At 58.4% G+C, this 114008-nt stretch carries 109 protein-coding genes and 11 pseudogenes; 51 read left to right on the top strand and 69 right to left on the bottom strand.

The genetic code is table 11. The features are described from left to right. Positions 1-491 precede the first annotated feature (491 nt). The 4 genes from ggt to K3762_RS18780 all read left to right on the top strand — a co-directional run bounded on the left by ggt (position 492) and on the right by K3762_RS18780 (position 5246). Positions 492-2216, top strand: coding sequence for a gamma-glutamyltransferase (gene ggt / locus K3762_RS18795; protein ID WP_260013341.1), 1725 nt, complete (start codon positions 492-494; stop codon positions 2214-2216). 63 nt (positions 2217-2279) lie between these two features. Beyond that, positions 2280-3140, top strand: coding sequence for a sensor histidine kinase KdpD (locus K3762_RS18790; RefSeq protein ID WP_260013340.1), 861 nt, complete (start codon positions 2280-2282; stop codon positions 3138-3140). Beyond that, the gene (locus K3762_RS18785) at positions 3140-3820 is read left to right on the top strand and encodes a response regulator (protein WP_260013338.1); all 681 of its coding nucleotides are present in this window, start codon (positions 3140-3142) and stop codon (positions 3818-3820) included. Before K3762_RS18790 ends, K3762_RS18785 begins: the two co-directional genes overlap by 1 nt. A 7-nt stretch (positions 3821-3827) precedes the next feature. Then, a complete protein-coding gene (locus K3762_RS18780) occupies positions 3828-5246 on the top strand; it encodes a TrkH family potassium uptake protein (RefSeq protein WP_260013335.1) in 1419 nt (472 codons plus the stop codon). 318 nt (positions 5247-5564) lie between these two features. Here K3762_RS18780 and K3762_RS18775 read toward each other — a convergent pair whose 3' ends face one another. Beyond that, entirely contained in the window at positions 5565-7112 is a 1548-nt protein-coding gene (locus tag K3762_RS18775) for a PAS domain S-box protein (protein ID WP_260013334.1), read from the bottom strand. A gap of 222 nt (positions 7113-7334) precedes the next feature. On the opposite strand from K3762_RS18775, the gene K3762_RS18770 reads away from it, so the two are divergent. Then, positions 7335-7748, top strand: a complete 414-nt coding sequence (locus K3762_RS18770; RefSeq protein ID WP_260013331.1) for a response regulator — start codon at positions 7335-7337, stop codon at positions 7746-7748. Between the two features lie 175 nt (positions 7749-7923). Further along, positions 7924-8031, top strand: a pseudogene (locus K3762_RS18765) (zf-TFIIB domain-containing protein); the annotation flags it as partial. A gap of 14 nt (positions 8032-8045) precedes the next feature. Here K3762_RS18765 and tnpC read toward each other — a convergent pair. The 3 genes from tnpC to tnpA form a co-directional block, all read right to left on the bottom strand. Beyond that, entirely contained in the window at positions 8046-9683 is a 1638-nt protein-coding gene (gene tnpC / locus K3762_RS18760; protein ID WP_260013328.1) for an IS66 family transposase, read from the bottom strand. Positions 9684-9745: 62 nt separating this feature from the next. Continuing rightward, positions 9746-10093, bottom strand: coding sequence for an IS66 family insertion sequence element accessory protein TnpB (tnpB, locus tag K3762_RS18755; protein WP_037967155.1), 348 nt, complete (start codon positions 10091-10093; stop codon positions 9746-9748). Next, positions 10090-10515: an IS66-like element accessory protein TnpA gene (gene tnpA, locus K3762_RS18750; protein WP_260013325.1), complete on the bottom strand. Its 426-nt coding sequence runs from the start codon at positions 10513-10515 to the stop codon at positions 10090-10092. Before tnpA ends, tnpB begins: the two co-directional genes overlap by 4 nt. 245 nt (positions 10516-10760) lie before the next feature. Between tnpA and K3762_RS18745 the strand changes: the two genes are divergently transcribed. After that, complete coding sequence (locus K3762_RS18745) at positions 10761-11222, top strand: pentapeptide repeat-containing protein (protein WP_260013323.1); 462 nt, start codon at positions 10761-10763, stop codon at positions 11220-11222. 68 nt (positions 11223-11290) lie between these two features. On the opposite strand, the gene K3762_RS18740 is transcribed toward K3762_RS18745, so the two are convergent. Beyond that, a complete protein-coding gene (locus tag K3762_RS18740; protein WP_260013321.1) occupies positions 11291-12256 on the bottom strand; it encodes a calcium/sodium antiporter in 966 nt (321 codons plus the stop codon). 222 nt (positions 12257-12478) lie between these two features. Between K3762_RS18740 and K3762_RS18735 the strand changes: the two genes are divergently transcribed. Then, positions 12479-13123 (top strand): exopolysaccharide biosynthesis protein, encoded by a 645-nt coding sequence (locus tag K3762_RS18735; protein ID WP_260013319.1) that lies wholly within the window; start codon positions 12479-12481, stop codon positions 13121-13123. A gap of 88 nt (positions 13124-13211) precedes the next feature. Here K3762_RS18735 and K3762_RS18730 read toward each other — a convergent pair whose 3' ends face one another. The 13 genes from K3762_RS18730 to K3762_RS18670 form a co-directional block, all read right to left on the bottom strand. Next, positions 13212-13484, bottom strand: a complete 273-nt coding sequence (locus tag K3762_RS18730; RefSeq protein ID WP_311198999.1) for an MgtC/SapB family protein — start codon at positions 13482-13484, stop codon at positions 13212-13214. A gap of 187 nt (positions 13485-13671) precedes the next feature. Beyond that, entirely contained in the window at positions 13672-14124 is a 453-nt protein-coding gene (gene aroQ / locus K3762_RS18725; RefSeq protein ID WP_260013318.1) for a type II 3-dehydroquinate dehydratase, read from the bottom strand. Continuing rightward, positions 14121-15182: a 3-carboxy-cis,cis-muconate cycloisomerase gene (locus K3762_RS18720; protein ID WP_260013316.1), complete on the bottom strand. Its 1062-nt coding sequence runs from the start codon at positions 15180-15182 to the stop codon at positions 14121-14123. Before K3762_RS18720 ends, aroQ begins: the two co-directional genes overlap by 4 nt. Beyond that, a complete protein-coding gene (gene pcaD / locus K3762_RS18715; protein WP_260013313.1) occupies positions 15179-15958 on the bottom strand; it encodes a 3-oxoadipate enol-lactonase in 780 nt (259 codons plus the stop codon). The genes K3762_RS18720 and pcaD overlap by 4 nt, the downstream gene beginning before the upstream one ends. Continuing rightward, positions 15955-16824, bottom strand: a complete 870-nt coding sequence (locus K3762_RS18710; protein WP_260013310.1) for a 3-keto-5-aminohexanoate cleavage protein — start codon at positions 16822-16824, stop codon at positions 15955-15957. Before K3762_RS18710 ends, pcaD begins: the two co-directional genes overlap by 4 nt. A gap of 7 nt (positions 16825-16831) precedes the next feature. Then, positions 16832-17431, bottom strand: coding sequence for a protocatechuate 3,4-dioxygenase subunit alpha (pcaG, locus tag K3762_RS18705; protein ID WP_260013307.1), 600 nt, complete (start codon positions 17429-17431; stop codon positions 16832-16834). A 2-nt stretch (positions 17432-17433) separates the two neighbouring features. Then, positions 17434-18156: a protocatechuate 3,4-dioxygenase subunit beta gene (gene pcaH, locus K3762_RS18700; RefSeq protein WP_260013305.1), complete on the bottom strand. Its 723-nt coding sequence runs from the start codon at positions 18154-18156 to the stop codon at positions 17434-17436. Next, on the bottom strand, positions 18153-18536 hold the full coding sequence (gene pcaC, locus K3762_RS18695; protein WP_260013303.1) for a 4-carboxymuconolactone decarboxylase: 384 nt from the start codon (positions 18534-18536) through the stop codon (positions 18153-18155). Before pcaC ends, pcaH begins: the two co-directional genes overlap by 4 nt. After that, positions 18533-20419, bottom strand: coding sequence for a bifunctional sugar phosphate isomerase/epimerase/4-hydroxyphenylpyruvate dioxygenase family protein (locus K3762_RS18690; RefSeq protein ID WP_260013301.1), 1887 nt, complete (start codon positions 20417-20419; stop codon positions 18533-18535). The genes pcaC and K3762_RS18690 overlap by 4 nt, the downstream gene beginning before the upstream one ends. 1 nt (position 20420) lies before the next feature. Next, positions 20421-21701: a TRAP transporter large permease gene (locus tag K3762_RS18685; protein ID WP_260013299.1), complete on the bottom strand. Its 1281-nt coding sequence runs from the start codon at positions 21699-21701 to the stop codon at positions 20421-20423. 1 nt (position 21702) lies between these two features. Beyond that, complete coding sequence (locus tag K3762_RS18680; RefSeq protein WP_260013298.1) at positions 21703-22230, bottom strand: TRAP transporter small permease; 528 nt, start codon at positions 22228-22230, stop codon at positions 21703-21705. A gap of 66 nt (positions 22231-22296) precedes the next feature. Beyond that, positions 22297-23304, bottom strand: a complete 1008-nt coding sequence (locus tag K3762_RS18675) for a DctP family TRAP transporter solute-binding subunit (RefSeq protein ID WP_260013296.1) — start codon at positions 23302-23304, stop codon at positions 22297-22299. A gap of 44 nt (positions 23305-23348) precedes the next feature. After that, entirely contained in the window at positions 23349-24242 is an 894-nt protein-coding gene (locus K3762_RS18670; protein WP_260013295.1) for a shikimate dehydrogenase, read from the bottom strand. Between the two features lie 139 nt (positions 24243-24381). Here K3762_RS18670 and K3762_RS18665 point away from each other — a divergent pair, with 139 nt between their 5' ends. After that, entirely contained in the window at positions 24382-25059 is a 678-nt protein-coding gene (locus K3762_RS18665) for a TetR/AcrR family transcriptional regulator (RefSeq protein ID WP_260013294.1), read from the top strand. 247 nt (positions 25060-25306) lie between these two features. Here K3762_RS18665 and rarD read toward each other — a convergent pair whose 3' ends face one another. The 4 genes from rarD to K3762_RS18645 all read right to left on the bottom strand — a co-directional run bounded on the left by rarD (position 25307) and on the right by K3762_RS18645 (position 29040). Then, the gene (gene rarD, locus K3762_RS18660; RefSeq protein WP_260013292.1) at positions 25307-26248 is read right to left on the bottom strand and encodes an EamA family transporter RarD; all 942 of its coding nucleotides are present in this window, start codon (positions 26246-26248) and stop codon (positions 25307-25309) included. Positions 26249-26429: 181 nt separating this feature from the next. Next, the gene (pcaF, locus tag K3762_RS18655) at positions 26430-27629 is read right to left on the bottom strand and encodes a 3-oxoadipyl-CoA thiolase (protein ID WP_260013290.1); all 1200 of its coding nucleotides are present in this window, start codon (positions 27627-27629) and stop codon (positions 26430-26432) included. Next, positions 27626-28303: a 3-oxoacid CoA-transferase subunit B gene (locus K3762_RS18650; protein WP_311199000.1), complete on the bottom strand. Its 678-nt coding sequence runs from the start codon at positions 28301-28303 to the stop codon at positions 27626-27628. Before K3762_RS18650 ends, pcaF (K3762_RS18655) begins: the two co-directional genes overlap by 4 nt. Positions 28304-28320: 17 nt before the next feature. Next, entirely contained in the window at positions 28321-29040 is a 720-nt protein-coding gene (locus tag K3762_RS18645) for a 3-oxoacid CoA-transferase subunit A (RefSeq protein ID WP_260013289.1), read from the bottom strand. A 105-nt stretch (positions 29041-29145) separates the two neighbouring features. Between K3762_RS18645 and K3762_RS18640 the strand changes: the two genes are divergently transcribed. Continuing rightward, positions 29146-29907 (top strand): IclR family transcriptional regulator C-terminal domain-containing protein, encoded by a 762-nt coding sequence (locus tag K3762_RS18640; protein WP_260013288.1) that lies wholly within the window; start codon positions 29146-29148, stop codon positions 29905-29907. A 67-nt stretch (positions 29908-29974) separates the two neighbouring features. On the opposite strand, the gene K3762_RS18635 is transcribed toward K3762_RS18640, so the two are convergent. Then, a complete protein-coding gene (locus K3762_RS18635) occupies positions 29975-30208 on the bottom strand; it encodes a DUF2798 domain-containing protein (RefSeq protein WP_260013287.1) in 234 nt (77 codons plus the stop codon). Between the two features lie 201 nt (positions 30209-30409). Continuing rightward, on the bottom strand, positions 30410-31303 hold the full coding sequence (locus K3762_RS18630; RefSeq protein ID WP_260013285.1) for a LysR family transcriptional regulator: 894 nt from the start codon (positions 31301-31303) through the stop codon (positions 30410-30412). Positions 31304-31434: 131 nt separating this feature from the next. Between K3762_RS18630 and K3762_RS18625 the strand changes: the two genes are divergently transcribed. Both K3762_RS18625 and ygiD read left to right on the top strand, forming a co-directional pair. After that, entirely contained in the window at positions 31435-31857 is a 423-nt protein-coding gene (locus K3762_RS18625) for a DoxX family protein (protein WP_260013284.1), read from the top strand. A gap of 62 nt (positions 31858-31919) precedes the next feature. Beyond that, positions 31920-32741 carry a 4,5-DOPA dioxygenase extradiol gene (gene ygiD, locus K3762_RS18620; RefSeq protein WP_409202474.1) on the top strand — a complete coding sequence of 274 codons (822 nt, stop codon included), beginning with the start codon at positions 31920-31922 and terminating at the stop codon, positions 32739-32741. Between the two features lie 62 nt (positions 32742-32803). Here the strand turns inward: ygiD and K3762_RS18615 are convergent, their stop codons facing one another. From K3762_RS18615 to K3762_RS18605, 3 genes are all read right to left on the bottom strand, one after another. Further along, entirely contained in the window at positions 32804-34096 is a 1293-nt protein-coding gene (locus K3762_RS18615; RefSeq protein WP_260013282.1) for a TRAP transporter large permease, read from the bottom strand. Continuing rightward, positions 34093-34593, bottom strand: a complete 501-nt coding sequence (locus tag K3762_RS18610; RefSeq protein ID WP_260013280.1) for a TRAP transporter small permease — start codon at positions 34591-34593, stop codon at positions 34093-34095. Before K3762_RS18610 ends, K3762_RS18615 begins: the two co-directional genes overlap by 4 nt. A 66-nt stretch (positions 34594-34659) precedes the next feature. Beyond that, a complete protein-coding gene (locus K3762_RS18605; protein ID WP_260013278.1) occupies positions 34660-35691 on the bottom strand; it encodes a TRAP transporter substrate-binding protein in 1032 nt (343 codons plus the stop codon). Between the two features lie 224 nt (positions 35692-35915). Between K3762_RS18605 and K3762_RS18600 the strand changes: the two genes are divergently transcribed. The 11 genes from K3762_RS18600 (at position 35916) to K3762_RS18550 (ending at position 46271) form a co-directional block, all read left to right on the top strand. Then, positions 35916-36464: a MarR family winged helix-turn-helix transcriptional regulator gene (locus K3762_RS18600; protein ID WP_260013276.1), complete on the top strand. Its 549-nt coding sequence runs from the start codon at positions 35916-35918 to the stop codon at positions 36462-36464. Between the two features lie 215 nt (positions 36465-36679). Continuing rightward, entirely contained in the window at positions 36680-37825 is a 1146-nt protein-coding gene (locus tag K3762_RS18595) for a muconate/chloromuconate family cycloisomerase (protein ID WP_260013274.1), read from the top strand. A 72-nt stretch (positions 37826-37897) separates the two neighbouring features. Continuing rightward, positions 37898-39286, top strand: a complete 1389-nt coding sequence (gene benA, locus K3762_RS18590; protein WP_260013273.1) for a benzoate 1,2-dioxygenase large subunit — start codon at positions 37898-37900, stop codon at positions 39284-39286. 11 nt (positions 39287-39297) lie between these two features. Next, positions 39298-39825 (top strand): benzoate 1,2-dioxygenase small subunit, encoded by a 528-nt coding sequence (benB, locus tag K3762_RS18585; protein WP_260013272.1) that lies wholly within the window; start codon positions 39298-39300, stop codon positions 39823-39825. 71 nt (positions 39826-39896) lie between these two features. Continuing rightward, complete coding sequence (benC, locus tag K3762_RS18580) at positions 39897-40919, top strand: benzoate 1,2-dioxygenase electron transfer component BenC (protein ID WP_260013271.1); 1023 nt, start codon at positions 39897-39899, stop codon at positions 40917-40919. Then, positions 40916-41695, top strand: coding sequence for a benzoate diol dehydrogenase BenD (benD, locus tag K3762_RS18575; RefSeq protein ID WP_260013270.1), 780 nt, complete (start codon positions 40916-40918; stop codon positions 41693-41695). The genes benC and benD overlap by 4 nt, the downstream gene beginning before the upstream one ends. Before the next feature lie 40 nt (positions 41696-41735). Next, positions 41736-42908, top strand: coding sequence for an ABC transporter substrate-binding protein (locus tag K3762_RS18570; RefSeq protein ID WP_260013269.1), 1173 nt, complete (start codon positions 41736-41738; stop codon positions 42906-42908). Between the two features lie 57 nt (positions 42909-42965). Continuing rightward, positions 42966-43835 (top strand): branched-chain amino acid ABC transporter permease, encoded by an 870-nt coding sequence (locus K3762_RS18565; protein ID WP_260013266.1) that lies wholly within the window; start codon positions 42966-42968, stop codon positions 43833-43835. A gap of 4 nt (positions 43836-43839) precedes the next feature. Next, the gene (locus tag K3762_RS18560; protein ID WP_260013264.1) at positions 43840-44844 is read left to right on the top strand and encodes a branched-chain amino acid ABC transporter permease; all 1005 of its coding nucleotides are present in this window, start codon (positions 43840-43842) and stop codon (positions 44842-44844) included. Then, positions 44837-45580 carry an ABC transporter ATP-binding protein gene (locus K3762_RS18555; RefSeq protein WP_260013261.1) on the top strand — a complete coding sequence of 248 codons (744 nt, stop codon included), beginning with the start codon at positions 44837-44839 and terminating at the stop codon, positions 45578-45580. Before K3762_RS18560 ends, K3762_RS18555 begins: the two co-directional genes overlap by 8 nt. After that, positions 45573-46271 carry an ABC transporter ATP-binding protein gene (locus K3762_RS18550; RefSeq protein WP_260013260.1) on the top strand — a complete coding sequence of 233 codons (699 nt, stop codon included), beginning with the start codon at positions 45573-45575 and terminating at the stop codon, positions 46269-46271. The genes K3762_RS18555 and K3762_RS18550 overlap by 8 nt, the downstream gene beginning before the upstream one ends. A gap of 43 nt (positions 46272-46314) precedes the next feature. Here the strand turns inward: K3762_RS18550 and K3762_RS18545 are convergent, their stop codons facing one another. Both K3762_RS18545 and K3762_RS18540 read right to left on the bottom strand, forming a co-directional pair. Next, the gene (locus K3762_RS18545; protein ID WP_260013259.1) at positions 46315-47214 is read right to left on the bottom strand and encodes a LysR family transcriptional regulator; all 900 of its coding nucleotides are present in this window, start codon (positions 47212-47214) and stop codon (positions 46315-46317) included. Between the two features lie 96 nt (positions 47215-47310). After that, on the bottom strand, positions 47311-48186 hold the full coding sequence (locus tag K3762_RS18540) for a dioxygenase (RefSeq protein ID WP_260013258.1): 876 nt from the start codon (positions 48184-48186) through the stop codon (positions 47311-47313). Between the two features lie 238 nt (positions 48187-48424). On the opposite strand from K3762_RS18540, the gene K3762_RS18535 reads away from it, so the two are divergent. The 4 genes and pseudogenes from K3762_RS18535 to K3762_RS18520 all read left to right on the top strand — a co-directional run. Then, positions 48425-48805 (top strand): hypothetical protein, encoded by a 381-nt coding sequence (locus K3762_RS18535; protein WP_260013257.1) that lies wholly within the window; start codon positions 48425-48427, stop codon positions 48803-48805. Next, on the top strand, positions 48802-49659 hold the full coding sequence (locus K3762_RS18530) for an alpha/beta fold hydrolase (RefSeq protein ID WP_260013256.1): 858 nt from the start codon (positions 48802-48804) through the stop codon (positions 49657-49659). Before K3762_RS18535 ends, K3762_RS18530 begins: the two co-directional genes overlap by 4 nt. A gap of 268 nt (positions 49660-49927) precedes the next feature. Beyond that, positions 49928-50560, top strand: coding sequence for a trimeric intracellular cation channel family protein (locus K3762_RS18525; protein ID WP_260013255.1), 633 nt, complete (start codon positions 49928-49930; stop codon positions 50558-50560). Positions 50561-50674: 114 nt separating this feature from the next. Then, positions 50675-50926 (top strand): annotated as a pseudogene (locus K3762_RS18520) (sodium-dependent transporter); the annotation flags it as partial. 276 nt (positions 50927-51202) lie between these two features. Here K3762_RS18520 and K3762_RS18515 read toward each other — a convergent pair. Then, positions 51203-51685: pseudogene (locus tag K3762_RS18515) on the bottom strand (IS110 family transposase); the annotation flags it as partial. A 215-nt stretch (positions 51686-51900) separates the two neighbouring features. Beyond that, a pseudogene (locus K3762_RS18510) lies at positions 51901-52038 on the bottom strand (glutathione S-transferase family protein); the annotation flags it as partial. Positions 52039-52102: 64 nt separating this feature from the next. Between K3762_RS18510 and K3762_RS18505 the strand changes: the two are divergent. The 7 genes from K3762_RS18505 (at position 52103) to K3762_RS18475 (ending at position 58948) form a co-directional block, all read left to right on the top strand. Continuing rightward, positions 52103-52795 carry an IS6 family transposase gene (locus K3762_RS18505; RefSeq protein ID WP_260013253.1) on the top strand — a complete coding sequence of 231 codons (693 nt, stop codon included), beginning with the start codon at positions 52103-52105 and terminating at the stop codon, positions 52793-52795. Positions 52796-52985: 190 nt separating this feature from the next. Then, the gene (locus K3762_RS18500; RefSeq protein WP_260013251.1) at positions 52986-54683 is read left to right on the top strand and encodes a sulfatase-like hydrolase/transferase; all 1698 of its coding nucleotides are present in this window, start codon (positions 52986-52988) and stop codon (positions 54681-54683) included. After that, the gene (locus K3762_RS18495; protein ID WP_260013248.1) at positions 54680-55135 is read left to right on the top strand and encodes a cupin domain-containing protein; all 456 of its coding nucleotides are present in this window, start codon (positions 54680-54682) and stop codon (positions 55133-55135) included. Before K3762_RS18500 ends, K3762_RS18495 begins: the two co-directional genes overlap by 4 nt. Positions 55136-55193: 58 nt before the next feature. Further along, a complete protein-coding gene (gene dctP, locus K3762_RS18490) occupies positions 55194-56231 on the top strand; it encodes a TRAP transporter substrate-binding protein DctP (RefSeq protein ID WP_260013245.1) in 1038 nt (345 codons plus the stop codon). Continuing rightward, on the top strand, positions 56231-56722 hold the full coding sequence (locus K3762_RS18485) for a TRAP transporter small permease (protein WP_260013243.1): 492 nt from the start codon (positions 56231-56233) through the stop codon (positions 56720-56722). The genes dctP and K3762_RS18485 overlap by 1 nt, the downstream gene beginning before the upstream one ends. Beyond that, a complete protein-coding gene (locus tag K3762_RS18480) occupies positions 56719-58017 on the top strand; it encodes a TRAP transporter large permease (RefSeq protein ID WP_260013241.1) in 1299 nt (432 codons plus the stop codon). The genes K3762_RS18485 and K3762_RS18480 overlap by 4 nt, the downstream gene beginning before the upstream one ends. A gap of 40 nt (positions 58018-58057) precedes the next feature. Continuing rightward, positions 58058-58948, top strand: a complete 891-nt coding sequence (locus K3762_RS18475; RefSeq protein ID WP_260013239.1) for a LysR family transcriptional regulator — start codon at positions 58058-58060, stop codon at positions 58946-58948. A gap of 304 nt (positions 58949-59252) precedes the next feature. Here K3762_RS18475 and K3762_RS18470 read toward each other — a convergent pair whose 3' ends face one another. Continuing rightward, positions 59253-59945 (bottom strand): IS6 family transposase, encoded by a 693-nt coding sequence (locus K3762_RS18470; RefSeq protein ID WP_260013237.1) that lies wholly within the window; start codon positions 59943-59945, stop codon positions 59253-59255. Positions 59946-60372: 427 nt separating this feature from the next. Between K3762_RS18470 and K3762_RS18465 the strand changes: the two are divergent. Beyond that, a pseudogene (locus K3762_RS18465) lies at positions 60373-60744 on the top strand (transposase); the annotation flags it as partial. Between the two features lie 23 nt (positions 60745-60767). On the opposite strand, the gene K3762_RS18460 reads toward K3762_RS18465, so the two are convergent. Beyond that, positions 60768-62828, bottom strand: a complete 2061-nt coding sequence (locus K3762_RS18460) for a recombinase family protein (protein WP_260013236.1) — start codon at positions 62826-62828, stop codon at positions 60768-60770. A 748-nt stretch (positions 62829-63576) separates the two neighbouring features. Between K3762_RS18460 and K3762_RS18455 the strand changes: the two genes are divergently transcribed. The 3 genes and pseudogenes from K3762_RS18455 (at position 63577) to K3762_RS18445 (ending at position 66475) form a co-directional block, all read left to right on the top strand. Continuing rightward, positions 63577-64089 carry a GNAT family N-acetyltransferase gene (locus K3762_RS18455; RefSeq protein ID WP_260013233.1) on the top strand — a complete coding sequence of 171 codons (513 nt, stop codon included), beginning with the start codon at positions 63577-63579 and terminating at the stop codon, positions 64087-64089. 247 nt (positions 64090-64336) lie between these two features. Next, positions 64337-64582 (top strand): annotated as a pseudogene (locus K3762_RS18450) (efflux RND transporter permease subunit); the annotation flags it as partial. A 177-nt stretch (positions 64583-64759) separates the two neighbouring features. Continuing rightward, the gene (locus tag K3762_RS18445) at positions 64760-66475 is read left to right on the top strand and encodes a peptide ABC transporter substrate-binding protein (protein WP_260013229.1); all 1716 of its coding nucleotides are present in this window, start codon (positions 64760-64762) and stop codon (positions 66473-66475) included. Between the two features lie 156 nt (positions 66476-66631). On the opposite strand, the gene K3762_RS18440 is transcribed toward K3762_RS18445, so the two are convergent. The 6 genes from K3762_RS18440 to K3762_RS18415 all read right to left on the bottom strand — a co-directional run bounded on the left by K3762_RS18440 (position 66632) and on the right by K3762_RS18415 (position 69512). After that, on the bottom strand, positions 66632-66940 hold the full coding sequence (locus K3762_RS18440) for a hypothetical protein (RefSeq protein WP_311198998.1): 309 nt from the start codon (positions 66938-66940) through the stop codon (positions 66632-66634). Between the two features lie 88 nt (positions 66941-67028). After that, positions 67029-67391 (bottom strand): cytochrome c, encoded by a 363-nt coding sequence (locus K3762_RS18435; protein ID WP_260013356.1) that lies wholly within the window; start codon positions 67389-67391, stop codon positions 67029-67031. Between the two features lie 165 nt (positions 67392-67556). Continuing rightward, the gene (locus K3762_RS18430) at positions 67557-67736 is read right to left on the bottom strand and encodes a hypothetical protein (protein ID WP_260013226.1); all 180 of its coding nucleotides are present in this window, start codon (positions 67734-67736) and stop codon (positions 67557-67559) included. Further along, entirely contained in the window at positions 67737-68636 is a 900-nt protein-coding gene (locus K3762_RS18425) for an FAD-dependent oxidoreductase (protein ID WP_260013224.1), read from the bottom strand. It lies immediately after the preceding gene. Positions 68637-68812: 176 nt separating this feature from the next. Then, positions 68813-69316 carry a M55 family metallopeptidase gene (locus K3762_RS18420; protein ID WP_260013354.1) on the bottom strand — a complete coding sequence of 168 codons (504 nt, stop codon included), beginning with the start codon at positions 69314-69316 and terminating at the stop codon, positions 68813-68815. Between the two features lie 91 nt (positions 69317-69407). Then, a complete protein-coding gene (locus K3762_RS18415) occupies positions 69408-69512 on the bottom strand; it encodes a M55 family metallopeptidase (RefSeq protein ID WP_260013221.1) in 105 nt (34 codons plus the stop codon). A gap of 370 nt (positions 69513-69882) precedes the next feature. Here K3762_RS18415 and K3762_RS18410 point away from each other — a divergent pair, with 370 nt between their 5' ends. After that, positions 69883-70872 carry a tripartite tricarboxylate transporter substrate binding protein gene (locus tag K3762_RS18410; RefSeq protein ID WP_260013219.1) on the top strand — a complete coding sequence of 330 codons (990 nt, stop codon included), beginning with the start codon at positions 69883-69885 and terminating at the stop codon, positions 70870-70872. A gap of 99 nt (positions 70873-70971) precedes the next feature. Here K3762_RS18410 and K3762_RS18405 read toward each other — a convergent pair whose 3' ends face one another. The 18 genes from K3762_RS18405 to K3762_RS18320 form a co-directional block, all read right to left on the bottom strand. After that, a complete protein-coding gene (locus K3762_RS18405; protein WP_260013216.1) occupies positions 70972-71772 on the bottom strand; it encodes an SDR family NAD(P)-dependent oxidoreductase in 801 nt (266 codons plus the stop codon). A 40-nt stretch (positions 71773-71812) separates the two neighbouring features. Then, a complete protein-coding gene (locus tag K3762_RS18400; RefSeq protein WP_260013214.1) occupies positions 71813-72739 on the bottom strand; it encodes an electron transfer flavoprotein subunit alpha/FixB family protein in 927 nt (308 codons plus the stop codon). Next, positions 72739-73497, bottom strand: coding sequence for an electron transfer flavoprotein subunit beta/FixA family protein (locus K3762_RS18395; RefSeq protein WP_260013212.1), 759 nt, complete (start codon positions 73495-73497; stop codon positions 72739-72741). The genes K3762_RS18400 and K3762_RS18395 overlap by 1 nt, the downstream gene beginning before the upstream one ends. Continuing rightward, positions 73494-75050 (bottom strand): tripartite tricarboxylate transporter permease, encoded by a 1557-nt coding sequence (locus K3762_RS18390; RefSeq protein WP_260013210.1) that lies wholly within the window; start codon positions 75048-75050, stop codon positions 73494-73496. Before K3762_RS18390 ends, K3762_RS18395 begins: the two co-directional genes overlap by 4 nt. Beyond that, positions 75047-75505: a tripartite tricarboxylate transporter TctB family protein gene (locus K3762_RS18385; RefSeq protein ID WP_260013207.1), complete on the bottom strand. Its 459-nt coding sequence runs from the start codon at positions 75503-75505 to the stop codon at positions 75047-75049. Before K3762_RS18385 ends, K3762_RS18390 begins: the two co-directional genes overlap by 4 nt. Before the next feature lies 1 nt (position 75506). After that, entirely contained in the window at positions 75507-77483 is a 1977-nt protein-coding gene (locus K3762_RS18380) for an SDR family oxidoreductase (protein ID WP_260013205.1), read from the bottom strand. Positions 77484-77506: 23 nt separating this feature from the next. Continuing rightward, entirely contained in the window at positions 77507-78265 is a 759-nt protein-coding gene (locus K3762_RS18375; protein WP_260013202.1) for an SDR family NAD(P)-dependent oxidoreductase, read from the bottom strand. A 10-nt stretch (positions 78266-78275) separates the two neighbouring features. After that, on the bottom strand, positions 78276-79238 hold the full coding sequence (locus K3762_RS18370; RefSeq protein WP_260013200.1) for an acyl-CoA dehydrogenase family protein: 963 nt from the start codon (positions 79236-79238) through the stop codon (positions 78276-78278). 1 nt (position 79239) lies between these two features. After that, positions 79240-80442, bottom strand: a complete 1203-nt coding sequence (locus K3762_RS18365; protein WP_260013198.1) for an acyl-CoA dehydrogenase family protein — start codon at positions 80440-80442, stop codon at positions 79240-79242. 17 nt (positions 80443-80459) lie between these two features. Continuing rightward, positions 80460-82589, bottom strand: coding sequence for an acetate--CoA ligase family protein (locus K3762_RS18360; protein ID WP_260013196.1), 2130 nt, complete (start codon positions 82587-82589; stop codon positions 80460-80462). Between the two features lie 3 nt (positions 82590-82592). After that, a complete protein-coding gene (locus K3762_RS18355) occupies positions 82593-83363 on the bottom strand; it encodes an enoyl-CoA hydratase/isomerase family protein (RefSeq protein WP_260013195.1) in 771 nt (256 codons plus the stop codon). A gap of 315 nt (positions 83364-83678) precedes the next feature. Then, positions 83679-84266 carry a TetR/AcrR family transcriptional regulator gene (locus K3762_RS18350; RefSeq protein ID WP_260013193.1) on the bottom strand — a complete coding sequence of 196 codons (588 nt, stop codon included), beginning with the start codon at positions 84264-84266 and terminating at the stop codon, positions 83679-83681. Positions 84267-84380: 114 nt separating this feature from the next. Continuing rightward, positions 84381-85577: a 3-oxoadipyl-CoA thiolase gene (pcaF, locus tag K3762_RS18345; RefSeq protein ID WP_260013191.1), complete on the bottom strand. Its 1197-nt coding sequence runs from the start codon at positions 85575-85577 to the stop codon at positions 84381-84383. A gap of 14 nt (positions 85578-85591) precedes the next feature. Further along, on the bottom strand, positions 85592-86752 hold the full coding sequence (locus K3762_RS18340) for an acyl-CoA dehydrogenase family protein (RefSeq protein ID WP_260013189.1): 1161 nt from the start codon (positions 86750-86752) through the stop codon (positions 85592-85594). A gap of 5 nt (positions 86753-86757) precedes the next feature. After that, positions 86758-88839, bottom strand: coding sequence for a 3-hydroxyacyl-CoA dehydrogenase NAD-binding domain-containing protein (locus tag K3762_RS18335; RefSeq protein WP_260013187.1), 2082 nt, complete (start codon positions 88837-88839; stop codon positions 86758-86760). A 41-nt stretch (positions 88840-88880) separates the two neighbouring features. Further along, on the bottom strand, positions 88881-90035 hold the full coding sequence (locus tag K3762_RS18330) for a CaiB/BaiF CoA-transferase family protein (RefSeq protein ID WP_260013185.1): 1155 nt from the start codon (positions 90033-90035) through the stop codon (positions 88881-88883). A gap of 11 nt (positions 90036-90046) precedes the next feature. Then, on the bottom strand, positions 90047-90844 hold the full coding sequence (locus K3762_RS18325) for a flavin reductase family protein (protein WP_260013182.1): 798 nt from the start codon (positions 90842-90844) through the stop codon (positions 90047-90049). A 16-nt stretch (positions 90845-90860) separates the two neighbouring features. Next, complete coding sequence (locus tag K3762_RS18320) at positions 90861-91919, bottom strand: LLM class flavin-dependent oxidoreductase (protein ID WP_260013179.1); 1059 nt, start codon at positions 91917-91919, stop codon at positions 90861-90863. A 124-nt stretch (positions 91920-92043) separates the two neighbouring features. On the opposite strand from K3762_RS18320, the gene K3762_RS18315 reads away from it, so the two are divergent. Continuing rightward, a complete protein-coding gene (locus tag K3762_RS18315; RefSeq protein ID WP_260013178.1) occupies positions 92044-92961 on the top strand; it encodes a LysR family transcriptional regulator in 918 nt (305 codons plus the stop codon). Here the strand turns inward: K3762_RS18315 and K3762_RS18310 are convergent. Next, positions 92936-93844, bottom strand: coding sequence for an SMP-30/gluconolactonase/LRE family protein (locus K3762_RS18310; protein WP_260013176.1), 909 nt, complete (start codon positions 93842-93844; stop codon positions 92936-92938). The two genes, K3762_RS18315 and K3762_RS18310, sit on opposite strands and share 26 nt — an antisense overlap. Positions 93845-93931: 87 nt before the next feature. Here K3762_RS18310 and K3762_RS18305 point away from each other — a divergent pair. Beyond that, positions 93932-94305, top strand: a pseudogene (locus K3762_RS18305) (amidohydrolase); the annotation flags it as partial. 305 nt (positions 94306-94610) lie between these two features. On the opposite strand, the pseudogene K3762_RS18300 reads toward K3762_RS18305, so the two are convergent. Beyond that, positions 94611-95084: pseudogene (locus K3762_RS18300) on the bottom strand (IS30 family transposase); the annotation flags it as partial. Between the two features lie 254 nt (positions 95085-95338). Beyond that, positions 95339-95542: pseudogene (locus K3762_RS18295) on the bottom strand (IS110 family transposase); the annotation flags it as partial. Between the two features lie 63 nt (positions 95543-95605). Here K3762_RS18295 and K3762_RS18290 point away from each other — a divergent pair. Further along, positions 95606-96303: pseudogene (locus K3762_RS18290) on the top strand (IS6 family transposase). Between the two features lie 145 nt (positions 96304-96448). On the opposite strand, the gene K3762_RS18285 reads toward K3762_RS18290, so the two are convergent. Together K3762_RS18285 and K3762_RS18280 are read right to left on the bottom strand one after the other, a co-directional pair. Then, positions 96449-97459 (bottom strand): IS30 family transposase, encoded by a 1011-nt coding sequence (locus K3762_RS18285; RefSeq protein WP_243263975.1) that lies wholly within the window; start codon positions 97457-97459, stop codon positions 96449-96451. Between the two features lie 1019 nt (positions 97460-98478). After that, a complete protein-coding gene (locus K3762_RS18280; protein WP_260013175.1) occupies positions 98479-99507 on the bottom strand; it encodes an IS110 family transposase in 1029 nt (342 codons plus the stop codon). A gap of 209 nt (positions 99508-99716) precedes the next feature. Here K3762_RS18280 and K3762_RS18275 point away from each other — a divergent pair, with 209 nt between their 5' ends. The 4 genes from K3762_RS18275 to K3762_RS19690 are packed head-to-tail and all read left to right on the top strand — an operon-like array spanning position 99717 to position 101417. Continuing rightward, on the top strand, positions 99717-99965 hold the full coding sequence (locus tag K3762_RS18275) for an AbrB/MazE/SpoVT family DNA-binding domain-containing protein (protein ID WP_260013174.1): 249 nt from the start codon (positions 99717-99719) through the stop codon (positions 99963-99965). Beyond that, positions 99962-100375, top strand: coding sequence for a type II toxin-antitoxin system VapC family toxin (locus K3762_RS18270; RefSeq protein ID WP_260013173.1), 414 nt, complete (start codon positions 99962-99964; stop codon positions 100373-100375). Before K3762_RS18275 ends, K3762_RS18270 begins: the two co-directional genes overlap by 4 nt. Before the next feature lie 27 nt (positions 100376-100402). Next, positions 100403-101239, top strand: coding sequence for a glycosyltransferase (locus tag K3762_RS18265; RefSeq protein WP_260013172.1), 837 nt, complete (start codon positions 100403-100405; stop codon positions 101237-101239). After that, positions 101214-101417 (top strand): glycosyltransferase, encoded by a 204-nt coding sequence (locus K3762_RS19690; RefSeq protein WP_409202473.1) that lies wholly within the window; start codon positions 101214-101216, stop codon positions 101415-101417. The genes K3762_RS18265 and K3762_RS19690 overlap by 26 nt, the downstream gene beginning before the upstream one ends. Positions 101418-101469: 52 nt before the next feature. On the opposite strand, the gene K3762_RS18260 is transcribed toward K3762_RS19690, so the two are convergent. The 3 genes and pseudogenes from K3762_RS18260 to K3762_RS18250 all read right to left on the bottom strand — a co-directional run. Then, entirely contained in the window at positions 101470-102681 is a 1212-nt protein-coding gene (locus K3762_RS18260) for a Fic family protein (protein WP_260013170.1), read from the bottom strand. 375 nt (positions 102682-103056) lie between these two features. Further along, positions 103057-103560: a hypothetical protein gene (locus tag K3762_RS18255; RefSeq protein ID WP_260013352.1), complete on the bottom strand. Its 504-nt coding sequence runs from the start codon at positions 103558-103560 to the stop codon at positions 103057-103059. Then, positions 103560-103736: pseudogene (locus K3762_RS18250) on the bottom strand (MbcA/ParS/Xre antitoxin family protein); the annotation flags it as partial. The gene K3762_RS18255 and the pseudogene K3762_RS18250, both read right to left, overlap by 1 nt. 192 nt (positions 103737-103928) lie before the next feature. On the opposite strand from K3762_RS18250, the gene K3762_RS18245 reads away from it, so the two are divergent. Next, positions 103929-104102, top strand: coding sequence for a ribbon-helix-helix protein, CopG family (locus K3762_RS18245; RefSeq protein WP_311198997.1), 174 nt, complete (start codon positions 103929-103931; stop codon positions 104100-104102). 813 nt (positions 104103-104915) lie between these two features. Here the strand turns inward: K3762_RS18245 and K3762_RS18240 are convergent. Together K3762_RS18240 and K3762_RS18235 are read right to left on the bottom strand one after the other, a co-directional pair. Beyond that, a complete protein-coding gene (locus K3762_RS18240) occupies positions 104916-105341 on the bottom strand; it encodes a hypothetical protein (RefSeq protein WP_260013167.1) in 426 nt (141 codons plus the stop codon). A gap of 913 nt (positions 105342-106254) precedes the next feature. Beyond that, the gene (locus tag K3762_RS18235) at positions 106255-106647 is read right to left on the bottom strand and encodes a hypothetical protein (protein ID WP_260013165.1); all 393 of its coding nucleotides are present in this window, start codon (positions 106645-106647) and stop codon (positions 106255-106257) included. A 1002-nt stretch (positions 106648-107649) separates the two neighbouring features. Here K3762_RS18235 and K3762_RS18230 point away from each other — a divergent pair. Then, positions 107650-108303 carry a 5-formyltetrahydrofolate cyclo-ligase gene (locus K3762_RS18230; RefSeq protein WP_260013162.1) on the top strand — a complete coding sequence of 218 codons (654 nt, stop codon included), beginning with the start codon at positions 107650-107652 and terminating at the stop codon, positions 108301-108303. 647 nt (positions 108304-108950) lie between these two features. Here the strand turns inward: K3762_RS18230 and K3762_RS18225 are convergent. After that, a complete protein-coding gene (locus tag K3762_RS18225; RefSeq protein WP_260013159.1) occupies positions 108951-109265 on the bottom strand; it encodes a hypothetical protein in 315 nt (104 codons plus the stop codon). A 212-nt stretch (positions 109266-109477) separates the two neighbouring features. Beyond that, a complete protein-coding gene (locus K3762_RS18220; protein ID WP_260013156.1) occupies positions 109478-110314 on the bottom strand; it encodes a hypothetical protein in 837 nt (278 codons plus the stop codon). Positions 110315-110812: 498 nt separating this feature from the next. Between K3762_RS18220 and K3762_RS18215 the strand changes: the two genes are divergently transcribed. The 3 genes from K3762_RS18215 to K3762_RS18205 all read left to right on the top strand — a co-directional run bounded on the left by K3762_RS18215 (position 110813) and on the right by K3762_RS18205 (position 113414). Beyond that, the gene (locus K3762_RS18215) at positions 110813-112102 is read left to right on the top strand and encodes a WD40 repeat domain-containing protein (RefSeq protein WP_260013153.1); all 1290 of its coding nucleotides are present in this window, start codon (positions 110813-110815) and stop codon (positions 112100-112102) included. A 39-nt stretch (positions 112103-112141) separates the two neighbouring features. After that, positions 112142-112627 (top strand): hypothetical protein, encoded by a 486-nt coding sequence (locus K3762_RS18210; protein ID WP_260013149.1) that lies wholly within the window; start codon positions 112142-112144, stop codon positions 112625-112627. Positions 112628-112829: 202 nt separating this feature from the next. Next, complete coding sequence (locus tag K3762_RS18205) at positions 112830-113414, top strand: isopropylmalate isomerase (RefSeq protein ID WP_260013146.1); 585 nt, start codon at positions 112830-112832, stop codon at positions 113412-113414. Positions 113415-114008: the final 594 nt, after the last annotated feature.

Genomic DNA, 114008 nt, shown 5'->3' with positions numbered 1-114008 from the left:
CTGCAATGCTCGGAAGGGAAGCACTGGTCCATGCGTGATCCAGCAGACTATCTATCATGACACCTGATTTCAGGGCTTAGGGACGGGGTCTCATCAGCGCATGTTGTTGACCTCATCGGCCCGAGATAGGTTGGTCAGCCCAACATTGACGTCCTGGTCAACGGAGGCAGCCCGTTGGTTTGCGTCGAGATCAAAGCCTCTGCAGCGGTGAGCGATGATGATTTCAAGCGCATCAATTGGTTCTTAAAAGACGGACCGGGTCGCAGCAGTTGTGCGCCTAACGATCAAGGTATTCTGCCGCTAATAACTGAATGGTTTGAAGTTGGACGTTCCGGCTAAGCTTTCTTCGCCAGGAAAGCCTCGTTGCGGACGTCAAGAAATGCGGTCTTAATATGCTACCGCGCGGAATGCGTCAGGTCTGCCCTTCCCGTTGCACTCTTGAAGGGAAACAGCCAACCTCGACCCACGCAAACGCAACTGGGAGGAATTTGATGAGACAGATTATCACATGCGCGGTATGCCTGACACTGTCGGCAGCCCCCGCGCTTCATGCCCAAGGAGCCGCGATTTTTTCTGGCAATGACCGTGTGCATCCCGTCTATGCGGAGAACGGTATGGTGTCGGCCCAAGAAGCCGTGGCGGCCCAGATCGGGCTCGATATTCTCGAGGCTGGCGGCAACGCGGTGGACGCAGGCGTTGCTGTGGCATTCGCGTTGGCTGTGACCTTGCCACGCGCGGGCAATATCGGCGGCGGTGGTTTCATGATCGTCCATGACGCGGAAACTGGCGAGACCAAGGCCATAGACTACCGTGAAATGGCACCCTCATCCGCCGAACGGGACATGTATCTCGACGCCGAAGGCAACGCCGACAGCGAGCTTTCGCGGTTCACAGGATTGGCCGTCGGCGTGCCGGGCACTGTGGCGGGCATGCAGATGGCATTAGAAAACTACGGCAGCATGACGCTTGCCGAAGTGATTGAGCCGGCCATTGCGCTTGCGCGTGATGGCATCACGGTCACGCCCGGCCTTGCTGACAGTCTCAAAGGCCTTGAGGACCGGCTGAAGAAATGGCCGAGTTCTGAGACCATCTTTTATAAAGAAGGTGGCGGTTTCTACGAGCCGGGCGAGTCTCTTGTGCAGACCGACCTTGCTAATACTCTACAGAAGATCGCTGATGAGGGGCCGGATGGCTTTTACAAAGGCGAGACCGCAACCAAAATTGCCGAAGCGGTGCAGGCGGCAGGCGGGCGCATCACAGTGGAGGACATGGCGAATTACAAGCCTGTTCTGCGGGACCCGGTGCGCGGCACCTACCGCGGGTACGAGATTGTCTCCATGCCACCGCCCAGTTCTGGCGGGGCGCATATCATCCAAATTCTCAACGTTCTCGAAGACTATCCGATCTCTTTCCTTGGTCATAACACGGCCGATACGATCCACCTTATGGCCGAAGCGATGAAACGGGCCTATGCGGATCGTTCGGAATATCTTGGCGACAGTGATTTCGTAGATGTGCCCTTAAGTGAGATCACCTCCAAAGCCTATGCCAAGGATATTCGCGGGAACATCAGCCTGAATGCGGCGACCCCATCGAGCAGCATCAAGCCGGGAGAGGTCGCGCCTTACGAGTCCGACCAGACCACGCATTTTTCGATCGTGGACAAGGACGGCAACGCGGTGTCCAACACCTATACGATCAACTTTTCCTATGGGTCCGGGATGGTTGCTGACGGCACCGGTATTCTAATGAACAATGAGATGGATGACTTCGCGGCCAAGCCTGGTGTGCCCAATGCCTATGGATTGATCGGTGGAGATGCCAATGCAGTGGAAGGTGGTAAGCGGCCGCTTTCTTCGATGTCGCCGACGATTGTGATGAAGGACGGTGAGGTCTTCATGGTCACGGGCTCACCCGGCGGCTCACGCATCATCACCACCACGTTGCAGGTTATCATGAATGTCATCGACCATGGGATGAACATCGCCGAAGCCTCCTTCGCGCCGCGTATGCACCACCAGTGGCTTCCCGATGAAATCCGGATTGAAGACGGGATCAGTCTCGACACGGTGGGCCTGCTTGAGCAACGCGGTCACAAGGTCAGCGAAAAATCGGTGATGGGCTCGACCCAATCGATCCTCGTAGACAAAGAAAGCGGCTATCTGTTTGGGGCGTCAGATCCCCGGCGCGTCGATGCGGCGACCTTAGGTCACTGACTATTGAGAACTTGGCCCCGGCGGTTTCGCCTGACGCATTCCCCCGAGTGGTTGATCTTACCTGTGCGTGCTGGCGAAGAAACATTGGCTGCGCTTGGTATTCGGTCTAAAGCCATCGAACGCGATGATCGACGTCTGCTGGAAGCTTTTGCAAGCCAGTTGGCATTGGCTTTTGAACGTACTGATCTCACGGAAACGCTCGAAGCTGCCCGCCTCGCGACGGAAACTGAAAGATTGCGCTCGGCACTTTTATCATCAGTCAGCCATGATCTGCGAACGCCTTTGGTCAGCATTATCGGTGCTGCATCTACTTTAGCAGAAGGGGGCGACCGCTACACTGAACCAATGCGCCAAGACTTGGCCGAGACGATCCGGGAGGAAGGCGAGCGTCTGGACCGCTATGTGCAGAACCTTCTGGACATGACACGTCTGAGCCATGGAGCGCTTCGGCCTCGATGCGTGGCCTCCGATTTGCTCGAGATTATCGGAAATGCCCGGCGGCGGCTCCGCAGTAATCTCGCCCCCTACAAGATTGTACTAAGCCTGCCCGACAGCATGCCGTTAATTGATGTTGATTCCATCCTGATCGAACAGCTCTTGGTCAATGTGCTGGACAATGCCGCCAAGTATGCACCGGAGAATTCTGAAATTTTGTTATCCGGGCACGCGGAAAGCACTTGGTTGAAACTTGCAATCAGCGATCAGGGGCCGGGCATACCGGCGCAGGCACGCAGCGACGTTTTTGAGATGTTTTACCGCGTGACGGCGGGCGATACGCAGCGGGCCGGGACGGGCCTTGGCCTCGCGATCGCGCGCGGCATCGTCGATGCGCATGGCGGTGACATCTATGTTCAGGCAACCAACCCAGACGAAAGCGGGACGACAATCGTCTTTCGCCTGCCGATCGCCGGTCAGGAGGTCTGATGGCCCGTATTCTTGTTATTGACGACGAAGATCAGATCCGACGCTTTTTGCGGATCGCGCTGGAATCCGAGGGGCATACTGTTCTTGAGGCCGCAACCGGCCGGGAGGCTATCGTGCAGGCCGCCACAGGTGCGCCGGATCTGCTGGTTCTTGATCTTGGGCTGCCGGATCGGGACGGAAAAGATGTGCTACGAGACATTCGTACTTGGTCAAATCTGCCGGTTCTTGTTCTGTCAGTGCGCGCCGATGAGACTGAAAAAGTGGCAGCGCTCGACCTTGGGGCGCAGGACTATGTGGCGAAACCCTTTGGTACGCGCGAATTGCTTGCGCGGTTGCGCGCCTTGCTTCGGGACCGTGGCACCGAACAGCAGGACATTTCCCGGATTGAGATTGGCGGACTTATTCTAGATGTCGCTGAACATTCAGCACATTTGGACACCCAGCCCCTAAGTTTGACGCCCAAAGAGTTTCAGTTGCTCTGGCTGCTTGCCTCCCATCCCGGTCGGCTGGTGACACAGCGCATGGCGCTCGAAAAGGTCTGGGGCGCGGCTCACGCCGAAGACAGCCAGTATCTACGGGTCTTTATCCGGCAGCTGCGCACCAAACTTGGCGACGATGCGACGGACCCCGTCTGGATATTTACCGAGCCTGGCATCGGCTACCGGTTCCGCGAGAACTAAGGGCGGCATGGCAATCGTAGTATTCATCAACGGCCTACTTTTGCTCGGCCTTGGCGTTCTGATGGCCTTCGATGCGCTCATCTTCCCCGCAACGCGAGTGGTATTCTTCGAGGCCGCGTTGATCACCCTTTCCGTTGGGGGTGGTGTTTGTGTCTGCGCTATGGGTCGCAGCCCAGGATTGGACCGTCGGCATTCCTTCCTTCTTACCGGCAGCGCATGGTTCGTCGCGGCTTTGGCAGGGGGCCTTCCTTTGTGGCTTTGGGGGCTGTCTTTTTCCGATGCGTTCTTTGAATCCATGTCGGGAATTACCACCACCGGCTCAACCGTAATGACGGGACTCGACAACACGGATCACGGTATCTTGCTTTGGCGGGCACTGCTTCAATGGATCGGCGGGGTCGGTTTCATTGTCGCAGGCATAGCTCTGCTGCCAATCATGCGCGTTGGTGGCATGCAGCTTTATCAAACAGAAAGCTCCGAAAAAGGGGAGAAGGCACTCGCCAGTGCCGCTCGGTTTGCTTCAGCAACGGTCTGGATTTATCTTGCCCTGACCTTCATTTGCGCCATCGCCTACCTTTCCGGCGGCATGACCGGATTTGAAGCGCTCGTACACGCCTTCACGACCGTATCATCCGGCGGCTACTCTACCTCAGATTCCTCATTTGGCCTTTTCGAAAGCGCTTACCTGCAATGGATGGGGACGCTTTTTATGCTGACAGCGGCCCTGCCGTTCGCTTGGTATATCCGCGTGCTGACAAGGGGCGCCTTCCGCAGCGAACAGATTCGCGCCCTGCTCATCTCTCTGTCATCGGCGATTTTCATCCTGACACTATGGCGTGTCATTACAGCACACACACCGCTTCTTGAGACCCTGCGGCTGGTGGCTTTCAATGTCGTCTCGGTTGTAACCACCACAGGATTTGCGACAACCGACTATACGCTTTGGGGACCCTTTGCCGCGACTACCTTTTTATGCCTCACGGCCCTGGGTGGATGTACGGGCTCTACATCGGGAGGCGGAAAAATGATGCGATGGGTGGTCGTGATCCGCAGCGTATACGCCCAGATGCGGCATATTCATCAGCCCCATGGAGTTTTTCCAACCCGCTACGAAGGGCGGGTGGTCGACTATGATGTTATCAACGGGGTGATGACCTTCTTCACCCTCTATGCTGCTACAGCAATGGGCCTCGCAGTTGCTCTTAACTCGTTCGGTTTGGACATGACGACCTCGATTAGTGGTGCCCTCACCGCCGTGGCTAATGTTGGGCCCGGTCTCGGCAACATCATAGGCCCGGCAGGCAACTTCTCCTCGCTCCCCGATGGGGCAAAATGGCTCTTGTCTTTAGGAATGTACGCTGGTCGATTAGAAATGCTGACAGTTTTTGTGCTCCTCTCTCCATCATTCTGGAGAGAGCTGGTATGAGAGGTACCTGTCATATCTGCTTGGGCTTTCCCCTACCTAATACCCTTTTACCGGCCAGAAACGCTTGGCCAACCGGTCTCGTGATGCCAGACTGACCGGGGAAGAGTTTACTACGCACTTTTTGATTGCAAGACGACATGGTGGAAGGTGGCAGACGATGGCGACAACAACCCAAGTTTTCCTGATCATAACTCTCGCAGAACTTTTGAACGGCATCGTCTATGTGTGGCTTTACTGAGGCCAAGATAGAGAAGTCTGAGACCATTATGAACTGGAATCAAGCTCTCGCTACTTGGGCGTGAACTTTCAACGATGAGTTCATCGCAAGGGGCAAGCGGGAAGCGTGATGAGAAACTCAGCCCCAGCCCCATCACAGGGTTCGATTGATAGCTCACCGCCCATTCTTCGGATCGCCTGGCGGGAAATAGTGAGCCCGAGGCCGATACCCTGCTGCTCTCTTGTGTCAGATGTGTCTTGCTGCCAGAAAGGCTGAAATATCTTCTCCTGAAGATTATCGGGAATGCCGGGGCCTGAATCTTTTACACGGATGCTTAATTGGCTTGTATCCCTCGCGATTATAACCCGAACCTCAGTATCTTCAGGAGAAAATTTAGCAGCATTTGAGAGCAGGTGTCTAAGCGCTTTATCCAACAGAACCGGATCGCATTTCCAAAAGATCTCGCTTTCCTGTAGGATCATGCGGGCTGAACTTTTATGCTGATCCATGACGGGTTGGCTCTTCAGCAGCGCCTCTCTTAAAATTTCGATAATATTTGTGTCAGTCAAGTTGAGAGATAAAACTCCGCCTGACATTTGTTCGAAGTCGAGTAGGTCTTCCAACGCTGTGCGCAACCGGTCACCGCCGCGTTTGGCAATTTTTACAAGCTGCTGCACTTTTTCTATTGGACCATTGGGACAAATGATGTCGAGCATATCCAGCGCCCCTACGACTGCCGTCACGGGCGTGCGTAATTCATGAGCAACGATGGACATGAACTCGTTCCTGAGGAAATCCAACTTCCGAGCCTCAGTTATGTCTAAGACCTGAGTTATGTAGTGCAGAGGTTGGCCATCATCGCTCCGCACAAGAACCACGCAGAGATGCCCCCAAACGATCTCTCCATCGGGGCGCACATACCTTTTATGGAGTTCGAAAGCGTCAATTTCACCATTTAAAAGTTTTTGGACTTTCAAAAGGCAACTTTTTAGATCGTCCTCATGCGTTATGGACTGGAAGTCTGTGCTTCTCAGTTCTTCTTCTGAATAGCCAAGGAAGGCAGTCATTGCTGCATTTGTCGCCAGCCACTGACCCTCCAATGAAACCAAGGCTGTTCCGATGGGGGCATTGTTCATCAGAGACCTAAATTGTTTTTCGCTACCTTGCAGCGCTATCTCGGCGCGTTTTCGGTCTGTAATGTCTCGTTGCGTCCCGACCAAGTTGAGAGCATTCCCCTGAGCATCCCACTCAGTTGCTTCGGCATCTGTACGCATCCAGAGCCAGTCCAACCCATCACGTGAACGCAGCCGATATTCTACTGCCACCCGGGGGGCTTGGCCATTTACGTAGTCAGCCAATGCGCGTTCGATAAGCACTTCGTCGTCAGGGTGGATTCTCTTTCGCCATTCTGTTTGAAAGTCGACGCCGTCGGATAGGTCGACATCCATAAGATCACGCCAAGTTGCTGAGACATTCGAGGTGTCTGCAACCAGATCGAGCTCAAACACGGCTATCCGAGCAGCGGCCAACGCAGTTTCCATAGTTTCGATCGCTATGGCATGCGGTACGCTATTTACCGGAGCATCTCGACCTTTAAGCTGGTCGGTGGGACAACTTGCAGGAGAGGCGCTGTGCGTATGTTTTTTCATAGGTACACCTTCCTCCGACAAGTGAATTTTTAGCGATGCGGCGCCATTACTACTTAACCATCCTCCCAGCTTGGAGGAAAGAATCCGACGGATACTCAATGTTGTTAAATATTTGTCGGGAAAATGGCTTTAGTGAGGAAGGGGGGCAGGTCAATTGAAAATGACAAAGAACGCTTATCTAGCAATGATATGTAAATCTCAGCGCATAGGGACATCTCAGATATGATCGTTAGTGATGCATGCGGCGTTCTCGTCGTAGAAGCTGATCCATTTTTGCGCCTTGCGGCCATGGGCATTGTGGAGGATGCGGGCCTCTCGGGATACGCTGCTGCACATTCGGCCAAAGCATTCACAATTCTCACATCGCGTAATGACATAGGCATCATGTTCACAAATATTGAGATGCCTGGCTCAATAAACGGTTTAGAACTCGCCCAGATCGTTCACCGAAGATGGCCCCACATTGCGATCATTGTCGCATCTGGAGCCCCAAATGTGGCGGCAAATAGTCTTCCTACCGGCTCGACATTTATTGCTAAACCCTATCTGCCTGAGACTGTTATCACTTTTTTGAAAGAGGCCGCTTCATCTGATCGTTGGGATGCTGCGCAGCTAGATCCCCCAAACCACGCGTGATCTAGCTAGCCCCCGGAGAGCAGGCATGCACTCCACTTTATAGGACCATCTGGAACTTGGCTGGCTCCGCTCCAGCCGCTCAAACGCACAGCGATTCTGGCGAGAATAAATTTGAGGTGGTTGCAGTTTGCATCGCGGGTGCCCAATTAACTTCAGGAATGAGGGAGGCTAACTGATGCAATGTCCGATCGATGGAACCCAGCTGGTAATGACAGATCGCTCCGGTGTAGAAATTGACTATTGCCCTCAATGTCGGGGGGTTTGGTTAGACCGTAACCGCCTCGTTGATACCGCGGCCTACGCGGCTTGATTGCTCGTTGCTGATGCCACCGGCGACCAGTTCCACGGCAGCAACTCATCCAGCCTGTTGATCTTGTGATCGTGGATGCGGTCGAGAATGTCAGCCATATAGGCCAGCGGGTCGAGACCGTTCAGCTTGGCCGTTTCAATGACAGTCATCGCGCGTGCGAGGGTTTCCGCGCCGGTATCGGCGCCCGCGAAGAGCCAGTTTTTACGCCCTATTCCAATCGGGCGCAGGGCGCGTTCGGCCGGGTTGTTGTCGATGGCCACACGCCCGTCGATCAGGAACAGGCTGAGGGCCTTCTGCCGCGCGAGGCCATAGCGGAACGCCTTGGCCAGATCGCTTTTGCCGGGGATGCGCAGGAGCTGTTGTTCAGACCAGGCGAAGAAGGCTGTCACCTTGGGCTGGGTAAGCTTTTGACGCGTCGCATGACGCACGTCAGCGGACTGGCCGTTTATATCGCGCTCGATGTCGTAGAACTTGCCGATCCGGTCAAGCGCCTCGCGGGCGATCTCGGATTTGGTCGAGGTCCAGAAGTCGTGGAAGTCGCGTCGCAAATGCGCCCAACAGGCGGCCTCGCGCAAACGCGATGTGCCATCGGGTTCAGGCGCGTAGAGCTTGGCATAGCCTTTGTAACCATCCGCTTGCAGGATGCCGCGCGCATCGGCCAGGTGGCTAAGAACGTGCTTTTCTTTCCAGTCTGGCGCAAAGCGATAGACAGCACCCGGTGGCGATGCCCCCGCCCAGGGTCGCTGGTCGCGCACATAGGCCCAGATCCGGCCTTGCTTGACACCCTTGCCAAGTCCCTTGTCGCGCATGCTGCGATCCAGCACCCGGATGGGTGTGTCGTCCGCATGCAGCAGGTCGCTGGCCATGATGTCCGCCTCGATCCGTGCGATCAGCGGCTGCAGGGTCTTCATGGCCCGCCCGCACCAGCCGACCAGCGTGCTTTCGGGAATGTCCGCTCCCATGCGGGCGAAGATCTCGTGCTGGCGATACAAAGGCAAATGATCGTCGAACTTCGAGACCAGGACATGGGCCAGCAGGTTTGGCCCCGCCATACTGCCCGGAATTGGGCGGCTGGGGGCTGGTTCCTGCACCATCCGCTCACAACGGCGGCAGGATTTCTTGATCCGGGCGATCTGGATCACTTTCATTTGCGCGGCGATCATGTCCAGCAGTTCGCTGACATCCTCACCCACTACACGCAGATCGCCGCCACAGTCGGGGCAGCAGGCACCGGGGTCCAGTTCACGACGCTCGCGCGGGGTCGCATCTGAGACACGTGGCCGACGACGCAAAGCGGGCGCATCGGCAGCTTCCGGTGACGGTTCATCCTGCCCTTCGTCGATGAGCGCTTCATCGTCTTCGGCCACCGCGACCAGCAGGTCTTCGAGCGCCAATTCCAGCTGTTCGATCTCGCGTTCGATCTTTTCCGAGGATTTGCCAAAGGCCAGTTTTTGCAACTTGGCGATCCGCAGGCGCAGGGCCTGAACCAGCTGATCATGGACGCGCAATGTCGCCGACATCTTGGCGTTTTCTGCCGCGATCTGAGCGTTCTCGGCCTGCAATGCTGCGATCATCGCTCTTAATTCAGCGGGATCATCAGGCAGATTTTCAGTAGGTTCAGACATGCGCCTGACTACCAAAAATTAGGCTAAAGCGCCATATAAATAACGATAATTCGAGCGCAGAATTACCCCACACGCGCTGGCGGAGCACCCCAATCCGGACGTCGCCAGTCGATCCCCTCCCACAGCATCGCGAGCTGTGCTGATGTCAGCCGCATCGACCCATCCGCAGCATTCGGCCAGGGGAAGCGGCCACGCTCCAAGACTTTGTAGTAGAGACAAAACCCCTGGCCATCCCAGAACAGAAGCTTGATCCGATCCCCGCGCCGCCCACGGAACGCAAATACCGCACCATTGGCTGGTTTCTGACGCAACACATCCTGCGCCAAAGCGGCCAGCCCCGCGATCCCCTTTCGCATATCCGTGACACCACACGCCAGATACACACGCACACCGGTGCCGGGACCGATCATGCGGCGTCCACCGCGCGGATCAGCACCGACAGCGCAGTCGGATCAATCGTGCTTTCAAAATGCAAACTACGGCCGCCACCCAGACGCAATTCAACCGCAACCGGTGGCGACGTTTCAGCAACCGTATCCTGCGCTATCGGAACTCCAGCCGCCACTGGCATATCCAATGGGTAGAAAAGCGCCCCGGCATCCGGTGACCACAGACCCTTCTTCTTCAGGTCGTGCCGCCAAGCGTAAATTTGCTGCCGCGTCACTTCATGGCGCTGCGCTACCTGCGTCACCGTTGCGCCGCCAACCCCAACCGACATGATGATCTCGAGCTTATCCTCATCACGCCAGAAGCGCCGCCGCTCCATCCCAAGAATTTCATAACGCACCGATGACCCCGCATAAGACACGTCGTTAACGACGTAGTTAAACACGTGTCTTAGATCATCGCCCAAGCGTCAGGCAGGCGGTGCCAATGGCGCGGTTACGTTAGACCGAGGCGAGCTAGACAAGATCATTGAACGGTCGGATCCCGAACCTGCCCCCCGTGAGGTCGCCTCTCTGCGCAGTTCGGGACAAGATCGCGACCACGGCAGGCCTTATAAAAAGAAGCGTCGCGAAGGCTTTTTGAGCGAGCTTTTTGACTTTTGAAAGGCCTGATAGGCTTAGGTGGTACTTCTTGAAAAATCATGCGTTTCCGACGAGCCGCCTTGGCGTGCTTCTGACTGTCGCTTCTCTCTTCGGCACTTCCGCGATCGGGCAGGAACCGGAGCAGGAGAAGCAATTGCGCATGCTCGGCAGATGTTCCGGTTGTACCTTCGAGCAGATGGACCTCACAGGTCGGAAGTTGACCGGGATAGACCTGACCGAAGCTCAATTAAGGGACGTGGACTTCTCGGAAGCAGGTCTCAACCTTTCGCTGTTTGACCAGGCAACCCTCGAGAATGTTTCGTTTGCCTCTGCCGATCTGACGGGCGCCAGTTTCACCGGTGCCAGGCTCATCAACGTAACATTCGAGAACGCGGTTCTCAAAGCAGCCGTCTTCGAAGATGCCATTCTCATCGACACTGATCTTGATGCTGGGATCTACTGCAACACGCAGGTGCCAGATGAGACGATGGTCAGCACCGAATGCGATTGAGCGGCCATCTAATCGGTCTGGCTTGAGCTACATCTTCATGCGACCTCGGCCGGGAATATTCAGGAAGGCTAGCTGATCGCGCCGCTTTGGAACAGGTATCTAATGTAAACTGCATAACCCGCTATGAACAGGAAGCCTGCTACTCGACCAATGCGCTTGGCTGCAACCAAGATCACAGCCAGGCCGCAGGACAGTAGCAGCATGAACACCATATCAAACCCTTGGAACCGTTCACTCACTTCAATCGGCACGATAGCGGATGTGATCCCGAGAATCGCCAAGACGTTGAAAATATTGCTTCCAATCACATTGCCTATGACAACGTCAGACTGCTTTTTGAGGGCCGCAGAAATAGATGTGGCAAGCTCGGGCAGAGAGGTACCGATGGCTACGAGGGACAAGCCAATCACAGCATCGGAAACCCCAAAGGCTTTGGCGATTGATCCTGCACCTGTCACTAGCAGGTTTGCGCCCGCCACGAGTGCTATGATGCCACCTACAACAAAGACGGCGGCTACGCTCGTTCTGGAAACGCCAGAGCCTTCGAAGTTTTCGGCCTCATGCTCAAACATCTTGGAATCACGGCTGCGTTTTTCCATCCAGAACGTCGCACCGAGGTAGACAGCTAGAACAGCGAGTAAGAGTGCGCCCTCGAGGCGGTTTAGCAACGCTCCTTTGAGCAGACCAAACAGCGCGAAAGCGACCAAGGCCGCTACCATCGCTTCCCGTACAGCAGACCTATCCCAACCGGTGATCGGCATGATCAAGGCCCCAGCCCCGATGATAAGTAGGATATTGGCGATATTGCTTCCGACCACATTGCCCAGAGCAATTTCGGGGGATCCGCTGAAAGCGGCTTTCAAAGAGACCAGTAACTCCGGCGCGGAGGTGCCGAACCCAACGATCGTCAAGCCGATAATCATTTTGGAGAGCCCAGCTCGTTCGGCAATCGCGACGCTGCCGCGCACAAGACCTTCGCCTCCCGCGAAGAGCAGAACGAGGCCAGCTGCGATATACATCAGATCAATGCCCATGCGGTCTCAGTTCGTAAGAATATTGCATAGGCTCTTGGTTCCTTCAGGTTCATACCCAAATAGAGTTCCATCCAGTTCCCTACAAGAGTGGAACAGGGCGGATTCCAAAGGAACCTGCCAATCAATGCGCCGGGCAGATTGGCCCCAAGTTAAAGGCAGGCCAATGACGACCATCCGAGAGACACTTTTCTTAACGCCTCCCCATCGGGGCTTAGGAGAATTGTGACAATCAACTTCAGTTATCCACTGTCGAAAAGGCAAAGGAACGTCAAAAGTCGTTCTTTATCGTTCAATTTGCTTTGCGTGCTTCGGAGTGAGCGCCAGCGCAACGCGATACCCCTTGGTCACCTCTTAGAACGGTTGGGGGAGCGGTCATTCGGTTGGGCCATTCTGCTCTCATCCCTAATTAATCTGTTGCCGCTGCCTCCCGGCGCCACGCTTGTAACGGCCATCCCCCTGGTGTTCTTTAGTGTTCAACTGGTGCTCGGGCGTTCTTATATTTGGCTGCCGCCCTGGATTGCCAAACGTTCAATGTCCCGTTCCGCTCTGAGAAATACCGTGCTGCGTCTACGGCCGATTTCCCGACGCATTGAGCGCCTGACCCGACCGCGCCTGCAAGGTGTATTCCAACCCAAAACTGAGCGTCTAATCGGATTGCTTCTTTTGTTGATCGCCTTGGCACTGTTTGTGCCTTTACCACTCAGCGGGTGGTTTCCTGCTATTTCGCTTTTCATCGCAGGTATTGGCTTCGTTGAACGCGACGGACTGGTTGTACTTGCAGGTATCGGCATGGGGCTGGCTTCGATAGTCCTGACGGTTCTCGTCGCGTTGTCAGTTGCAGCGGGAGCGGATGCCATAATGCATTGAGTGTGCCCTACGTAATTTAAACCAAATACCTATTACGTTGGATACAGCCCCTTGAAACGACAGGCCACCGGGCGGGGTAAAGGGGAACCTAATAGGGTGATTGACCTTCTTGGGCCCCGTTGGGCCTAACCGAAGACGGTAGGATGCGCCGGATAACCGCTAGGATGATCAGCACGATCACCGTCGCTAGGACCGCAGTTGCCTCGGGACCGAGCCCCGCGACGATACCAATCCCAGCTGTCGCCCAAATATTTGCAGCACTCGTCAAACCTTGAACCTTTTGTTCTGCTGCGCGAATAATGATCGCTCCGGCGCCCAAAAAGCCAATGCCCTGAATAATACCTTGCAGGACCCGGGACATGTCTGTGTGGGCATGCCACTTTGTAATGGTCCAATCACGCTCCGGTCCATTGCCGGGTGTTCTAAGAAAGCCCGCGAAAGCGGGCGGGTTCTATTGGCCTTAGAGCGAGTTGTGGAGGGCATTTTCGATTATTGCAATTCGTAACTTATGTCAGATTTCAAATCTCAGCGGGGGGCTAAAACCTGATTCAACGAAGCTTTTTTGTTCTTGGTCCTGAGATTGCGCGAATAGCCGCAGCATAGCCGTCGATCCCAAACCCCGCTATGACGCCAGTCGCCACACCAGATACGTAGGAGTGGTGCCGGAAGGCCTCCCGACGGTGCACGTTCGAAATATGGACTTCGTAAATCGGGACTTCACAACTCGCTAAGGCATCGCGAATAGCAATTGAGGTATGGGTATAGGCGGCTGGGTTGATGACGATCCCCATTCCCTCGGTTCTTGCTTCTTGGATCATCTCTACGAGCTCACCCTCATGATTGCTTTGGCGAAACAGAATAGCCAGGTCATACTCGGCGGCAACGCGTCGGCAGAGTGTTTCGACATCGTGCAGGGTATCCCGCCCATAAACCTCGGGCTGTCTGGTACCCAGCAGGTTCAGGTTCGGGCCATTGAGTATATGGATCGTTTGGGAACTCATCTGATGTCCTTTGAGCCAACGTGGGAGATCGCCTGGCAAATTTCGGTTGATGCGGCCAAGCTGCGTGCGGTTGTTTGAGCCATTTGCGGAAGAACCATCCATTCCAACGCCCAAGCCGCTCCGGAACGTTCCTGCTCGTGAACCAGCCCTTGATGCATGGCCGACACCTGAGTGGCATTGTACCGGGCGAGCGTCACAAGCAATTCAGCCAGAACGGGGTTTTGTTTGTGGGGCATCGCAGAAGAGCCCCCTGCGTTGTCCAGCGCGATTTCATCGACGCCTTGTTGCGCCATGAGGCAGATGTCTTGTCCCATTTTGCCAAGCGTTCCACTGATCAGCGACAGCAGCCCAGCGTAGTCGACCACCGCGTCGCGCATTGCGTGCCATGCCTTTGGCGAGTTCGCGAGACCGAGACGTAAAGCCACTTCAGCCCCGAGAGAATCAGCATGGGGCAAAGCTGCCCGATCCCCCGCTGCGCCCCCAAGCTGAAGCCGCTCGATGCGGGGCCTGATCTGCGAGAGCCGCTGACGATGGTCGTCTAAAGGCTGAGACCATGTGACGAACCGCTCTCGTGCCGCAATGGGCATCGCCGCCTGCATCCGGGTGCGCCCCATGATCCTCTGGTTCCCGAACCGCGCCGACAAAGCGTCCATGGCTTCCGTCAGTTCCAAAAGGCGCCGCTCCAGAAGGTTACTGTAGTCCTTCAAAGTCAGGGCCAAGGCGGTATCAATTACATCCTGCGACGTCGCGCCGCTATGTATGGCTTCACCATGAGAGCCCGCAGTGTCCCTGATCTGCCGGACAAGTTCGGGAACAACCACCCCGTCACGCGCTGTCGCAGAACGAAGTGCTTCCATATCGGGTTGGAAATCGTCGAAAGTACGCGCGACTTCTTTCGCGGTATCGTCAGAAATACTGCCGACTTTGCACAGCCCCTGCGTATAGGCTCTCTCGAAGGCGATCATATGCGTCATCTGCCGCGTGGGGCCCCAAATCTCCGCGGCCTCTGCGTCGCCAAATAACCCGCTCAACCAGGGATGCTCGAAAGGGGAGGTCATGAAATCTTTTCCATCAGGTCTTCCAGTAGATCTGAGACAATCTTGGGGTTTTCAATACAGGGTAGATGACCACAGCCGGGCACGAGGCGATAGGAGGCGTCCGGTATAATTTGCGCCAACGCCCTGACGAGTTCTGGCGGAGTCGCGCGGTCTTCACTTCCAGCGATGCAAACTGTCGGCACCGTGATCGCCCCAGCTCGCGTCGTGAGGTCACTGTCTCTAATTGCGGCGCAAACGCCGCTATAGCCAGCAGCAGATGTACGGGTGAGCATATTGCGGTAGCCTGCCCGTTCGGCCGATCGTGTCGCTTGAAAGCTTGGGCTGAACCAGCGTTCAAGAATGGCATCCGAGAGCGCAGCGATACTGGATTTCCTAACGCTTTCAATGCGCGCATTCCAGCTTTCCGCGTCACCGATCTTGGCTCCGGTGCAACATAGCATGAGCGCGCTCACCTGCGCCGGATAGGCAGCGGCAAAACCTTGAGCGATTTGGCCGCCAACGGATACACCACAGATCAGGGCAGGAGGCAGGTCAAGGTGCAGAGCAAGGGCAGCAACATCGTCGATGAGCCGATCCATCGTAATTGGCCCATCGTCGCTCAGCCCATGGCCGCGCTTATCAAGGCAAAGCACTGGCGTTTGTGACGGCAGCCGGTCAATGACTTTGTCCCAGATCCGGAGATCTGTACCAAGCGAGTTCAGAAACACCACAGGCACGCCAGTTCCAGGGCGATAGAAGTAGTGGTGTGTTATCCCGTTGAGGGTGGCGAACATCATGGGGTGGCGGCAGAGGCGGTCTTTGGCGCAGCACTCTTTCTCGTCTTCAGCCCCAATATCTCCCGCGCCTCTTGCCAAGTCGCGACAGGTCGCTCGTATTTTTCGCAAAGTGCGACGGCCCGCTTGACCAATGCGGCGTTTGAGGGAGCGAGCCTATCGCGGTCCAGCCGGACATTGTCTTCCAGGCCGGTCCGGGTGTGACCGCCTTTGGCGATAGACCATTCATTGATCATCAGCTGTGCAGGGCCGATACCAGCGGCGCACCATTGGGCGTCCGGTGCCAGACGTTTGAGTGTTTCGATGTAGAAGTCAAAAATCGGCTCGTCCGCAGGCATTGAATTTTTCACACCCATGACAAACTGCACATAAAGGGGTCCCTTCAACCGACCATCTTGGACCATGCGGGTGGCTTGTACGATATGACCAAGGTCAAAGGCTTCGATCTCGGGTTTGACATCATGGGTAATCATTTCCGACGCCAGCCAGTCGACAAAGTCGGGACTGTTTTCATAGACGCGCGTTGGAAAATTGTTCGACCCTACTGACAGCGAAGCCATGTCTGGCGACAACGATAGCATACCGCCACGCTCCTTGCCCGCGCCAGAGCGCCCGCCAGTTGAAAGCTGGACGATCATGCCGGGGCAGTGCTGTTCCAGACCCTCTTTCAGTCGCGCAAAACGGTCCGGGTCTGAAGTGGGGCGACCGTGATCGTCGCGCACGTGGCAATGGGCGATGGAGGCGCCCGCCTCAAAGGCCTCCTGAGCACTTTCGATCTGTTCGAAAATGGTGATCGGGACTGCCGGGTTGTTGTCTTTCGTCGGCAGGGACCCGGTGAGTGCCACGCAGATGATACACGGGTTGGTCATAGCGGCCTCATAGATCGAAGAATACGGTTTCGCCCTCGCCCTGTAGGCGAATATCGAAGTGATAGGCGTTGCCATCGGCGCGCGCGATCAGCGTTTCACGGCGCAGGGGCTGCTCAATCAGGGTGAGGACTGGATCAGCCGCATTGGCCTCGTCCTCGTCATCGAAGTACATTCTCGTGTTGAGCCCGACATTGATGCCCCGAGCCACCAGCCAGAGATTGAGGTGCGGGGCCATTGGCCGGGCATCGGGCCCTGTCACCTTGCCGGGCTTCACGGTCTCAAAGCTGAATACCCCGGTCTCGAAATCGGGCGTGACCCTCCCCCAACCGCGAAAGCCGTCTTCAACTTCACCTTTTCCGGGGTAAATGCCTGCAGCATTTGCCTGCCAGACCTCAATCAAAATGTCCTTAACCGGCGCGCCGGTGCCGTCGGTTACCGTCCCGGTGACGGTGATACGTGTACCTGCAGCCTTCGGACCGGCAATGTCCCGCCCCAGTTCGTGGTCGTAGATATCGAAGCCGGCGTCGCCGGGCACGAGCCCGATGTGAACATAGGGCCCAGCCGTCTGAGATGCGGTTTCTTTGAGGTAGTCGAGTGTTTGCACCATGATCAGTTCCCTTCTGGCCGGTTTTCGAAGAAGGTCGAGCGGCGTCCCCGAAGGACAATGTCGAATTTATAGGCAATGCTATCGAGCGGCAGGGAGGCGTTTAGATCCAATGCGGCGACAAGCTGATCAACGGCGCGTTGTTCCGGAATGGATTGCACAATTGGGCATTTGGCGATGAGGGGGTCGCCCTCAAAGTACATTTGGGTGATCAGGCGCTGCGCAAAAGCGGTCCCGAATACAGAAAAATGGATATGGGCCGGCCGCCAGTTGTTGACCCAGTTCCGCCATGGGTAAGCGCCGGGTTTGACAGTGCGGAAGACGTAGTACCCATTGTCATCGGTCAATGTGCGACCGCAGCCGCCAAAGTTCGGATCGATCGGCGCGAGGTAACTATCTTTCTTGTGCCGATAGCGGCCCCCTGCGTTCGCCTGCCAGATCTCGACAAGGGTGTTCGGAACCGGCCGCGCGTTTTCGTCCAAGACACGGCCATGCACGATAATGCGCTCCCCGATAGGATCTCCTGTTTTGGCGTAGTTCAGGATCAGATCATTGTCGATCTCTGCAATGTCGCCTTGCCCAAAGGTCGGTCCGGTCAGTTCGCTGTCCGAGCTTTGCAGTGACAAAAGCGCATGGCGCGGCGAGCGCGCGACACTGGTTTTGTAATCGGGCGTAAGGGCAGGCGGATGCCACAAGCGGTCACGTTGGATGAGGTCGCCATTGCTCATGATTGTTCCTCCTCCATTTCTGCATAGGTCTGTTTGGCCAGCGCGATCGCGTGGTTCGCGGCGGGCACCCCGGCGTAAATAGCCACATGCTGGAACACTTCGATCACGTCCTGTCGGGTGGCGCCGGTATTGGCGGTGGCGCGGATATGCATCGGGATTTCGGCGAAGTTCTTGGTCGCAGCCAAGAGCGCGAGTGTGATCATGGACCGCTCCCGCCGTGAGATTGCATCAGAGGCCCAAACAGTGCCCCAAGCCGCTTCGGTGATAAGTGTCTGGAACGCGCTGTCGAACTCGATCTCGCTTGCGGTAGCTCGGTCTACATGGGCATCTCCGAGCACGGCGCGGCGCACCTCCATTCCCGTGTCATATCTATCGGTCATTTCTTTGGCATTCCTTTCGGGCGCATCAGGCGTTTCTGAGCGGCAATTCTAAAGGGGGCATTGGGGGCGCCGTAGCCTGCGTATCCGCCACGACGCTCGACGATTTCAAAGAACATGCCCCCCGCGTAAGGGCGCGAGTAGAACTGGAAGAACGCCCCTTTTGCATCCTCATCATAGAGTATGTTTCCCGCCTTAAGGGCGGTAAGCATGTCGGCATCCAGATCGAACCGCGCGACGAGGTCGGCGTAATAGTTGTCCGATATTGGCAGTGGCTCGAACCCTTTGGCCCGCATCGCGCTGCTGGTGGCAAAGATGTCTTCGCTCTCCAGTGCGATGTGCTGCACGGAGGCGCCAAAGCTATCGGCAAGGAAGTTGCCTGCCATGGTGCGATGAGTTTCTGCGCCATTAAGCGTGATGCGAAACGCGCCGTCTCGAGTTTCCAAAGCTTGGCTGCGCACTAGCCCGTCGGGGTCTACCACATCGACCATCGGAGATTTTCCCATGTCGAACAGCGTGGTATAAAACAAAGACCAACTGAGCATTTCGTCATAGCTCATGGTCTGGGCAATGTGATCGATGCTTGTCAGGCCCGCATGGGTCTGCTCGGCGTCGGTCTGGTTGAACTCGACCGACCAGACATCATTCAGCCCGCTGCCTTGATCGATGAAATGCAGGACGCTGCCGCTTAGCCCGCGAATGGCCGGTATATCCAACTCTCCCGGGCCAATTGGCTGATGAAAGGGCGCGGCACCAAGCGCTTTGGCACGGCTTACGGTCTCAGTCGCCGCATCGACGGAAATGCCGATGTCGCAGACGGTTGTGCCGTGGGTCGTATAGGCGCTGCTGGCATAGCCGGTGGTCTCTCGGTTCACCACGATCCGTATATCGCCTTGGGTCCAGAGGGACAGCTTTTTGGCGATATGGGTGCCGGAGAGAGTGAAGCCGAGCGTTTCGAGCAATCGCTCCAGCGCATCGGCTTCTGTGCCCCGCGCGGCGAACTCGACGAAGGACACCCCTTCGACCTTCGAGCGTTTTGGCAGAGCGGGGGTTGTCGGCGTCGTCGCCGGTTCTTCACGCCGCACGTCGTCCATCAACGCGATTAAAGATCGATAGCCGTCCTTTGCGATGGTCTTGGGATGGCCCCCGCGGAACTGATCGTTGAAGATCTCCAGTGAAATTGGCCCCGTATACCCGGTGGCCATGACCGCCTTCATGAAGCCGGTTACATCCAGATCACCTTCCCCCGGCATATTGCGAAAGTGGCGCGACCAATAGAGCAGATCCATGTCAATTGCAGGGGCATCGGCGAGTTGCACAAAGAAGATCTTGTCGCCGGGAATGCGGCGAATGGTTTCCGGATCAATCCTGCGCGCCAGCGTGTGAAAGCTGTCGAGGATCAGGCCAACCGAGCCGTGATCGGCGCGGCGCACAATTTCCCAGGCGTCGCGGTGGTCATTGACGTGCCGCCCCCACGCCAGCGCCTCATAGCCGACCCTCAGGCCGCGCTTGGCCGCCCTGTCGCCGAGTTCGTTGAAGTCCGCCGCAGACCGGTCGATGCCGCCTAGAGCTTCCGGGTGGCAGCTCGAACAGATAAGAACAAGGTCTGTACCGAGGTCTTGCATCAGGTCAAACTTGCGTTCCACCCGATCAAAAACCTTTGCCCGGTGCGGTTCTGGCAAACCTTCGAAATCTCGGAATGGCTGAAAGAGGGTGATCTCGAGACCCATGGCGCGGATCATGTCGCCCACTTCTTTGGGGTCCCCGTCATGGGCGATAAAGTCCTGTTCGAAGATTTCGATACCATCAAAACCGGCAGCGGCAATGGCTTCGAGCTTCTCTGGGAAGTTGCCGGATATGGACACTGTTGCGATGGAAGTTTTCATCTCAATACCCCAGGACTTGCGGCAGCCAGGTCACTGTCTGCGGCACGAATGTAAGAACCAACAGGACCAGTACCTCGACCAGAAAGAACGGCAGGATTGCCTTGACCATGCGCGCCATGCGGACGCCCGCGATGCCCTCTGCCACAAACAGACAGAGGCCCAGAGGCGGAGTAATCAGGCCGATCATCAGGTTGAAGATCACCAGAATGCCGAAGTGAACCGGATCAATGCCCAGACTTACTGCGATAGGGTGGAGGATCGGCACCAGAACCAGCATCGCGGCGATGCCTTCGAGGAAGAGACCGACAAAGAGAAACAGGAGGATGACGGCGATCAAGAACGTGGTCTTGCTGTCAACATTGCCCAACACCCAATCGGTCAGCATGTTTGGAACACGGTTGTAGGCCAAGAGCCAGTTGGCTGCTGAAACCGCCGCAATGATGATTAGGATCACGGCGCTATCGCGCATGGCTTCGGTAAAGATGATAGGAAGGCGTTTAAATGCGATCTTGCGATAGACAAAAAGCCCTACAACCAACGCATAGGCGACCGCAAAGCTGGCCGCCTCTGTGGGTGTCACCACGCCAAGCAGGATTGATCCCACAACAAATACGGGCATCAGCAGAGGCAAGATGCCCCCAAGCAGCGCCTCTCGGGCCGGTTGCGCGTCAGGCATGTCGTCTGCCGCCTGACGGATCTTGGTCATATCAACCGTCAGCATGACGTATGCGGAGAGAAACACAGCGAGTAGCAAGCCAGGAATCACGCCGGCCATGAACAGGGCAGGGACCGAGACCCCGGTGACGATTAACGCGTAGATAATGACCGGTATCGAAGGGGGAATAATCGGTCCGATAACCGATGAGGCCGCTGTCAGTGCCGCCGCATAGGCACGGTCATAGCCATGTTTTTCCATTTCGGGAATAAATACCCGGCCGATGGCAGAGGTGTCGGCGACAGCGGAGCCCGACAGACCCGCGAAGATGACCGAGGCCCAGATGTTGACCATCGCAAGCCCGGCGCGCATCCGACCTACAAGGACGTTGGCAAAAGCGATGATCCGTCCGGTAATACCGCTCTCGTTCATCAGTTCGCCGGCCAGCACAAAAAGCGGAATGGCCAGCAACGGGTAGGAGTTCAGCCCGTTGAACAGTTCGGTCGCGACGATGCGCAGCGCGTAGGGGGCTTCACCCACCGCCATGAAATAGCTCAAAGAAGCGAGGATCGCGAAGGCAATCGGCACACCGATGAGAAGCCCTGCGATAAGGATGATATAGACCATTTCAGTTCCCCCGGAGCGCGATCAGGCGCTCGACGAATTTCAGAACCGCCGCAAAGGTGATCATCGCGCCGCCAAGGATCAGCGAAAACTGGTAGACGCCAAGGGTGCCGAGCGCGGCAAAGGCCTCAATCCCTGTGCTCTTTTCCAGCCAGCGTGCCAGACCGAACATGCCGGAGGACATTGTGTTGCCGCGACGTTCGAGAAAGGCGATACCAGAAAGGACCAGCAGCACTCCGGTCACCATCATCACAAGGTCGCTGAGCGCGAACATCAGTGTCTTGCGCTGATCGCTCAGAAAATCGATTAGGATCGTGAAGCGGATATGGCGGTCTTGCATATAGGCCATTGAGATGCCGAACATCACGCCATAGGCAGCCAGATAGACCGGCAATTCCTCGCCCCATTGGACCGACTGGCCCACGGTGTAGCGCCGTAGGGAATTGATGAAGATGATCGCAAACACCAGCATCATCGAAAGCCCGGCTCCCCAGCCGAAGACTTGAGCAACTATTCTATTCAGTCTGTCCATGACCCAGGCTCCTCCGCGGTTGGTATGGTGTAGCCAGGCCGAAGACGGCCTGGCTGTAGGAGCAGCTTATTGCGTTGCTGCCACTGCCGATTGGAGCTCATCGATCCAAGTGGCGTTCTCGCCCAATTCGCCGCGCAGGAACTCAACCACTGCGGGCTGCGCTTTCTCGGCAAACATGGCCAGTTCTTCTGCGGTGGGCGAATAGACCTGCATGCCTTCTTCCTGAACCGAAAGCACGCCCTGCGCCGTTGTCCACTGCTGGATTGAGCGGCCCATATTGCCGGCCACGATGGCGGCGCGGGTCACGACCTCTTGCTGGGGGGCGGTCAGAGTCTGGAAGAATTCATCGCTGACGACGATAAAGTCTGCCGCGTAAACGTGACCATCAAGGGTCATGTATTTTTGGAGTTGGTGCAGTCCGTTATTGTAGATGACGCCGACCGGGTTCTCTTGCCCGTCAACCACACCGGTGGACAGCGCATTCGGCAGTTCCGTCCATGCGATCGGGGTCGGTTCGCCGCCCAAGCCGCTGACCATCTCAAGATAGAGTGGGATCGGTTGTACCCGAAATTTCAAGCCTTCCATATCGGCTGGGGTACGGATTTCGCGCACGTTGTTGGTAAAATTGCGAAAGCCGGTTTCACCATAGGCCAAGGTCCGCATGCCGGTCTGCTCAAGACAGTGCTCAGACAGTGCATCACCGAATTCACCGTCAAGCACCTCCCAAGCGACGGTTGCAGAAGAGAACGTGTAGGGGATGTCGAGAACCGAGGCCGCGGGGCAGGCTTTGGACATGGCCCCCGATACGATGGCCATCTGCAGAAGGCCTTCCTGAACCTGCCCGACCAGTTCGTCTTCGTTACCCAAAGCACCCGCCGGGAAGATTTCAACTTCCAGATCAGTCTCGCCTTCGACGATGTTGCGGAAAATCTGGGCCGCTGCGCCTTTCTTGGAGCCGGTCCACTCATCGGGATCAACATGCGCAATGCGCAGGGTCTGGGCCTGTGCGCCGGCGGCGGCAAGGCCAAGGGCGAGCGCCGCGGCCGTGGTGAGAGTGGTAAAATTGAAACGCATGCTATCCTCCATTTTGCGTTCGGTCGCCGCCTGCGCGGCAAGTCTCATGAGATGAAAGCGTCGAATGTGGCTTTCATCCGCATCGGGTCGGGCTTGCGCCCGGTAAAGAGTTCATAGGCCCGCACGGCCTGATAGACGGCCATTCCAGAGCCCAGCAAAACCCGGCATCCCGCCGCGCGCGCGGCGGCAAGCAGCTCGGTTTCGAGCGGGAAATAGACAATATCGGCGACCCATAAATCGGGATGCAGCAATTCGACCGGGTAGGCCGAGCCCGGCAGCTTCGCCATCCCCATGGGTGTCGCGTTTACGACACCTGTAGGAGCTATCTCCGGTAGTTGGTCGAGACCAATGGCATCGATCTGCGCGGCACCAGCATTTTGGGAAAGCTGCGTCACCAGAGCTGCGGCGCGCGCCGCGTTCGCGTCAGTGATCGTCAAGCGAGCAGCACCAAGGGACAGGAGCGCATGAGCGACAGCAACCCCTGCGCCGCCCGCGCCAATTTGCAGAACATGGCCCATTTTCGCGTCCGGCAAGTTCCGACGGAAGCCTTCTTCGAACCCCCATTTGTCAGTGTTGTGACCTATGCGACGCCCCTTGCGAAAGACCACGGTGTTGACGGCCCCAATGGCGCGGGCGTTCGGAGATAACTCGTCCAAGAAGGCCATGACGTCAATTTTATAGGGAAAGGTCACGTTCAACCCGGCAAAACCGCAAAGCTCGGCGGCGTCGACGATTTTTTCCAGCGGGGCCTCCCCTCGCGGAAAAGCATCGGCATCAAGAATTTGGTAGAGAATGCGATGCCCTTGGGCAGCTCCCTCGGCCATGTGCATCCTTGGGGTGCGGGACTGTTGAATGCCTCGGCCCACCAGTCCGATCAACAAATCGGCAGATCCGTCGTCTTGCGCGTGCTTGGTCTGCTTCTTGATCTGCGACGACATTCGTTACCTCCGATACATCCAGCGAATCCTCCCGGCACGCTGGAATGCCCTTAATGAACCATGCGGTTAATTGTGTGTCAACAGATATGTACCAAGCAGTTAATTGTGCTATGCTGATCGGACCGTTAGGGAGTTACGCATGACCACATCCGCCAAAACATCAACGAGTCGCCAGCGCACTTCATGGAAGCAGGACCCCGAAGCCGTTAAAGCGGATATCCTTCGCGTGGCGCGAGCGGAGTTCGCCGCCCATGGCTTGTCAGGCGCGCGGGTGCAGGACATCGCGGAGAAGACAAAAACGTCCAAGCGGATGATTTTTTACTACTTTAAGGACAAAGAGAGCCTCTATCGCGAAGTACTCGAACAGGCCTACAACGATGTGCGAGAAGGCGAGAAGGCCCTTGAGCTGGAGAACCTCGACCCTGTTGAAGCTCTCTCAAAGCTGGTCAAATTTACATTTTCACACCACCGCGACAACGAAGATTTCATCCGCTTGGTGATGATTGAGAACATTCATCGAGGCATACATCTGACCGCCTCGGAAACCATTCGATCAGGCAACACGCCGGCGGTTGATCAGTTAAAAGAAATCCTCGAGCGTGGACGCGAGATGAAGCTGTTTCGCCCGGATATCGATCCCCTGCGGCTACATTGGAAAATAAGCGCCCTGTGCTTTTTTAACGTGTCCAACGAACCTACCTTCACCCGAGTTTTTGGGGATGAGATCGTCTCCCAAGAGGGGCAAAGAAAGCTTAAGGAAGAGATTGTCAGAACGATTTTGAACTCGGTCTTGGCAGTCCCGGTGTCCGGTTCCTGATAGGTTACATTATAGCCTTGATTAAAAAGTTTTGCGCAGCCGTCGTGTCTCGGTGTTCAGCCAGCATGAAGTCAGAGGTATGGTCAACGCGGTCCGCAGTTTGATACGAATAGAAACAGCTGCCTTTACGAGTATTTCGTCCAGGCACCAAGATAATGTGCGACTTTGAAGGAAGCCATTCGTTTCACTTACAGATCAGGCAGTCTAATTGACCATTCTGGGGAGTGTGCGGCAGAATTTTAAAGCTTTAGCCCTGCCCTAAGGACCCCTTAGCAGGGCGGCTCCGACGCATCTGTTGAAGCATCGAAGACGAGTAAAGGATCAGCGCCGCCCATATCATCGGAAATGCGATCATCCGCGCGCGGCCAAATTTTTCGCCGAAAACAAAGACCGCTACGATGAAGATCATGGTGGGCGCGATGTACTGCAGAATTCCAATGGTCGAGAGACGCAAGAGCTTGGCGCCGTTGGCGTAAATTAACAAAGGCACGGCTGTAACCGCGCCACAGCCCAGCAAAAGCCAAGTATCGACAGGCGCCCCAGTGAGAAAATTCCCCTGACCGGTCGATGTAAGGTAGGCGATATAGGCGAGGGCCGGGACGAGCAGGAGGAGCACTTCGAGCAGGAAGCCTTGGTTCGGCCCGATCGGCAGGCTCTTTTTCGCCAAGGCGTAAAAACCCCAGCTTAATGTCAGCCCCAAAGCAACCCATGGGATCGATCCGGTATCCAGTGCCAGCACGAGCACGGCTCCTACGGCGAGGCCAACTGCCAGCAATTGCCGTTTGGACATGCGTTCGCCCAAAAGAAGGGCGCCCAATAGAATGCTGAACAGAGGGTTGATGTAATAACCCAATGCTGCATCAAGCGCGTGGCCCGAGGCGATCGCCCAAACATAGATGCCCCAATTGATCGAGATCAGCGTGGCCGTGACCGCGCCCATAAGCAGCGTCCGGGGGGAGAGTAAGGCCGCCTTCAAATCCCGCGTCCGCCGCATCGCCACGAGTACAAACGCGGCAATCGGCACAGACCAGACCACCCGGTGGGCGACGACCTCGGCAGCCGGGATATGCGCTAGTGCCTTCATATAGAGGGGCAGGAACCCCCAGAAAACATAGGCTGCAATGGCAAAGGCCAGACCCTGAGGTGTGTCTTCGTTGGGTCTGGTCGTGAGGCTGTCGGGATTGCGCATGGGGGATCCTCCGCATCCGTCCTAACCCCTTCCACCAGCGCCTGCCAGCGTCAAACTACCCGCTGGTCAGAATGGGAGGGCGTTGCAGGCAGGGCTTTGGAAGGCGACAGGATGGTCGCCCTTCACTTTAAAGCCCCACGCGCAACAGAGCGAGTTCTATCCCCACACTACGGCCAGCGGTTCAGACGGCCTCCAATGCGATGGCGATCCCTTGGCCAACGCCGATACACATTGTAGAAAGGGACTTCTCTCCGGGTTTTAACTCTAGCATGGCCGTGCCGGTGATCCTGGCCCCTGACATGCCAAGCGGATGTCCAAGACTGATTGCACCGCCGTTGGGGTTCACCCGTGGATCGTCGTCTGCGATGCCCAAATCACGTAAGGTGGCAAGGCCCTGTGACGCGAAAGCCTCGTTCAGTTCGATGACACTGAAATCATCTTGCTTCAGCCCGAGCCGCGCCATCAGCTTTTTGGACGCAGGCGCAGGACCAAAGCCCATGATACGCGGTGCGACCCCGGCCGTCGCGCCGCCGAGGACTTTGGCTATAGGGGTCAGCCCATGCTTCTCTGCGGCTTCTTTCGTGGCGAGGATCAATGCCGCCGCACCATCATTGACGCCGGAGGCATTGCCCGCCGTCACCGTGCCATCCGCTTTGACAAAGGATTTAAGCTTTTGCAGCGCTTCCAAGGTGGTCGAAGGGCGGGGATGTTCATCTTCTGACACAAGGATAGGATCGCCCCGGCGCTGTGGGATAGAGACAGGCACGATCTCTTGCGCCAGACGCCCGCTTGCCATGGCGGCGCCTGCTTTTTGCTGGGACCGCAGGGCGAAGGCATCTTGATCTGCACGGTTAACGTCAAAATCCTCCGCCACGTTCTCCGCGGTTTCGGGCATTGAATCGACGCCGTATTGCGCCTTCATCATCTTGTTGACGAAACGCCAGCCGATGGTGGTGTCAAAAACCTCGTTGTTCCGTGAAAAAGCAGTTTCAGCCTTGGGCATCACGAAGGGCGCGCGCGACATGCTCTCAACCCCGCCCGCAACGATCAAATCGGCCTCCCCAGCCTTGATCGCCCGCGCCGCGGTGATCACCGCGTCCATACCAGATCCGCAGAGCCGGTTCATCGTGGTGCCGGGCACGGTCTCGGGATAGGCCGCCAGCAGCAGTGACATGCGCGCGACGTTTCGATTGTCCTCGCCTGCCTGATTGGCGCAACCAAAGATAACTTCGTCAATTGCCGCAGGGTCCAAAGAGGGGTTGCGTTCGATCAGCGCCTTGAGGGGCACAGCGCCCAGATCATCGGCCCGGACAGTGGACAGCGCCCCGCCATATCGGCCAATAGGGGTGCGGATGTAATCACAGATATAAACGTCGATCATGCCAGTTCCTCCGGTACGATAAGATCGGCAACATCACCTTCAATGTGCAACGTGGCCCCGGTGACGGCCTGTAGAGCGTCCATGCTGAGCCCCGGCACTTTCTCCCGCAGGATGAACCTGCCGCCCTTGATGTCGATCACCGCGAGCGAGGTATAGACTTGGGTGACACATTCCAAGCCAGTGAGCGGGAAGGTGCAGCGCTCGACCAGTTTCGGGCCGCCATCCTTGGTGACATGATCGGTGACCACGGCCACCCGTTTGGCGCCATGTACGAGGTCCATCGCGCCGCCCACGGCAGGCACGCCTTTGGTGCCGACGCGCCAATTCGCTAGGTCGCCATTCTGAGCCACCTGGTAGGCCCCCAGAACGGCGAGATCGAGATGCCCACCGCGGACCATCGCGAAACTGTCGGCATGGTGGAAAAACGCGGCACCGGGCTTGAGCGTGATAGGCTTCTTGCCGGCATTGATCAGATCCCAGTCCTCTTCACCCTCTTTTGGAGCCTGACCGAAACCGAGAACCCCGTTTTCGGTGTGATACGTCACATCGCGGCCTTCGGGCTGGAACTTGGCGATCATCTCGGGGAAGCCGATGCCGAGGTTGACGTAAGACCCGTCTTCGATGTCCTGCGCCGCACGCCATGCGATCTGCGCGTTCGAAAGCTTGTCCTGCATGATGTTGAACTCCGCCATCAGTAAACCACTCCCGTGCGCACAAGCACTTCTTCTTGTTGAGGTTCTGCCACTTCCACGATGGCGTCGACAAAGATGCCCGGGGTGATGACCTCTTGCGGATCGATGCTGCCGGGCGCGCCCAGCACGCTGACCTGCGCGATGGTTTTTGCTGCCGCCATCGCCATAAGCGGGTTAAAATTGCGGCCCGCCATGCGGTAGGTCAGGTTGCCGCTGCGGTCACCGTCCTGCCCCTTGATCAGCGCAAAATCCGCCTTCAGCCATCTTTCGCGGACATACATTTTCCCGTCAAATTCCTCGGTCGGTTTGCCTTCGGCAAGTTCCGTGCCGAAGGAGGTCGGCGTGTAGAAGGCGGGGATCCCGGCACCGGCGGCGCGGATGCGCTCGGCCAACGTGCCTTGGGGCACGAGGTCGAGTTCGATCTCGCCCCCGAGGTATTTTTCATTGAACGCTTCGGCGTTGGAGCTGCGCGGGAAAGAGCAGATCATCTTGCGGACCATGCCCACTTTGATCATCGCCGCGATCCCGCAATAGCCGTTGCCCGCGTTGTTGTTAATGACAGTGATGTCCGCCGGGCTGCCGGTGGCGCGGAAGCGATCGATAAGGGCGTGGATCAGTTCGATTGGCGCGCCAGAGCCGCCAAACCCCCCGATCATAATTGTCGCCCCATCCGGGATGTCGGCTACGGCCTCAGCCACAGTAGGAACTGTTTTGTCCATTGCTGGTCTCCTCAAGTTGCAGAGGGTCTAGCGGTCGGGCGTATGCAGAGCCAGAATTTTGTGCGTATGTTGACATTTGTTCGCTATGCCTAATTTTATGTGCGTATGACGAACAAATCCAGCAACACAATTTCCTCTCTCGCCAAGGGGCTTCGGGTGATCGAATGTTTCGACGCACAGCGCCCCAAGCTGTCGATCAGCGAGGTCGCGGCGCTGACCGGGCTTGACCGTGCCACCTCGCGCCGGTGCCTGTTGACGCTCCATGCCGAAGGCTACGCTGCCTATGACGGGAAGTACTTTACGCTGACGCATCGCTGCCTGCGCCTTGGCACCGGGGCCATTGGTGGCTTGCAACTGCCGCAGGTCGTGCAGCCGTGGCTGGATCAACTGACCGAACAAATCAGCCAAAGCTGCTCCGTGGCCATTCTTGACGAGACCGAGATTGTCTATCTCGCCCGCGCGTCGCAGCGGCGGGTCATGTCGATCGGCCTGATGCCCGGGTCGCGCCTTCCGGCGCATAGCACGTCCATGGGGCGCGTGTTGTTGGGCGCGATGCCGGAGGCGGAAGCGCGCCGGATTATTGAGGCGTCCGACCTCTCCCCGCGCACCCGGTTCAGCTTGACGGATCCGGATGAGATCATGATGCAAGTGCAGGCAGCGCGGACGCGCGGCTTTGCGGTGGTCGATCAAGAAGTTGAGATCAGTCTGCGCTCGCTCGCGGTGCCAGTGCTCAACAGCAAGGGTACCGTGGTTGCTGCTCTGAACACCGGAATGGCAGCAACGCAGCCGGATCCGGGAGAGTTGGTCGAAAGTTACCTGCCCGCGCTGCTGAAGGTGCAGGCCGGAATTTCCCGCATTCTTGGATAGGGGGCGTAGGGGGCGGTCATGCAGCGGGTTATCCCCACTGCATAAATTGGTTCACGCCAAATTCGGATTATTTTGCGATGGTCCGATTGGCGATTGCGAATGCCAATGGCGTCGTGAATTGGGTGAAGACAAAGGCGATAGGCCAGGCGGTGAGCGCTTGCCAAGGCCAAGCCAAAAGCCATTCCATAGTAAGCCCCATGATCAATAGCGACATTGTGCCTGACATTAAAACCGCCATCATGAAGGTGATGAGGATTTGAGCGAGGATAAGAGTTTTTCGGTTCATTTCGGTCGTTTCCATGTTGCGGTCGGAGGGGGGAACACAACTCCCCCGGCACCGACCAATGAGTGGTCGATGCCGAGGGTTCGCAGGATACTGCGACTGGATCTCTGGAAGTCAGAGGGCCGGAATAACCAACCGGCCTCAGAATCTTTTCGGCGGTTAAGGCTTACCGCCAGAGGCCTGATCGTGCAAGGCGATCCACCTATAGCGTTGGACGCCTTAGAATGAGGTTTCACCTATGTCGGCCACGATAAAATCGATAAGCGTCCGTACCTTGCGCGGAAGGGCGCGACCTTCGAGGTAGACCGCCGCCACATCGCCTTTCTCCCCGGTCCACTCGGGCAGAAGCGGCACCAGCGCACCGCGTTCGATGGCGTCACTCACCGCGAAGCTCGGGATATAGGCCACCCCAAGCCCTTGGCGCGCGAGTTCTGCCGCCGCGTGAGCGGAGTTCACCTGAAACCGTCCTTTGACCTGGACGACCTGCTCCTCAGACGCCCGAGTGAAGTTCCAGCGACGCGCAAGGCGCCGGTTCGTATCGACGATACAGCTTACCTCGGACAGGTCCTCAGGCCTTGTGATCTTGGGGCTCTGGGCCAGAAAGGCGGGGCTGGCGACAAGAATGCTTTCGAATCGGGTCAGGCGGCGGACCTTCATGGACGACAGATCGAAATGGCCAATGCGCAGGGCCAGGTCGATCCCATCTGATGCAAGGTCCACATAGGTATCGCTCAATCGCAGATCGATTGTTAGATCAGGGTATATGGTGCCGAAGCGTGCCAGCATGCCGGCCACGTAAATCTCGCCAAAAGTGACGGGGGCCGTGATCCGGAGCGGACCGGACAGACCTTCGGACCCTTGCGAAACTTCCTCTAGGAGGTCGTCGATCCCATCAAGAAGCGAGGGGGCACCGGCCAGCAAGGTTTCCCCAGCCGGGGACAACCCAACCTGCCGTGTCGTTCTTTGTAGCAAGCGAACCCCAAGCCTCTGCTCAAGCTCGGCCACATACTTTGAGGTCAGGCGGTTGGAGGTGCCCAGTTCTTCGGCGGCCGCCGTAAACGATCCACTTCGAGCCGTCGCCACGAAAGCGCGCAATTGATCGAAAAGGTCCATCTTATTTAGTATATATCATGGATAGTCATTCCATACATTCGCCATTTTGAACGAAACAAGCAAGACGTATGTAGGGCCATACCAACAACAGGCCGCTTGCGGGTGGCCTCCCCCGAAAAGGAAACAAACGAATGACAACGCAATCCAATACCGACCTCGCCGCACTGGCGCTCCGCCTCTCCAGCGGTGTTCTCTTTCTCGCCCACGGGTGGATGAAGGTGAGCTTGTTCACCATTCCCGGCACCGTCGCATTTTTTGAAAGCCTCGGTCTTCCGGGCTTTTTTGCCTACCTGACCATCCTCGCTGAGCTTGGCGGCGGTCTTTTGTTGATCGCTGGCATCGCCGTGCGCCTAGTGTCCTTGCCGTTGATTGCCATCCTTCTTGGGTCGGTCTGGGCCCATGCCGGGTTCGGCTGGACCTTCTCGAACGAAGGTGGCGGCTGGGAATTCCCGCTGTTCTGGGCGGTTGTTCAAGGCGTGATCGCCCTGCTGGGTGCGGGCGCCTATGCGCTGCGCCTGCCGGTGATTGACCGTGCCTTGGGCAAATTCGCCTGATCTGCTGAAACCTCCCGGATCACCCGATCAAGGGTGATCCGGCCAACCGAGGAGACGTCATTATGCAGACCCATAGCTTGCACAGCCTGCGCGACCGCTTTGCGCCGACTCAAAGAATGCCGGTTGTCTTTCTCGGTCATGGTAGCCCCATGCACGCCATTACGGAGGGGCCTTTCAGCCAGGCATGGACCACTTTGGGGCAGGGCCTTCCACGGCCAAACGCGATCCTCGTGGTATCGGCCCATTGGATGACACGCGGAACAACGCTGGTCGATGTCTCTGCGCTGCCGCGCACGATTCACGACTTCAACGGCTTTCCCGACGCGCTCTATGCCGAGCAATATCCGGCACAGGGCCATCCGGATCTGGCGCGCGAAGTTGTCTCTCTCCTCGCGAGCCACCGGGCCGAGGAAGACGATACTTGGGGGCTGGACCACGGCGCTTGGGCGGTTCTGAAGTATCTCTACCCCGAGGCGGATGTTCCTGTCTTTCAGGTTTCCATCGACATGGGGCAGGGGTTGGCGCATCAACTTGAGATCGGCCAAGCGCTGTCCGACCTGCGAGACCGTGGCGTGCTCATTCTCGGGTCTGGCAATATCGTTCACAATCTGCGGCGGCTAAGCTTTGATGGAAAGCCCGAAGCCTTTGCGCTGGAGTTCGATGATCTGGTCACAGGCCGTTTGATTGAGCGTGACTTCGATACGCTGGCAAATCGCGAAAAGCTGGGCTCTCTTCTGACCGAAGCGCACCCCAGCGTGGACCACTACTTGCCTGCGCTCACAATCGCGGGCGCGTCGGATCAGCGCGATGACCTGTTGTTCATGACCGACAGCATCGACCTTGGGTCGATCTCCATGCGGTCCTTTATCTTCCATCCGAAATAGGCGACGGCGGCCTTCGGAAGTCGAGGTGCAGAGGGCGGTCGTCCAACCCTCTGCACCTGCGCTTACCCGATTGTTGATCCCAGCCAGAGTGTGATGCCGGGAAATGCGATCAGCAGAGCAAGACGCACCACATCCACCGTGACAAATGGGATGAGCCCTTTAAAGATACGGATAACCGGCACGTCGGGCAGCACGGCCTTCAGTACGAATACATTCATTCCGACAGGCGGTGTGATCAGGGCGATTTCGGTCACGACGATCACGATGATACCGAACCACACCAGATCGAACCCCTGCGCCACGACGATAGGTGCAAAGAGCGGCACGAAGATCAGGATAATGGCCATGGAATCCATTACACAGCCAAGCACGAGAAAAACGAGCATGATCGCAAAGATCAGGGCGTAGCCCTCAAGGCCGGTCGATTGCACGAAGGCAAGAATTCCGCCTGCGAGCCCTGATAGGGTAAGCAGCTTGGACAGCATCAAGGCGCCGAACAGTACCGTATAAAGCGAAATCGAAGTATAGGCCGTATCGATGATCACCGCGCGCAGTACCTTCCAAGAGAGCCGTCCGTGGAGCGTTGCCACCAGTATGGCAAGACCTGCGCCCATGCCCGCCGCCTCGGTCGGCGTGAAAAGTTTGGCATAAAGTCCGCCGATGATCAGGCCGAACAGCAGCACGAAGGGCCAGATGCCCGACAAGGCAAGAATCCTATCGCGCCAAGGCGTACGATCCCCCTGCGGCGCATGCTCGGGATGGCGCGCGGCGACCAGCCGGATCGCAAGCATATAGAGCGCAAGCCCAAGTAGACCCGGCACGACCCCGGCAATGAAGAGCGCGCCGATGTTTGTCTGGGTCAGAATGCCGTAGACCACCATGATGATGGAGGGCGGGATCAGAATGCCGAGGGTGCCGCCCGCGGCAATCGTGCCCGAGGCAAGCTCATCGGAGTATTTGTACTTTTTCATACTGGGGTAGGCGACCTTGGCCATGGTCGCCGCGGTGGCATAGCTGGACCCGCAAACGGCAGAGAAACCCGAACAGGCCACCATGGTCGAGAGCGCCAATCCGCCCCGTACATGACCGACGAAAGCATAGGCAGCCCGAAACAGGTCATGGGCGATGCCGGTGCGGGATATGACGTTGCCCATCAAGATGAACATCGGAACGACCGCAAGGTCATAGGAAAGCACCGCTTCTGAGATCGTCAGTGGCAGGAGCTGGAAGGCAATGTTCCAGTTTATCGCGAACCCGATGCCAGCGGTGGAGACCGCGAGAAGGGCAAAGGCCAGTGGCACCCGTAGAAAGGCCAATAAAATGGCCGCGAACATGGCAATAGAGCCGACAATCATAGTGCTTCTTCCTCGTGGGTATCTGCAGGGTCCACCATTGGGCCAGCAAAGGCAGTGGCGAAGGCGGCCAGAGCAGATAGGGCGCAGCTGAGCCCCATATAGAAATAAAGGGGTGCGCGGGGCGCGCGGAGGGCTTGGCTCACTTCGGAAATGCGCGCAGCGGTGAAGCTATGTTTGATGAAGAGCCAGGCGATCACCGCCAGAACGACTACCACAAGAGCCGAGATGAGAGCACGCCACCACGCCATCGAGGGCTTGCCGATCACTTTGTCGAAAAGGTCGATGGTCAGATGTGCGCCTGCAGCCGTGACCAGGGGCAGGCCTGCAAAGACGACAAGGGCCATGAGATGCTCTGTAATGTCATTTGCGCCGTAGATCGGCTTGCCGATCAAACGGCGTCCAATGACATCCGCAAAGGTCAGGGCAACCATTGCGAGTAGAAACAAGGCCATCATCAGTTCCACAGCCCTGCGGATTTTCCACGCTATGTGCAGCATGATATTTCTCCTGAAAAGAAAACGGGGGCCGTCGTATCGGCCCCCGACAAGTCACTGAGGTGCGGGTTATTCGGCGGCGAGGGCCTTATATGTCGTGTTGTAGAAATCGAGCATGGCTTTCGGGTCTTCTACGCCGGCGGCTTTGGCGTTCAGAACCCAATCGCCGACCATCTCGCCATAGACCACATCTACCGCAGCGATGAGTTCCGCTGAGGCGTCAGATACTGTGTGACCGTCGGCCTTGAGCTTCTCATATGCCGCGGGGTTCTGTACGTCGAAGTTCTTACCCCATTTCGCTGACAGGCCTTCGCCGATGATGCCTTCGATGGCAGCTTGGTCATCGGCGCCGAGCGACTCCCATTTCGCGCCGTTCATGATCACGAAGAAGGACGCGTCATAAAAACCGTTGGGGAAGATCGTATGATGCTTCAGGCTGTCTTCGAGCCGGAAGTTCACGACCGATTCCATCGTGTGAAGCGATCCGTCGATCACGCCGCTTTCCAGCATTTCATATGCCTTCGTCGCGGGGGCCGCCACTGGAACCGCGCCAAGCGAGGTCAGCAGTTTTTCCTGAATGGGGCCGCCCATGCGAAACTTCTGGTTTGCTACGTCACCGGGGGTGACCAGATCCTTTGCGCCATGGTGCAACTGCCCGCCGCCGAACAGGCCTACCGCCAGCATCTTCACCCCGTCAAAGGCCTCAAGATCGGATAGGTACTTATCAAAGGTCTGCCACAAAGCGCGGCTCTGCGCTTCGGCATTCGTGCCAGCGTTAGGGAATTCAGAGAACCACAGCGAAACGAATCGTTCAGGTTCATAGGTGAAGTTCCCCCAAGTGATGTCCGCGACACCGTTTCGGGCCAGCTCCCAATGCTGGGGCGGGCTGGCCAGCGGCGCGGGCAGGATCGTCACGGTGACCCGGCCCTCTGTCACTTCGGAGACCTTTTGGGTGAACGGCACCAGAAAGTCGGTATGGACGAAATGGGTGGGTGGCACCCAAGACGAAAGGGTAAGTGTTTCTGCGCTGGCGGACTGTATCGCCGTCGTTGCAAATGCGGCCGTCGTCAGGCCAAAGCACAGGGCTCTTGCTGCTATCATCGGTATTTCTCCCTCGGTTTTATCAGAAAATTCTGCGGAGCTGTGCGCCCGGGCCTCCCGCCCGGTCGCAGCCGCCTCTCATGGCAGTGAAATCATGTGGTCAGCCCCCGTTCATCGCAAACGTGCTTAGCCTTGCGGCCATACCAGCGCGGGCCTAAAACTAATCCCATATTAAGACGATTGCAGCTTAAGATAATTATCGCAAGCGGGATTCTTGTGAATTTATGCGTTTTGCGCCAAGCAAGGTAACGGGTGATACCGTTTTGGTAATTTCTCAACATAGCGGGCAGCAGCAACGAATGACCAAGAACTCGACCTTCAAAAACGAGCGTTTGACATATCGGCTAAATATCCTCGCCGATGAAGCCATTGCCGCGAATGACGAAATATTTCTCAGGGAAACGGGCTGTCGCATCCGCGATCTGCGGGTGTTGCGATTGGTAGATGATGCGCCCGGCACAACTTTTGCTGAACTGGCCAAGATCAGTGGGTTTGAGCGCAGTCTTACCTCGCGCATCATCCAGAATCTGCTGGCCGCAGAGCTGATCCAGCGCGAGAATTCCCCCAAAGACGCGCGGGTTTTCTTTCTGTCGACCACGTCAAAAGGAAAAGAGATGCGCCTAATTGGCAGGCGCATTTCCGATCGGCTGGAGAAGGTGCTGACCCAACCGCTGTCTGAGGACGAGCTTACCACGCTTAACGGTCTTCTCGCGCGGCTCGGCGGATGGGTAACCTCGGAAGACTATAAGGCCGCCTTGAAGTCGAACGATTGATTTCAAGCTATCGGCATGTGCCAAAGCGGCGACTGCACCGAGAGTTTCCCAATAACCATAGTGGTGCCTTTAGCTGACTCGAATGAGCTCTACCGAGGCGCGACGCGACGCGCGAAATCGCAGGGTATCACCCAAGACCCCACCCATCATCGACAGAATCCGAATAGGGCGGGCATTCTGTGCTGCAGATGAAAACTTGCAGATGCGGTGAACCCATGACGAAGATCGACCAAATTGAAACGATGATCCTCGACATCCCGACCATCCGAGGACACGTGCTTTCGATGGCGACGATGCGCACGCAGACCGCTGTCTTGGTTCGGATCAAATGCTCTGATGGGTCGGAAGGGATCGGTGAGGGCACGACCATCGGCGGTCTGAGCTACGGGGCCGAAAGCCCTGAGGGCATCCAATCTGCAATTGATACCTATATCACGCCGCTCTTGTTGGGCCGTGAAGCTGATAATGTGAACGGCGCGATCCAACTGATCGACAAATTGGTAAAAGGCAACCGCATCGCCAAAACCGCGGTTGAAATCGCGCTGTGGGACGGGTTGGGCAAACGGCTCGGTGTTCCGGTCTCGCAACTGTTTGGCGGGGCAGTACACCAGAAATTGCCCGTCGCATGGACCTTGGCATCGGGAAATTCCGATACCGACATCGCCGAAGCGCAGGAGATGATCGAAACCCGGCGTCACAATATCTTCAAGCTGAAGATCGGAAAGCGGTCCGTGCGGGAGGATGTCGCGCATGTGGCGCGTATCAAGCAGGTCGTGGGAGACGCGGCAAGCGTGAGGGTGGACGTCAACACGGCTTGGTCCCTTCAGGAAGCACGCTGGGGTTTGAAGGGGCTGCAGGATGCTGGCTGTGAGCTGGTAGAACAACCTGTCGCCGCACGCTATCGCCGGGCGATGGCCGAACTGACCAAGGGCTATGAGATCGCCGTCATGGCGGATGAAGCTCTAAACGGCCCGGAGGACGCTTTGGCTGCCGTCCGTGAGAATTGCGCCGACGTTTTCGCCGTGAAAGTTGCCCAGTCTGGGGGGCTCAAGCGCGCCTCGGAGGTTATCGCCATCGGTCAGGTCGCTGGTCTTGGCCTCTACGGCGGCACCATGCTTGAGACCGGATTGGGCACCGCAGCAGCGCTGCAACTCTTTGCGACGATCGAGACCCTGCACTGGGGCACCGAATTTTTCGGACCCTTGTTGCTGACAGACGGGATCCTCGCGGAGCCGCTCATTTACCGCGACTTCTGTGTCGAAGTCCCGTCCGGCCCGGGCATCGGTGTCACACTCGACCCCGACAAGATCGCCGCATTCCGACGTGGTGCGCAACGCAGCATGAAAGCCATCGCCGGCTGATTGCCAGCGGGGGAAACGAAAAAATCAGCCGACACGCTGGAGAAGCGTGACGGCGTTTAGGAGGAGGACCAAATGTTCACGCAATCCAATCTCGATGAGTTCCAGACGCGCCTTGACGGCGCGATCCAAGATGATCCGGAGAACGGTGTATTCCGTTGCCGCCGGGACATCTTCACCGATGAAGAGATGTTCGAACTGGAGATCAAACATATCTTCGAAGGCAACTGGATCTACATGGCGCATGAAAGCCAGATCCCGAACCCGGGCGACTACTTTACTCTGACGATGGGGCGCACGCCGGTTGTCATCACCCGTGACAAGGATGGCGAGCTGCACGCGCTGGTGAACGCCTGTTCGCACCGCGGGGCGCAGCTTTGCCGGTTCAAACGTCGCAATCAAAAGACATTTACCTGTCCCTTCCACGGTTGGACCTTTTCCAACACCGGCAAGCTTTTGAAAGTCAAAGACCCCAAAGGCGCAGGCTACCCTGAGCAGTTCAATACGGACGGCAGCCACGACCTTACCAAAGTGGCAAAGTTCGAGAGCTATCGCGGGTTCCTGTTCGGTTCGCTCAGCGAGGACGTTCAGCCGCTGAAAGACTACCTCGGCGATGCTTGCAAGATGATCGACATGATCGTGGATCAGGCCGACGAGGGGCTTGAGGTCCTGCGCGGCTCGTCGACCTACACCTATGACGGCAATTGGAAACTACAGGCCGAGAATGGGGCCGATGGCTATCACGTCTCGGCGGTTCATTGGAACTATGTGGCGACCACGGCCCACCGCACCGACGATGGTAAGGAAGACGACATCAAGGCAACGGATGCAAGCAAATGGGCCAAGCAGCGGGGCGGCTTTCACGCCTATGAGAACGGTCACATCCTGCTCTGGACCGAATGGGCCGATCCGACCAACCGTCCGGGATATTCGCGCCTTGAGGAATGGACTGAAAAGCACGGCGAAACCAAAGCCGACTGGATGGTAGGTGTGTTGCGCAACCTCTGCCTCTATCCAAACGTTTTCCTGATGGATCAGTTCAGTTCGCAGATCCGGGTCTTCCGCCCGATCAGCGTCAATGAGACCGAAGTGACCATCTATTGCATCGCCCCGAAAGGGGAGAGCCAGGAAGCACGGACCCGCCGCATTCGGCAGTACGAGGACTTCTTCAATGCCTCAGGGATGGCCACACCGGATGATACCGAAGAATTTCGGGCCACACAGCGCGGCTATGCCGGTGCCGCACATGCCAAATGGAACGACCTCACCCGCGGGGCGACACAGTGGATCAAAGGGCCGGATGAGGATGCCAAGAAGCTGGGGATCAACCCGATCTTATCTGGCGCGCGGACGGAAGACGAAGGGCTTTTCGTGATCCAGCACAGCAACTGGCAAGAGCGCATGAACCAAGCCATCGCAAAGGAGCGCGAAAACGCGCCCGATGCGACTTTGGCAGCAGAATAAGGGGGGCCGACATGAACACTGCAACACTTGACCGCACAGAGGCTACCTCGGCCATGAGCTATGAAGAGATCCAAGCGTTTCTCTTCGCAGAGGCCCGCGCCCTCGATGACCGGGACTGGGACACTTGGTTGGCCTTCTACCACAAGGATTGCCCCTTCTGGATGCCCGCTTGGGATGACTATGATACGCTGACTGAAGACCCGGCGAACGAAATCTCCTTGATGTACTATCCCAACAAACAGGGCATTGAGGATCGCGTCTTTCGGATTAAGACCGACCGGTCATCGGCCACGTCACTGCCTGAGCCACGGACCAATCATTACCTCTCTGGTATCGAGGTGCTGGCCCGCACCGGCAGCGAGATCAAGCTGCGCTTCAACTGGCAAACGCTGAGCTACCGCTACGGTGCGACTGACCAACACTGGGGCACGTCTTTTTACACGGTCGACATCACCGGCCCCAAGCCGTTGATCACTGACAAAAAAGTAGTCCTGAAGAACGACCACATCCACCACGTGATCGACGTCTACCACACTTGATCCCGTTCAGTCGGGAGCCACTACACCCCCGCGCAGCCCGGCAGGCTGCGTGGCCAAGGGAGGAGCATGCCATGACGAGCTACAATGTCGCCCTGAACTTCGAGGATGGTGTCACCCGCGTCATCCAATGCGATGACGATGAGAAGGTAACGGATGCGGCCTTCCGGCAGAAAATCAACCTGCCGATGGATTGTCGCGATGGTGTTTGCGGCACCTGCAAATGCTTTGCCGAAAAAGGCACCTACGAGCTTGAGTTCTACATGGACGAGTCCATGAGCGACGAGGAAGCCGAAGCGGGCTATGTGCTGACTTGTCAGATGATACCCGAAAGCGACTGTGTGTTGCGCGTGCCGACATCATCCGCTGCCTGCAAAACTGCGCCGGAAGCCATCGAAGGCGAGGTGCTGGCCGTCGAAACCCTTTCTGAGACATCCTTCAGCCTGAAGCTGAAACTGGCCAAACCCATGGGTTTCCTGCCCGGGCAATATGTCAATGTGACCGTCCCGGGAACCGGACAGCACCGCTCCTATTCCTTCTCTTCCGCGCAGGGCGGTGATGAGGCGACCTTCCTGATTCGCAATCTGCCCGGTGGGGTTATGAGCAGCTATCTGAGCGAGCGGGCCAAACCGGGCGACCAGGTGACGCTCACTGGTCCGATGGGGGCGTTTTACCTGCGCCCCATCGAACGCAACCAGCTTTGGCTGGCAGGTGGCACCGGCCTCGCACCTTTCCTGTCGATGCTGGAGCAATTGGCCGAGCAGGGGACCGACCAGCCCATCAAACTCTTTTACGCGGTGACCCGTGCGGCCGATCTGGTCGAATTGGACCGGGTCAACGCGCTGGCCGAGAAGATTGGCAATGTCACCGTCGTGACCGTCCTCGCAGCAGAGGACGAGGCGCACGACCGCAAGGGGTTTGTGACCGATCACCTTTCGGCAGAAGACCTTTGCGGGGGGGATTGCGATGTCTACCTTTGCGGCCCGCCGCCCATGGTGGATGCGGTGCGGTCTCACTTCGACACATTGGGCGTGGCACCGGTGAGCTTTCATTATGAAAAGTTCAACCCGACAGAAACCTCGGCAGAAGCCGCATGAGCGCGCGTTTCGAAGGCAAGGTTATGGTGGCCACGGGTGCGGCGCAGGGCATCGGTCGATCGGTGGCAGAGCGCGCGGCGAAAGAGGGCGCACGGGTTCTGATCGTCGACCGATCTCCCGCCCGCAACGAGGTGGTCAAAGCGATCCGCAGCGCCGGGGGGGAGGCCCAAGCGATCAGCGTCAACCTCGAAACATGGACCGGCTGCGCAAAGGCCATGCAAAAGGCCGTCGATCTCTGGGGCCAGATTGACATCCTGATCAACAACGTGGGCGGCACCATCTGGGCCAAACCCTATGAGCATTATGAGCCAAAGCAGATCGAGGCAGAGGTACGTCGCTCGCTTTTCCCGACACTGTTTTGTTGTCGTGCTGCGATCGACCATATGTTGCAACGCGAAAGTGGCGTGATCGTCAACGTATCTTCCATCGCCACACGGGGGCTCAACCGCGTGCCCTACGGCGCGGCCAAAGGGGGGGTGAACGCGATCACCGCGAACCTTGCCTGGGAGATGGCCGAGCGGGGCATTCGCGTGGTGGCGACAGCGCCCGGTGGCACCGAAGCGCCCGCGCGCGTGGTGCCGCGCAATCCGAATGCCGAAGAAGAACAACGCGAGGACTGGTATCAGACCATCGTCGACCAGACGATCCAGTCCTCCTTCATGAAACGTTACGGAACACTCGACGAACAGGCAGGTCCGATCCTGTTTCTGGCGTCGGATGACGCGTCCTACATCACCGGCGTCACGGTGCCGGTGGGTGGGGGCGATCTTGGTTAGACCCTGAGGGGGGGTCTTAGTTCAACTGGAGGAGAACATAATGAAACGTACTATTCTGGCGGCCCTTGGGCTCGCCACCGGTCTGGCTGTGCCTGCCGCTGCGGAAGACTTCAAGGTCGGTATGCTGCTGCCTTTCTCAGGGGTTTACGCCTCGCTTGGCAATGAGATCGAAGCAGGCTTCAACCTTGGCATCGAAAAGTTCGGCTCGGAAACCGATGCAACATTCGAGATTGTCAGCGAGGATACCGAGGTGAAACCCCCGGTCGCCCTGGGCAAAGCGAAAAAGCTGATCCTTCAGGATAAGGTTGATGTCATGGTGGGCATCGTCAGTTCCGGCGTGCTGGGTGCTGTGCGTGATATGGTACATGGTGCCGGCGTTCCCCTGATCGTCGCCAACGCCGGCAACGACGAGGCCACCGGGGTCAGTTGTTCGCCCTATATCACGCGCATGTCGTTCTCCAACGGGCAGGTGAACCGCCCGATGGGCAAATGGATGTATGAGCAGGGGATCCGCAAGGTCTATACCCTCGCGCCTGATTATGCCGCCGGACGGCAGATGATTGGCGGCTTTACCGAGACATTCACCGCAGCGGGCGGAGAGATCGTCGGGCAGGAATACACGCCGTTCCAGAAAACGCAGGATTTCGGACCCTATCTGGCCCAAGCCAAATCCAGTGGCGCTGATGCGGTGTTCGTCTTTTATGCGGGTGGTGAGGCGATCTCCTTCGTGAAACAGTACGATAGCTTTGGCCTGAAGGCCGATCTGCCGCTCTACGGTTCCGGCTTTCTGACGTCTCCGCTTTACGTGAATGCCGAAGGTCCCGCCGCCGAAGGGGTGATCACCGCTCTCCATTATGCGCCGACGATCGATAGCCCTGAGAATGCTGCCTTTGTATCGGCCTTCAAGGAGAAGACGGGCCGTGCGCCTTCCGAGTTTGCAGTGCATGGCTATGACGCGGCCCGCGCGCTGATCGAGGCGACAAAAGCAGGTGCGACGGATCGCGAAACCCTCGCCAACGCCTTGCGCAAGGTCAAGTTTGATGGCCCGCGCGGGACGCTTTCGATTGATCCTGCGACCAACAATATCGTCCAGCCGATCTACGTCTACGAGACGGTCGCGGGCGATGGCGGACAGACACAGAAAGTCTTGGCGAAGCTTCCTGCGGAAGCGGACCCCGCCAACGGCTGTGAGATGGCTCCGGTTTCAAACTGATGCCAGTAGCCCGGCCGCGTATCTGCGGCCGGGTCTTTCCAACAAGGAGGGCCTTCCATGTCACATGACCTTGGCTTTTGGATACTTCAAGCGCTGAACGCGCTGCAGCTTTCCATGCTATTGTTTCTTCTTTCTATCGGCCTGACCGTGATCTTTGGGTTGATGCATTTCGTGAACCTCGCGCATGGGGCGCTCTACGCGCTCGGCGCCTATTTCGCGGCCTCCCTCGCGACGGTTGGCGGCTATTGGCTGGGTTTCTTTCTGGCGCCGGTCGCTGTCGCCGGTGTCGGCATGTTGCTCTACTCAGGCCTGATCAAGCGCATGCGGAAATCTGGTCCGATGGCGCAGGTGCTTGTCACTTTCGGATTGATATTCGCGCTGCTCGATCTCACCCGCATTTTTTGGGGCGATCTGGCGCTTGGCATCGCGGTGCCGGATGTTTTTCAAGGGCGCACGGCGTTTCTTGGGGTGGAATACCCGACTTACCGGCTGTTTATCATCGCCCTTGGTCTGGCCGTCCTCGCCGCTTTGGGTTTTGTCCTTCGGCGCACGCAAATCGGCGCAATGATCCGAGCTGGCGTCGACAATGATGTGATGGCCGCTTGCCTCGGGATCAACGTTGAGCGGCTGTTCTTCATCGTTTTCTGCGTGGGCTGCGCGCTTGCAGGTCTGGCCGGTGCGGTGGCCGCGCCCTTGCTGAGCGTGACGCCTGACATGGGGCTGCAAATCCTGATCCCGACGCTGATCGTGATCGTGATCGGTGGGCTTGGATCGCTTAAAGGCGCCATTGCCGGGTCGCTGATCTATGGCTGCGTCCAGACTTTTGGCGCTGTGCTCGCCCCACAACTGGCCTCAGTTCTCATCTACGCGCTCTTGGCTGCGGTCCTCGTGATCAAGCCAGTGGGCCTCTTTCCGGCGAAAGGATAAGCTGATGTTCAGCCACAATACACTTCGCTACGCTTTCTTGGTGATGCTCTTTGGTGGGGCACTGTTTCAGGCCTTTGCGGCCGAGTATTTCGGCCTCGAAATCCTGACCGAGATCCTGATCCTTGCTATGCTGGTTTTGGCGCTCGACATTGTCGCGGGCTTTGGCGGTATGGTCTCACTCTGCCACGGCGCGCTGATGGGAGTAGGGGCCTACGCCTTCGCGCTCTTGTCTACCCAGTTCGGCGCAACGCCTCTGATGGCCATGGGTGCCGCGATCGCTATTACCGGCGCAGCGGCATGGATGATTGGTGCGGTCTGTTCGCGCAGCCATGGGATTTACTTCATCATGGCCACGCTGGCTTTCGGTCAGATGGCTTACTCCTATATTTTCGAAGCACCGCTCTTCGGAGGCGATGATGGGCTGGGGGGCATCTCGCGTCTTGACCTCACCTTGATTGGCGTAGACCTCAACGACAGCCGCAGCTTTGCTTTGTTCTGTCTGGTGGCGCTCGCAGGGGTCTACCTGATGTCGGTTCTGATCCTGCGATCGGGTCTTGGCCGTTCGCTGACGGGCGTCATGCACAACGAACAACGCATGCGGGCGCTTGGGCTGACAGTCTGGCGGGTAAAGGCGGATGTCTTCGGGCTTTCGGGCATGATCGCTGGCCTCGCCGGGGCGCTGACGGCCCAGCATATTATGTATATCTCTCCTGGCCTGCTGGGCTGGACCGTTTCGGGCGAGGCACTTGTCGTGGTCATCCTTGGCGGATTGGGCACAATGGTAGGCCCGCTTGTCGGCGCCGTCGTCTTTGTCCTGCTCAAGCATGAGCTGAGCGCTGTGACGACCTATTGGCACCTTGTGGTGGGGGTTGTCCTGATTGCCGTAGTGATGAGCCGGGCAAACGGAATCTACGGCTTTATCGAAGGCCGTTGGAGTGTCTGGAAAAGCCGCCGAGGCACCAATCGGCCCGCCACCCGCGCTGCACGGGAGGTTGTTACCGATGCTTGAGACACGTAATCTGGAAAAGAGTTTCGGCGCGGTCCATGTGACCCGAGATATTTCCCTGAAGCTGGAGCGCGGCGAACGGCGGGTCATCCTTGGGCCTAATGGCGCAGGCAAAACGACGCTATTCAATCAATTGGTCGGTGAACTGACCCCGAGTAGCGGAAGCATTCATTTGGCAGGCGAGGATGTAACGACCTTGCCGGTTGCGAAGCGGGTACGTCGCGGTCTGTCACGCAGCTACCAAAAGAACACACTCTTCGATGGGCTGACCGTGAGGGAAAATCTCGGGCTAGCAGCGGCGGTTCATACGGGCCATGCGACGCGCCTGTGGTCAGACAGCCTGTCGAAACCCGAAGTCCGTGAGATCGTTGCGGAAGTCGCCGAACAGGTTATGTTGCTGCCCTATCTCGACGCCAAAGTCTCGGAAATCAGCTATGGGGTCCGAAGGCAGCTGGAAGTCGGCGTGGCGCTCGCTACGCGGCCGCTAGTGCTGCTGATGGATGAACCCACCAGTGGCGTGGGCCCAGAAATGGCCAAGGGGTTTCACGACCTGCTGAACAATCTGCCCCGTGATCTGACCATGCTGATTATCGAGCATGACATGGAACTGGCCTTTGATGTCGCTGATACCATCACCGTTCTGAATTACGGCGAAGTGGTCTTTGACGGATTGCCGGAGGCGGCCCGGGGGTCGCACTTGTTGAAAGAGATTTATCTGGGGAGTTGGGAAGATGCTTGAACTTAATGCCATCGAATCCGGCTATGGTGAGACCCAAGTTCTCTATGGTCTTTCGCTGAAGGCGCAGGAGGGCAGGGTACTGGCCGTGCTGGGACGCAATGGGGCGGGAAAGTCCACAACGTTGAAGACGATCATGGGACTGCTGCCGCTTAAGTCTGGAAAGATCGCTTTCAACGGTGCGCCAATCGCCGCGCAGCCCTTTGATATTGCCAAGGCCGGGATCGCCTATGTCCCCGAAACGCGCGATATCTTTCCGTCCCTGACCGTGCGGGAAAACCTTGAGCTTGCCGCCAAACGGTTCGGTGGGCCAAAGGCCGAATGGACGATGGAACGTGTGTTGGAGGTCTTTCCCCGGCTTGCAGAACGCATGGACAACGGCGGGGCCCAGTTGTCGGGGGGCGAGCAACAGATGCTGGCCATTGCCCGCGGTCTGCTCATGAACCCGGAATTGCTGATACTCGATGAGCCGACAGAAGGCTTGGCCCCCATCATCGTCAAGCTGCTGCATGACAAGCTGCAGGAACTGCGAGACGGCGGTATGTCGATGGTTATCGTAGAACAAAACTTCGGGTTTGCCACATCACTCGCGGACGACGTCGTGGTCGTTGGCAAGGGTCAGGTTGTTTGGTCTGGGACCGCAGCGGAGATCAGGGCGAACGAAGAGGTTCAACACACTTGGCTTGGCGTGTGATACACACGGCAGGCCGAGACTTACGAGGGAGATAGTCTTCAGTCTACCTCTTTAGGGGGCTGCTTCGGGAGACTTTCTGGGCGACATTCACGAAGTTTTTGACGTGGACTCCCTGATCATCAAGGCGGTAACTCACCGATAACTCGGTGCGCGCAATTTCGGGTTCAATATTGAGAAATTTCATGCCTTTGCGCGGCGCGCTCGAGACAGACTCCGGCACGATGCAGACCCCTTCGCCCACTGCCACGAGGCTTAGGGCAGTTTGAAGGTCCATGCACCATAGCCGCAGAGGCGCCTCAAACCCCGCCTCTTTGACCGCGTTAAGGACCATATCGGCATAGCTAGGGCGTGGCCGCTCAGGGTACAAAATGAGGTTGTGTGTCATTAACCTTTCAAGCCGTGCTACCGTGCGCCCTCCGGTATCAACAATATCAGGTAGCGCGAGGATCAGTTTCTCTTCGGCAAGGTGTTTGGAGAGAAACTCAGGGTCCTTCAGGGTGGGGCGGGCAAACACCGCGTCCAACTCGCGCGACACCAAAGCACGATGAAGGTCCGCGTTGTTCATCGGAATGAGGCTGAGGTTAACGTCGGGGTAGTTGGCGCGATAAGACCGGATGATATTAGGCAGAATCCCATAGGTCGCCGATCCGACGAAACCAATCCGCAGCCTGCCTTCCGCTCCTTGGCCAAGACGGCGCAACTCCAACCGCGTATCATCCAACTGAGCGATGATTGATTTGCCGCGATGGAGCAGCCGTTCACCCGCCTGGGTCAGGCTGATGGAGCTTCGACCGCGATTGAACAGCACCGCGCCGAGGTCTTCTTCCAATTGCTTGATCTGGCGGCTCAGAGGCGGCTGCGCCATGTCCAGACGCTCTGCAGCGCGGCCAAAGTGAAGCTCTTCCGCCACGGCGATAAAGTAGCTGAGCTGCTTAAAATTCATTGTGACGCTCCCCCCGAAAGCTGATGTTATGTGATCCCCACTCACAAAAAAAGGCCCCCGCAGGACGGGGGCCAGTTCACAGGGAGGTGTGAGAAATTACTCGGCGGCCACAGCCTGGGAAACCGCGCCTTCCTTGAGGACGAAATCGAACTCGAAATGCAGGTCCGTGCCGAGGTCTTGGCTGGCCCGGTTGAACTTGCCGATCAGACTTTCCTTCACGGCAAAGACACTGTCCTCGTCTAGCCACGCGCTGTCTGCATCGTAGATCTGGCTGATCAGGGGGCGATAGCCGTCTTTAGAAATCATGAAATGCATATGGCCGGGGCGGTTCGGGTGATGCCCCATGAAGCGCAGTAACTCGCCAGCGGTTTCATCATCGGGAATGGGGTAGGGGACCGGACGTACGGCGATGAATGCGTAATGGCCGTTTTCATCCGTCTCAAAGCGGCCCCGCAGGTTGTATTCCGGTTGGTCGGGATCGAGGTTTTCATAGATACCATTGGGCGCGTCCTCCCAAACGTCGAGCGTCACGCCGGCAATGCCATTGCCATTCTCGTCTTTGATGTGACCTTCGAAAAAGACAGTCTCTTCATTTTCGAAGTGCTTTTGAATGATCGACGCGCCCTTGGGCAGCACTGGCGGATTTTCCCGATAGAAAGGCCCCAGCACGGTGGATTCACTCTCTTTGCCTTCGACCGGGTTCGTCATCATATCGACAAGGACTTCGAGACCCAAGATATCGCCCAACAGAATGAACTCTTGCCGGTTGTCATCGCACAGCTTGCCGGCGCGTGCGAAGTAGTCGCAGGCGGCGAGGAACTCATGGTGTTGGAGTTTTACATCCTTAATGAAGCCATGCAGGTGCTTGATCATTGATGTCGCGATCTCGCGCTCGCGGCTGCTGATATCCCCGTGTTTACCGAGGCTCTCTGTCACGACGGCGGTGATATTGTCTTGGTTAACGATGCCCATGGTTTCCTCCTCCTGGCAGTCTGGGAGCGAGCTGCGTCTGCACTCCCGTTGAACTGACCATCCGCGATCGGGGTCCTTTGCCCAATGCCTGTCTTGGTATTGAGTGATACCGCGCCGCAGGCCGAGCGTCCCTCGGCATGCTGCGCTGGTTTCAGAGTATCACCCCATACCCCTGTTGGCATGGCGCGCGGATGGGGGATCGTGGCACCAAGCTTGCATCCATGTATGGGAGGCTCAGGTGATCGAGAATTTTAAGCGTATTCAAGCCACACTCGCAAAGTCGCCGCATCTTTTGCGGCTCGGGCGGCTCTTTTCTGAGACGGTCCTTATCGAAGTGGATGGCGACGAATATTACCTGTCCTTCGAAAAGGGGCATATCACCCAGATCGAACAGGGGCCGAGCCGCAAAACACCTTGGCGTTTCGCGCTTCGCACCGACGCTGAGGCCTTGGGCAAGTTCTGGCAGCCGCGCCCGGAACCGGGATTTCATGACATCTTTGGCTTGGTGAAGATTGGACGGGGGCGGATTGACGGGGACATCCTGTGTCTCGTGAAAAACCTTCGTTTCTTCAAGGAAGTTTTGGGCATCGCGCGCGCGCAGGAGGGCGTATACGAATGAGCATCGAACCGATTACTGGCCGCTACATCACCATCGAGGTCGAAGGCGCCGCCCGACGTATCTATTTCGAAGAAGCAGGGCAGGGCCGCCCTGTTCTCTGCCTGCACACAGCCGGTGCTGATACGCGGCAATGGCGCCATTTGCTCAACGACACCGTCCTTACCGCCGCATACCGTTTGATTGCATTCGATATGCCTTGGCACGGGAAATCCTTGCCGCCGGAAGGGTTCGAGACCGAGGAATACCTGCTCACCACCGACGCATATATCGAAACCATCCTTGCAATGATCGAGGGGCTTGGGTTGGAGCGTCCTGTGCTTGCTGGCTGCTCCATGGGGGGACGTATCGCGCTGCAGCTTGCCGCTTTGCATCCGGAAAAGTTTAGTGGGTTCATTGCTATCGAAGCCTCAGATTTTCAGCCTGCGTGGTACGACATTGACTGGTTCCACCGCCCCGATGCCCATGGCGGGGAAATGGGTGCGGCGCTTGTCTCGGCCAATATCTCGCCCTACGCGCCACCGGCAGAGCGGGCGAATACGCTTTGGATGTTCATGCAAAGCGGCCCCGGCGTATTCCGCGGCGACCTGAGCTTTTACACTAAGGATGACAGTCTGATCGCGCGGTTGCCGCAGATTGATACAAGCCGCACGCCGGTGCATATCATAGTAGGAGCCTACGACCTGACCTGCACCCCTGAAGATGCGGCACGCACTGCGAAGGCAATTCCGGGGGCGACCCTGTCCGTTATGGACGAACTGGGCCATTTCCCGATGAGCGAGCATCCGGAAGGGTTTCGTCCTTTCTTTGCAGAAGCCTTGGATAAGGTTTCCAAACTTGAGATTGCGGTAACCTAAACTTTTGTCTGTCAATGTAGGATTGGCGCCCTGCTTGAGGATTGCGAGCGGGCACAAGCTTTGTCCGACAGTCTCGAAGGCCTCCTCCTCTCCCCTTTTTGCTTCGAAGACAGGGCTGCGGTCGAGGCGAGACTTGTGCACCTGTCAGGTTGAGCGCGATCCAATGAGTATCACGGCGCGCTGGAGGATTGGCAGATACCTTACTGATCGCGGCACATGCGATGCCAAATATTCAGCCGCGTCGTGCAGAGAATGAAAGTCATCACCTGTGAACCAGTACCTGATCCTAATCGACTATGTCGGCGTGGGGCTCTTCGCGGCGACGGGGGCGTTGGCCGCGTCGCGCCAGCAGCTTGATTTCATTGGCTTCGTATTTTTTGCCATCCTTACCGGGATCGGCGGAGGGTCGGTCCGTGATGTCGTGCTCTCGGAGCCGATATTCTGGGTGGGCCAGCCGCTCTACTTAGTTGTTTGCACGATCACAGCGCTCATCGTTTATTGCACGGCGCATTTTCTGGAGTCGCGCTACATCGTGCTGCAATGGCTCGATGCGGGCGCGGTTGCGCTGTTCGCGGTTTTCGGTGCCTACAAGGGCCTGCTGGTCACCGACTCGCCCAGTGTGGCCACCCTTACCGGAGCGATGACCGCTACGCTGGGAGGGATTATGCGCGATGTTCTGGCCGGTGAGCAGAATGCCATCACCCGGCAGGAAATTTATGTCACTGCCGCGGTCGCCGGGGCTGCGGTCTATATTGCGCTATGGCTGGTTGGCATAGAAGATGTCGTGCCAGCCCTAATCGGCGGCCTCGTTGCCTTCGCGCTGCGCGCCGGCGCGCTCGCTTTTGGATGGAGTCTGCCTCGCTACCGGCCGCGTCCCGGACGACCTTTCGATCCCTCGTAGACCGCATCTCGTCATGTGCTCATCTTAAGCGCGCCATGTAAGCCTCGTCCGGCGACAGCAGCTCGAAATCTCAAAGGCATCTGGCCTGAAACGAACTCGCAGAAAGAATATTCCATGACATCCCAGCATCAGCAGTGGGGCTCCCGCCTGACTTTCATCCTGGCCGCGACAGGCACAGCTGTCGGTCTTGGCAATATCTGGAAGTTTCCCTACATGGTGGGCGAAAGTGGCGGAGCGGCTTTCGTCTTCGTCTACCTCATCTGCGTCGCGCTCATTGGGCTGCCAATGTTGGTGGCGGAATGGCTCGTGGGATGGCGCGGCCAAAAAAACCCGGTCGACACCATGCGCGTTCTAGCGCGAGGCAATGATCGCATTGCCCATGTATGGATACCCCCGTTCGCGCAAGATGGTTTTTCGACACAGTGACGTGTGATCGGGTGCGGTCATGTATCAGGCCTGTTGTGCGGCAATCAAATGACCGCTGGCCGGTATGGAGCTGCGCGGCTTTGATGCAAAATCAGTTCTGCGGGCTCTTGGCCCATTGACCCGGATGCGTTTTCAGAACCGTCGTCACCGATCTTTTGTCCTTACTGTCTATGACCTCCTCACACGCCGACTTACACTAATGACTACTCGATACAATCAAGCTGCTGTCAGACTTGGATCTCTGTAATCTTCCTTCCGCGTTTCCATCGCCCACAGCGTTCGGGCCATCTTGTTGGCCAGTGCGATCGCCGCCACCTTGCAGGGTTTGCGCTGGAGGATTGAATTTAGCCAAGATCCCGGGGTTGTTCCTTTGCGGGTTGCCCACCGAATGACTGACATTGCGCCGATGATAAGTAGTCGCCGGATATCCCGTTGCCCCATCTTCGACGTTCGGCCCAAGATCTGCTTGCCGCCAGTAGAGTGTTGTCGTGGCACCAGCCCCAACCAAGCGGCGAAATCCCGACTGCGCTTAAAGACAGAGAGAGATGGAGCAAAAGCCTCTATCGCCATTGCGGTAATGGGGCCAATTCCTGGCATAGTCATCAACCGTGATGAAGCATCAGTTCGGGCGGCTTCTTGTTTCAACGTCGCCTCCAACTTCAAAATGCGAGATGATAGATCATCGATTTGCTCAAGATAGGTGTGAGCTGTTCGGTGACAATCAACAGTCTATGCGCTGGTGGCGATGGTCGGCCCGACAATCCTGGTAGCTGGCGCGGCGCTCGGTCTCCCCCGTGACCTAGGCCGCCGTCGCAGGTGTTGTGACGGCCTTCGGGTTCCGTGTGGTTAGTATAAGGCGGGGTTGGCGCGCCCCGTGCACGCCAAAGTTCTGATCTAATGGCTTACACGCGCCATCAAGCCAAGGAACACTCCGGCCCGAGAGGAACGATGCCGGGGCGATTCAGCGCCTTGATCGAATAGTAGCCGCGCTTGATATGCTCGATGTTGACCGTATCGCGCACCCCGGGAATGGCGAGGATACGGGCTTGGTAGCGGGCATTGTCATATTAACTCGGACCTGTTGGAAACGTTGGAGATTTTGCGTAGTTGCGGCGCATGAGCATGATCGTCAGCTACAAACGCCACCGTTTTCCACCTGGGATCATTGCGCACGCGGTTTGGCTGTACGTCCGTTTCAACCTCTCGCTGCGCGAAGTCGAGGAAATACTCCTGAAACGTGGCATCGATGTTTCCTACGAAACGATCCGGCGTTGGGTTGCGAAATTCGCCCCGCAGATCGCCCGAAACTTGCGCCGGCGGCAGGCGCCTCCGGGGGACGTCTGGCATCTCGACGAAGTTGTGGTGACGATCTCGGGGCGGAAATTCTGGCTCTGGCGGGCGGTTGACCAAGAGGGGATCATTCTGGAGGAAATCCTGCAGTCAAAGCGCGACAAGCGTGCCGCAAAGCGTCTTTTGAAAGGGCTGATCAAGCGGTTTGGCCTGCCCAAACGGATCGTCACGGACAAACTGCGCTCCTACGGTGCGGCAAGACGCGAGATCGCGTCCGGCCTTAAACATCGCTCCCACAAAGGCCTTAACAATCGGGCCGAGAACAGCCATTTGCCGTTTCGAAAACGAGAGCGGTGCATGCAAGGGTTTCGCTCTCCGGGCGGGTTGCAACGGTTTGTAGCATGTCATTCTGCCACCAGAAACCGCTTCTCGATACCTGCCCGCCGCCGTTCCGCAATCGAAACACGCTATCACAGAATAGAGGCCTTCGACGCCGGGAAGGAGGCTGCGAGCATCTGACGCTCAAAGACCGGCCATCTATTCGCGGGTGGCAAGTTAAGTTGACAACACCCGGCGGGCGGTTTGCGCGGATAACCGTTCAAATCAACGGCAGCCTGTTCGAGGTGATCCGGAATCTGGATCGCGATCAATAGGCTGATACTATTGCACGCCATTCGAGCCTGTTAATCTCCGGTTAGGGAGAAGCAGCATGAGCGTCAAAAACATTCTATTCATCATGTGTGACCAACTCCGCTGGGACTATCTCAGCTGCTATGGTCACCCACGGCTCGAAACCCCGAATATCGACGCTTTGGCAGCCCGCGGTGTGCGCTATGACCGAGCCTATGTGCAATCGCCGGTCTGCGGCCCGTCGCGGATGTCGACCTATACCGGGCGTTATGTACATGCGCATGGGGCAAGCTGGAACTTCGTACCGCTGAAGGCGGGCGAGATGACGATTGGCGATCATCTGCGTCCTTCGGGGGTGAAATCGGTGTTGATTGGCAAGACCCATATGCGGGCTGACACCTCGGGCATGACCCGGCTTGGCATTGATCCTGACAGTCAAATCGGCGTGCGGATCAGCGAATGTGGTTTCGATCCCTTTGAGCGGGATGATGGGATTCATCCCTATTCCGGCCATGATCCCGATCCCACCTACCAAGATTACCTGCGCCGCCATAATCTTGGCGGAGACAACCCTTGGGAGGCCTGGGCCAACGCCGGGGAGGATGAAAGCGGGGAGCTGCTGTCGGGCTGGTTTTTGAAAAACGCCAACCGCCCTGCGCGGGTGCCGGACGAGCATTCCGAGACCCCCTATATCACCAGCCGCGCGATGGAGTTCATTGAGCAAGCTGGCGATCAGCCTTGGGTCGCGCACGTCAGCTATATTAAGCCGCATTGGCCCTATATTGTCCCCGAACCCTATGCCAGCATGTACGGGCCGGAAGACATTCTGCCGGTGCGCCGCAGCGATGCGGAACGTGAGAATCCGCATCCGGTCTTTGGCGCCATGCAAGACCACCGGGTAAGCCGCAACTTTGCCCGTGATGAGGTCCGCGAGCGAGTGATCCCGGCTTATATGGGGCTCATAAAACAGATTGACGATCAGATGGGTCGCTTGTTTCAGCATTTGGAAGAGCGCGGCATTGCGGATGAGACAATGATCGTTTTTACCTCCGATCACGGTGATTACCTTGGCGATCATTGGATGGGGGACAAGGATCTGTTCCATGAACAGGCCATCCGCGTCCCGCTGATCATCCATGATCCAGACCCCCGTGCCGATGTCACCCGCGGCAGCGTGAATACAGATCTTGTCGAGATGATTGATCTCGCGCCGACCTTCCTTGACGTCTATGGCGGCGCGCCGGTGCCGCATGTGATGGACGGCCAGTCGCTGCGGCCTGCTCTGTTTGGGCAAGATAGTCCAAAGCGGCAGCATGTTATCTGCGAATATGATTATTCGTTCCAAGATGCCCGCGTCACCCTTGGTACCAAGTCACGTGACGCGTGGTTGCGAATGATCTTTGATGGACGCTGGAAATACATCATCGCCGAAGGCTATCGGCCCATGCTGTTCGACCTGGAAACGGACCCCCATGAGTTTCACGATCTGGGCGACCAGCCGGGCCATGAAGACACCATCGCCCGACTGCATGAGGCGTTGTTTCAATGGGCGCGCCAGCCGCGCCAGCGGGTCACAGTGGCCGATGGGGCGATCGAATCCACCTTTGTGCAGGAACGTATCGCTGAGGGTGGAATCCTCATCGGCTATTGGGACGAAGACGAACTGGAACAGGCGGTACGGGAAGAATGGCATCCGCGCTTTGCCGCCGCCAATCCGATCATTGGCCCTACCCTTAAGGCGCTGTTGCGCAAATCTGACGGAAAGGAAACATCATGAGCCTGACCCCCGGTATCGCCCGCAAAGGCGAAGGCATTGACGGCGCCCATTGGAACATCTTGGGTCAAGTCTATACGCCCAAGCAGATCACCGAGGAGTGTTTCTCTTGGCATGCGACCTTCCCGATTGAGACCTTCGTGCCGCCCCATATCCACCCTACCCAAGATGAATATCTGCTGGTGTTGGATGGCACGCTGGAATTGGTGCTGGGCGATCAGACGCTTCAGGCCAATGCAGGCGATCTTGTGTCCATGCCGCGCTGCATTCCGCACGGGATTTTCAATAACTCTGGCCGCGATGTACGGTGTTTCTTCTGGGTCACGCCGACCGGCAAACTGATCGATCTGTTCCGCAAGATTCACAACATGGCCCGCCCGGATGAGGTCACGGCCCTTGCGCCGGACTATGAGGTCGAATTCCTGCCCCCGACCCGCGCCGCCGCACAATTATAACCCAGTCGGCCCACGCTTAATGTAAGACAGCAGCAGCTGTCCAAAAGGGAGAACAAAGATGCGCAATCTCATGATCACCGGCGCTTTAGCTTTGACGGGGGTCACCGCTTCCGCCCCGGCGCAGGCCGCCGAAACCATCTTGTTTAACTGTTTCTTTCCGCCCCGGCATTATGTCTGCACCAAGTTTTTGCCAGAACTGGGCGATCGGATTTCCACGGCCACTGAAGGCCGCGTGAAACTGCGCACGCCGCCCAAATCCTTGGCTGCGCCGCCCGATCAAATGGAAGCAGTGACCAATGGCGTGATGGATGGGGCCGTGCAGTTCAACGGATTCCTCCGAGCGCAGGTGCCAGGGGTGCAGTTTTCGATGTTGCCCTTTGTCGGCCACGCGGATTCCAGCGCCACGAGCGTCGCATTGTGGGAGACTTATCAGAAACACTTCGCCGACCAGGACGAATACGGAGAGGCCGTTCTGCTATCGCTGTTTGCGCTCAACGGTGGCGATATCTTCTCGGTAACGGACGCGCCGATCACCACGGTGCAGGATCTGGCCGAGCGCAAGATCTGGTCGGTGCCGGGGGTGACGGCCAAGGTCGTCGCTGACAGTGGCGCATCAGTGGTATCCGGGCCTGCCGTTCAGATGCTCGAAGTGGTCTCAAAAGGCGTGGTTGACGGCTATCTGGGGATGCCGCAAAGCGAAGTGACCCAATATAAACTGACTGGCTACACCAAATCGGCGACCATCTTTGATGAAAAGATTTTCCAAGCCACCTTCTCCTTCTTTGTCTCGCGCGACAAATGGGAGGCGATCTCCGAGGAGGACCGCGCCGCCATCCAAGCGGCTTTGGGCGGCGATTTTCCACGTTGGATGGGCGCCCGTCAGGACGAGATATTCGCCAAGGCCAATCAGGAAATGCAGGATGAAGGTGTGACCTTCCTTCCCGGCGATGACGCTTTTCTGGCAGACCTGAAATCGCTCGGCCAAGCCGCGATTGACCAGTGGAAATCTGAGGTTTCTGCCTTGGGTATTGATGGGGATGCCGTGCTGGCCGACTATCAACGCGCCCATACGGATGCACAAAAGGTCGGGCAGTAATGCCCGCTCCGCGCGCGGCCGCAGCGGTTCTGCGCCAAGCCTTGGCCTTGGCCGCGGGCGGAGCCATGCTGGTTATGGTAGTTCTCACCTGTGTCGATGTGATCGGGCGCTATGGATTTCACAATTCGGTTTTCGGCGCCTCCGAAATGATTGAGTTGCTGATGGTTGCCGTTGTGTTCGGGGGGCTCGCCTTTGTTACGGCTTCTGATGAACATATCACCGTTACTCTGTTCGATCATTTGCTACACGCGCGGGCGCCGCGGCTGATGCGGTGGCTGCGCTTTTGGTTCGTGCTTGTCATCTATGGGCTGGTTGCCTGGTCATTGTGGCGCATTGCGCTTGGAGCCTGGGCCGACGGGCGCGGGACTATTGTGCTGAGCCTGCCAATGTGGCTGTTTTCAGGGCTGGCAGCTGCACTGACAAGTGCAGGTTGCGTGATCTTTGCGCTAACTGCTTCGCCTTTGTCGCGGGATGGGGAGCAAAGGGCATGATCGCCGCGCTCACCGGTTTCGCCGCAGTATTGCTCTTGTGTTTTATCGGGCTACCGCTGGCGTTTGTAAGCCTTGTCGTCGGCTTTGTGGGTTTCGCTTGGCTGCGCGGTTGGAATTGGTCCGGCGCGCTGGCCACAACGGGCCAACAGGTGATGGAAGCAGCCGCCAATTACGGGCTGTCGGTGATCCCCCTGTTCTTGTTGATGGGGATATTCATTCACCGGTCGCATGTGTCCGAAGACCTGTTTCGCGCCGCCTATGCTGCAGTGGGCGCGCGGCGGGGTGGGTTGGCACAGGCCTCCGTTCTGGCTTGCGCGGGATTTTCAGCGGTTTCGGGGTCGTCACTGGCCACCGCCGCCACGATGACCCGTGTGGCGATGCCGCATATGCGCCGCTATGGCTATGACGACCGGCTGTCCTCTGGGGTGGTCGCCGCCGGGGGCACCTTGGGGATTATGATTCCGCCTTCGGTTCCGCTTATCCTCTATGGGTTGGTGGCCGAGCAAGACATCGGCAAGCTGTTCGTTGCCGGGATGATCCCCGGCCTGTTGCTGATCGCTGTCTATATGGGCGCGGTCTGGCTGACGGTATTGCGCAACCCTGAGATAGGGCCAGCGGGCGATCCGCTGAGCCGGGCGGAAAAACACGCTGCCTATCTGCGTGTCTGGCCGATTTTGCTGTTGTTCGGGATCGTTCTGGGTGGGATATATTTTGGCATATTTACCCCCACCGAAGCGGCTGGGATCGGGGCGGGCGGGGCAGGTTTGTTTGCTCTGCTGCGCGGCGGCATCCGTAGCTTTGCTGATCTGGCCGATATGCTAATCGAAGCGACACGCACCACCGCCATCCTCTTTGCGGTGATCTTTGGCACATTAGTCTTTGCGAATTTCATTAACCTGAGCGGTCTGCCCTATGATCTGCTTGATCTCATCGAAAATCTTGGGCTGGGTCCCATCGGGCTGGTGCTTGCGATCTGTGTAATCTGTGTCCTGCTAGGCATGATTTTTGAGACCATCGGCCTGCTGCTGTTGATCGTGCCAGTCTTCCTCCCGGCCCTCTATGGGATGGAGATCGACCTGATCTGGTTTGGCATTATTATGGTGGTGGTGATCGAACTGGGGCTGATCACACCGCCCATCGGGATGAATGTCTTCACCGTTAAATCCGTGATGCCCAATATCGCGCTTGGGCAGATCTTTCTTGGGGTGATCCCTTTTGTGCTGGCCGATCTGGTTGCGCTGGCGCTGTTGCTGGTCTTTCCGATCATCGCCATGGGGCTGGTCGGGCTGATGTAACGCAGCTTGACCCAGACAAGGGCCTATGCATGGTATCCCCATGCAGATCACACAGCTTGAGGCCGTGGTGGAGATCGCGCGCGCCGGGAGCTTTCGCAAGGCCGCGCAGGTGTTGGGCCGCAGCCAACCGTCACTGTCGCGGTTGGTTCTCCAGATTGAAGAAGAGATCGGCCTTACGGTCTTTGATCGCGCTCCAACCGGGGTGCGGCTGACCGAGGCTGGCCAGCGGCTGCACCGACGCGCGGTGACTGTGCTGGAGGAGGTGCAGCGTCTTATGGACGAGGCAGGCCAGCTACAGAACCTGCAACGTGGCACATTGCGCATCGCGATTTCCCCAGCCGTCGGCTCGGCGTTTCTGCCCAAAGCGCTGCCGTCATTTCGCCGGCGTTGGCCGGGCGTTCAACTCGAAGTTCTCAACGTGCTCTACCCAGAATCGCTGCGTATGCTGCGCGAGGGGCAGGTCGAGATTGTCATTGGCCCGATCCCCGAGGCGCTTAGCGACAACGCCTTGCATATCGCGCCGCTGTCGCAGTTGAGGGTGGTCGTGGTGACCCATCGCCACAATGCCCGCCGCGATGTGACCAGCCTGCAAGAATTGGCAGATGCCAATTGGCTGGTGCATGGGCCTGCGGATGGGCCAAGCTCGTTGTTCGGCCCGCCGCTGCCGGCGTTGGCTGGGCAAAGCGTTACCCGCTGTCATGCGCTGACAACATTGTTGACTGTGATGACCAAAAGCGATGGGTTTTCATTTCTCTCCGACAAGCTGCTGGAACAACTCGGCGCGCGTTATGATCTGCGCGAGGTGCCGGTGCGCGAGCCGCTGCCCACCTTCACTCTGGCGATCATTACGCGCCGCCAGACAGCCGTGACCCCCGCTGCGGAGACGCTGATCCGACAACTCAAAGCGCAGGCGCAAAAGCCGCCTGTATAGAGACAGCGTGCCCTTAAAACGTTGACTGACAGGCGATCAGAAGGCCGAAAGCCGGGGGATATCGTTAATAACGTCCTTGGGGGTAAGCCCAAAACTCAACCCGCGTCCGATCTGATGGGCCAGCGCCGACCAACTTTGCGCTTGGCCCAACGGCAATTCCTCGTTCAACACCCTGTCAAACAGAGCCAGCCAAACGGGGAAATGCTATGGCGTGCCGCCTCAAGATCTCAGCCAAAAGAAAATTGCGAAAACGGTGTTGCCAACTTAACTTGCCACCCGCGAATAGATGGCCGGTCTTTAAGCGTCAGATGCTCGCAGCCTCCTTCCAGGCGTCGAAGGCCTCTATTCTGTGATAGCGTGTTTCGATTGCGGAACGGCGGCGGGCAGATATCGAGAAGCGGTTTCTGGTGGCAGAATGACATGCTACAAACCGTTGCAACCCGCACGGAGAGCGAAACCCTCGCACGCACCGCTCTCGTTTTCGAAACGGCAAATGGCTGTTCTCGGCCCGATTGTTAAGGCCTTTGTGGGAGCGATGTTCAAGGCCGGACGCGATCTCGCGTCTTGCCGCACCGTAGGAGCGCAGTTTATCCGTGACGATCCGTTTGGGCAGGCCAAACCGCTTGATCAGCCCTTTCAAAAGACGCTTTGCGGCACGCTTGTCGCGCTTTGATTGCAGGATTTTCTCCAGAATGATCCCCTCTTGGTCAACCGCGCGCCAGAGCCAGAATTTCCGCCCCGAGATCGTCACCGCAACTTCGCCGAGATGCCAGACGTCCCCCGGAGGCGCCTGCCGCCGGCGCAAGTTTCGGGCGATCTGCGGGGCGAATTTCGCAACCCAAAGCCGGATCGTTTCGTAGGAAACATCAATGCCACGTTTCGGGAGTATTTCCTCGACTTCGCGCAGCGAGAGGTTGAACCGGACGTACAGCCAAACCGCGTGCGCAATGATCCCAGGTGGAAAACGGTGGCGCTTGTAGCTGACGATCATGCTCATGCGCCGCAACTACGCAAAATTTCCAACGCTTCCAACAGGTCCGAGTTAATGTGACAATGCCCTCTGAAGAGACGAACAAGCCACAAGAAAGCCGTCGTTGCCTTGGCCAGAAAGCTTGCCGTCATCATGCATGCGATCTGGAAAGACGGAACCGAATTTGAGGCACAGGAAGCCTAGATAAAAAAACCGCCAGCCACGCTAAACGCGCTCGCTCTAAGTTGCCGTACCGACCACAGCGGCAGGCAATCGACTAAGCCTGTGAGATCTACATGCGAGCTCTACGCATCGCGAATATTACCATAGGGATGTCGACGCCTTGGATGCCAAGATGAAGCGCCAATCGGGATGACTTCGAAAAGAACCTTGCAGGTGGCCGGCACACGCGACAATACCAACGAGCGCAGAGGATCAATTAAAGAACTTACATCCCGTGCGACGTGGCTTATTATATCTGGTGGCTATCATGGACTGGGCGACGCGCAAGGTGCTGGCGTGGCGGCTATCGAACACGTTGGATGCCAGCTTCTGTGTCGAAGCCTTGAAAGAGGCCATCGCCGAATATGGTAAACCTGAGATTATGAATACGGATCAGGGGCCGCAGTTCACGGGTGCAGCCTGGATCAGCACTTTGACTGAGGCTGACGTCAAAATATCGATGGATGGTCGCGGCAGGTATCTCGATAACATCTTCATCGAAAGGTTGTGGCGGTCCTTGAAACAGGAGGCTGTTTATCTGCACGAATTGCAAGACGGTTTCCAAGCCAAACGGGTGATCAAAGATTGGACCAGCTTCTACAACTTTGCTTCATTACGCCCATCTTTCTATGTTGTGGAAGGGAATAGGTTTTGTTGATCTTGATGTGGTACCGTGGGGTGTTTTGAGCTTTGCCGCGCCCGTTTGTTTAGCTTTTGTGCTTCCGGTTTTAATAGTTCTTTTCGCTCGAAGACCCACGGTCCGTCAGCGAGCGGGTGTTCAGCTTCGATTTCACCTGCTTCAGCTGCCAACCGCAATGTTTTTGGTGCCACCCCGAGAAGCTTGGCTGCGCTGGAGAGGTTGAGCCAGGGGTTGTGATCATCGGGTTCGGGTTTGAATACGGGAATCTTTTGGTATGAACGTAATGCTGTCACCCGTTCCTTGGTCCAGCGATTGCCGTTTCCGGTGGCGAGACCGTTCCGGTTTAGGAACCCGGCGATGACATCATCGCTGACAATCTGGGCAAGCAGGCGAACAGCTTCGACGATATCAGGTGATGTTGCGTTGCGCTGTCCGCGCCGACGCTTTGGCAAGCGGGTTTCTGTATGGGCTCCTCCGGCCCAATGAACCAGCAGAACGATCTCGGATGTTTCGTTATCAAGATCTGCCACTACTTCAAGGATCACCGTGCGAACGATCCGCTTCTTGAGTTTTGCATCCGTGCCCGGTGCGCACCAGATGTGTTCAAGGTTGGCCCCGAGGGCTGCCAGATCTTCCACCGGTAGCGTTGTCTCGTTCGGGCTGACCGCATCGTGGTGCGCGAGCTTCTGCTCGACCTCTCGAACTCGCTGAAGCGCCTGATTCCAACGGGATTCCAGTTCGGCAGTCACCAAACGGTTTTCGGGGTCCGACGCACCATACTGTCGGAATCCTCGGTCGGCCGCGTATTGAGCAGCCTCAAAATCACGACAGAGTGCATCGCGAACCCGATCCCGTTGCCGCACGGCTTGCCGGGCGGCAGCCTCTGCCGCGTTGATGGCGCCGGGGCTGACCACCTGCAGGAGCGATTGTTCAATGGCATCATCGACCCGCAATCCGCCAAAAGCGATACAGCGCGCCTCGCCGTTGTCCAAAAGGCCACGCCAGCAGGAGTAACGCGGGATATCATGCTTTTTGCCGGTGTAGCGAACCGTCAGCTTACGCCCACAGCGTCGACAGCGCAGAAGCCCCGCCAGAAGGGCCGAACCATGCTTGGCTGCGCCGTGATGTCGGCTCTGAGGGACGTTATCACTGACCATCTTGCGGATTGCCTCTGCTCGTTCCCAACTTACGTAGCCTTCATGTGCGCCCGGCTTCAATGCCAGCCATTCATCACGATTCTTCCTGCGAGTAATCGACGCCCCGAACCCCACCGATGTCCGGGTCTTGCCGTAGGCATAGGCTCCGCCATAGGCCGGATTGACGATCATACGATGGATGGTAGCGTAGGTTGGCCGCTTCCAAACAACGTAACCCTGCTTGCGAAGGGTGGGCAGTTCAAGGTCATGTTCAAGGAACCACATGAGGGCCTGCCGCGCGCTTCCCAACTCGACGACCTTATCGAAGACCAGACTTATGGCATCTTGCACGCGGCGATCCGGATCTTTCTCGAGCCGGTCGGCGACCTTCACGAAGCCGACGGGAGCGGCGACGATAAGTTCGCCGCGCCGTGCCTTCTCGTGGCGTGCCGCGAGGGATCGTTGCCTGAGGAGATCGAGTTCGTACTCGTTCAGGCTCCCTTTCAAGCCCAGCAGTAGGCGGTCGTTGCCATCGCGCGGCGCATATACTGCCTCTTGATCGATCAATACCGTATCAACGACCCGGCACATTTCTACGAGTTGCTGCCAGTCTCTACTGTTGCGTGCAAAGCGGGATACCTCGCGTGCGGCCACCGCGCCGACCTTTCCCAGACAAATGTCTGCAATCATCCGGTCAAAGCCTGCCCGCGTTACCCCGCCGGCGGCAGACCGACCAAGGTCGTCATCCACGATCTCGATCCTGCTCCAACCCAAATCCGACAGCCGCTCCCGCATTGCATATTGCAGTGTGCTGCTTTCTCGGTTGTGCAGGACCTGATGGGCCGATGACTGGCGGACGTAGAGGATTGCCTTGCGTTCCAAGTGCTGCGTACCGATTTTGTCATGCTTCATGGTTGCTCTCCCTGTCCGCCGTGCCCGCATGTTCCATCATCAGGCGTGTCATCAATCGCGTTAGCGCTTGCCGCGTCTCGTCGGGCAGGCTCTGCCAAGGCGGGATCAGGGTCGCTGTTCTGGATCGGGTCCCAGGAAATAGTTCGAGTTGCGTCGTCATCATTTTGCGCGGCATTGGCCGACCTCCGAATCGTGGGCTCAGAGTCCAATGCTGCGCCAGTACGTGATGAGGAGTCGGATTTATTGAGCGAGGTACAGCCAGCATCGCGGATTAGCTCTGCAAGGGCCGTCAGCGCATACAGGCCCACATTTGCCGTATCGGCCTCGTGACAGGCAGCACAAGCGACCCGATCAAACATCCATACGGGGACTTCCAGAAATCGGTCCGACCGGCCGCCAGTAAGATTGCACCGATACACTGCATCACCAGGCTTATCGATCTCGTGATGGATATAGACCGACTGCCCAAACCAAGGATGCCATCGATAAAGAACCTCTCGGCACTCGATAACGTGGGTGTTCTGGCGTGCAATTGTACAAAATCGAGCGGCCCCAGACCGCTCTCGACAAACGATCACCTGACGACGCATTCTCCACAACAGAACGGACGCAGAAGGCCGCATGAAACCAACCACATTACATCTTAGCTGAGCCGTAAACCTGTCCTAAAAAGCAGGACCACTTCATCGGACTTTCCGCGATAAGCAAAATACATACCTTTTGAAACACACGTATGGGGAAGACCGCTGTGCAGAAAATCAAGACAACCAATCCAAATTTCAAACTGCAACATGCTTCTCCGGATGACGCGGATCTTGTAGTGGAGTACATGAAGAAACTCGGCGCCTATCAAAAGATGGCGGACAAGATCACGGCAACCGGGCCGCTAATTAAGCGGCTTCTGGATGAAAAACTGGGCGAGGCGCTGTTTGGTTACTACAAAGGAGAGGTTGTAGGTTTCGTTTACTTTTTCCAGAAGTCATCTGCATTTACGGGACAGGCAGGCCTCTATATTGATGGGTTTTTCTTGGATACGGAAGTTCGTCATCAGGGTCTTGGGAAGGTCATCATGGAATATCTTTGCTCGCTTGCCTTGCAGCGAAACTGCCGGATGATGGAATGGGGCGTTCTGGACTGGAATACACCTACCATTGAATTCTACAGGAGCCTTGGCGCCTATAGTGTAGATGAGATGACAATTTTCAGATTTACTCCAGACGATCTCAAATCAAATGCTCTCGCGTTTCAGAGGCAACCATAGCGGCTGTAATAGATGTAATTAAGCTGAAGGGGCCGTTCGGCGAAAGGCGTGTTGAGTTGGGTGTGAGGCGATCGTAATAGGTGCGGCTATGCGAAAACTGATAAACCTCTTATAACCGGGATTGATGCTGTAACCGCTCGGACACACTATTTCTGAGGCCTGTCTGAAGTCATCACTCATGGGTTCAAATAGGCGTATTTGATAAGAGAGTGTTCCTGGCTCATCGTGACCACTGAGCATTGATTGTGCCGCCAAGGTCGCGGCGCGGCAACGTCTGCGCCCGATTTTGATGACCACTTTTGCTTTCATGCTCGGGGTGCTGCCTTTGACCATCGCGTCGGGGGCGGGGGCCGGGACGCAGAACTCAATTGGTATCGGCGTGCTCGGCGGCATGGCCTCTTCCGCGGTGGTCGGGATCTTCTTGGTGCCGGTGTTCTATGTGGTGGTTCTGAAAATCCGGCAGATGCTAACGCGTAAGAAAGCAGATGTTTGATTAAGAGACGAAAGCGCGCCACCATAGAGTGAAGCGACGCTGCGGCGATATGTCCAAAGCGCCGCGCTCTCATTCTGGTCCGTTTCGCCCGCGCAGCCATTGCATTCCAATTTTAATATGTTTGACTAGTTAAGCAAATATTTGCGTCAGACATTCTATCAGGATCGGAAGCACATCATGCGATTATCAGCCCATTTACTCGGAGCCACCTCCCTGACCTTGCTGTCAACGATGGCCATCGCGCAGGATGGCGAGCGTGGTCGCGATGAGCAACTTAATATCATCTACTGGCAGGCGCCCTCGATCCTTAACCCCTATCTTTCGGGCGGTGTGAAAGAGCGTGATGCCTCCAGCATGGTGTTGGAGCCTTTGGCCAACGCCGATGAGAAAGGCGAGCTGGTCCCGAAACTGGCGGTCGAAATTCCCACGGTCGAAAACGGTGGCATGACTGAAAACCTCAAGACCATCACTTGGAAACTGAAGGAGGGGGTGACTTGGTCCGACGGCACGCCGCTCACAGCCGAGGATGTGAAGTTTACGGCAGATTACTGCATGAACCCCGAAGGCGGTTGCGCACAACTATCAAAGTTCAATGACGTGAAAGAAGTCGAAGTCATTGATGACCGCACCGTGACGATCCATTTCGACGAGCCGAAACCATACCCTTATCTGCCTTTCGTGGGCGCGGCCTCGCCCATCCTTCAGGCGGCCCAGTTCGCAGAATGCACCGGTGCGCGGGCCCCCGGCTGCACGAAGGAGAACTTTAACCCGATTGGCAGCGGCCCCTTTGTAGTGACGGACTTCCGCCCCAACGATTCTATCCAGCTTGTGGCGAACGACAATTACCGCGATCCGAGCAAACCTGCCTTTGCCAAGCTCAACTTCAAAGGCGGTGGGGATTCCGTCTCAGCCGCGCGGGCGGTGATGGAGACGGGCGAGTTTGACTACGCTTGGGATCTGCTGATGGCGCCCGACGTGCTGGCGAAGATCGCCGAAGGCGGTACCGGAAAGCCGATTTTTGAGTTCGGACCGTTGGTGGAGCGGATTGAGATCAATATGACGAACCCCTCCCCGGACCTGCCGCCGGAAACCCGCGCGACGGTTGAAGAGCCGCATCCTTTCCTGACAGACCTGCGCGTTCGGCAAGCCATGAGCATGGCAATCGACCGCGACTTGCTCAACGAAATCGGCTACGGTCAGGCAGGTCGGCCAACCTGCAATCTGGTCCCCGCGCCGCCAATCTATAGCTCTGACAATACCGAATGCATGACACAAGATTTGGAGGGGGCGAAAGCGCTTTTGGGAGAAGCGGGCTGGCGGGATGAAGACGGTGACGGCGTGCGCGAGAAGGACGGGATGCACCTGTCGATCCTGTTTCAGACCTCGACCAATGCCGTGCGGCAAGACTTTCAAGCGCTAATCAAGGACTGGTGGAACCAGATCGGTATCGAGGTTGAGTTGCGCAACATCGACGCGTCGGTCTTTTTTGGCGGCGATCCCGGCAGCCCCGACACATTCCCCAAGTTCTATGCCGATGTTGAGATGTATGCGAATCTCTATGACGGCACCGACCCGCAAGCCTATCTTGCGCAGCGCCGTTGCGGGAATGAGCCTAAGCCTTCGACCCAGTGGCAGGGCGAGAACATCAACCGCTTTTGCGACGAGGAATACGACTCGCTGCTGGATGAGCTTTCTCGTACCAGCAAGATCGAAGACCGGGCGCGTCTGGTCAAACGTTTGAACGACATCATCACGACTGAAAGCAAATCCATGTTGCCGCTGATCAACCGCGCAGCAGTGGCGGCACAGGGCAACACGCTTGGTGGCGTAAAGCTGAACGCTTGGGACAGTGACCTGTGGAACGTTGCCGATTGGTATCGCACCGAAGGCTAAACGAAAAAAGCAGTGGCTCCTTCGAGCCACCGCTTCGAGATTCAGGTGATTGCCTGCTGCGCGGGCTTGTGAGCCGGAGCGGACCGCCACAACTTCGATTTCAACCAGCCAAGCCGGGTTCGCCAATCCCGCGGGGTTAGCAATTCGGGCTGCTCCTCAGTGCCAAAATATTGGGTATAGCCTTCCATAAAAACCTTCAAAGTCCATCCCCTCGCTGCCGTCGGGAGTGACGAGATAGGCCTGCATTTTGATGACATCCCCCATATCGAGGTCAATCCCGGCAAGTTTCTTCTCAATCGAAGCCAGAACCCTGACAGTTTGGGTTGCCGTATCTCCGAAATATTCGGGCGAGCCTTTCTCTGCCGTTTCATCAGCGACCACAGGCAAGGTGCCGCTGAGATAAACCAAAGTGGCATCCGCTGGCACCTCTACCGCTTGCAAGATCGGGAAGTCGGAATCCCGCAATCCATGGCGGATAACTTCTGAGCTTTGAGCGAATGCTGCGGTGGCCGTCAGTACGCTGGCCGCGGCGAGGGGGCGATAAATTTGCGGATCATTCGTGTTCCTCCGTATTCTGGTCTACTGGTTCGGCGGGACGGGCATCGGCCACGGCATCAAGCGTGCCATCTGCCTCATAGTCATTGCCAAGGTTGGTTTTCAGATATTCGGTAATGGCGAGCACCTGCTTATCATCAAGGAAATGGCCGAAGCTGGGCATGGCTGCCTGACCGTTGATGATGATGTAGGTCGCGTAATCGGCGAATTCGAGGTTCGGGTTCCCGCTGAGCGCAGGGTATTTCCCGGCCCCAACTGCGCCTGACCCATCGGCAATATGACAGCCAGAGCAGAGCGACTGATACAATTCCTCGCCATCCTCGCTGACATATTCCTCAACCCATTCACCCCCATCTGAAATGGCGGTGATCTCGCGCTTTTCGGCCCGTGCTTCGACCTCTGATGACGTCTCGGCCGTTTCCGTTATTGCGCAGTGCGCGTGTCTACTTCACCATCTGGGGCATAGAGCGGCAACGTGCCGAGCATACCTACGATCGCGGCTGTGATAAAAGTCTGTCGCATGGCTTCACCCGTTGATTACTTTGTCATGGAGACGCGAAATCGCATCGAGGGAGGAGGGGATCGCCCCTTCTTGCCTGGCTGGTAGATAGGAAAGATGCTCGCCCGCACACACCACGCGATTGTCGATCTTGATCGCTTCGTCGTAATCGTCGCAATTTTCCCAGACGCCAGAGCAGCCCAGCACCTACGGCACCTTGTGCCAGACAACACTCACGACGGTTTTGAACTCATCGCGGTATTGCGGGTGGATCCTGGCACCTTGGCGCAGGGCCCATTCCAGCCGCTCATCAGGCTGCATCGCGTTGAACTTGTAGGAGTTCTCTCCGCGCCATGTGTAACCGCCCAGAAGCGTTCCTGGGCCGTCTGAGAAATAGCCGGTGGAGGGGTAGCTGATTTGCCCGATGGCTAGATCAGTATAGCTGATCCCGCCATAGATATCCTCGTCTTCCTCCCAGAAGAGGCGCTTAAATTCGAGACCCCATTTGGTCGATCCATTGTAGTACATGGAACTGATCGCATTCGCTAAACCGCCCGAAAGATTATGGTCAATCTGACCGAGGATGGAGAAGGGGATGGTGCAAACGCAGTAGTCCGCCTTACTGGTCTTTTGACCGCCGCCGGCGCTGTCTTCCCATGGCACCGTCACGCCATTCTCGTCTTGCTGAAGTGAGACGACCTTGGCGTTATAGGTGATAAGATCTCCCACCTCACGCTCAAACCCTTTGGCGATGCCGTCCATCCCGCCGACGGGCTGGAACATGGGGGCGTGGTGGTCGACGGTCTCATGCGTGGCAAGATATTCCCACAGGCGTGACTGCAAGACTTCCTGCGGGTTAAGCAGGTCAGACGCCTCTGGTGCCGCGCCGACACCGCCGCCGGGCTGTTTGGCATAGCCACGGTAGTAGCTGTTCTCCAGGCTCTTGACGTATTCATCCTTCTCATTCAGGACCCCGAAGGAATACAGGCTTTCCAACAGGACCTCGCGGTCATCTGCGGTGACCAGCTCATCCAGTTTGCCTGGGTTCACAACCTTGGCCAGCAGTTCCGAAATATGGCCGCGGTAATCGGTCTTGATGTCCTCCAAACGCTGTGGCTTGCCGCCATAGGCGTCCGACTTGTGAACGGGACGGCAGTGAAATGGGTTCCAAGAAATTCCTGCGCTGAGCCATGCGCGCGGGGAGGACCTGCGACGAAGACTACAATAGGCACGAGCACGGTGCCATGATGTCGACCGGAAATGCCGGGACTACCCCGATCTCTTTATAATGCCGAAGCCATAAGAGTGAGCGCGGAAAGCATGCCGATGGCCTCGGCATGGTCCGCGGGAGTGAATTGAATGTGGTTTGCCGAGAGCCGCTTGACCTGTGGAAGCAGCGCGGCTGCATCGGCAAAAATTTGGCGCATCATTCGAATCTCTACCGTCAGTGGTGGTGTGCAAGGACTTGAAACCTCCGTGTTCCCGGCCGCTTGCACAGCCTGTTTAACGGCGTCTTGAATGCGGTGATGAGAGGTTTTGCTAGCGCCTGCGCCGAGCGACGTCTTAGTTATAATCTGACGTGCATGGGGAAATTGATGGGCGACCTCCTTGCACAAGTGGTCGTCGCCGCTGGCGGCAAGCAAGAGGACCCCAATCTCGGTGGCGTAGCCGGCAAAGAGGGTCGGCTCGCCCACGATCTCACCGTTCATCTTGATTTCGGCAAAGGCCAAACCGGAGATCGTATGGGCGAGCACGCCATACTCTCCTGCCGCGCCGTGATATCCAATAAGAACGACGCCGCTTTAGTCTTCTGTGAGGCCTTGGATCGTGGAAATCGGACGCGGTTTTTCGGATACAAGCTCGGCCCGTGGGTCAAGTTCATCGGCGATCATTGCGCATCGGCCCGTGCGAGTCGGCCACAGTGACCGCTGTCGCACCGCCATCAAAAGCACCAGAGATTGCTGCATTGGCCTCTCGTGTCATGAGGGGACGAGCGGCTTCATATTCAATGTTTCCGCGCTGGCCTGCAGCGGTTCACTAATTCCTGCGATAACTTCGAAGTCGACTGAAATTAAGATCTTCATGCTTATTCTCCTGTAGGCGGATTGTCGGCGTCAAGAAAGTTAATGCACGAACCCGCATTGGAGGATCTGCTTATTAATAATGCGCAACAATGTTGTTGAGGTACTTGATCCGGACCATCTCTATCGGGATTGGACAGCCCAAGGATTTCATCGGCTTGCCAGTTTGCCTTTCGCAGGCAAGTCAAGGAACTTGGCACAAGAGCTCCCGCGTCGGTTGCGGAACAGTCCTGCGTTCCAGAAGGTATATCATCTCGCCGTTTTAGATCACAATGATGCTCTGTTATGAATGGGAGGAAACCATGCAGATTTTTCGTCGCGTCCTGTTGGGCGCCATTCTTATGTCAACCCTACTCGGCACTTCCGTGATCGCTAAGGAAAGCGATCCGATCACACTCGTGTTGCCCTATTCGGCGGGGGGGCCGACTGATGGCCTGACCCGTTATCTGGCCGATGGTCTGTCCAAAATTACTGACCGCACTTTCTTGGTGGAGAACAAGCCGGGTGCCAACGGCATCATCGCCGCGCAGTTCGTGGCGCGAACCCGTGCGCCACAGAACACCCTTCTAGTCGGCGGAACGGGCCCAATTTCGCTAAACACCATGCTGCGCAAGAACCTGCCGTTCAGCCTCGAAGACTTCCAGCCGGTATCGCTGGTCGCCAGCGGCCCGATGGCTGTGACCGTGCCGGTCTCCTCCGGTCTTGAAACGCTGGAAGATTTCGTTGCCCAGGGCAAGTCTAAGCCGCTGCGGTTCGGCACCTTCGGCCCCGGCAGCCTCAGCCAGCTCTATGGCGCGCTGCTCAGCAATGTCTTCGACCTGGACTTGATCGAGGTAAGCTACAAAACCACCGCGGAAGAGGTGAAGGACATTCTGGGCGGCCAGGTCGATTTTACCGTATCCTCGCCCTTCGGCGTGATCGGCCAGATTCAGGCTGGCGAAATGAAGATGCTGGGCGTTGCCCTTCCCGAGCGGATGGAGCAGCTGCCTGAGGTTCCGACTTTCGCAGAACTGGGGTACCCAGAGCTGACCGCGTCCTTTTGGACCGGCATCTTCGCTCCCACTGCGATGGATGTCACGCTGGTCGCTGAGATCAACAGCGCCCTAGCCGAGATCATCTCAAAGCCGGAAACACAAGAAATGCTGAGTAAGATCGGCCAGTTCGCCATCGGTGGTGAAATCGAGGTCCTGAGCGAGCAGCTGCACATCGATCGGGAAAAATGGGGCGGCGTAATCGAAGAGCGGGGTATCGTGCTTGAATAATCCCTTTGTCGCTCCGGCTAGCCTGGAGCGACAAACGCCAGGTCAGAGGTAAAGAAAAGGGGTCGCACGCGACCCCTTTTCTTTACTTAGTGGGGAAACTCAACCCTTCTGATAAGAGCGCGGTATATGCCCCATCAGGGTCTGGGAGAAGCCGCCATCGACGATCAGCTCGGCCCCGTTGACATAGGAGGCGCGCTGGCTGGCCAGATAGACCACTGCCTCGGCCAGTTCTTGGCCTTTTCCGATCCGTCGCATCGGCACGACTTCTTCGCGGTGTCGAAGATCTTGGGGGTCTTCGTAGAACCGTTCCGTCAGTGGGGTGCGGAACAGCCCCGGGCTGACGCTGTTGCTGCGGATACCCTCGGGGCCCCATTCCACAGCCAACTGCTGATTCAACATCAGAATTGCAGCCTTGCCCATAGCGTAGCCGCCAGAATTGGGCTGGGCATTCCGGCCCGCAATCGAGGCAATGTTGATGATGGCGCCAGGCTCTGCGCTGTCTCGCGCCAACCGGAAAGCCTGCGCGCAGCGTAGATAGCCGCCGACATTGACGTTCATCTGTGTCTGCCAAACCTCCAGGTCAAGATCGGACAGTGGGGCAGGGCCTGACAAAGCCGCGTTGTTCACGAGCACGGCCGGGGCGCCTAAAAGAGTCTGGCAATTGGCAAATGCCTCTACCACGGAAGCGCAATCGCCGACATTCACAGGGGCAAAAGCTACGTCATCGTCGAAACGGGCCAGGGTTTGGGGTACGCCCGGCGCAGGACCCTCGCCGGGCAGGTCCAGCATCAGGACGCGTGCGCCCACCTCGAGGAAAGCTTCGGTGATTGCGAGACCAAGGCCACCGCGGGCGCCGGTTACAATGCAGGTGCGGCCCGAAAGGCCAAGCCAGTTGGTCATGTCCGAACTCCGATTTGGCCGGGATGCGTTGTCATCGAGATCAAAGTTTCCCCGTCAGTTCCGGGACAATGTTGAATAGGTCTCCAACCAAGCCGTAATCGGCAATTTTGAAGATCGGAGCTTCTTCGTCCTTGTTGATGGCGACGATGATCTTGCTGTCCTTCATGCCGGCGAGATGCTGGATCGCGCCCGAGATGCCCACGGCGACATAAAGATCAGGTGCCACGACCTTGCCGGTCTGGCCGACCTGCCAGTCGTTGGGGGCATAGCCCGAGTCGACGGCGGCGCGGGATGCACCGACGGCGGCGCCCAGCTTGTCGGCCAGCTTCTCGATCAGGGCGAAGTCGGCTTCCGAACCGACGCCGCGCCCTCCCGACACGACCACGCCTGCGCTAGTCAGTTCGGGGCGGTTAGATGCGGCCACCTTGTCTTCAATCCATTCGGACAGGCCAGGATTGTCGCGGGTCGCCACAACCTCGACCAAGGCTGAACCACCCGTGCCAGCCATATCAAAGGTCGAAGTGCGGATCGTCATCACCCTGACGCTGTCCGTGGACTTGACAGTCTGGATAGCGTTGCCTGCATAAATCGGACGCTCGAAGGTATCTGCGTCAACCACGCCGACCACGTCGGACAGGATCATCACATCCAGGAGGGCCGCCACGCGCGGCATGATGTTTTTCGCATCCGTCGTCGAGGGGGCCAGGATGTGGGAATAGCCCGATGCCATGCTGGCGATCAGCGCGGCTACGGGTTCGGCCAGACGATGACCGTAAAGCGCGTCTTCAACGACCAGCACCTTGGAGACGCCGTCGATCTTGGCCGCCTCATCAGCTGCTCCCTTGGCCGAGGCGCCGATGCAGAGCACGGTCACATCGCCCAGTTGCTTAGCCGCGGTCACCGCCTTGCCAGTGGCGTCCAGCGCCAGCGTGCCGCTGGTTACTTCACCAATCAGAAGAACAGCCATTATACAGCCCTCACTTCCTTGAGTTTCGTCACAAGCTCTTCGACCGAGCCCACCTTGATGCCTGCCGCGCGCGCTGCCGGTTCCGTGGTCTTGATCACCGTCAGGCGCGGGGTGAGATCGACGCCGTATTCGGCGGCGGTCTTTTCATCGAGCTGCTTTTTCTTGGCCTGCATGATGTTTGGCAACGACGCATAGCGCGGTTCGTTCAGGCGCAGGTCGGTGGTCACGATTGTGGGCAGTTTCACCTTGATTGTCTGTAGACCGCCGTCCACTTCGCGTGTGACCAGGGCGTGATCGCCCTGAATGTCCAGATGCGACGCGAACGCCGCCTGAGACCAGCCCAGCAGGGCCGACAACATCTGGCCGGTGGCGTTCATGTCGTTGTCGATAGCCTGTTTGCCAGCGATCACGAGACCGGGGTTTTCCTCGGCGATAAGGGCTTTCAGGATTTTGGCCACCGCCAGCGGTTCGATGTCGTCGTGAACTTCATCGGTGGCCACGACCAGAATGGCGCGGTCGGCCCCCATCGCGAGGGCTGTGCGCAGGGTTTCCTGCGCCTGCTTGACGCCGATTGACACGGCGACCACCTCGGTGGCCACGCCGGCTTCCTTTAGCCGGATCGCCTCTTCAACGGCGATCTCGTCGAACGGGTTCATCGACATCTTCACATTCGCAAGGTCGACGCCACTCCCATCCGACTTCACGCGCACCTTCACGTTGTAGTCGATCACCCGTTTGATTGGGACAAGGATCTTCATTTTACGTTTCCTTCATAGGTGGATGGGGAAATGTTTGCCACGCCGCCGCGGTTGGTCGTACGGAGCAGTTTTGCAAGGCTCTTCACCCCGAAGATCAGCAGGAACGCCAGCGTGAACAAGCCAAAGACGGCCGAGATCGGGCGCTCGAGGAAGGTCGTATAGTCGCCCATAGACACCACCATCGAGCGGCGGAAGTTCTCTTCGATCATCGGGCCCAGGACGAATCCGAGCAGCAGGGTCGAGCCGTCGAAGCGCAGCAGGCGCAGGCCGATGCCGAGCCCGCCGAAGAGCACCAGCATGTAGATGTCGGTGACTGAATTGCGGATCGAGTAGATACCGACCGAGAGGAGGGCCAGCATGATCGGGAACAGCACCGGGTAGGGCACCCGCAGCAGGCGCACCCACAGGCCGACTAGGGGGATGTTCAGCACCACCAGAAGAATGTTGCCGATCACGAAAGAGGCCACCATGCCCCAGAACAGCTGAGGTTGATCCGTAATCAGCAGCGGCCCGGGGATGACACCGTGCACGATTAGCACGCCCAGGATCATCGCCATGACGGCATCACCGGGGATGCCCAGGCTCATGGTCGGGATGAAAGCGGTCTGGATAGCGGCGTTATTTGCCGATTCGGGCGCTGCGACCCCTTCGATGGCGCCTTTGCCGAAGCGTTCGGGATGACGGCTGACGCGTTTTTCCAGCGTGTAGGACATGAAGGTGGCGATGGTGCCGCCAGTCCCGGGCAGGGCGCCGAAGAAGGCGCCTATGCCGGTGCCACGCAGCATGGGCAGGATGCTGCGTTTCCATTCTTCACGGCTGGGCAGCATTGAACGCAGCGAGACGTGCTGCGCGGCCATCTTGGTGTCCGGCCCTCCGCCCGAGGTGGCGATGATCTCGGGCAGGCCGAACAGACCCAGGGCAAGGGCCACGAGCGGCAGGCCGTCGAAAAGCTCGGGCGTGTTGAAGGTGAAACGGGCAGCGCCACTGTTGAGGTCGAGCCCGACGATGCCGAGCAGGATGCCGAAGACAACGGTGATGAGCGACTTGATCGGCTGTCTGCTGGAAAGCAGGGAGGCCGCGACTAGGGCGAAGGTCATCAGCATAAAGTATTCCTGGGGGCCGAACTGCATGGCGACACCGGCCAGCGGAACGGTCAGTACCGCCAGCATGACCGCGCCGATCATGCTGCCGACAAAGGACGCGATGGCCGTCATGAACAGCGCTACCCCGGCCTTTCCGTTCTGCGACATCGGGTAGCCATCGAAGCCGGTGACGACACTGGTCACCGTGCCCGGCATGTTTAGCAGGATCGACGCGGTCGAGCCGCCATAAGCGGCACCATAGTAGATCCCTGCCAGCATGATGACGGCGTAGCTGGGGTCGATATGGTAGGTGATCGGCATCAGCATGGCCAGGGTGGCCATGCTGCCCAGGCCGGGCAGAACGCCGACGACGGTGCCAAGCAGTACGCCGAAACCGCAGTAGAGGATGCCGTGAAAGGACAGCGCGACAGCAAAGCCGAGGGTCAGGTTCTCGAGAAGGGAGCCGGTCATAGCACGATCACTTTCATCGAAAGTCCGAGGATGTAGACGAACAGCAAGGCGCAGAAGAGCGAGGTTGCCGCCGAGAGCACCAACGCCCGTACCAGGTTGCGGTCCTGCGATGCGAAGGTCGACAGGAAGACCATCGTGAAGATTGCCGGGATCAGGCCCAGTCGTTCGATTAGAAGCGCGAAGGCGATCAGCGCGGCGCAGATCATCGCCATCGACCAGACCGAAGCGCCTGTGGCCGGGAAGGAGGTCGGTCCGATCTTCAGCGCTGCGACCAGCAGCGCGGCCCCCAGAAGTAGCATGGCGATGGCCATCATGCGAGGGAAGTAGCCCGGGCCCATATTCGAAAGTGCCCCCATGTCATACGAGGAGCTTTCCGCGAGCGCGAAGACTCCGATCAACAGTGTCAAAATTGCAGCGACCACATCGGGCAGTCGTTCTCTTATCCGTAGGTACATTTCATTTCCTCCCTGATGCTTGAGTTGCGCTGCTGTCGAGAAACTCCTTAAGCAGCATCCCTCCGAGCGCCGTGCCGTGAACCGACAGGTGTCCTCCAAGCTGGATGGCCTGGAGTATTTCGCCGTGATTGACGCCCGCTTCGAGGGCGAAGCGGATCTTACGGCGCAGCGCCCCGGGATTGAAGCCTGTGAAACAGGCGCTCAGCGCGATCTCGATCAAGCTCTGCTCTGCGGGGCCGAGGCCGTCAAGGCTGTCGTTACTGTCCACGAACGCAAGCACTTGATCGAGGTACTCGGGGTCCATCCGGGCGAGGGCCTTGATGCCGGCGATGTCGTCGGGCAGCGCGCGTTCGATCCGGGCCCTGAGCTCGGACGGCAGGTTGCCGGACAGGTCAATTCCAGCTTCTTCGGCAAGGATCTGGGCGCCGTCGTAGACCGCATCCAGCCCCTGTTCGGTCACGATGCGAAGCACGTCCAGCACATCGGGCACGGTTGCTCCGGCCTCGAAGGCCAGGCAAAGGTGCGTGCGAACTCCGTTGCTGTAGAGATGCGTGGCCGAGGAATCGAGGGCGAGGTAAATCAGTTCGATCATCCGCTTCGACAGTGGGCCGGTTCGTGCCGGATGACCGGCATAGGCGGCATAGCGGCTCAGGAATTCCGGGTTGGTCCGGAGGATCGCTTCGGTCCAGGGGCGCCAGTAGCCACGCTCGGCGATGAAGTAGTTCTTGATTACCAACTGTTCGGGAGTGAAGGCGTCACTTATGCAGGTCTGCTCCGCTTTGGGGGTGAAAACCTCTCCGGTCATGAATTGAGCCCTGGTGCCGGCGATGTAGCGCAGCAGGGGGCAGAGCGGCTCAAGCCGCCTTGACGAAGTCAGCTCGACGGCGTTCACGCGCAGCGCTCGCGTCCCCAGCTCGCAGGCCAGGCTGCGCACCAGCATCCGCGCGGCCTCGGTCAGGCCTTGGATCGCGGGGTCCTCTTCGGTCAACACCGGCAGCAGCAGCGTCAGGCTGGCCTGCTGAGGATGCGTCGCCGCGAAGGCGGTTGCGGCGGTCTGGATGCTGGGCAACAGATCCTCGGGGCCGGAGCCCAGGGGCGTGGCGTCGATCACGGCCGGGTACCCCCCGGCGCAGGCATCCGACAGGCCGGCCAGAGCTGGCAGGGGGATATGGCTGCGCAGGGTCAGGGCAGTGGCGCTGTCCTGTGCGACAGGCGCGCAAGAGCATGGCGCAAAGGGGAATGACCCGCCATAGATTGACGATCCGCCATCGACGCTCAGCACCGCACCATCCATCGGCCATGCGTCCTCACTGGCCAGAAATAGCAGCGCCGCCCCCAGTTCCTCGGGGCTCGCCATGCGCCCCAAGGGGATCTTTGCAACTGCCTGCACCGGATCGATTCGGCCGGCCTTGATCAGATCGGACACCAGTTCGGTGCGTACGAAGCCGGGGCACAGTACGCTGACACAGAGGTCGGGACGCTGCCGCGACAGCGCGCGAGAGGCAGCGATCAGGCCTGCCTTGCTGGCGCTGTAAGCGCCCCGGAAGGGGATCGCACGCAGCCCGGCCCCCGAAGAGACATTGACCACCCGCGCCCCCGGGGCCAGACGCGTGCCGAGCAGGGAGACCAGCCGAAGCGGCGCCACCAAGTTGAGAGACAGCAGCGGCTGAAGGGTCTCGGCGGGCTTGTCCACCAGGGGGCTGTTGCTGCTGTCGGACATGCCGGCGTTATTGATGATCGCGGTGATCTCGCCTGTGTCCCGGGGCAACTCTAGGTGTAGGGGCGCGGCGATGAGGTCGGCGCACAGGCCCAGATGATCCGCTTGGGCAGCGGCGCCAAGGGGCAAGCTGCGCAGGGCCGCGTCAAGCCTTCTTTCGTCACGATCGATCAGCAGGCAGCGCCAACCATCGGCCGCGAAAAGCCGGGCCGCAGCAAAGCCGATGCCAGCCGCCGCTCCGGTGATCAGGACTGTGCGCAACGTCTCCTCCTCCCTCGTAGGTCTTAGATGTTGGTGACGGTCACGCCGCCATCGATTACCAGAGACTGCGCCGTGACGAAACCGGCTTCATTACTGGCCAAGAAGCAGATGCCGCGGGCGATGTCGGTCACGGTACCCAGACGACCCAGCGGGGTGCTGGCGATGCGTTTGGCGTCGCGTTCGGCATTGCGGTTGCGCTGTGTCCCCTCGGTTGGCACGGCAGAGGGGCACAGGGCGTTGACGCGGATGTTGCGCGCGCCCAGCTCTGCCGCGGCGGCACGGGTGATGCCCAGTATGCCGGACTTGATGCCGGAATAGACGATCGAGCTCTTGGTCGAGCGCAGCGCCGCGGTGGAAGCGACATTGACAATGGCGCCCCCGCGTTCGGGATCCATGGCCGCCGCCGCCGCCTGGATGCCCCAGACCACGCCCTTGAAGGCGACGTTCAGCATCCGGTCCATGGTTTCTGGCGTGATGTCCGGCACCGCCTGATAGCGGACCCAGGCGGCATTGTTGACCAGGATGTCGAACCGGCCGCCATGATCCAGCGCCTGCTGGACGGCGCCCGCTATCCCTTCCTGGGTCGAGACGTTGGCCACTACGCCGAAGGCTTGGCCGCCGGCCTCACGGATCTCGGCCACGGCGGCCTCGACAAATTCCTCTTTCAGGTCGTTGACCCCGACGATTGCGCCGCGGCCGGCCATCTGGCGGGCCGTCTCGCGGCCGATGCCGTTGCCCGCTCCGGTGATAAGGGCCACCAGGCCCAGCATGTCCTGTTGCATCAGTCTCTCCTCAGGCCGCATCAATGAAGGTTTGTCCGACGCCCTGCTGACCCGTGGCAACGGGGAAGGCGATGGCGATCTTGCGGATTTCGCGCAGCGAGAAATGTAGCGGAAGCTCCCAGGTGAAACCCATGGCACCATGCAGGTGGATGGATTTCTCGAGAACGAAGATCGCGTCGGCCAGGCCGATCATGAAGGTGGCCTCGACGTCTCGGGGCACGCCGAATTCGTCAGGCATCAGCCCGCGCGCCAGGCTGGCCTTGTTCTTCTCGACCAGAAGCTTAAGCCGTGCCAGGCTGTGACGCACGGATTGCTTGGCACTGAGCGGGCGGCCGAACTGGCTGCGGGTCGACAGATAGGTGGCGGTGGTCTCCAGCGCATTTTCGGCCAGGCCGGTGACATAGGCGCCGTAAAGCAGCGCCGCGTCGCGCCGCAGGGCGGCGAAGCCAGCGGCATCCATCGTAGCCACGATCTCTGCCCCGTACAGGGCCAACCAGCTTTGCGGGCGTTCCGGGTCCAGCGCGGGGTCCTCGGTCATGGCAAGCGAACGGCGCGACAGCAGGGCGGCGCCATCGGCGGTGGTTACCAGGACGACATCCACACCGGGCGCAAAGCGTGCGGCGCTTGCTTGACTGCTTTGCAGATCCCCCTGCCAGGCGATGGTGCCAAGGGTGTCACCGTTGATTAGGGCCTCGGCCTGCGCGCTGCCGGCAAATGCCTGCGCCAGCAGAATCTGCTCTACCAGCGGGAAGTCGAAGAAGGTTTCCTTGCCGGCGATTGCGGAGATCGACAGGGCGAAGTTCAGCCCGAGGCCAAGACCACCGTCGTCCTCGGTACCGCAGATGCCCAGCAGGCCGGATTCGGCGAAGACCGCCGCGGCGGCCGTCAGGTCGCGGCCGGTGGCATCGGCGATGGCGGCGGTGGCGGCGTCGGTGAAATCTTCAGGGCGCAGGCCTTCAAGTTCCGTGCTCATGTTAAAGATCCTTCGGCAGGTTCAGGATGCGTTGCGCGATGATGTCCAGCTGCACCTCGGAGACGCCGGCATAGATGGTTTCTGCGCGTGCGAAGAGGTAACCGGTGGTGAACTGCGCCTTGGCGCGGCGTGCCAGCGGGCGGGACTGCGGTCCCACTTGGGCCAGAAGTTCGTAGGCAAAGCTGGCAAAGGCCTGATGGCATTCGGACCAGTAGAATTTCGACAGCGACCCGCGGGCCCCGATGAGTGCGCCGGTTTCCAGATGCTCGACCGAGGCCTCGATCATGCCCTTCAGGCCGTCGATTTGACCCAGGATCTCGCCGATACGGGTCTGAACGCCGGGTTCCGCCAGCTTCGCGGCCAAAGTCGGATCCAACTTGCAGGCTCGGATCAGGCCGCGCAGTTCGGCCTCGAAACGCCAGGGGCGATACATGCGGTTGGTGGCGCGTTCGATCGACAGCACGCGGATGGCCGCGCTCCAGCCTTCGTCGGGGGCACCCAGGCGGGAACTGTCGGCCACCTCGACATCCTTGAAGAAGACCTCGGCAAAGCTTTCCTTGCCGTCGATCGACTTGATCGGACGCACGGTGATGCCGGGGGTGTCCATGGGCACGGCGAACATCACCAAGCCCTTGTGGCGATCAGCCACTGTGCCGGTGCGTGCCAGCAGTAGGCAATAGGTCGCTTTAGCCGCGCCCGAGGTCCAGATCTTCTGGCCATTAATGCGCCAGCCCTCGCCGGTCTGCTCGGCCTTGGTGCGCAGCCGCGCCAGGTCAGAGCCGGCATCGGGTTCCGAAAAACCCTGGCACCAGTAGTCCTGCATCGCCAGGATGCGCGGCAGGAAAATGGCTTTCTGCTCTTCGGTGCTGACGGCCATGATGATGGGGCCGGCCAGCTCCTTGCCGACGGATCCGACACTTTCGGGCATCAGCAGGGAGCCGATTTCCTTGTTGACCGCCAGGTGTTCACGCAGTGAAAGCCCGTAGCCGCCGTATTCGGTAGGCCAGGTCATCCCGGCCAGCCCGGCCTTGTACATTGCCTGTTCCCAGGCAGTACATTCCTGCAGGGTGGGCGTCCGATATTCCAGGCTGTCGGCTCGCATGTGCGAGGGCAGGTTGGCTTGCAGCCAGGCGCGGGCGTGGCTGCGGTAGGTGTCGCGGCCCTTGGCCGGGTTCGGAATGGTCACGTCGGTATCGAAAGGCATTGGCGTCCCCAATCAGGTCAGGCAGAGGGCGAAACGGGGATCAGCAGAGCGTCGAGCGCGACGACGCCTTGTCCCTGTTCACGAACCAGCACCGGGTTCAGGTCGACTTCCGCGACCTTATCGGCGTGGCGGATGGCGAATTCGGACAGGCGCGCTAGGGTTTTGGCGGCGGCCTGAACATCGGCCAGCGGCATCCCGCGCGCGCCGTCCAGAACGGGGAACATGCGCAGCGAACGGATCATCGCTAGGGCTTCGTTCTCGCTCAGCGGGGCGGTCTGCACCTGGACGTCCTGCAAGACCTCGGCGTAGATGCCGCCGATCCCGACCATCGCCACCGGGCCAAAAACCGGATCGCGAGAAATGCCCATGATAAGCTCGACACCCTTGCCGGCCATCGGCGTCACCAGCACACCGTCGATCGTCGCTGCCGGCGCCTTTTCGGCGGCGGCGGCCATGATCTCGGCATAGGCGGCCCGTACGGCGTCGGCATGCGCAAGGTTCAGCATCACGCCACCGATCTCGGTCTTGTGCGGAATGTCGGCTGAAACGATCTTCAGTACGACCGGGAAGCCGAATGCTTGGGCCTTTTCGGCGGCTTCCTCAGCCGAGGTGACCACCGTTTCGGGCAGGACCTCGACACCAGAGCACAATAGGGCCTGCTTAGCGTTGTACTCGTTGCGGAAGGCCGCAGGGTCCAGCGGTTCGGCAGCGATCGGCGCGGCGGCAGTGTGGGGCGCGCTGCACTGTCCGTGCAGGCGAACGAGACCGTCCATGCCGCTCATCGCGCTGTCGATGCTGGGGAAGACGGGAATGCCCAGCATGCGGATCTCGGCCACCGCATCGGCGGGGCCAGCGGCGGCGATGACCAGCAGCCGTTCGGGATAGCTGGCGCGGATCTTGGTCAAGGCCTCGACGTAGATCTTGCGCAGCCGGGCATTGTTCAGCGACAGCGACAGGAACAGCAGCGTGGCATCGGTATTCGCCTCTTCCATCAGCGCTGAAAGCATCTTGAACAGGATGTCTGGGCGGCTCGACATCTGGGCCGAGGCATCGACCGGGTTCTCAGTGCCCGCGGTTGGCACGGTGTCACGGATCATCGCCTTGGTGCTTTCGCTCAGCTCGGGCAGGGTGAAGCCGATCCTGGAAGCAGCATCGGCCATCATGATGCCGAAGCCCCCAGAGGCCGCCACCAGGGTCAGACGATTCCCGGCGGGCAGACGGCCTGGCATCAACTGCGAGGTGGCGTGGCCGACGTCGAGAAGGTCTTCAATGCTGTGCACACGCAGTGCGCCGTGACGGCGGAAGACCGCGTCGATCACCGCGTCCGACCCGGCCAGTGCCCCAGTGTGTGAGGCGGCGGCGGCTTGGCCTCTTTCGGTGGCGCCGATCTTCAGCACGATCACCGGCTTGCCCTTTGCCCGGGCAACGGCCAAGGCGTCGATCAGACGGGCGGCGCTACGGCAAGTCTCCATGCAGCACAGGATGACGCGGGTGTGCTCATCCTCGGCTAGGGCGGCAATTCCGTCGGCCACGTCAACGTCGGCTTCGTTACCGGTGGCGATGAAGCGGCTAACGCCTAGCTGGCGTTGCGTGACCTTCTGCACCAGATAACTGCCGATATTACCCGACTGCGACACGATGCCGACATTGCCCTTGGCGGGCATGTTCTCTTCCAGCACGATCGAGAATGAACCGATGGCCCCATCAATGACGCTGATGGTGCCCAGGCAGTTCGGCCCCATCAATCGCACGCCGCCCGCGCGTGCGATTTCGACCAGCTTCTGTTGAAGCGCGGCACCTTCTTCACCGGCCTCTGCAAATCCAGAAGACAGTACGATCACGGCTTTCACGCCGCGCGCCACGCAGTCACGCAGCGCGGCGGCGGTGGCGGCGGCGGGCACCGCCAGCACGGCCATGTCCGGCGTAGTCGGCAAATCCAGGACCGAGGTATAGACCGAGAGCCCCTGAATCTCTCCACCCTTGGGGTTTACCGGGTAGATCGGCTCGGCATAGCCGTACTTGCGCAGCAGGTGGACCGGACGACCGCCGATCTTGTTGATGTCACCAGAGGCGCCGACGATGGCGATGCCGCGGGCCTTGAAAAAGGCGTCTAGCCCGGTGCCGGGGAAAGGCATTGCATTGGTCATGGTTCAGCGTCCCTTGAATTCCGGCTTGCGTTTTTCGAGGAAGGCCATGCGCGCTTCGCGGGCATCCTCAGTCTTGGCTAGGGCCATGGTGAATTCCTGCTCGAAGCGGTAGGCGTCGCGTTGCGGCATCACGTCGACCATGTTGGCCGCGCGCTTGGCGTAGATGGTGGCCAGCGGCGCCTTAGAGGCGATCTCGCGGGCCAGTTCCATCGCGGTCGGCAGCAGGGCCGCAGCGGTGGTGACCTCCTCAATCACGTTCAGGCGATACATTTCCGCTGCGCTCAGACGGCGGCCGGTGAAGAACATGCGCCGCATCGCTGAACGACCCAGAACGCTGCGCAGCATCGAGGCGCCGCCGGCCAGGCCGACGTTGATCTCGGGCATCCCGAAACTGGCCTCGTCGCTGGCAAAGAAGATGTCGCAGGCCATGGCCATAGCCATGCCGGCGCCAAGCGCCGCCCCGTTGACGGCCGCGATCACTGGTTTGGCGCATTCGCGAATGGCGTTCGTGGTCTCACGTGTGATGCGGTTGTGTTCCAGGAAATCTCCGGGAATGTCTTCGGCGGGGCGGTCCTTCAGATCGGCCCCAGCACAGAACACCTTGCCGCCGGAAATGAGCACGGCGCAGCGAATGTCGTCGCGCGCAGAGATCTCGTCGAACGTCGCGACGATCTGGCGGCGCATCTCGCGGCACAGGGCGTTCACCGGTTGCCGATCCAGTGTCACCAGGGCGACATAATCGGACACTTCAAGACGGACAAGTTTTTCGGTCATGGCATTCCTCCTCGCGGCTGACCCATCGGTCAGCTTTGGGGTCTGAATATCGACCCAGGCGCAGTACTTGCAAGAATAGACCCCTGTTCAGAAGTACAGATCAGTACTGCAAAAAAGAGCATTGTCTCTTAAGTAACTGATATAAGTGTTAGAAGTCACAAGATTTCAGTGAGGCCTAGGCTGCGAGAGGGCGGCGGGCGACTGAACGATCGGTCAGCCGCCCCCCAGAGTTGCCGCCGTGCCGGAGGCGCTGCGCGAACAGGTGTCGCAGGCCGCAAGGCAACCTTTGCGCCGCAGCTCTACGGAGCGTGGGGGTCAGTCGCTGCCGCCGATACCGTTCACGATCAAACTGAAATATTCCTCTGCGATCATTTCCGCCGTTTTGGTGCCGCCCGGTTTGTACCAGCGCTGCATCCAGTTGAGCGACGACAGGATCAGCCGTCCGGCCATGCGGGTGTCCTGGATCCGGAACTCTCCCGAGGAAACCCCCTCGTCGAGAATAGACCGCAGCATCTTTTCGAATGAGTCGCGGCGCACGCGCATCTTCAACGAGACATGGTTTTCACCCGCCGACCAGAATTCCTGCGAAGATGCCATCCAGGACATGCGGTTCTCTTCGAAATAGCGGGCGGTGATTGTCATGAAGATTTGCAACTTATCCCTGGCGCAGGTCGCATCGACCAGCGCCTCGCGCACCTGTTCGTTGAGGCCTGCGCCGTCGCTGGCCGAGGCCTTGCTGAAAATCTCGTACTTGTCGGCGAAGTGGTGGTAGAGCAGCGACTTCGAAATACCAGCGGCAAGGGCGATGTCGCGCATGGAGGTTCCATCATAGCCGCGCTCCGCGAAGAGTTGGGCCGCCGCCTCTATGATGCGTCGGCTGCTGCTGGTTGTGTCTTTTTGCACTTGCGGTCCCACTTTTCTTTTTTCGGCCAAGGCTATGTGGCTCCGGGGCCGCCGACAAGATCAAAGGCCCGGCGTCACGGACGCCGGGCCTTTCATAGTCTGTCACGTGTCAAATTACACCGCTTCCAGCGCCACGGCGATGCCCTGGCCGACGCCGATGCACATGGTCGACAGGGACTTCTCGCCCGACTTCAGCTGCAGCGCGGCGGCGCCGGTGATGCGCGCGCCGGACATGCCCAGGGGGTGGCCCAAGGCGATCGCGCCGCCGTTGGGGTTCACCCGCGGGTCATCGTCGGCAATCCCGAGATCGCGCAGTGTGGCCAGGCTCTGGGAGGCGAAGGCCTCATTCAGCTCGATCACGGCGAAGTCTTCCTGGGCGAGCCCGAGACGCGCCATCAGCTTCTTCGAGGCGGGCGCGGGGCCAAAGCCCATGATCCGCGGCGGCACACCGGCGGTGGCGCCACCCAGCACGCGGGCGATCGGGGTCAGCCCGTGTTTCTTCGCCGCCTCGGCGGAGGCCAGGATCAGACCCGCCGCGCCGTCATTGACGCCAGAGGCGTTGCCCGCCGTCACCGTGCCGCCCTCGCGGAAGGGGGTCGGCAGCTTGGCCAGCTTTTCCAGCGTGGAGGCGCGGGGGTGTTCGTCTGTGTCGAAGATCAGGTCCTCTTGCTTGCGGCGCTTGATTGACACGGGGACGATTTCCTGCGCCAGGCGGCCATTGGCGATGGCGGCGGCGGCCTTCTCCTGGCTGTTCAGGGCGAACTTGTCCTGGTCTTCGCGGGCGATGTTGAAGTCCTCGGCGACGTTCTCGCCGGTTTCGGGCATCGACTCCACGCCGTATTGCGCCTTCATCAGCGGGTTGACGAAACGCCAGCCGATGGTGGTGTCGTAGACTGCGTTGTTGCGCGAAAAGGCGGTTTCGGCCTTGGGCATCACGAAGGGCGCGCGGGACATGCTTTCCACGCCGCCGGCGATCATCAGGTCGGCCTCGCCCGCCTTGATGGCGCGGGCGGCGGTGATGATGGCGTCCATGCCGGACCCGCAGAGGCGGTTCATCGTGGTGCCGGTGACTTTGACCGGCAGACCGGCCAGCAGCGCCGACATGCGGGCCACGTTGCGGTTGTCCTCGCCCGCCTGGTTCGCGCAGCCAAAGATCACGTCGTCGACGGCTTCCCAGTCGATGGAGGTGTTCCGCTCCATCAGGGCCTTCAGCGGCAGGGCGCCCAGGTTGTCGGCCCGCACGCTGGCCAGGGTGCCGCCGAAACGGCCGATGGGAGTGCGGATGTAGTCGCAGATGTAGACGTCGGTCATCGTCAGGCCTCCCCTCAACGCTGGCGCAGTTCGTTGCGGACCATGTTGCGGCCGATGATGATCTGCTGGATCTGGGTGGTGCCTTCGTAGATGCGGAAGAGGCGCACGTCACGGTAGAAACGCTCGACCGCATATTCGTTCATGTAGCCTGCGCCACCGTGGATCTGCACGGCGCGATCCGCGACCCGGCCGACCATCTCAGAGGCGAACATCTTGGTGCAGGCGGCCTCTTCCGAGACGTTCAGTCCGGCATCCTTGCGACGCGCAGTTTCCTCGACCATGCAGCGTGCGGCATAGGCCTCGGTGCGGCTGTCGGCCAGCATCGCCTGGATCAGCTGCTTGTCCGACAGCGGGCCGCCGAACTGCTTGCGGTCGATGGCGAAGGTTAGGCTTTCGTGGATCAGCCTTTCCGCGGCCCCGACGCAGATCGAAGAGATGTGCAGCCGGCCCCGGTCCAGCACCTTCATCGCGGTCTTGAAGCCGACGCCTTCCTTGCCGCCCAGAATCGCCGAGGCTGGAACGCGACAATCCTCGAAGATCACATCGCAGGTATGGGCGCCGCGCTGGCCCATCTTGTGATCCTTGGGGCCGAGTTTCAGGCCGGGGGTATCCGCCTCGACCAGGAAGGCGGTGACCCCGGAGGCATTAGTGGTGTCAGGGTCGGTGCGGGCAAAGACGGTGAACAGCCCGGCGCGCGGCGCGTTGGTGATATAGCGTTTGGTGCCGTTCAGAACGTAGTGATCGCCATCGCGCCGGGCACTGGCGCGCACCGAGCCCGCGTCGGATCCGACGTCGGGTTCGGTCAGCGCGAAAGAGGCGATCAGTTCGCCCGTCGCCAGGCGCGGCAGGTAGTGGGCCTTCTGTTCGGGTGTACCATCCATGATGATCCCCTGAGAGCCGATGCCGTTGTTGGTGCCGATCAACGAGCGGAAGGCGGGCGAGGTCCAACCCAGTTCAAAGGCGATCTGCACCTCTTCGGACATGGTCAGGCCGATGCCCCCGAGTTCCTCGGGGATGCTCATCCCAAAGAGACCCATTTCCTTGATCTCCTCGACGACCGCGTCGGGGATCATGTCATCTTCGGCCACCTTGGCTTCGAGCGGCACCAGACGTTCGCGCACGAAACGCGAAACGGTATCACGGAACTGGTTGAGTGTTTCAGTATCCAGGCTCATGTCGGTCAATTCTCGTTGTTGTTCTTGGGGGAAGGCGTCGCGGAGGCGGACGCCCAGGAACGAAGTTCGTCGCAGGGCGCATCGCTCAGGCCCGCGTCATGCAGCGCTTCGAGGCGCGCGATGACGGTCTTCAGGCCAAGCTGACGCGCGTAGCAGACCGGTCCGCCCCGATGGCGCGGGAAGCCGTAGCCGTGGATTTCGACCAGGTCGATATCCACGGGCGAGTTGGCGATGCCTTCGGAGACGATCCGGGCAGCCTCGTTGACCATCGGGAAGAGGACGGCCTCGACGATCTCTTCGGGCGTCCAGCTGCGGCAAGAGGCTTGGCTGCTGTCCCGCGCGGCGAGGATGGCTCCGTTGACCGCCTCGGGCAGACCGGGCTGGGGGCTGCCGTTGACGTAATCGTACCAGCCGGCACCGGTCTTGCGCCCCAGCCGACCCGCGGCAACCAGCAGGTCGGCGATCGGTGCGAAAGCCTCTTGTCCGCGCTCGCGGGCGGCCTGCCGCTGATATGCGGCGATATCCAGCCCGGCGAGATCCTGAACTTCGAAGGGCCCCATGGCCAGGCCGAAGCCGCGCAGCGCGCCGTCGACCTCGGCCGGGGCGCAACCCGCCAGGATCAGCCGTTCCGCCTGGAGGCGCATTCCCTTGAGGATACGATTGCCGATGAACCCGTCGCAGATCCCGGTGCGCACGGGCATCTTTCCGGCCTGTTTGGCCAGGGCGAAGGCGGTTGCCAGAACCTCGGGCGCGGTGGCCGCGGTCGGCACGATTTCCAACAGCTTCATCACATGGGCCGGGCTGAAGAAGTGCAGCCCGAGGAAGCGGTCCGGCCCGGCCAGCCCCTCAAAAATCGCTTCGGGGTCGAGATAAGAGGTATTGGTGGCCAGTATCGTTTCGGGCGGGCAGACCTCGACCAGCCGGGCGAAGACCTCGCGCTTGACCTTCAGGTCCTCGAAGACACCCTCGATCACCAGATCGCCACCGGCCAAGGCGTCATAGCTGTCGCCGACCGAGAACCGCGCCAGATGGGCCTGCATCTGGGCGTCATTCATCCGACCCCGGGCGACGGTGGCGGTATAAAGCCCCTCGACATTGCTCCGTCCCCGCTCCGCCAAGGCGGCGTCGCGTTCGACCATCTGCACGCTCAGCCCGGCGTTCAGCATGGCCACGGCGATCCCGGCCCCCATGGTGCCGCCGCCGATGATGCCGACGCGGGCGAAGGGGCGCGGGCTGACCCCCTTCAGATCGGCCGGTTTCGACGCGGCGCGTTCGGCCATGAAGACCGCGCGCAGGGCGGCGGCCTCGGCAGAGGCGCGACGCTCTAGGAAGATCTCGCGCTCGAAGGCCATTGCGGCACCTAATGTGGCGGTGGTGGCGTTGCGGAGCGAGCTCAGCGCCATCCCCGGGGCGGCTGCACCGCGAGCGGACTTGCGCAGGCGGGCCTCGGCCGCATCCAGGGCCGCTTCCTCGATCGGTATGACGGGACGCTGGCTGGTCGGCAGGGGCAGGGGGGCGTCTAGGGCCTGGTCCAGCCAACGCATAGCGGCGGCAATCGCGTCTTCGTCGTCGATCACCGCGTCGATCAGGCCAAGTTCTGCCGCCTTGCTGGCACTCACCGGCTTGCCGGAGGTGGCAAGATCGACAGCGGCTTCGATGCCGGTCAGGCGCGGTGTGCGGACGGTGCCGCCCGCACCCGGAATAAGGCCCAGGTTCACTTCGGGAAAGCCGAGCTTGGAGCCGGCAACGGCAAGCCGCCAGCGGCAGCCGAGTGCCAGTTCCATGCCGCCACCCAGGGCGTTGCCGTGGATCAGCGCCAGCCAAGGCTTGTCGGCGTCTTCGACGACGGCGATCACATCGGGCAGGTGCGGGGCCACCGGCGGGGCATCGAATTCGCGCACATCCGCCCCGGCGACGAAGGTGCGACCGGCGCAACGCAGCACCACGGCGCGCACGTCGGGATCGGCGTCGGTCTGGGCCACCGCACGCAGCAGGCCTTCACGAACGGCCCGCGACAGGGCGTTCACTGGCGGATTGTCAATAAGGACATGGGCGACGCCATCGGCGACATTTACGGTGACCGTCATGGGGAAATTCTCCAGTAGATTTGGGGCCTGGACGCCCAGCGTCATTCCGCGCCGGGTCTCGTGCGGGCAAGCCCGAATTCTTGCTCGATCCGCTCGGCATCCTCGGCAAGGCTCGGAGGGGCCTTGCGATAACTGGCGGGGGAGCGGCTCAGCTTGATGGGATTGGCGGTGCCACGGTACTCCTCGCCGATCTCCACGATCATGCCGCGGGCCTTGGTGTGGGGATCGTTGATGACCTGCTCGACGTTGCGCACCGGGGCGCAGGGCACGCCGGCCTGGATCAGACGTTCGGCCACCTCGGCGGCAGCATGGCTTGCTAGGCGCTCTTCTAGGAAGGCCCGGAGGGCAGGGCGGTTTTCCTTGCGCAGGGCATTGGTGGCAAAGCGCGGGTCCTCGGCCGTCTCCGCACTGTCCAGTTGCGCGCAAAGCTTGGAGAATTGGCCGTTGTTCCCAACCGCAAGAAAGATCTCGCCGTCGGCGCAGGGGTAGGTGTCATAGGGTGTGATGTTGGGATGGGCATTGCCGGCGGGTTCGGGCACCGGACCCCCAAGGTAGACATTTGCCAGATGCGGGTGCAGCAGCGACATGCCGCAATCGTAAAGCGAGGCCTCGACGAACTGGCCCAACCCGGAGCGGTTGCGTTCCTGAAGCGCCAGCAGGACGCCAAGCGCCGCGTTCAGCCCGGTCACGATGTCGACCACCGGCACGCCCATGCGCAGCGGCTTGCCGCCCGCTTCGCCGTTGACGCTCATCAGGCCGACAAGGGCCTGGATGGCGGCATCGTAGCCGGGGCGCCCGCCATAGGGGCCATCGGCCCCGAAGCCCGAGACACGACAATGCACCAGGCCGGGCAGGCGCTGGCGCAGCTCGTCACCGCCAATCCCCCATTTTTCCAGAGTACCTACCTTGAAATTTTCGATGAAGACATCGGCCCCTGCAAGGAGCTGCAGCAGCGCTTCGCGGCCCTCGTCAGAGGCGAGGTCCAGCACGATGCCGTCCTTGTTGCGGTTCAGTCCCATGAAATAGCTGGACTGATGGCCCCGAAAGGGCGGGCCCCAGAGGCGGGTCTCATCGCCAGTCGGCGGTTCGACCTTGATGACGCGGGCACCGTGATCGGCCAGGATCTGACCACAGTAGGGCCCGCCAAGGACCCGGCTTGCGTCGATGACGACGACGCCGTCCAATGCTCCGCTCATGCTGATCTACCTTATTCTGCTGCGATATCCGCCAAGACACGGGTGCTGGCGTTGAAGTTGATGATCGGGCTGGCGGCGCTGCACGCGGTTTCGCGGATCCGGCCGACGACCAGGATATGGGTGCCGATCCGGTAGCGGTGGATGATGTCGCATTCCATATAGGCCAGCGCGTCCATCAGGCGCGCCGGGCGATCTGAATCGCGCCGCCAGTTGCCGGTCGCAAAGCGTGCCTCGCCCTGGGGGTTGCGCACGAAACTGTCGAGAACATCATTATTGTCACGGCCAAGGAGGTTGGCGGCAAAGGTGCCCTGATCTTGCAGCGCAGGCAGCATCGAGGAGGAGTGATGGACGAAGAAGCCCACCATCGGCGGCTCTGCGGAGATCGAAGTCAGGCTTGACACGATCATGCCATTGTCACCGGTTTCACCCTTGGCCGTGATAGCTGCGATGCCTGCGGGGAGGGCACGCATCGCAGCCTTAAAATCATCGCAGGACACGGTCTGCCCTGCAGGAGCGAACGTCAGATGCGCACGCACGCGCCCCGCCTCATCGACCCAGCCTGCCTTGGCCGCGTAGCCGAACATGGCGGCAAAGCCGTCTTCCCACTCGGTCACTCCCGCCTGGCCGGAAAGGAAACGCAGCACATCGGGAGAGAGACGGACACAACCGTCTCCCTCGGGTGCGCCGATCTTCCGAAGCGCCTTTTGCAACTGCTCTTCGGGTTGGGGATCCACTAGGACGTCAAGAGCCCGGAAGTTTTTGGGTTCGATCATTTCGACCGTCCCGGCGTCTGTCAGATGAATGCGCATCGTATTCCCCTCGTGTTCAAGCCGCGGCTTGCTGCATCAAAGCTTTTTTTACCTCGGGGATGATCTTGTCGCCCCACAGTTCGATCTGCTTCAGCATGGTCCTCTGGTCGAAGTCACCCAGCTGGGTTTGCAGTGCGATGTGCTTGGGCTTGAGGATCTCGATTTCAGCTAGCAGGCGGTCGATCACTTGGTTGACCGAGCCGACCGGCAGGTTGGCCGCCATGTCCTCCAGGCTCATCTCCTTCTTCAGCGGCACTTCCTTCATCAGGTAGCCGTCTTCGGTCTGCTGGCGGCGGTCCTTCAGGCTTTCCGACAGGCGACGTGCGTAGCGGGCGTTGTCGAGATAGCTTTCGATTTCCGCTTTGTTGTCGCTGGCGAAGCCACAGCGCAGGAAGCCTAGCTTGGTGTCGTCCAGGTAGGTGCCGGCGTTATCGGCAGATTCTTCCAGCTTATTGCGCAAGCCCTGGATGGCATCTAGGCCCCCGTGCAGGACGGTCACAAAGAGGTTGTGGCCTTCCCGCATGGTGCGCTCGCGTACCATCGGGTTGCCGGTAGTCACCCAGATCGGCGGCATCGGGCTCTGCACCGGACGGACTGCAATCGAGCTCGGCGGGATGTCCAGGTACTTGCCGTGGTATTCAAAGATCTTGTTCTGCATCGCCAGCGGGATGACGTCCATGTATTCTTGGAACATCGGGCCGGCGTCGACCAGCGAGGTGCCGAAGCGCTCGAATTCGAATTCCTGGTAGCCAGAGCCGATGCCCAGTTCCAGGCGTCCGTTGGATAGGCCGTCGACTAGGCCGACCTCGGCCAGGAAACGCGGGGCGTGGTACAGCGGCAGGATGCAGACGGCGGTACCAAGACGGATCTTGGTGGTGCGGCCGGCCCAATGCGCGACGGTCATCAGCGGCGAGGGCGACAGCGAATAATTGTTGAAGTGGTGCTCGGCGCACCATGCGGCGTCAAAGCCGGCTTGCTCCGCTAGCACGGTCTGCTCGACCGAGTTCTCGATCACTTCGTGCGAGTCTTGGTGGTAGCCCCGTTGCTGGGCCAAGGTGAAAATTCCGAATTCCATAAATACCTCCCGTATGGAAAAGTTCCTCCTCAAACTTACATTATTGTTGTGGTCGGCCTTAATCCCAAATTAAGCTGTCTCTATCCTGCAAATTTTGAGGGTAATTATGGATCGATTACGTGCAATGGAGCTATTTCAGTCCGTCGCTAAAACCGGCAGCTTTACGGCAACGGCTGTGAAGTTCGGCCTCTCCCCGACTTCTGTTTCGAGAGCGCTATCGGATTTCGAAGCCCAACTGAACGTCGAGCTTCTGCGGCGCTCGACGCGCCACGTGGACCTGACCGAGGCGGGCAAAGATTATGCCCGGCACCTTGAGGGGATCCTGGCAAGCATTCAGGATGCACAGAACAGCATCACCGCGATCAGTTCCGCGCCGCAGGGGATGCTCAGGGTGCATTCGAGAACAATGTTCGCGGTCAGTGTGCTTACCCCGCTGATTGCCGAGTTTACGCGAACTTATCCGGATATCTTGGTAGAATTGCTGTTAGGCGAGGCGAAGGTCGATCTGCGCCACGAACAGGTCGATATCGACTTTCGCATCGCTCCCCCCGACGAAGCAAGCTTGAAGCGCCGAATGCTGTTTCGGAGCGAACGCTACCTGGTCGCCTCTCCCGGCTATCTTGAACGGCGGGATGCTCCGAAAAAACCCGATCAGTTGGCCGACCATGATTGCCTGGCCTATTTGCTGCCCGGAAACAACTTCGTTTGGCGCTTCAAGGCCGGCGAGAGGATGCAGGAGGTGCAGTTCTCACCCCGTCAGATCACAAATAGCGGCCTAGTCCTGCTAGAGTTGGCCCGCCTAGGAGAGGGAATCGCCTTGCTGGACGACTACACGGTTGCGAATGACATCGAATCGGGCCGGCTAGTTCGGTTGATGCCTGAGTACAGCGTGACCAACACTAGTTTCGATGAAGGCATCTATGCCACCATCTTGGACACCCCGATGGTGCCGGCGAAGATCCGTGTGTTCATCGATTTTTTGGCCGATCGCGTTGCCGGGGCAAACCGCCGTTTCATCAACTTCCGCAATCGGCAGAACTAGGGGCGATCTGCGTGCGGGGCTGAGCGTTTCCGCGAAAGTTGCCGCCGCTAATGCGCAGGGTGGCCCCGTCGAACGGACCTTCCGCTCGAAGACGTCCGCTATCACTGATAGAGGTCACGAACAGTTCGTCCAGTCCCGCGCCTCCGAAACAGATGCCGGCGGGATGGGACAGTGGCAGATTGATCCGGTGGGTTAATTTGCCTTCCGGATCATAGCGCACGACAGCGGCGGCATGGACTAGCGCAGTCCACAGCCCTCCCTCTGTGTCGAAGCAGCAGCCGTCAGGGCTCGACGCCAATTCATTCGTAGTAGCGAAGAGTTTCTTGTCGGTCAGCTGACCCTCAGTGTCGATGGCGTAACTGTAGATCTCGCGAGCGGCGCTGTCGCAGACGTGAAAGCGGCCGCTGATGGGGCTGACACAGGGGCCGTTGGTGACGGCGATCCCGCTGTCGACTTGTTGCAGTGCACTGTTGGGCGTCAGCCGGTAGAGGCCGCCCAAAGGCGCTTCGCCTGATGCACGGAAGACATGCATGGTGCCGACGATCAGACTGCCGTCTGCCATCCCCACGCTATCGTTCAGACGTAGGTTCGAGTGGCTGTCGTCGATCCGGGCCAGGGTCTCACTGCGGCTGCCGTCGGGGGACATCCGCAGTAGCGTCTCTTTAAGAGCCACAATCAAATCGCCATCGGCATTTAGAGCCAGCGATCCACAGGGGGCGGGTACGTCGAGGCAAGTTAGCAGCGATCCGGTGGTCCTCTCAAACCGGAAGATTTTGCCGGCGCGACAATCCATCTGCCACAGGCAAGCTTTCTCCTCGTCCCACCGGGGCGACTCGCCCAGTTGTGACCGGTGTTTGCCAAAGCGCTCAATTGTGATGGCCATGCGGCGTCGGATCTCCTTCAACTCGGTGACAGGATAGAAACATTTCCCGACAAGGACCACTCGGCAATGCTGACGTTTCACGCAGTTATGCCATGCGCAAATCGCCGGTTCGAGATGCATCAGAAGGATCTGGTTGGGCTGTCCGACCGGGTTTGGGCAACGCCCGAAACGCTCTATGGGGAGTGTGCTCCTTGCGCAGAACATACCGCGATGTTGCGGGACAAAGGGTTTGCCGTGACTGAGGCCGTCGCGGGCGCTGTGATGGGTGAGGGCGGTCCCGTCATCGCCATTCTGGGCGAATATGACGCGTTGCCGGGACTTAGCCAAGAAGCTGTGGGCGACTTTCCCAAACCGGTTGAAGAAGGCGGCGCAGACCCAAGCAGGGCCACAACCTGCTTGGGTCTGCGGCCCTGCTCGCGGCCTGTTGGCACCCTTCCGGAATGACGCGCGTGGATGAGGCCTAAAGCCTTGCCTACATGCGGATGGACTTCGCCTTTACCGGGCGTGCCAGCCTTAGCGGGATAGAGGCTATTGTGGCGGGCAAAATCGGGAACGAGCCACGTCTAAGTTGAACCTGCGCGGTCGCTTGTGAACTCACGTTGAAGCGCTATTTCGGTTTGATCAATTTATCGGGGTGAGGTCACCCTTTCCATCAGGTTCAATCGGAAGATTTGAGCGGGCGTTTGATACACCAGACACTTTCGTGGCGTGTTGTTGAGACGGCCGCTGTGAGCTCACGGTGAAGTGCAGTTCTTGATATCTCGTTTTACTCCAACCGGTTCTGTATTTCCATCAGGTTGCTTTCAAAGACCTCAGCTGGCGTCCGGTAGCCAAGACATTTGCGCGGCGTTGCGTTGAGGCGGTGGCAAATCGACCTCAAATATCGATTTGTCAGCGCCGTCGGTGCGGTTGATCTTGGCAGGTATCGACGCAGCCTATTGTTCGTATTCTCAACAGTGCCTTTCTGATAGGGCGCTTGCGGGTCACAGAACCAGGCATCCGCTCCGATCCCGGCCTTGAGATATTTCCAGGCCGAGAACTCGGTGCCGCGGTCGAAGGTGATTGACTGGCGCGCGTCGGCGGGCAGGGGAACCAACCCGTTGATCAGGGACTCCATGATCGGTTTGGATTGGCGATCTTCATTACGCATCACGACGGCATAGCGGCTGACGCGCTCCACCAGTGACATCACGTTTACCTTCCCATGCTCCTTGCGGAACATCATCAAGTCGCACTCCCATGTGTGGATGCCCGCTTTGATGCAAGAGATATTTTGACGGTTTAAACATGTGATCGGGTACGGTCATGTGTCAGGCCTCAATTTGCGACGTTTCACATGCCGCGGGCCGGTATGGCGATGCGAAGGTTGGGTCCATATCAATGACACGAGCGCGGAGCTCTCTGGGAGTGCCTGGTTTTCCTAACCTCGATCTGGTCGATCATTTGTCCTTACTGTCTCAATGTCCTTCTCACATCATACCGAGCGTTGCAGGCTTACGCCGCCGCGATCGGATCTCGATAATCTTCATGCTTCGTCATCATTGCCCAAATGGTTCGGGCTGTTTTGTTAGCCAACGCGATTGCGACCAACATACGTGGTTTGCGTTCTAACATTTGCTCAAGCCACGACCCTTTAGGTGGTCCATTTTTGATCGCCCATCTGATCCGGGTCATGGCGCCGATGATCAGCAGTCGTCGGGGTGTTGTCACGTTAACGGACCTGTGGTTGCTGGTTCATTGATCTGGGCGTAGGCGGTGCCGATGCAGACAAAGATCAGCTACAAACGCCACCGGTTTCCGCCTCAGATCATCGCTCATGTTGTCTGGCTCTACGTCCGGTTCAACTTGAGCCTGCGGGAGGTAGAGGAGCTGATGCTGGAACGTGGCGTGGACGTTTCGTACGAAACTATCCGGCGCTGGAGCGTCAAGTTCGGCCCCCTGATTGCCCACGTTCTACGGCGACGGCATCCGCGCCCCGGCGATGTCTGGCACTTAGACGAAGTCGTCGTGAAGATAGCGGGCCGGTCATACTGGCTGTGGCGCGCGGTCGATCAACACGGCATGGTCCTTGAGGAAATCCTTCAATCGAGGCGAGACAAGCGCGCCGGAAAGCGGCTTTTGGTCAAACTGATGAAACGTTGGGGATTCGTGCCCAAAAGGATCATTACGGACAAACTGCGCTCATATGGGCTGCCAAGCGCGAGGTCGCGCCTGGCCTTGATCATTGGTCACACAAGGGGCTCAATAACCGCGCCGAGAACAGCCACTTGCCCTTCCGAAAACGAGAGCGAGTGATGCAAGGCTTCCGATCGCCGGGTGGATTACAACGCTTCGTATCTATGCAGTCCGCAACCCGCAATCGTTTCTCTGTCCCAGCCCGCCGCCGCTCTGCCCTCACCATCCGCTACAATCGGCTCGAAGCATTCGAGGCGTGGAAGTCCGCGGCACATGCCGCTTGATCAATGATTGGCATGCCAACTTGAAAAGTCGACGACTTAACGTGACAACACCCTTCGCACTACAGTTTTCTAACAAGAGTCGCACTTGAGGGTAGCGGGCGCCCGGTGTGAGTTCACGGTGAAGTGCAGTTTTTGATATCTCGTTTTACTCCAACCGGTTCTGTATTTCCATCAGGTTGCTTTCAAAGACTTCAGCGGGCGTCCGGTAGCCAAGACATTTGCGCGGCGTTGCGTTAAGGCGGTGACAAATCGACCTCAAATATCGATTTGTCAGCGCCGTCGGTGCGGTTGATCTTGGCAGGTATCGACGCAGCCTGTTGTTCGTATTCTCAACAGTGCCTTTCTGATAGGGCGCTTGCGGGTCACAGAACCAGGCATCCGCTCCAATCCCAGCCTTGAGATATTTCCAGGCCGAGAACTCGGTGCCGCGGTCGAAGGTGATTGACTTGCGCGCGTCGGCGGGCAGGGGAACCAACCCGTTGATCAGGGACTCCATGATCGGTTTGGATTGTCGATCTTCATTGCGTATCACGACGGCATAGCGGCTGACGCGCTCCACCAATGACGTCACGTTTACCTTCCCATGCTCCTTACGGAACATCATCAAGTCGCACTCCCAATGGCCGAATTCTAAGCGTTCTGAGACACGCTCAGGCCTGTGTGACAGGCTTTGAATGTCGAATATGTGGGCTCTGTTGTGCCTGCGGTAACCACGCGGCCGACGGCGGCGGCGATGCTCAGGGAGATGGCGGTAGAACTGTTCCTCGCGACCGTCTTTGGAATAGGCAAAGCGATAGATCGTCTCGTGGCTCACGCGGATCGGGTGCCGTTCGAGCCGCATCCTGCCGGCTATCTGTTCGGGCGACCAGCCAGCCTTCAAGCGGTCTTCGATGGCGGCTTTCAAATCAGGGTGAATGATCATCTTGCGATGGATCGCGCGGCGCTGCTCATATTTGTCCTGAGCGACGAGCGCGTGATACCCGTTTAGCTCAGGCAGTTCGCCGTCCGTGTACCGATTACGCTTAATGTCTCGGTAGATCGTGGAGGGGTCGCGACCCAGTCGATCCGCGATCTCTGAAATCGACATTTTGGCTTCAAGCCACTTTGCAAGCTTGCGACGTTCGTCCAGCTTCAGGTGACAGTAGTGGGTTCCCATTCTTCATACTCCATGCAACTCTCTGTATTCGTACAGAATTTGCACTTCGTTTGTGAATCCACCCGGCTACAACTCGAAATCCAATAAGCTAACTTATGTAATATACCGCGAGTTTGATTCGTGAGATGGGTCCGCTTACGACGCCGTGGAGTCTCCACCCGGGCCTGTTTTCCCCGCCAGCCCTTTTGCAAATGCACCCCAAGGGACATTTCTATCTGGGCCTGCGCCGCTGCTTCTGCGGATCCCGGGCGGAGATCGCGTCTGATATGCGCAGATTTTTTTTGATACAGTTCTGCTGCACGGCCTTCCGAGATGAATTTCATTCGTACGGCCGACGGGATCAACACCTCGTTCTGCTCGGCAAGCTGTAACAAACCAGCGCCGCTTTCAAAATGCGTAATTACCAACTATCAAAAACGGCACCTTTCCGTTAGGGTCAGGACCCATTGATTTGAGCGGAACAGCGTGATTCACCGTCCTAAAACGGAGGGGTGATATGTCTGATCTTTTTTTGTTGAGCGATGCGCAGATTGTCAATCGGCAGTCAATCCGCACCCCCACGGGGTCAAAATTGCATGCTTGTTCACAGCCTTGAATACCGTCAGAGCTTTCTATCCTTGCGATCCGCCAAGGCGACCTTAAGCGGGCTCGAGGCAATACGAACGATCAAACGCGGTCACGTCCATCACAGACAACCAAGAGTTACGGGCGAGATCGCGTTCATCGAGGGACTGTTCGACCCCGCCCCTGCATAGCCCTGTCTCCAATGTCGGCATCCTTGCGGCCGTAGTCAATTAACGCAGCATGTATAACCGCCCCTTGCGCAAGAGGTAATTTCGGAGCTGATAGTGACGCGTTATCGGGTGCTGACATGTATCCGGCCTCTGATGCAGCGCACTACATGCTGCGGGCCCGTATGGTGTTCGGTGCGTACTGACTTGTTGAACCTGTCTCACGACTATTGCGCCAAACTACTCCTTGCCCTCTTACGCTCCGACGTTCTCGCAGCCACGGCAGCCTTATGCTGCCGTTACCGGAGACTGGTAGACACCACCACGGGCCATCAAGGCCCAGACGATGCGCGCCATTTTGTTTGCGAGTGCCACCCGAACTAACATCGGTGGCTTGCGTAGCAGCAGATTACCCAACCACGTTCCTGGCTGAGCCTCTTGATGGGTGTGTCGTTTGATTATGACACTGTTCGCACCAATAATTAGCAATCGTCTCAGAGATCGCTCTCCCATCTTAGTCGTTGCCCCAAGCCTTTGCTTGCCGCCCGTCGAATGTTGACGCGGCACCAGCCCAAGCCAGGCCGCAAAATCACGCGCCCTCCGGAAGTTTTCTGGTGGCGGAGCAAGGGTAGCAATTGCAGTGGCAATCAGCGGGCCGATACCTGGTACTGTCATCAGGCGCCGCGCAAGCTCGTCTTCTTTGGCCCGGCGGGTGATCTCGGCATCAAGCTTGGCAATTTCAGTTTCAAAATGCCGGAGTGTTGCAATGAGGGCTTGAAACGTTGCAATGGCTTCCATTGGCAGTTCACACTCTGAACACTCAACGAGTGCCACGAGCTTCGAGGCATTTGCTACGCCTTGGGGTACGATTTGCCCGAATTCATTCAAGTGCCCTCGCAAGGCATTGATGGTTTGGGTCCGCTGCCGGATGAGAAGTTCCCGGACACGGAAAACCATTGCCGCGCCTTGCGTTTCTTCGCTCTTCACGGAAACAAACCGCATTGTCGGGCGCACCGCAGCCTCACAAATCGCCTCGGCATCAGCAGCATCGTTCTTTTGCCTCTTCACGAACGGCTTAACGTAGGAGGGCGGGATCAGCCGCACCTCGTGCCCCAACTTGCCGATTTCGCGGCCCCAAAAGTGGGCACCCCCACAAGCCTCCATTGCAATCACACAAGCTGGTAACTCATTGAAGAACTCCAAAACCTGACCGCGTCGCAGCTTTTTGCGAAACAATACCTTGCCAGATGCATCGGCACCGTGAGCTTGGAACACATTCTTTGCGAGATCGAGACCAACAATAACAAGCGTTGACATAACCGTCCTCCTAATTGGATCAAACATGACCCACCTTGACACAAGAGTGACGTCGGGGGGGCGGTTACAGCATAAGTCCCCAGAGGATTGCCGCGATTTGGTTAACGCGCGCTTAACGAAAGCTTGCGCCACCCTGCGCTGCGGCATCTTGAAAACCGGGCAGGGGGGTAATACCTTTGACTTATCATTCCTTACCAAGGGCGATTCCGATGCCGACCACCGTGACATCCAAGGGCCAAGTGACGATTCCCAAGGCCGTGCGTGACCTATTGGGCCTCCATGCCGGGAGCAAAGTGAGTTTCCGCCGCACGCGCGACGGACGGGTGGAGCTTGTCCCGCAGAGAGAGGTGCGGGCCGAAAGCAGTTTTGCCCAGTACCGCGGCCATGCGGGAACGGGGATGGACACCGACGCGATCATGGCGCTCACCCGAGATTTGCCAGCGGAGCCTGATGCTTGACCCTTATCGATACCAATGTGCTGCTGGATTTGGTGACAGATGATCCGCAGTTCGCGGATTGGTCGATTGCGCAGCTCGAAGCGGCCTCACTTGCCGGTCCGTTAGTGATTAACGATGTGATCTATGCCGAGCTTTCGGTGCGTTATGACAGCAAGGAAGCGCTTGATGCTTTCGTCAGCGGCATCAGGTTAAAGCGCGATCCCATTCCCGATGCGGCGCTGTTTCTCGCGGCGAAAGTCTTTCGGAAGTACCGCAAAGCGGGCGGTACGCGCAGCAGTGTTTTGCCGGATTTCTTCATCGGGGCCCATGCCGCGGTACGGGGGTGGCCTCTGCTCACCCGCGATCTGGGGCGTTATCGGACCTACTACCCAACCGTCGATGTCATCTCGCCGGTTAAAGACAGTTTCTAAAAAAATCTTTCTTGTTAAGCCTTTGGTATGACCTGTAGCCCGAAATTGGCCGTGATCGAGAAGGGTGGGAGCCGATTTTCGAGGGACGCCAATGCATATCTTCACCTGCTTACCCGGCTTCTTCGGGCCGGTTCCGAGGAGAATACGCTTGAGACCCGTCGCTGGCAGATTGCGCAAGGCCACAGGGTGTCTCTCATCTATGGGGCCGCGCCAGAACCCTTTTGGGAGGATCATCTGCCACGTGGTCTGACCCGGGTTTTCCTGCTTGAAATGATGCATCCGATCCATCCGGTGCAGGATATGCGCGCGCTGATACGCCTGCGCCGAATCTACCGTCAGCTAAACCCTGACGTGATCCATACCCATCAAAGCAAGGCTGGTATTCTTGGCCGCCTCGCCGCGCGGGCGGTGCCGGATGCGGTGGTGGCCCATGGGTCTCACATCGTTCCCTTCGAGGGCGTTGCCCCTGCAAAACGTGCGCTCTACCTCGTGGCAGAACGGTTGGCGGCGCGGCAGACAGACGTGTTCATCGGGGTGTCCGAAACAGTGGGGCGGGCTTATGTGACCGCAGGGATCACGCGGCGCGGGCGGGTGCATTGCGTGCGGTCTGGTATGGACATCGCCCGTTTCCGCAACCCGGCGTTGCCTGCCGATTGGCGTAGCCTCTTGGGGGTGGCGCGCGGCAATGCGCGGCCCCGCGTGGTACTGATGATGGCGGCTTTTGAACGGCGCAAACGGCATGTACCGTTCCTGCGCGGCTTCGCGCGGGTGGCAGATACGATGCCGGATCTGAAACTGCTCCTTGCGAGGGCCGGAAGAAGCGCGCATTCGCGCGGCGGTGGAGGGGCTGGGTCTGCAGGATAAAGTCGTGTTCTGCGGCCACCGTTCGGACCCGGAAGCTCTGTTTGCTCTTGCTGATCTGTCGGTGCTGACTTCAACCCGGGAGGGTCTGCCGGTGGCGGCCCAATTCATGGCGGCGGGATGTCCAATGGTGGTGCGGGAACTGCGGGCGGCCGAAAAAGCCAAAGGTCAGTCTGAGTGAATACGCGCTTGCTAATATGGCCGACGCGCGGAGGCTCGCGCGTCTCTTGCGATTAGACAGGGGGTGTCTGCAGGTCTCTGTCGGCAAACAGATTGGGGAAAAGCCGTTCTCGATAGTCCAATGGAAACGCCAATCTCACCGGGGTCTTCGGAGAAGCGGAGGCGAGGTATCCCGCAGCCGTAAGTTTGCTAAGAGTGTTCCGCGCGGTGCGCTCAGACGTCTTGAGGGCAATCTGCGCGTCGCCCCGTTCAAGCGCCCCATGTCGAAGCACCGCCGCGATCAGATCAGGTGCGCGCTTATCATCAATGGTATCTTCCACGAGACGCCGGTAGCGCTTTTCCAGCCCGGCGAGGTCAAACAGCTTTGTGGAGAACGTGATTTGATCGAAAGAGACCTTTAGGAACCACGCGCAGAACGTTTTCAAAGCGGCTTCGGAAAGGTTGCCGCGCCCGTCGCGGTCTCCACGTCGTGGGCTGTCCGCGAGATCCATCATACGCTTGTATTCACCGCGATCCGCCAGTCCGCGCGCAAGCCCACGGGAAGCCGACCACAGGCCTTGGCCTCCAATTCCGGCCGTGAGAGCCATGGCATGCGACATCAAGCGGCTGACGCGTCCGTTTCCATCCGGGAACGGATGGATATAATTCAACCGGTGATGTGCCGACGCGATCGCGATAATCCGACCGCTCGACGACCGTGCCGCGATCTGAAAACGCTTATCGAAGTGATCCATGAAGGCTGCGACGCGTGATGAGGAAGGGGGCATGTGGCGCCCGACGGCTACCTCCTTGTCGCCCTGTTGGCGCATGTGCCCGGGAATGATCGGTTTGCGTGTTCCATCGGGATGTTCAATCACGCGAAACTCCTCGGGCATTTCGTCGTAGAAAACCCTGTGTACCCATTCAAGGAATTCAACGGACGTGGGCCGGGGTAGGGTGCCAGCGCGATGCATTTCGTCGATTGCGCGCTGAACAATGACATGCGCGCGCCCTTCCAGGGCAAGCGGGCGGGTCTCTTCCTCGAGTTCGGCGCCGGCGAGCGCGCGTTCAATGTCTCGGGGGCGTGTGTTGTGACCTTCGATCAAGTTCGAGTAGTAGCAGTTCATTACGCGCACGAGGTCCGCAAGTTCCTCCGCGCTATCCGGGTGCAACCCCTGTCCCAGTTGCGCAGCTTCTTTCTGGAGGTCGACTGAAAGGTCAGCTAGCTCAGCGGGGATGTACTCCTCGAAGAAGCACGGTTCGATTCTGCCAGGTGTTTCCAACATGTTTGCCGATCTTTCCCTCGTGAATTCCCTTTCAATTTAAATGTTAAGACGAAGAAAGTGAAGGGAATTGCCGATATGGGTTACCGATCGTGAGTGCCGGATCGACAAGCATACGATGGCAAGGCTGTCAGAATTCCAGCCGGAAACGGGCGGTAATCCGGGTGAGGTGAAAGCGAAATTTTGTCCGAAATCGTTGACGCGCTTACAAACTTGCTCATCCTGCGTAACCTGCATGCCTAGGTTCAGACAACGTCCTATGTTGAGAAATTCAGGCAATTTAGGTCATTAGATCATGGGGCACCTGGCATTTCGGCTACGCTGATATGTTTGACCTGACGTGCTCTGCAGCCAAAAGTGGCCTCTCCCATAGCCTCGTCAGCCTCCTAGCCATCTTCGGAAGTTTTCGTCTTTGCGCTTAAGTTCGCCCCGCGCGTTATTGGCCGTTCGCTCTGCGTACTCATCAAGATCGCGGTATCGATCTTCGATAATCGGGCTGCGCTTGCGTATCGCGCTGGCAACATCAGCTTCGATCCATCCATCTTCCAAAATGCGTTTGGCGATCCTGTAATCCACGCTGCCGTCACCCAGGTACCACCCCTTTTGTCGAGCTTGGTACACATACATCGTCCGCAATCGCTCGTAGACTGTTGGGGCGTCGCGGGACCCAAGTGTTTGTTGCTTTTTTGCGATGTCCTCAAAGTTTTCTGCTGACGTGATGTCTTTGAGCCGGTACACAGGGGCGCTCTCGACAAAGCGTTTTACCAGCTCCTCGTCGGGTTCGGTCGGCCGAAAGGAGCGATCGTGCGCCCTCTTAGCAAGATAGAGCGCGGCGATGCTACCCAATATGCCACAGATCGCGATCAGAGCTTGAGCAGTCATCACGCGTAGACACCTGCATCAACCGCATCGAGATACTCTAAGACCTCCCGTGCCCTGTCCTCTTGGACAAGCTGCATCGCAGTGCGGCCGCCTAGCCCTGGTAAGGGCTCTGATTGATACCATGCATAGGCCAGCTGGGCTGACCCGAACCGCGGTTCAATCACCCTAAGTACATCATCTGTAAACATGGATGGATGGTAACAGATTTCCCCCGGGGATGGTAGATCTGGTGACGCGGGCGCGAATATTTATAAAAATGCAAAGCCATGCTCTGGCTCTCGTCAGCCACGGTAATAGCCGGCAATTAGAAGCTCAGCTGCGGCAAATGTCCAAATTACCGACTTAGCAACCTGTCAATAAGTAATATTATGAAATCACGTGGAAGACCCAAAACGGACACCGCTCCGATCATGGTTCGGATGCCAACAGCGCTGATAGAGGCCCTCGATGAAGCGCGGCGGGCGGAGGAGGACCTGCCGAGCCGGCCGGAGCTGATCCGGCGCATAGTGGAGCAGTGGGCTATGGGCAGGCGGGGCCAATAACGCCCCGCTTTACGCGCTCAGTGCGGACATGAGCGCTGATGTCAGCACTGACCTGGGAGGTGACGTCAGAGCGGGGCCGGCAAAAGAGTGTCTCGGCGATACGGAATTTGGTCTCGCAGTCTGCATGGAGTGATAGAGAATGGTGAAGAGATCATCATCAGGACGTGGTGGGTGTTCTGGGATGTGGGACTTGAGCATCTGTCATCGTCAGATGAGAGATGGGGCGTTTGGGCGGCGGTCGCAGCGCTTTGGCGGACGGGACGAAATCGGCTACATCGACAAAGAGGTGAGAATGCGCCTCATGGCCTCAAGAGGCCGCTTTGGAATGAAATAGGCCGAGACTAAAATCACTGGAGCGTGGTGGTGGTGGTCAAACTGCGCTTTTTCTTGCCTGTACGTAGCTGGCGGAGGTCTCTTCCGCTCTCAATTGCCCTTAATTATTGGGAAGCCCATAATTTGGCGTAATTTATTAGGAGCGCCATAATTGGCCTCGGGCTTCTATTTTTTGACGCCTGGGCCGATAGGGCAGGGTGGCCGGCGTTGGGGGGGGGAAGGCAGAACTGACGCCTCCCACTTATATGATATCATGTAATCAAGACGTAAGTCAGCTGCCCGATGCAGATTGCCGCGCGGTGTGCCTGGCGGAGCTTTCCGGTTTTTGTAAAGCGATCTGTCTTCTCGGGGCAGTACCTGTGCTGAGGGTATCGAGGGCCCTCTACGGTCTCGCGCTCGGGGACGGGACCGTAAGGTGCTGTCGCTTGGCTTGCAAAGAGACCTTGAAGCAGCTCCGATTTGACCGCGCCACTGGGTACGTTACCTGCGCAGCGCGCGCGCCAGTTCAGCTTCGCGCTTGCGGATGCCTTTTTTCAGAAGGCGGAGCACGGCGTCTTTATCTTCCCCTGCAAGAAGTTTGTTGTACGCGCGGCCGATGCGACCGACATGGGTCGCGTTGTCGGCTTTATAGACTTTGGCACAATGAGCTGCGGTCCGTGCGGCCACCATCTGAGAATAGGGCCACGCCTGGCTGGGAGAGCGGCAGGTGGTAACGCTGAGAGTGCGTTCCAGAGCATAGAAGCGGCCTGCCTTATCCCATTTCCCAAGAGGGTGGCTACGGCGGGTGGCACGGTCCGCGTACTCAAGGCCGGCCCTGATCTCTGCCTCAGAATAGGCCAGTTCATGGGCCAGTTTGAAAAGATATGCCTTAACTGTCGGTTCGGAAGTGCAGTTGTTGGGTGTCATGACGAAGTCCTTTTCTAATGTCATGACAAAATTAGGCGCCGCAACTGTCCCAGGATATGCTTGGCCCATAGATTATCCACATGAATGATGCGTGACAGGCCTACGGCGCGTGTAAATCCAAGAAAGTTCGATGTTTGGAGTGGTTTTGCTGAGCCAAGACGACACGAGGGCAATTAGAGCGCGGCTCTTGGGGAAAAGTTTTTCGCGGGAAACCAAACTTACGTAGGGGAGTGGGCGTCAGGGGCTCATGGCCAAAGAGTGCTTTGCAAACCCGTTTGGAAGTTTACAGGTGTCCGGGCGATGGCTCCATTTTGCCAGGTCGGGGCGCGCAGCAAAAGGTGTGCTCGCGAGGCTGAGCTTTTTGTGATCATCGCAGTGCGTGCTCGTAATGTCGTTGGGAAGGATCAACCGGACTATTTGATATCATGTAATCAATGCCGGCGGTAAGTAGCCCGTGCCATTCTCCGGGGGCACCCAAATAGGCGTGCCACCAACCTTCGCGGGGAGGCCAACTGGCAGCGCCCGACCGCGGCTGCGCCCGAGTGGTGACGTAGACTAAGACTGTAGAGGAATTGGATGCGTTGCCTGACCCAAATTGAATGGTAGGAGTGGGCGGACTCGAACCGCCGCGCTGACGCTAATCTGGCATCTGAAGGGGGTATAAGGCCCATTGCGCACCATGCCACTCCCGAACGTTACGAGCTGAATCAGCTCGATATTCGGAAGTTCAAAATGATGGGGCCTGTCGCGCTCATAAAGTGAAGGTGTCGAATGCGCGTCGAACAGTCAAGCGCTTAAAGGTCTCAGGCGGTTCTTGGGCCCTGCGGCTTGGTGTCGGTCACAGCCATGAGATTTAGCGTTTGCAGCCCGGTTCCAAACCAATCGATGCACCAAAGTTTTCGCACTGGAACAGCTACCCGGCGCGTTCACTGACAAGGACTTTCAACGTCCCGGCATCGTTGAGCACCTGTACGCGCACAACAATACCGTATCCAATGCCGCTGAAGACGGCTTTCCGCAGATGTTCATGTCCCGGCATGATGGCGCAGTTCCCAGCGATCCGCGCCCGCATTGTTTTGTCAGCAAAGATCGGGTCGGAGTCGTCGGCCTGCCCGCGTTTTCTGAACCTGTGGTAATTGGCCCGGTCCTGTTGAACTGCAGCGCACACGCTGCCCAATGGCTGGCCGCTTGAGTTGACAAGGTCATGTGGATCAAGCCGGGCGTCATAAATTGCCATGATATTCTGTGCAGCAGCAGAACTTGTAAACGCTATTACGGCGATGCAGCCGAGAATGAGACTTTTCACGTTAGAACTCCCCTAGATGGATTGCGGCTTCCCAGTGAGCGATACAGTTTAAGGGTCCTGTAAAATTCAAAACCAGTCAAGTTTTGGGGCAGTTCATTGGACTGTTTGGCACGGCAATGAAACAACCTGCCAGGTTCCCAGCCGCCAGCGGCGCCTTGCGCAGAATGACCGCACAGCGCCTTGCGCCACTGACGGGCAGCCCAGGAGCGCTATGACCTGGAAGCGGGGGCCTTTTGGAAGGGCCGCTGCATCGCAGGGGTGCCGACCGCCTTCAAGCTGGACTTCCCTGAGGCTCTTTGGCCAAATTCCTGCCCGATTTGCCCGGCAGACTGGACAGGATGTTGAAGGTCACGAAGTTCCGCCGCCGCAAAATCGGTTGGTCATTTTTTCTGCCGATGATTGGCTGCGCAGTCTTGCTATCGGCGATCGCGCTGCGACCTGAGCATCCAATCGCCGTTCGGCAAGATGCCAGCAAACCGCGCATACTAAGAGGGGGAGGTGCATGGTCTGGCGGTAATGCATGGAAGGGGCGTCATGGAACACGAGAAACTTCGGCTGCATCGCCTGGCACACAGCTTATTGACTCCGTGACCCGCGTTCGGGACGGCGATACCATTGTTGTTGGTCTTATCCCGATCCGGATTGCCAATCTCGACTGTGCTGAACGCGGCAGTGCATCTGGCGCTCGCGCAACGCAGCAAATCACCAGGATCGTTAAAGGCGTTCAGCTTCGATGCAGCTTGGAAGGACGGCGTAGCTATGATCGCGAAGTCGGAGTTTGCCGGTTACCCGACGGACGTGACATTGGGGAAATATTGATTGCCGGGGGTTATTGCGCGCGGTGGCGCGGGTGAGGTCTTTGATGCCGTGCCGGTTTTGTCCCCCGGGCCGTGTCGTTGGTATTGTCGCGCGAACCGACTTGACCGACGCCCTTGCGCGGCAGCGTTTAAAACCCGATCTTCTATCAGACATCGATGATGGCGGGTCTGGGAAGGACTGATCATGGAGGATGGCGACGCAGGCGGATCGGCTCCGTGTATGGCGCATCTGCTGATCGACGGGACCCCTGTCGATCCAATAAGGATGCGGGATGTGGCCCGGTTTCGGGCGGTGGAGCGTGCCCGTCTGCTGGAGGCACGGCGGCACTTATCTGTTCAGCAGCGTAGCGAGGAGACCCGAAGTTTGGCCGCAAAGCTCGAGACCCTCGTCGCTCCGCAGAAGGGGATGAGGATCGCTGTCTATTGGCCCATTCGGGGCGAACCGGACCTGCGCGACTGGATGGCCAAGACGCATGCCGCGGGCGCAACTATTTTGCTCCCGGTTGTCGCGGAAAAAAACGCGCCATTGAGCTTTCGCGCTTGGCAGCCAGGTTGTGCGATGGCGCGCGGCGTTTGGAATATTCCGGTACCTGCGTGCGGCGCAGAAGCGGTGCCGGACATCGTGATCTCGCCCTTATTGGGTGTAGACGACGCCTGTTTTCGGCTCGGCAATGGCGGTGGATATTACGACCGGACCTTGGCGCAGTTCGATCCTTTGCCAAAGGTTATCGGCGTCGGATTTTCCAATTGTCTCATTCCGACAATTTTCCCCATGCCGTGGGATATTCCGATGGACAGAGTCGTCCTTTCTGATGGACCAGTTCGTGATCGTCTCTAGACCTGCCTGTAAACTGGTGGTGCTGTACATCATGACTGTGTCCACCTGCCATAGTCTTTGACGCGGGGAGCCGCCGTCTGAACCATTAAGTTGTCCTAAGTCTACGCCAACCCCGGCAATTAGGGCGGGTTGCTGTCGACTTACGCCTCAACTGACCTGAGCTCACCGAGCTTGGCGATGGCGCTGATGTCAGGGTTGATCTGAGGGGTGATGTCAGCGCTGAGCTGGCTGCCTCTGCCCCTTTCTGGGATTGGCCATAGGCGGGGCAGGGCCCGCATGCAGGTAAGGTCGGTTAGGGCGCGTGTTGATTAGACACGCCCTTGTCTGTGCAAGGTAGGTTGGCCAGTTGGGCCGTGCGGCTTATATCGGTGTCTGCGATAGGCGTTGCAGTGTGAGCGCGGGAAGACCTCATGTGAGAGGCTTTGTCTAAAGCGGCCAAGTGATTTCCGGCGAGAAAGATTGTAAGCGCCAATAGCCCCCCTGAGAGAGCGATGCGCAGCCTGCGACCACGACGGGTGCGCTGGTTCACGTTGCTGCTGTTGTTCGCTTCGGTCTGGCTCATGCAGTTCCCTTATTGCGGGAATGCGGGCAAATTATGGCATGGGTGCGATCAGCATGTCTTCTCTTTGGGGAAGTACCGGGCTTTGTTAGCCGAAGTCGAAACGTGCCTGGCGGGGGTCGTGTTTTGAGCCGCGCGTGGGCTTTTTGAAGGGCTTCAAGGCTTCAAGCTGCGCAAAAACCTGTGTCTGCGCCAGGCGGTCGCGCCGCAGCTGCGCGCGGGTGGCAATGAAGGATTTGACGGCAGCAAGGTCGTCTTTGGCCACCCAGTGACTGGTGCGCACCAAGCCCTGTGCGCGTTTGTTCGCATCATGGCTGCGGGAGGTTGCGGCGCTCTCCTGGCGTTCGGCCTTTGTACGGCGGCGCTTGTGTTTGATCTGATCTGGCATGGGCATGTTCGACATTTTGCGCCGGCTCCTTAATGGGGTGTCTAAGGGGGAGCTACGCGCTGGTTTTGAGAGGGATAGGTTCGGAGGGGGCGTCTTATGTGGATAACGTCACGGTCTGTGCGCGCAGTGCTGATGCATCGGGGCAAGGGGGCTGGGGCAAACCCCGCTCTGCCTAAAAAAGCAAGAGCGGGGGCAGAGGGCGCTGCAGGAACGTGGAAAGCCCCTGTTTACCAGGGCTGATCCATATGGGAGCGGCTGCCCGCAAAGGGGACCTGGATGTCCGCCGCGATCAGAAAGGCCTTTTCCATCCGCGCATAATTGTCCGGCGTGTGCTCAACGTCATCGTACTGTTTGTAGGTGATGCAGCCGTAAGGGTCCTCTTCCTCTTCAAAAAGATTGGAATCTTCGATGCACACCAACATTGTGCCGTCACCGGCGTCATAGACCTTGAGACACTGCTCACCGTTGCCATAGCCGCCAATATCAGGGCGGCGCCAAAAGAGGTCTTCATCTTTGATGCCCATCTCGAGGCGCTGCAGATTGCAGATATCTGCGGTGGTCATCTCGACCCAATCTTTGTCAAACCACCCCATCACATCTTCGATCAGGGCGGCCTGGGCCACGATGGCATCGGCCTTTGACCCGGTCTCAATGGCTTTTTCGAAGGCCTCTTTCTGGTCCGCGCTCAGATCGAAGTTGGAGCCTTCATCAGCGGAGACGAAGCTCACGTAGAGATATGGGGTGTAGCGCGTCGAAAGACTCACGTTCACGCTCCAGGTTTCATCGAGATCAATATATTCGTCGAGTTCAATGAGAGGAGAGTAGACCTGGATTTTGACGTTGCTCTCCGGCATCTCGCAGGCCGCCGCCGCGCTGATATCGCCGTCCTCGTCGAGCGACCAGCCGCGGGATTTGAGCTCGGCCCAAGTGGCAGCGCCGTGTTTGGCAGCCGCTTCGGCAAGCGCGGCGGCCTTGGTTGTGACGCCCTGGGCGGCCAGCTTTTTTGCTGCGGCTTTGATATCAGAGAGGTTTTCGCCGGTGGCGAGCATATTGAGTTTCTTCATTGTCGTTCTTCTTTTTTGTTTCGCCGATTTGGCGTTTGCAGTGAAAGCGCTGTAGGGCGCCCTTGGTGTGAAGAAGATGCGCGCCGGATCTGCATGGCGCAAATTTTGGGGCTCGAATTGATGTGGATAACCTTGGCGGCGCTCATCTAAGTGTATGTTTATAAATGAGTATTTTTTGCAGGGTTGAATGTGCCCGCAAACGCGCGGGCCACGGCTGGGTTATTTTTTAGTAAAGAAATGTCGGATTTGAGCCGCGGGGGAGGCGCAGGACCAGCCTGTCGAATTATGGGGGAGCCGCCGAGAGGATGCTTAGACAAATGGGGCGCGGTGCGAGACCAAAGGTATCTTCATGCCGTCACCGAGACGCCGAAAGCATATCCGGGCTGGAGGCCAAGCAGGCGTGGGCATAGGTCCTGGCATGCGCCCTCCATCCAATCGCCAAGGTTGACAGAAACAAAAGTTTCCCGCCTGATTGTGCACAGGACGAGGAGAGATCCGATGCGTCTTCTTTTTGCAGCCCTTGCCTTCCTTGCCGGGACGTCCCTTTTGGCGGAAGATTTGGCCGACTATCAATCACGAGATTTTGCCGCCGCTTCGCATAAAGCGCTCGGCGCGGGGGACCGTGTTAAAGCCATTGTTGCGGCGTTAAAGGGATTGCCAGCAGAGCCGGGGGAAGATGCGCTTGCGCGGTTCGATGAGGCCTATGATGCTCTTTTACGTGCGGCGGTATCTCGTTCTGTTCGTCTTGATTTGCCCGTCCTGTCTGTGTTCGAGTTTGACGGGACGGGGACGCGCCTTGCAAGTGTCGGGCTGTTCCCCTCGCCGGACGGCGACCAGTCTCAAAGCGGGCTGACGCTTTGGGATCCGCGAAGCGCAAAGAAGCTGGCCGAACTCCTACCGATCGAGGCTCTGACCAGCGGTGCCTGGGGAGTACAGGCCCCTGCCTTTTCTCCTGACGGCCGCTTTCTTGTCCAGATGGCCCCGGTGGCGGGTGTGGCTGTGGTTTTTGATGCCTCAAAGGGGGAGGAGATCGCGCGCTTGCCGGGCCATGCGCCGGGCACACTCCCAAACTCGGGTGGCGCCGCTTTTTCACGTGATGGATCATTGCTTTTGACACTCGCCGCATCGCCGACCGTTGCTCATCTGTGGGACACGGCCGACTGGCAACGCGTCGCCAGCATGGAATTTGGAGAGTTCACGCTTCTCAGTCCCATTGATGGCGGCCGAGACGGCGTTATGCATTTTGTCTCCGCCGATGTTGCGCAGGGCACCCCGCCCCCGGTGGCGCTGTGGAGCATCGCACGCGAAGGTGCCAAGTTGGTACACCGCTTTCCAGATGAGCCTTCGGGGCTTGGCGTGCATTGGGGCCGGCTCGCGACGGATGATGGGGATCATGTATTTGCGATGCCCAACGGCAATTTTGACCTGATTGTCTTCGAGCGCGAGACGGGCGCCGAATTGGCCAGGTTGCCGGCGTCGATCCTCGGCCAATCTGCGGGACTTGTTGCTCCATCCGGTGATGCGGTGCTCCTTCTGTCTTCTATGGGCGCGATGCCCCGGCGTTTGATGTTTGATGGTTCTGATGCGCCTCTCGAACCTGCTGATAAACTCGTGGGCATTCATGGGGTGTTCTCGCTGGGCGGCGAACTCATCGGCGGATCGCCAGATATGCTGGGTTACCGCGGGGATGACATGCCTCGGGGAACGGCGCTTTACCAACGCATGATGTCCTCTTTGTCAGCCGATCGTCAGGCGGAGGTCGCAGCGGAACAGGTGCAAACCGACTGAACGATGTGCCCGAAGGGACAAGCTGATTGGGAGGATAGTATGATCAAAATTTTAGGATTGGTTCTGGTTTCTGCTCTTCTGGCGACAGGCGCGCGCGCGGAATGGATGCTTCGGCGCCCAAGCGCGGGTGATGATCACGGCAGTGCTTTCGCTGTAAACGCGCAAGGTCATCGACTGGATATCGGCTGTGGCAATGGCGGGTTCATAGATATTTCACTCACACCCGATACCCGTCCTGCAGATCTCAAGTTCGTGGGGGAGGGGGCCGTCCTCTATTTTCAGGTGGACGGGGGCCCCGGTCTGCAGATGCCGGCCACCTGCGGCGCACAGGGGTGCACCCAGGATTTTATGCTGGGGGGTGAACCCTGGCCCGTCAGTCAGATGCAGGCAATTACATCTGCCCTGCGCAGCGGGTCTCGTGTAGATGTCCTGCTGGGGGGAAAAGTGATGTCGCGCTTTGATCTATCCGGCTCGTCGGCCGCTTTGCGGGGGCTTAAGTCTCGGACCCGATGTGAGGGGCTTTAACCGCGTTTTTGGGGGCAGGCCAATTAAGGATATTTTGGAGGAAGCACGCCTGTCCTTTAGGTTGCGATAGCTGCGGTGCCTGATGGGCGCGCTTCAAATAAGGATGGCTTCAGATCCTGACGGTCAAGTTGCCGCGTGGAGGGGCTTGCCCACCGGCGTGCCTCACCGGTGGACAAACTCGGTGTGAAGAAAGGAAGGGCCTGTGCAATCGATCTTGTCGTGCGCTTTAGACAGTTGGGAGATTGGTATTGGAGATCCGGGCTGGGGCGGGTGGTTGATCGTAGCGCTCTACGCGGTGACGGGTTTGTTGGCTCTCCGGGTGGCAAGTGTCGCGCCCTTTCCCAAAACATCGTGCCAGCGTGAACGGGTGTTTTGGGGCGTGTTGGGAGGCGGCCTGCTGCTTTTGGGGATCAACAAGCAGTTGGACTTGCAAACATTATTGACCGATGCCGCGCGCTGTCTGTCTCAGATGCAAGGATGGTATGAAGCGCGCAGACCTGTGCAGATAGGGTTTATCATCGGGGTTCTTCTCTTGATGCTGACCGCAGCTGCTGTTGTCTGTGTTGCTTTGCGCGGAACCTTGCGCCGCACCGGCATTGCCCTCACCGGTGGTGTGATCGTATTGGGCTTCGTGGTTATCCGTGCTGCAGGCTTCCACCATATGGATCGACTGATTGCAATTGAGGTCGAGGCGGTCCGTCTCAATTGGCTTTTGGAGATGGCGGGACCAATTTTGATTTTGATCGCCGGTTTGCTGGCGCTGCGTGAGAGGCGCCCCAAAGGGTAGGGTCTGAAGCAGGGCATGCACAGGCTGGGCTTGCCGGGGCTGGGGCACCTTTTTGCTGGGAAGGTTTTTGTGTGAGGGCGCCTTGAGATGTGCTGGAGGCTGTCTGTAGGTCGTGTCGCCGAGGGTGGGGGGCTTGGGAGCAAAAAGCCCATTTGCGACCGGCGGAGGGGCAGATCTGGCTTCTGAAGGGGGTCATCTGAAAAAATCCCCTTTAAAAACAACGCTGTAACGCTGTTACGGCCCGTAACACTTTAAGTAACACCTGCAAGTGTCTGAAATCTATCTCATTTATATATATTTATCTATCTGTAACAGAAATATAGAAAAAGTGTATATGCGAGACAGACAGGTCTATTGATCATTGTGCGCCAATATTAAGACATATGTGGGCGTAATGCGTTACAAAGCCTAAGGTGTTGAAATTATTCAATATTTTTGTAACAGGGGGTGTAAAACGACCATTTTGGCGTTTCCGGCCTGAATAAATCATTTATTTACAATGAGTTGGTCCGTTACAGCGGGGCGTTACACCCTGTGTGAGATCCCTGCGGTGCCCGTTTGGCGCCTCTCGACGGCTCTTGGGTTTCCGATCCG

Origin of the sequence: Sulfitobacter sp. W074 (assembly GCF_025142275.1) — a bacterium.
GTDB classification, from domain to species: domain Bacteria; phylum Pseudomonadota; class Alphaproteobacteria; order Rhodobacterales; family Rhodobacteraceae; genus Sulfitobacter; species Sulfitobacter profundi.
This window is presented reverse-complemented; position numbering and strand designations above follow the sequence as displayed.

Excerpts from the sequence above, each read along its gene's own strand:
- ggt (WP_260013341.1), top strand. The coding sequence starts at position 492 with ATGAGACAGATTATCACATGCGCGGTATGCCTGACACTGTCGGCAGCC.
- K3762_RS18785 (WP_260013338.1), top strand. The coding sequence starts at position 3,140 with ATGGCCCGTATTCTTGTTATTGACGACGAAGATCAGATCCGACGCTTT.
- K3762_RS18780 (WP_260013335.1), top strand. The coding sequence starts at position 3,828 with ATGGCAATCGTAGTATTCATCAACGGCCTACTTTTGCTCGGCCTTGGC.
- K3762_RS18775 (WP_260013334.1), bottom strand. The coding sequence starts at position 7,112 with ATGAAAAAACATACGCACAGCGCCTCTCCTGCAAGTTGTCCCACCGAC.
- K3762_RS18770 (WP_260013331.1), top strand. The coding sequence starts at position 7,335 with ATGATCGTTAGTGATGCATGCGGCGTTCTCGTCGTAGAAGCTGATCCA.
- tnpC (WP_260013328.1), bottom strand. The coding sequence starts at position 9,683 with ATGTCTGAACCTACTGAAAATCTGCCTGATGATCCCGCTGAATTAAGA.
- tnpB (WP_037967155.1), bottom strand. The coding sequence starts at position 10,093 with ATGATCGGTCCCGGCACCGGTGTGCGTGTGTATCTGGCGTGTGGTGTC.
- K3762_RS18740 (WP_260013321.1), bottom strand. The coding sequence starts at position 12,256 with ATGGGCATTGATCTGATGTATATCGCAGCTGGCCTCGTTCTGCTCTTC.
- K3762_RS18730 (WP_311198999.1), bottom strand. The coding sequence starts at position 13,484 with ATGTCCCGGGTCCTGCAAGGTATTATTCAGGGCATTGGCTTTTTGGGC.
- aroQ (WP_260013318.1), bottom strand. The coding sequence starts at position 14,124 with ATGAGTTCCCAAACGATCCATATACTCAATGGCCCGAACCTGAACCTG.
- K3762_RS18720 (WP_260013316.1), bottom strand. The coding sequence starts at position 15,182 with ATGACCTCCCCTTTCGAGCATCCCTGGTTGAGCGGGTTATTTGGCGAC.
- pcaD (WP_260013313.1), bottom strand. The coding sequence starts at position 15,958 with ATGATGTTCGCCACCCTCAACGGGATAACACACCACTACTTCTATCGC.
- K3762_RS18710 (WP_260013310.1), bottom strand. The coding sequence starts at position 16,824 with ATGACCAACCCGTGTATCATCTGCGTGGCACTCACCGGGTCCCTGCCG.
- pcaG (WP_260013307.1), bottom strand. The coding sequence starts at position 17,431 with ATGGTGCAAACACTCGACTACCTCAAAGAAACCGCATCTCAGACGGCT.
- pcaH (WP_260013305.1), bottom strand. The coding sequence starts at position 18,156 with ATGAGCAATGGCGACCTCATCCAACGTGACCGCTTGTGGCATCCGCCT.
- pcaC (WP_260013303.1), bottom strand. The coding sequence starts at position 18,536 with ATGACCGATAGATATGACACGGGAATGGAGGTGCGCCGCGCCGTGCTC.
- K3762_RS18690 (WP_260013301.1), bottom strand. The coding sequence starts at position 20,419 with ATGAAAACTTCCATCGCAACAGTGTCCATATCCGGCAACTTCCCAGAG.
- K3762_RS18685 (WP_260013299.1), bottom strand. The coding sequence starts at position 21,701 with ATGGTCTATATCATCCTTATCGCAGGGCTTCTCATCGGTGTGCCGATT.
- K3762_RS18680 (WP_260013298.1), bottom strand. The coding sequence starts at position 22,230 with ATGGACAGACTGAATAGAATAGTTGCTCAAGTCTTCGGCTGGGGAGCC.
- K3762_RS18675 (WP_260013296.1), bottom strand. The coding sequence starts at position 23,304 with ATGCGTTTCAATTTTACCACTCTCACCACGGCCGCGGCGCTCGCCCTT.
- K3762_RS18670 (WP_260013295.1), bottom strand. The coding sequence starts at position 24,242 with ATGTCGTCGCAGATCAAGAAGCAGACCAAGCACGCGCAAGACGACGGA.
- K3762_RS18665 (WP_260013294.1), top strand. The coding sequence starts at position 24,382 with ATGACCACATCCGCCAAAACATCAACGAGTCGCCAGCGCACTTCATGG.
- rarD (WP_260013292.1), bottom strand. The coding sequence starts at position 26,248 with ATGCGCAATCCCGACAGCCTCACGACCAGACCCAACGAAGACACACCT.
- pcaF (WP_260013290.1), bottom strand. The coding sequence starts at position 27,629 with ATGATCGACGTTTATATCTGTGATTACATCCGCACCCCTATTGGCCGA.
- K3762_RS18650 (WP_311199000.1), bottom strand. The coding sequence starts at position 28,303 with ATGCAGGACAAGCTTTCGAACGCGCAGATCGCATGGCGTGCGGCGCAG.
- K3762_RS18645 (WP_260013289.1), bottom strand. The coding sequence starts at position 29,040 with ATGGACAAAACAGTTCCTACTGTGGCTGAGGCCGTAGCCGACATCCCG.
- K3762_RS18640 (WP_260013288.1), top strand. The coding sequence starts at position 29,146 with ATGACGAACAAATCCAGCAACACAATTTCCTCTCTCGCCAAGGGGCTT.
- K3762_RS18635 (WP_260013287.1), bottom strand. The coding sequence starts at position 30,208 with ATGGAAACGACCGAAATGAACCGAAAAACTCTTATCCTCGCTCAAATC.
- K3762_RS18630 (WP_260013285.1), bottom strand. The coding sequence starts at position 31,303 with ATGGACCTTTTCGATCAATTGCGCGCTTTCGTGGCGACGGCTCGAAGT.
- K3762_RS18625 (WP_260013284.1), top strand. The coding sequence starts at position 31,435 with ATGACAACGCAATCCAATACCGACCTCGCCGCACTGGCGCTCCGCCTC.
- ygiD (WP_409202474.1), top strand. The coding sequence starts at position 31,920 with ATGCAGACCCATAGCTTGCACAGCCTGCGCGACCGCTTTGCGCCGACT.
- K3762_RS18615 (WP_260013282.1), bottom strand. The coding sequence starts at position 34,096 with ATGATTGTCGGCTCTATTGCCATGTTCGCGGCCATTTTATTGGCCTTT.
- K3762_RS18610 (WP_260013280.1), bottom strand. The coding sequence starts at position 34,593 with ATGCTGCACATAGCGTGGAAAATCCGCAGGGCTGTGGAACTGATGATG.
- K3762_RS18605 (WP_260013278.1), bottom strand. The coding sequence starts at position 35,691 with ATGATAGCAGCAAGAGCCCTGTGCTTTGGCCTGACGACGGCCGCATTT.
- K3762_RS18600 (WP_260013276.1), top strand. The coding sequence starts at position 35,916 with ATGCGTTTTGCGCCAAGCAAGGTAACGGGTGATACCGTTTTGGTAATT.
- K3762_RS18595 (WP_260013274.1), top strand. The coding sequence starts at position 36,680 with ATGACGAAGATCGACCAAATTGAAACGATGATCCTCGACATCCCGACC.
- benA (WP_260013273.1), top strand. The coding sequence starts at position 37,898 with ATGTTCACGCAATCCAATCTCGATGAGTTCCAGACGCGCCTTGACGGC.
- benB (WP_260013272.1), top strand. The coding sequence starts at position 39,298 with ATGAACACTGCAACACTTGACCGCACAGAGGCTACCTCGGCCATGAGC.
- benC (WP_260013271.1), top strand. The coding sequence starts at position 39,897 with ATGACGAGCTACAATGTCGCCCTGAACTTCGAGGATGGTGTCACCCGC.
- benD (WP_260013270.1), top strand. The coding sequence starts at position 40,916 with ATGAGCGCGCGTTTCGAAGGCAAGGTTATGGTGGCCACGGGTGCGGCG.
- K3762_RS18570 (WP_260013269.1), top strand. The coding sequence starts at position 41,736 with ATGAAACGTACTATTCTGGCGGCCCTTGGGCTCGCCACCGGTCTGGCT.
- K3762_RS18565 (WP_260013266.1), top strand. The coding sequence starts at position 42,966 with ATGTCACATGACCTTGGCTTTTGGATACTTCAAGCGCTGAACGCGCTG.
- K3762_RS18560 (WP_260013264.1), top strand. The coding sequence starts at position 43,840 with ATGTTCAGCCACAATACACTTCGCTACGCTTTCTTGGTGATGCTCTTT.
- K3762_RS18555 (WP_260013261.1), top strand. The coding sequence starts at position 44,837 with ATGCTTGAGACACGTAATCTGGAAAAGAGTTTCGGCGCGGTCCATGTG.
- K3762_RS18550 (WP_260013260.1), top strand. The coding sequence starts at position 45,573 with ATGCTTGAACTTAATGCCATCGAATCCGGCTATGGTGAGACCCAAGTT.
- K3762_RS18545 (WP_260013259.1), bottom strand. The coding sequence starts at position 47,214 with ATGAATTTTAAGCAGCTCAGCTACTTTATCGCCGTGGCGGAAGAGCTT.
- K3762_RS18540 (WP_260013258.1), bottom strand. The coding sequence starts at position 48,186 with ATGGGCATCGTTAACCAAGACAATATCACCGCCGTCGTGACAGAGAGC.
- K3762_RS18530 (WP_260013256.1), top strand. The coding sequence starts at position 48,802 with ATGAGCATCGAACCGATTACTGGCCGCTACATCACCATCGAGGTCGAA.
- K3762_RS18505 (WP_260013253.1), top strand. The coding sequence starts at position 52,103 with ATGAGCATGATCGTCAGCTACAAACGCCACCGTTTTCCACCTGGGATC.
- K3762_RS18500 (WP_260013251.1), top strand. The coding sequence starts at position 52,986 with ATGAGCGTCAAAAACATTCTATTCATCATGTGTGACCAACTCCGCTGG.
- K3762_RS18495 (WP_260013248.1), top strand. The coding sequence starts at position 54,680 with ATGAGCCTGACCCCCGGTATCGCCCGCAAAGGCGAAGGCATTGACGGC.
- dctP (WP_260013245.1), top strand. The coding sequence starts at position 55,194 with ATGCGCAATCTCATGATCACCGGCGCTTTAGCTTTGACGGGGGTCACC.
- K3762_RS18485 (WP_260013243.1), top strand. The coding sequence starts at position 56,231 with ATGCCCGCTCCGCGCGCGGCCGCAGCGGTTCTGCGCCAAGCCTTGGCC.
- K3762_RS18480 (WP_260013241.1), top strand. The coding sequence starts at position 56,719 with ATGATCGCCGCGCTCACCGGTTTCGCCGCAGTATTGCTCTTGTGTTTT.
- K3762_RS18475 (WP_260013239.1), top strand. The coding sequence starts at position 58,058 with ATGCAGATCACACAGCTTGAGGCCGTGGTGGAGATCGCGCGCGCCGGG.
- K3762_RS18470 (WP_260013237.1), bottom strand. The coding sequence starts at position 59,945 with ATGAGCATGATCGTCAGCTACAAGCGCCACCGTTTTCCACCTGGGATC.
- K3762_RS18460 (WP_260013236.1), bottom strand. The coding sequence starts at position 62,828 with ATGAAGCATGACAAAATCGGTACGCAGCACTTGGAACGCAAGGCAATC.
- K3762_RS18445 (WP_260013229.1), top strand. The coding sequence starts at position 64,760 with ATGCGATTATCAGCCCATTTACTCGGAGCCACCTCCCTGACCTTGCTG.
- K3762_RS18415 (WP_260013221.1), bottom strand. The coding sequence starts at position 69,512 with ATGACACGAGAGGCCAATGCAGCAATCTCTGGTGCTTTTGATGGCGGT.
- K3762_RS18410 (WP_260013219.1), top strand. The coding sequence starts at position 69,883 with ATGATGCTCTGTTATGAATGGGAGGAAACCATGCAGATTTTTCGTCGC.
- K3762_RS18405 (WP_260013216.1), bottom strand. The coding sequence starts at position 71,772 with ATGACCAACTGGCTTGGCCTTTCGGGCCGCACCTGCATTGTAACCGGC.
- K3762_RS18400 (WP_260013214.1), bottom strand. The coding sequence starts at position 72,739 with ATGGCTGTTCTTCTGATTGGTGAAGTAACCAGCGGCACGCTGGCGCTG.
- K3762_RS18395 (WP_260013212.1), bottom strand. The coding sequence starts at position 73,497 with ATGAAGATCCTTGTCCCAATCAAACGGGTGATCGACTACAACGTGAAG.
- K3762_RS18390 (WP_260013210.1), bottom strand. The coding sequence starts at position 75,050 with ATGACCGGCTCCCTTCTCGAGAACCTGACCCTCGGCTTTGCTGTCGCG.
- K3762_RS18385 (WP_260013207.1), bottom strand. The coding sequence starts at position 75,505 with ATGTACCTACGGATAAGAGAACGACTGCCCGATGTGGTCGCTGCAATT.
- K3762_RS18375 (WP_260013202.1), bottom strand. The coding sequence starts at position 78,265 with ATGCAACAGGACATGCTGGGCCTGGTGGCCCTTATCACCGGAGCGGGC.
- K3762_RS18370 (WP_260013200.1), bottom strand. The coding sequence starts at position 79,238 with ATGAGCACGGAACTTGAAGGCCTGCGCCCTGAAGATTTCACCGACGCC.
- K3762_RS18365 (WP_260013198.1), bottom strand. The coding sequence starts at position 80,442 with ATGCCTTTCGATACCGACGTGACCATTCCGAACCCGGCCAAGGGCCGC.
- K3762_RS18360 (WP_260013196.1), bottom strand. The coding sequence starts at position 82,589 with ATGACCAATGCAATGCCTTTCCCCGGCACCGGGCTAGACGCCTTTTTC.
- K3762_RS18355 (WP_260013195.1), bottom strand. The coding sequence starts at position 83,363 with ATGACCGAAAAACTTGTCCGTCTTGAAGTGTCCGATTATGTCGCCCTG.
- pcaF (WP_260013191.1), bottom strand. The coding sequence starts at position 85,577 with ATGACCGACGTCTACATCTGCGACTACATCCGCACTCCCATCGGCCGT.
- K3762_RS18340 (WP_260013189.1), bottom strand. The coding sequence starts at position 86,752 with ATGAGCCTGGATACTGAAACACTCAACCAGTTCCGTGATACCGTTTCG.
- K3762_RS18335 (WP_260013187.1), bottom strand. The coding sequence starts at position 88,839 with ATGACGGTCACCGTAAATGTCGCCGATGGCGTCGCCCATGTCCTTATT.
- K3762_RS18330 (WP_260013185.1), bottom strand. The coding sequence starts at position 90,035 with ATGAGCGGAGCATTGGACGGCGTCGTCGTCATCGACGCAAGCCGGGTC.
- K3762_RS18325 (WP_260013182.1), bottom strand. The coding sequence starts at position 90,844 with ATGCGCATTCATCTGACAGACGCCGGGACGGTCGAAATGATCGAACCC.
- K3762_RS18320 (WP_260013179.1), bottom strand. The coding sequence starts at position 91,919 with ATGGAATTCGGAATTTTCACCTTGGCCCAGCAACGGGGCTACCACCAA.
- K3762_RS18315 (WP_260013178.1), top strand. The coding sequence starts at position 92,044 with ATGGAGCTATTTCAGTCCGTCGCTAAAACCGGCAGCTTTACGGCAACG.
- K3762_RS18310 (WP_260013176.1), bottom strand. The coding sequence starts at position 93,844 with ATGGCCATCACAATTGAGCGCTTTGGCAAACACCGGTCACAACTGGGC.
- K3762_RS18285 (WP_243263975.1), bottom strand. The coding sequence starts at position 97,459 with ATGGGAACCCACTACTGTCACCTGAAGCTGGACGAACGTCGCAAGCTT.
- K3762_RS18280 (WP_260013175.1), bottom strand. The coding sequence starts at position 99,507 with ATGTCAACGCTTGTTATTGTTGGTCTCGATCTCGCAAAGAATGTGTTC.
- K3762_RS18275 (WP_260013174.1), top strand. The coding sequence starts at position 99,717 with ATGCCGACCACCGTGACATCCAAGGGCCAAGTGACGATTCCCAAGGCC.
- K3762_RS18265 (WP_260013172.1), top strand. The coding sequence starts at position 100,403 with ATGACCTGTAGCCCGAAATTGGCCGTGATCGAGAAGGGTGGGAGCCGA.
- K3762_RS18260 (WP_260013170.1), bottom strand. The coding sequence starts at position 102,681 with ATGTTGGAAACACCTGGCAGAATCGAACCGTGCTTCTTCGAGGAGTAC.
- K3762_RS18255 (WP_260013352.1), bottom strand. The coding sequence starts at position 103,560 with ATGACTGCTCAAGCTCTGATCGCGATCTGTGGCATATTGGGTAGCATC.
- K3762_RS18245 (WP_311198997.1), top strand. The coding sequence starts at position 103,929 with ATGAAATCACGTGGAAGACCCAAAACGGACACCGCTCCGATCATGGTT.
- K3762_RS18240 (WP_260013167.1), bottom strand. The coding sequence starts at position 105,341 with ATGACACCCAACAACTGCACTTCCGAACCGACAGTTAAGGCATATCTT.
- K3762_RS18230 (WP_260013162.1), top strand. The coding sequence starts at position 107,650 with ATGGAGGATGGCGACGCAGGCGGATCGGCTCCGTGTATGGCGCATCTG.
- K3762_RS18225 (WP_260013159.1), bottom strand. The coding sequence starts at position 109,265 with ATGTCGAACATGCCCATGCCAGATCAGATCAAACACAAGCGCCGCCGT.
- K3762_RS18220 (WP_260013156.1), bottom strand. The coding sequence starts at position 110,314 with ATGAAGAAACTCAATATGCTCGCCACCGGCGAAAACCTCTCTGATATC.
- K3762_RS18215 (WP_260013153.1), top strand. The coding sequence starts at position 110,813 with ATGCGTCTTCTTTTTGCAGCCCTTGCCTTCCTTGCCGGGACGTCCCTT.
- K3762_RS18210 (WP_260013149.1), top strand. The coding sequence starts at position 112,142 with ATGATCAAAATTTTAGGATTGGTTCTGGTTTCTGCTCTTCTGGCGACA.